Genomic DNA, 92,321 nt, shown 5'->3' with positions numbered 1-92,321 from the left:
ATCTTTGCTGCGGCCAGTCCACCGCACCCACCGCCAGCCCGGACGCTACCGCCGAGCACTTGCACATAGGAGCTCACCGTCGGTCCGAGAACTCGTGGTGACGTGTTGATGCACGTTCCTCCAGACGCTGGAGGCATGAGCAGCAAGGGATCCCCCGAGTACCGGGCTCGGCGTCGGGAGGGAAAGCGTCGGCGCCGAGCGGCACAGGAGCGAGCGGCCGTGCGACGAGATCCACCGGCGGCCAAGCCCTCGGCGCAGCCCGCTACGGACGGCCGGGCGAGGCGTGCGGCAGCGACCACCTGTGGCTGGTGCCACGGCCCGATAACCCCGCGGTCCCGAGGTCCAATCCCCAAGTGGTGCTCGGCCACCTGCCGGCATCGCGCCTGGGAGCAGACACGAGCCGCGGGATCGGGCCGATCCGCGGTGGAAGTCGTCGAGCGCATCGTCGTCACCCCAGCTCCCCCAGCGCAGCCGAGAGCGCCACGGCACGGTGAGTGGGCCGACGTGCTGCGCGAACTAGCCGGGCAGATCGACCGCGGGCTCGTGTACGACCGGGAGCTGCCCGCGGTCGCCCGTGCAGTCGACGAGGTCATCGCGGCATTCCGTCGTCGCCCCTACCGCAGCTGAGGTCATCACCGTCGGCGCGTCTGGGGTGACAACGGGGTGACATGTCCGGTCGGTGCTGACTGGCAGCGATCGAGGCTGGTCGGCGCCTCCTCCGTGTAGCCAGCTGCAGCCCCCAGCAGCCGCCGTCCACCACCGGGAGACCTCGATGACCGTTCGACTGCTGACCACCGAGGAGGTGGCGGCTCGGTTCCGCACCAGCCCCGCCACGGTCCGCTACTGGCGGCACGTCGGGATCGGGCCGGAAGGCGTCCGCGTCGGCCGCCGCGTCCTCTACGAGGAGACCGAGTGCGACCGCTGGTGGCAGGCGAAGGCCGCCGGGCAGCTCAACGGGGGCAGCCGGTGAGTCCACAGATCGGCGGTCCGGCCATGGCACAGCGTCGGTCGCTCGCGGCAGGCTGACCTCCGATAAGGGCCTGAGCAGCCGGGAGAGACATGGCGAGCATCGCGCGGCGACCCGACGGCACGTACCGCCCGCGGTACCGCGACGCCGACGGCAAGGAGCACGCCCGGCACTTCAAGCGGAAGGTGGATGCTCAGCGCTGGCTCGACGAGGTCACCGCCTCCGTCGTCACCGGCACGTACGTCGACCCGAAGGCCGGCCGCGTGACCCTCTCGGCGTTCTACGCCACCTGGGCCGCTCGCCAGGTGTGGGCGCCGGGCACCGAGCTGGCGATGGGCCTCGCCGTCCGGTCCGCGACCTTCACCGATGTCGAGCTGCGACTGCTCCGCCGCTCGCACGTCGAGTACTGGGTGAAGCAGATGACCGCGGCCGGCCTGGCCCCGGGCACCGTCCACACCCGGGTGCAGAACGTGCGGGCCGTCCTGCGCGGCGCCGTCCGGGACCGGGTGATCGCCACCGATCCCAGCGACGGGGTGGCACTCCCCCGCCGCCGGCGCCGCGAGCACGCCATGGGCATCCCCACGCCGCACCAGGTCGGCGCCCTGCTCGCTTCCGCCGACGAGCGGTTCACCACCTTCATCGCCGTCTGCGCGTTCGGCGGACTCCGGCTCGGCGAGGCGGCTGCCCTTCAGGTCGGCGACGTCGACTTCCTCCGGCGGCGGGTGGTCGTCAGCCGCCAGGTGCAGCGGGGACCCAACGGCACCGCCGAGCTGCGGGCACCCAAGCACGGTTCGGAGCGGACGGTCGTCGCCCCCGACCGGTTGCTCACCCTGATCGCCGGGCACGTCGAGCGGCACCTGACCGCCGACGGCCCGGGCCGCTGGCTCTTCCCCACCCCGACCGGCACGCCGCCGCACCAGAACACCGTCGGCCACCAGTGGCGCAAGGCGCTCTCAGCGGCCGGGCTGACCGGCTTGCGGTTACACGACCTCCGGCACTTCTTCGCCTCCGGCCTCATCGCCTCCGGCTGCGACGTGGTCACCGTCCAGCGCGCCCTCGGGCACGCCTCGGCGACCACGACGCTGAACACCTACGGACACCTGTGGCCCGACGCGGACGACCGCACACGGGCCGCCACGGACGGCCTGATGTCCGCAGCACTGGACGATCCTGCGGACTCTCTGCGGACTGGACGCCCTTAGCAAGCCATTGACCTGCGGGTTCAGTTGACGTCAGACGTTGAAGCGGAACTCCACGACGTCGCCGTCGGCCATGACGTAGTCCTTGCCCTCGATCCGCACCCAGCCCTTGGACTTGGCCTCGGCCATCGAGCCGGCCTCCATGAGCTGGTCGAAGCCGACGACCTCGGCCTTGATGAAGCCGCGCTGGAAGTCGGTGTGGATGACGCCGGCCGCCTCGGGGGCGGTGGCGCCGACCGGGATCGTCCAGGCCCGCGACTCCTTAGGGCCGGCGGTCAGGTAGGTCTGCAGGCCCAGCGTGCGAAAGCCGACGGAGGCCAGCTGGTCCAGACCGGGCTCGTCCTGGCCGATCGAGGCCAGCAGCTCGGCGGCCTCCTCGTCGGGCAGCTCGATCAGCTCGGACTCGGTCTGCGCGTCGAGGAAGATCGCCTCGGCCGGGGCGACCAGCGCGCGCAGCTCGTCGAGCACCTCGGTGTTCGCCAGCTCGTCGGCGTCGACGTTGAAGACGTAGATGAACGGCTTGGTCGTCAGCAGCGTCAGCTCGCGCAGCGGCTCGGCGTCGACACCCGCGGCGAACAGCGTCTTGCCGCTGTCGAGCACCTCCTGCGCAGCGACGGCGGCGTCGTGCAGGACCTTGCGGTCCTTCTCCTTGCGCGACTCCTTCTCCAGCCGCGGGATCGCCTTCTCCAGCGTCTGCATGTCGGCGAGGATCAGCTCGGTGTTGATCGTCTCGATGTCGTCGGACGGGGAGACCTTGCCCTCGACGTGCACCACGTCAGGGTCGGTGAACACCCGGATCACCTGACAGATCGCGTCGCTCTCGCGGATGTTGGCCAGGAACTTGTTGCCCAGGCCCTGCCCCTCGCTGGCGCCCCGCACGATGCCGGCGATGTCCACGAAGGACACCGTGGCCGGGATGATCTTCTGCGAGCCGAAGACCTCGGCCAGCTTCGCCAGCCGCGGGTCGGGCACACCCACCACGCCGACGTTCGGCTCGATCGTCGCGAACGGGTAGTTCGCGGCGAGCACGTCGTTCTTGGTCAGGGCGTTGAAGAGGGTCGACTTGCCGACGTTGGGCAGGCCGACGATCCCGATGGTGAGACTCACGGGAGACCAGCTTACGGGCGTTGACGGACTCACCCGGTGGGCGAGGATGGTCGGATGCCTGAACCCGTCGATCTCGCCGCCGTCCTCAGCACCGTCGACCAGCCGTGGTCGCCCCGCACGGTGGCCGTGCTCAACGACTACGACCTGCGTGTGGTGCACACACGCGGCGAGTTCACCCGACACAGCCACCCGGAGACCGACGAGGTGTTCCTCGTCCTCTCCGGCTCGCTCACGATCCGGCTGGACGACGGCGACGTCACCCTCGGCCCGGGTCAGCTGTACGTCGTGCCGAAGGGCACCCCACACCAGCCGTACAGCCCGGACGGCGCCCAGGTGCTGCTGGTCGAGCCGAGCGCGACGGTCAACACCGGCGACACCCCCAGCGAGCTGACCGCCGAGCGCAGGGTCGTCTGAGCGCAGGGTCGTCTGAGCGCAGGGTCGTCTGAGCGCAGGGTCGTCTGAGCGCAGGCCGCTACAGCGGTGGTCCGATGCGGATCTGGGTGTCGTCGGGCCGGTAGGTGCGCCATCGGCCGCCGGGATCTCGTTCGACCCGGAACCCGTGGTGGACCTTGGTGTGGTGCCGTTCGCACAACAACGCTGAGTTCTGCAGCGAGGTCTCCCCGCCGTGCAGCCAGTGGATCAGGTGGTGCACGTCGCACCACCACGATGGCGCGCCGCAGCCAGCGAACACGCAGCTCTTGTCCCGCCGTTCCACCGCCTTCCGCAGGCCCGGGGTGACCACCCGGTGATCTCTGCCGAGATCGAGCGGGGTGCCGTCGGGGCCCATCACGATCCGGGAGATGCTGCCGTCGCAGGCCAGGTAGCGGGCGCGGGCGGCGGAGATCGTGGCTCCGAAGCCCATCTCCCCAGCACCGGCGCCGGTGGCCGGGTCGACCAGGTCATCGAGGTCGATGCCCACCACCACGTGCGGCTTCACCGTGCGCAGGATCGGCAGGTTCCCCGAGGCCAGTTGGTTGTCACACAGCTGCACGAAGGCATCGGCGTTCTGCTGGGCGCGGGTGCGCTCATCACCTTTGGGGCGGTCGGCCTGCACGATCGACTCGATCGCCGCCTGCGCCTTCTCCCCACCGGCGGCATCCAGCTCGAAGCGGCCGGTGATGGTCCCGTCGGCGTGCTTGACCATCGTCAGCCGGCGACCTTCCGTCGGATCCGGCTCCGGGCCATCGGGATCGAGTGCGTCGTCGAAGGCCCGCACCGCAGCCACCAGTGACTCGTGCGGGGACTCCGCGGCCACGCGCGCCCACACCTGATCGAACGCCGCGAGGTCGATGCCCTGCTCCTCCGCCTGGGCGACCTCGCGGGAGCCGATCTTCTCCGCCACCACGTTCACCTGCGCCGCAGTGATCTCACCGCCGGCGAACCCGGCCGCCAGCGCCGGGAAGTGCTCCAGCGCCCGCCCCGACCGCACGACCCGCGACGCCTCCGTCTGCGACAACCGCGCATGCCCGATCAACCACGACCGCATCGACTTCAACCCGTCGTATTCCGCAGCCTGCGTGGTCTCCGCGCGGCGGACGGTCCGGGTCAGCTCGGCTGCGACCCGATTGCCGAGTTGCACCAGCATCGCCGTCCGGTCCAGCAGCTGCCCGTCGGTGAGTCCGCGCAGGTCCTCGGCCGCCAGGGCATCCAGAGCCGACTGGAACTCGCTCACAGACACCTCCCGACGCATTCGAACGTGTGTACGAACACTACCGCCGGCGAGGCGCCCTCACAACGCGAATCCCCAGGTCAACGACCTGTCCACAGATGCGCGCAGCCCCTTGACAGAGCGACCGGGAGCATCGGTCAGCCGGCCGATCCCGGTCCTGGCAGCAGGCCGCGCTCGACGGCCACCAGGACCGCCCGGGTGCGATCGTCGACCCCGAGCTTGGCGAACACCCGCAGCAGGTGGGTCTTCACCGTCGCCTCGCCGATGAACAGCTCCCGGCCGATCTCGGCGTTGGTCAGCCCACGCGCCACCCCGGACAGCACCTGCAGCTCCCGGGCCGTCGGCGTCTCGACCGCCGGTGCCCGCATCCGCGAGACCAGCCGGGCCGCCACCGGTGGCGCCAGCACCGTCTCCCCGCGGGCCGCCGCCCGCACCGCGTCGGCCAGCTGCGGCAGCGGGGTGTCCTTGAGCAGGTAGCCGGTCGCGCCGGCCTCGACCGCGCGCACGATGTCGGCGTCGGTGTCGTAGGTGGTCAGCACCAGCACCCGCACGCCCGGGTGCGCGGCGGCGATCCGGCCGGTGGCCGTCACGCCGTCCATCCGGGGCATCCGCAGGTCCATCAGGACGACGTCCGGCTGGTGCTCGGCGATCGCCGCCAGCGCCGCCAGCCCGTCGCCGGCCTCGGCCACCACCTCCAGGTCCGGTTGGGCGGCCAGCCAGCCGACCAGCCCACCGCGCACGACAGGGTGGTCGTCCACCACCACGATGCTGATCACCCTTGCTCGGCTCCGGTCTCGTTCCGCTCCTCGGTCGCTGGCGCTCCCTGCGATGCTCGCTCGACCTGCGCCTCCGCGGCGATCACCGCGCCGGCACCCGCACCGTCACCCGGGTGCCTGCACCCGGCGCCGAGACGACCTCGACCCCGCCACCCACCTGCTCGGCCCGGTCCCGCAGGCCGGCCAGCCCCACCCCGGCCGCCGTCGCCGGTTCGAAGCCCACGCCGTCGTCCTCGACGTGCACCGACACCCGCGCCGCCTCCCCCGTCCCCACCCGGCTGACCCGCAGCAGCACCGCGCTGGCCGCGGCGTGCCGGCGCACGTTGGCCAGCGCCTCCTGCGCTCCCCGCAGCAGCACGATCTCCTCCGCCCGCGTCAGGCCGGCGTCGTCTGCGAGCGCCGCGGTGTCCAGCCGGGTCGCCAGACCCGTCTCCCGACCGAACCGCTCGGCGAGCCGCTCCAACGCCTCGACCAGCGTCGCGGAGTCCAGCGCCACCGGGGCGAAGGCGGCGACCATCGCCCGGGCCTCGGCCAGGTTCTCCCGGGCGACCTCCTCGATCAGGGCCACCCGCTCCCCCGCCGCGCCCGGGTCACCGGGCAGCTGCCCGGCGGCGGTCTGGGCCAGGACGACGATGCTCGTGTAGCCCTGCGCGAGGGTGTCGTGCACTTCTCGGGCCCAGCGCTCCCGCTCCGCCGCGACGCCCTGCTCGCGGTGCGCCGCGGCCAGCTCGGCGCGGGTCGCCTCCAGCTCCCGGATCAGCAGCGCCCGCTCGCGGCTCTGCTCCAGCACCCGGGTGACCCACAGGCCCATCGCCACGCTGAACGCCGCCCCGACCAGGGTCTGTCCCGGCCCGGACATCGGCTCGGTGCCCTCCGACCAGTGCACCAGCGGGCCCAGGGTGGCCGCGACGGTCAGCGCGCCGGTCCAGCACAGCCCCACGACGGCGGACTCCGCCAGGAACCAGACCTGCGGGAAGGCGAGGAAGAGCAGGAACAGCAGCTCGGGGAATCCCCAGGCGAGCACCCCGATCACGCCGACGAGCACCGCCAGGTAGGCGGTGGCCCGGTGCTGGTCGCGGCTGGTGAGGGCGGGTGCGCCGAGCGTGGCATAGGCCACGACCAGCACGCCGAGGGCGCTCAGCAGCACCGCCCGGGAGCCGATGTCGCTGAGCAGCGTGTCCAGGACCGCCAGTGAGACGAACAGCCCCAAGGCGAGGTGCAGCACCAGCACGGTGATCCGCCACCCCCGCTCGGACAGCGGCGGCCCGCCGTCGTCCCCACCGGGCGTGGGGACGACGGCGGAGCGGAGCCGGGAGCCGACGGTCATCCGTCCGCCCGGCGCCAGCGGAACGTGCGCACGCACACCATGACGCCGATGATCACCCATGCCACCAGCACCAGGGCCGTCCTCCCGTGCTCCCACCCGCCGGCGACCTCGAAGGCGGCCGCCTGCTCCGGCAGGAACGCCGAGCGCATCCCCTGGGTCAGCCACTTCAGCGGGAACACCGCCGCGACCTGCTGCATCCAGCCCGGCAGCTCCGGGAAGGCGAAGAAGACCCCGGAGAAGAACTGCAGCACGATCGCGAACGCCGACACCGACGTGGTCACCGAGCTGGCGCTGCCCGGCAGCGCCGAGACCGCGATGCCCAGCACCGTGCCGGACAGCGCACCCAGCGCCGCCACCCAGCCGAAGGTCAGCCAGTGCCCCAGGTCCAGCGGCAACGGCACGTCGTAGCCGTAGCGGGCCACGGGCAGCAGCAACGCCAGCTGCGCCGCCGTGGTCACCAGGACCTGCCCGGCCTTGCCGGCGAAGTACGCCGCGGGCGGGGTGCCCAGCAGCTGCAGCCGTTCCAGCTGGCCGGCCTCGCGTTCGGCGGCGATCGCCGTCCCGACCGCCTGGAAGCTGGTCAGCATGATCCCGGTGGCCGCGATCCCGGCCAGGAAGTACTGCGGGAACGGCACCCCGCCGGGCAGCACGTCACCGCCGAGCACCGAGCCGAAGACGACCATCATCACGACCGGGTAGGCGAAGGAGAACACCACCTGCTGGCGCTCCCGGGCGAACAGCCGCAGCTCCACGCCGACTCGGGCGAGCGCGATGCGGGCCGTCGACGGCGGAGCGGGACGGGCAGCGGTCAGGACGGTCATCGGGGCTCTCCTGCAGGGGTGACGAGCTGGAGGTAGACGTCCTCCAGGTCGGGGCGGGTGACGGTCAGGCCGGGGACCTCGCCCCGCGGGGAGGCGGCGAGCAGGTCGCGCAGGACGGCGGCGGGGGTCTCGGTGGGCACCGCGCGCCAACCGCCGTCCTCCCGCCACCGCACCGTGGCCTGCCGGCGCAGCGGCGCACCGAGCTCGGCCGGCGGGCCGACCTCGACCAGCCGGCCGCCGGCGATGACGCCGACCCGGTCGGCCAGCTCGGCGGCCTCGTCGAGGTAGTGGGTGGTCAGCAGCACCGTCGTCCCGCCGGCCCGCAGGTCGCGGACGAGCTGCCAGAACTGCCGCCGGGCCACCGGGTCCATCCCGGTGGTCGGCTCGTCGAGGAAGACCAGCTCCGGCCGACCTTGCACGCCGAGGGCGACGGCGAGCCGGCGCCGCTGGCCGCCGGAGAGGCGGGCCACCCGTGTCCCGGCCTTCTCCTCCAGGCCGACCGCCGCGAGCAGCTCGTCGGTGGACCGGGGCGTGGACGTGTAGTGGGCGAAGTGGTCGAGGGTCTCCCGCACGCTGAGCGCCTGGCCAGCGCCCTCGCCCTGGCTGACCACCCCGATCCGGGCCCGCCAGGAGCGGCCGGCGGTGGCCGGGTCCTCCCCCAGCACCGCGACCTCGCCGGCATCACGGCGCCGGACCCCCTCGAGCACCTCGATCGTCGTGGTCTTGCCCGCGCCGTTGGGCCCGAGCAGCGCGAAGCACTCCCCGCGCCGAACCTCGAGGTCCAGCCCGTCGAGGACGGCCTTGCCTCCGTAGCTCTTCCGCAGCCCGCGGACCTCGACGGCGGGGGTGTCCCCACCGGTCGCGATCGGCAGGGGTGCTGCCTCCGTCGTCGTCATGAACCGAGCCTGTCGGCGCGCCCGGCCCGGCGGGACCACCGGAGCGTGGGTCGCCCGTCCACCGATCGGTGGACCGTGCGGCCGTCCACCGCCGTGTCCGAAAGCCGCCAGTCGACGGTGCCGGACGATGCCATGCTCGTGCCGTGACCGAGGTGCTGGAACGCGGACGGCTCGACGTGGAGCACTGCTACCGAGCCGTCACCAGCCGCGACCCGCGGTTCGACGGGTGGTTCGTCACCACGGTGCACACCACCGGCATCTACTGCCGCCCGTCGTGCCCCGCGCGCACGCCGCTGGAGCGCAACGTCTCCTTCCACACCACCGCGGCCGCGGCCCAGGCGGCCGGCTTCCGCGCCTGCCGCCGCTGCCGCCCGGACGCCGTCCCCGGGTCGCCAGAGTGGGACGTGCGCGCCGACGTCGTCGCCCGGGCGATGCGGCTGATCGCCGACGGCGAGGTCGAGCGCGGCGGCGTCGGCGGGCTGGCCGCGCGCCTGGGCTACTCCGAGCGCCAGCTGCACCGGCTGCTGACCAGCGAGCTCGGCGTCGGCCCGCTGGCGCTGGCCCGCGCGCAGCGCGCGCAGACCGCACGGCTGCTGATCGAGACCACGCTGCTGCCGATGGCCGACGTCGCGTTCGCAGCCGGGTTCGCCAGCATCCGGCAGTTCAACGACACGGTGCGGTCGGTGTTCGGGACGACGCCCTCCGCCCTCCGCCCGGCCACCCCGCGCAGCGACGGCGGCACCCCCGGCTGGCTGACCCTGCGGCTGGCCGCCCGGGCGCCGTTCGCCGCCGACGAGGTGCTGCTCTTCCTCGGCGCGCACGCCACCCCGGGTCTGGAGGAGTGGGACGGGACGACGTTCTCCCGGGTGCTCGACCTCCCGCACGGCCCCGCCGTCGTCCGGCTCTCCCCCGCCCCCGACGGCGGAGCGGCGGTGCTCGCCCGGCTGCGGCTGACCGAGCTGCGGGACCTCGGCGTCGCCGTCTCCCGGTGCCGGCGGCTGCTGGACCTGGACGCCGACCCGGCCGCCGTGGACGCGCTGCTCGGCGCCGACCCGGCGCTCGCCCCGCTGGTGAACGGCGCCCCGGGACGACGAGTGCCGGCCGCCCCCGATGCGGAGGAGCTGGCGGTGCGCGCGGTGCTGGGGCAGCAGGTGTCGGTGGCCGGTGCCCGGACGCTCACCGCCCGGGTGGTCGCCGCAGCCGGCCGGCCGCTCGCCGAACAGGTCGGCACCCTCACCCACGCCTTCCCGCGCGCCGACGCCCTCGTCGACGCCGACCTCTCCGCGGTCGGGCTGACCGGTGCCCGCCGGCGCACCGTGCACACCCTGGCCGCGGCGCTGGCCGAGGGCAGCGTGTCCCTCGACCCCGGCGCCGACCGGGACGAGGCCCGCCGCCAGCTGCTGGCCCTGCCCGGCATCGGCCCGTGGACGGCGGCGCTGGTCGGGCTGCGCGGGCTGGCCGACCCCGATGTCTGGCTGCCCGGCGACCTGGCGCTGCGGCGCAGCCTGGCCGCCCTGGGCAGCTCCGATGCCGACGCCGCGGCCCGCTGGCGGCCGTGGCGCTCCTACGCCGTCATGCACCTGTGGGCGCTGGCCGTCCCGTCCCTGTTCACCCGCGGCACCACCACCGATCGGAGCCCGTCATGAACACCGCACCTGCCCGCTACGCCACCACCGCCACCCCGCCCGGCCCGTTCACCGTGCTGGTCACGACCGGCCAGGACGGCACGGACGTCGTGCTCGCCAGTGGCTGGACCGACGACGTCGGGGAGCTGCTGCCGGTGGTGCACCGCGCGCTGCGGCCGGCCTGGGTGGAGCGGGCCGACACGCTGCCGGTACTCGACGTCGTCGCTGCGTTCACCGCCGGGGACGTGACCGCGATCGACGCGGTGCCGGTGCGCCAGCGCTCCGGGCCCTTCCTCACCGACGCCTGGGAGGTGCTGCGCACCGTGCCCGCCGGGCAGCCGGACACCTACGCCGCGTTCGCCGAGCGCTGCGGCCGCCCGTCGGCCGTCCGGGCGGCGGCGGGTGCCTGCGCACGCAACGCCGCGGCGCTGTTCGTCCCCTGCCACCGGGTGCTGTCCACCGGCGGCGGCCTGGGCGGCTTCCGTTGGGGCACGCCGGTCAAGCGCTGGCTGCTGGACCACGAGGCCGAGCACGCCCCCGTCGCCGCCTGACCGGCGCGCCCGGCCGGTTCACCGGAAGTGTCGGACCCGTCCGGCAACCTGACCGGCATGGACGCCGCCTCCCTGCTCGTCGGGCTCCTCATCGGTGCGCTCCTGGCCGCCGCCGTCACCCTCGGGCTGGTGGCCGTCCGCGGGCGGGGCGGGGCGCCGTCGGAGGCCCTCGAGCCGGTGCACGAGTCCCTGGACCACCTGCACCGGCTGCTGGCCGGCATCGAGCGCGACCGGGCCACCGCCCACGGTGAGCTGCGGGAACAGGTGGGCACCATCGGGCAGACGTCGGCCCTGCTCCGCCAGGAGACCGCCGCGCTGGTCACCGCACTGCGCACCCCACACGTGCGCGGGCGCTGGGGCGAGCTGCAGCTGCGCCGGGTGGTGGAGGTGGCCGGGCTGCTGGAGCACTGCGACTTCGTCGAGCAGCCGTCCGGCACCACCGACCAGGGCTCTGGCGTGCGCCCCGACCTGGTCGTCACCCTGGCCGACGGCCGGCAGGTGATCGTCGACGCGAAGGTGCCGTTCACCGGGTACATCGAAGCGGTGCAGGCCACCGACCCGGCGGTGCGCGCCCAGCGGGTCGCTGACCACGCGCGGCAGCTGCGCGCCCACGTCGACATCCTCGCCGCCCGCCGCTACCCCACCGCCTTCGGCACCGCCGCGCCCTTCACGGTGTTGTTCGTCCCCTCCGACGGGTTTCTCACCACAGCGCTGGAGGCCGAGCCGGCGCTGCTGGAGCACGGCTTCGGCCGCGACGTCATCATCGCCACCCCTAGCACGCTGCTGGCCCTGCTGCGCACGGTCGCCTACTCCTGGCGGCAGGAGCGGCTGGCGCACGACGCCGCCGCCGTGCTCGAGGCCGGCCGCACGGTGCACGCCCGGTTGAGCACCCTGTCCGGGCACCTGACCCGCCTCGGTTCGGCCCTGGGCTCGGCCCTGACCCGGTACAACGAGACGGTCGGGTCCTACGAGAGGTCGGTGCTGGTGGCCACCCGCCGGTTCGACGACCTCGGCGTCGCCGCCGCCCCGGTGCCCACGCCGGCGCCGGTCGAGGGCACGGTCCGCGCGCTGCGGCCGCCGGCTGCCGAGCTCCCCGGGTTCGACGAGCGCGACGGCACCACCGGCTGACCCGGCCTCCCCACTCGCCGTCGATCGGTCAGGTGAGGGTCCCCGCGGTCGACGACCCGCTGGACCGGGAGACCTCGGCGACCGGTGCGCTGGCCCGCGCCACGCGGACCTCCGCCATCTCGATGGCTGCCAGCTCCAGCTCGGCGGAGACGGCGAAGGCCAGGAAGATCGCGCCGGAGGTCAGCTGCGACCAGAGGAGCAGGGCGATGACACCGGTCAGTGGTCCGTAGGCCGAGCCCAGCTGGCCGATCAGGTCGAGCGCCCCCGCCAGCAGCAGGGTGAGCCCGGTCCACAGCACCAGGGCGAGCACGCTGCCGAGCACCAGCAACGACCAGGCGGGCTGGAGGCGGTGCGGGGCCCGGCGCAGCATCAGCGTGATCGCGGCGAGCAGGAGCCCGACGGCGACCGGGCCGACCACCAGCACGACGACCTCCTCGTCGACGCCGTACACGTCCTCCATCGCCTCGGCCGCGGCGACGAGCGTGGTCACCAGCACCGACCCCCCCAGCAGCGGCACCCCCGCGATGCCGGCCAACACCAGCGCACGGCGGTACTTCTCCACGGTGGGCCGGTCCCGCTGGATGCCGTAGATCCGGTTGGCCCCGCGCTCGAGCTGGCCCATGGCGGTCGCCAGGGCGAATGCCGCCGCAGCCAGCCCCAGCGCCGTGGCGAGCGGGACCCCGTCCGGCTGGTCGCTCCACGGAGACAGCACCCGCCGGACCATCGCGTCGGAGGCACTGGGCGAGAGCTGCAGCACCGTCCGGTCGACCAGCAGGCGCAGCGACGGCGTCTGGAGCAGGTTGCTCAGGCCGATGGAGGCGATCAGCAGCGGCACCGCGGCCAGGGAGAACTGCAGCCCGAGCGCCCGCGCGTGGGAGAAGCCGTCGCCGTAGCGGAAGCGGGACCACGAGGCACGCCACAGGTCGATGACCCGGCGACTGCGCAGCACCACCCACGCGTCGCGTGCGGTCAGCCGCTCGTCGTCCCGCGCCGCGACCTCGGGCACCTCGCTCACCGAGCTCATGCGGGCAGGGCCTCCTGGACGGGGTCGTCGACGGACACGGTGCCCGCACGACCTGCGATCTTCCCGCACGATGGACCGGCGCGCTCCGATCCCGCCGGTCGGCGTCCGACCCGTGTCGCCCGGACCGTCACCGACGGCGGCCTGGTCGGCGCGGCGGGAGGCGACTTCCGAGGCGCGTGGGACGACTGGGGTGCCCGTGCCCAGAATGCGCCACCTCGGCGGTGCGACACCGGCGAGTTCTGGCCCGCCACTCCCGGCCGGGTCCGGCGTTCACTCAGGTCGGGCCGATACCGTGGCCCGACCGGTGGGGTGGCCTGGGCCCTCCACTGCCGACGAGGAGGTGCACCATCACTCCGGTCACTGTCGATGTCCGAGTTCGAGACAGGCGGGAGGACGCCGTGCGTGCAGAACGCAGCGACGCCGGCCGGGCCGCAGGACCCGGCTACCCGTCATCACGGGCCGCCGGGGGTGCCGTCTCCGGCCGTCCCCCCGAGCGTGGCCCGCGCCCGCCCGGGCCTCGAGCGCCCGACCCCCGTGGCGCCGGTCGCCTGCCGGTGGACGCTCCCGGCGACGGGCGACGGCGCGGGTCCTCGGCCAGCAGCGCGCGTGCCGCGAACACCGGGATCCGGGGTGCTGTCGCGATCGCCGGCGTCTTCCTGGTCACCCTGGTCGCCGCGGCGGCCGACTCCTACATCGGTCTCGGCCTCGGCACCATCACGCTGGTGGCGCTCACCGCCGGGACCATCGGGGCTGCCCTGGTCACCCGGCGAGGTGACCTGCTGAGCGTCCTGGTCGCGCCGCCCCTGGTGTTCGTCGCGGTGGCCCTGCTGAACATCGGCCTGGCGCCGTCGGCCAGCCTGAACCTCCCCACGCTGGCGACGCTGCTCGTGCGCGGCTTCCCGGCGATGGGCCTGGCCACCGGCGCCGCCCTCGTGATCGTCCTGGGGCGGCTGGCCGCCCGCCGCTGACCGACCTCACGACACACGAAGGGCCGGCATCCCCTGGGGGGTGCCGGCCCTTCGCGTGTCCGGCCCCGACCTGCGGGAGAGGTCGCGGACGGGGTCCGTCAGTCGGCCTCGACCGCGAGCGCCTCGCGGCGCGGCTTCAGCTCGTGCGGCAGCGCGAACACCAGCCGCTCCTCCGCGGCCTTGACCGTCTCGACGTCGGCGTACCCGCGGGTCGCCAGCCAGTCGAGGACCTCGCTGACCAAGATCTCCGGCACCGACGCGCCGCTGGTCACGCCGACCGTGCCGACGCCGGACAGCCAGGACTCGTCGATCTCGGAGGCGAAGTCGACCAGGTGCGAGTCGCGGGCACCGGCCTCCAGGGCCACCTCGACCAGCCGCACCGAGTTCGAGGAGTTGGTGGAGCCGACGACCAGCACCAGGTCGCACTCCGCGGCCATCTGCTTGACGGCCTGCTGCCGGTTCTGCGTGGCGTAGCAGATGTCGTCGCTCGGCGGGCTCTGCAGCCCGGGGAACCGGGTCTTCAGCGAGTCGACCGTGGCCAGCGTCTCGTCGACCGAGAGCGTGGTCTGGGAGAGCCAGACGACCTTCTCCGGGTCGCGCACCTGGACGTTGGCGATGTCCTCGGCGCCGTCGACGAGCTGGGTGTTCGACGGGGCCTCGCCCATCGTGCCCTCGACCTCTTCGTGCCCGCGGTGACCGATCAGCAGGATGTCGTAGTCGTCCTTGGCGAAGCGCTTGGCCTCCATGTGCACCTTGCTCACCAGCGGGCAGGTGGCGTCGATGGTCCGCAGCGACCGCTCCTGCGCCTCCGCCTTCACCGCCGGGGAGACCCCGTGGGCACTGAAGACGACGACCGCGCCCTCGGGCACCTCGTCGGTCTCCTCCACGAAGACCGCCCCCCGGCGCTCCAGGGTCGCCACGACGTGCTTGTTGTGGACGATCTGCTTCCGGACGTAGACGGGGGCGCCGTGGATCTCCAGCGCCCGTTCGACGGCGATGACCGCCCGGTCCACGCCGGCGCAGTACCCCCGGGGATCGGCCAGCAGGACGCGTCCGCGCGGTTCAGCCATGCCCCCATGGTAGGTGGGTCCGCTGCGCCGGACCGGCCCCCGCAGGCCGGAAGGGGTGGCGCTGGACACGCCGGGACGGCGGCCGGTCCGCCCGGACGGGGGACGGCGCGGGTGGTCGGGCTGCCGGTGATCGCCACGTGCGGCACCCTGTGCCCCATGGCTCGAGAGATCCCCGAGGTGGTCCGCGCGGCAGCCGGACTGGCCGCCACCGTGCTCGATGAGGCACGCAAGCTCCCCACGACGTTGCCGGGGCTCCCGGTCCGGCTGATCGGGCAGGCCCTGCAGACCTCGCTGCACCTGCAGCAGCAGTACTCCGGGCTCGTGGCCCGCGGCGACGAGGTGCTCACCAGCCTGCGCGGCGACGCCGAGCCGGGCATGGCGACCTTCGACGACGACGACGTGGACGAGGCCCCGCTCCCGGCCCGGCCTGCCTCGGCCGGGCGCAGCTCGGCCTTCGACCGGGTGGTCGACCTCGACGACGACCTCGGTGACGACCTCGCCACCGAGCCCCCCGCCGAGGAGGTCGCCGACGCGCTGGCCGACGACCTCGCCGCCGCCGACCTGCCGCTGGCCGACCCCGAGGACCTCTCCGAGGAGGTGGCCGCGGTGCTGGCGGTCAGCTCCGACGACACCGTCGCCGACCTGACCCCGGCCGAGGTCGCCGCGCTGCCCGACGACCCGGCCGCCGACGCGGTGACCGCGGTCGTCGACGAGCTGGCCGCCGAGGTCGCCGACGAGGTCGCGGCCGAGGTGCCCGACGCCGTCCCGGCCGAGGTGCTCGAGGACCTCACCGCCGACACCGTCGCCGACGTCGCCGAGGAGGAGGTCGAGATCGAGGAGGCGGTCGCCGACGAGCTCGTCGCCGAGCCCGCGGTGCCCGGCACCCCGCCGGCGGAGGTCCTCGCCGGGGGCGTGTCGACGCTGGAGGACGTCGCTCCCGAGCAGGTGCCCGGGCAGACCCAGATCGTCGACGACGCGGTGCCCGACGTCCCCGCGCTCGACGACGCGGCCGAGGAGCTGGTCGACCTGGGCGGCCCGGAGGCCGCGGAGAGCGTCACCCCCGGCAGCGACGTCACCGACAGCGCCGCCAGCGACCCGCTGGTCCCCTCCGACGAGACGGACCCGGCCGGCGACGGGGCACCGGTCAGCCCGGTCGAGGGCTACGAGTCCTTCAGCATCCCGGCGCTGCGGGGGCACCTGCGGGCCTACCCGACCGAGACCGTGGCCGACCTGCTCGACTACGAGCGGGCCACCCGCGCCCGGGCGCCCTATGTGACCCTGCTGCAGAACCGGCTGGAGAAGCTCAGCGCCGACCGCGGCTGAGCCGGCAGCAGGGACGACGCGGGCGGGAGCCGGGACGACGCAGGCAGGCGAGCAGGAGACGGTGGACGACCAGGGCACGGCAGGACCGGCACGGCAGCGCCTGCACCGCCGGCGCCGCCGGCTCCTGCTGCTGCTCGCCCTGGTGACCGTGCTCGCCGTCGCCGGTGCGGTCTGGCTGCAGGGCAGCGGGGAGGACGGCATCCCGATCGCCGAGGGCGGCCCCGCCACGTTCGCCCCCACCCCGACCGCCCCCACCCCGACCGCCCCGACCCCGACCGCCCTGCCCCCGACGCCCGAGCCCACGACCCCGCCGGCCTTCGACCGCGCCCAGCTGTCGATCACCGACCCGGCCAGCAGCTGGGTGGTCGTCAACAAGGCCCGCCCGCTCAGCCCGATCGACTGGGCCCCGGCCGACCTGGTCCCGATCGGGAACGGGTACCAGCTGCGGGCGGAGGCGGCGCAGGCGATGGACGCGATGATCGGCGCCGCCGCGGCCCAGGGACTGGGGCTGAGCGTGCAGAGCGCCTACCGGCCGTACGAGTACCAGGTGGGGCTCTTCAGCGCGCAGGTCAGCCGCTTCGGCGAGGAGCGGGCCGAGATCCAGGTGGCCCGGCCGGGGTACAGCGAGCACCAGACCGGGCTGGCGGCCGACGTCGGCGGGGGCGGCTGCGACATCGAGAGCTGCTTCGCCACCACGGCCGAGGGCCAGTGGGTGGCCGCGCACGCCCACGAGTTCGGCTGGCTCGTGCGGTACCCCGAGGGCAGGCAGGACGTGACCGGGTTCAAGTACGAGCCCTGGCACGTCCGGTACGTGGGAGTCCCGCTGGCCACCGAGATGCAGCGCGCCGGGGTGCCGACCATGGAGGAGTTCTTCGGACTCCCCGCTGCCCCCGGCTACCCCGGCTGAGCCGGTCCCCGCCCGGGGCCCGGCCCGGGCTCGTGAGGGCCGGGGAGGAGAGGGCCGTCCGTCTGGCAGGCTCGGGCGGGTGACCAGTCCGTCGTCCCCCGAGTCGCCCTGGCCGGTGCGCACCGTGGCCCGGAAGGTGGCCGAATGGATCGGCCGGCTCGGCGAGGTGTGGGTCGAGGGCCAGGTGGCCCAGCTGTCCCGGCGCGGCAACGCCGCCACGGTCTTCCTCACCCTGCGCGACCCGGCCGCGGACCTCTCGGTCCCGGTCACCTGCCACCGGGACGTCGCCGACCGGCCGGGCCTGGAGCTCACCGAGGGCTCCCGGGTGATCGTCCGCGCCCGCCCCGACTACTACGTCGCCCGCGGGTCCTTCTCGCTGCGCGCCACCGAGATCCGGGCGGTGGGCCTGGGTGAGCTGCTGGCCCGGATCGAGCGGATCCGCCGGCTGCTGGCCGCCGAGGGCCTGTTCGACGTCGTCCGCAAGCGCCCGCTGCCCTTCGCCCCCGCCGTCGTCGGCGTCATCACCGGGCGGGACAGCGCCGCCGAGCGCGACGTGCTGGTGACCGCCCGGCGGCGCTGGCCCGCAGTGCGCTTCGCGATGCACAACTGCGCCGTCCAGGGCCCGACGGCAGCCGAGTCGGTGATCGCCGGGCTGCAGCGGCTGGACGCCGACCCGACGGTGGAGGTGATCGTCATCGCCCGCGGCGGCGGGTCGGTCGAGGACCTGCTGCCCTTCTCCGACGAGGGCCTGGTCCGGGCGATCGCCGCCAGCCGCACCCCCGTCGTCACGGCGGTCGGGCACGAGACCGACACCACGCTGGTCGACCACGTGGCCGACGTCCGGGCCGCCACCCCCACCGATGCCGCGCACCGGGTCGTCCCGGAGATCGGCGAGCAGACGCGGCTGGTCGAGGGGCTGCGCGCTCGCGCCCGGCACCTGCTGGGCAGCCGGCTGGAGCAGCAGGAACGCTGGCTGGAGTCGGTGCGCAGCCGCCCGGTGCTCGCCGACCCGCAGCGGCTGCTGGCCGGCCGGGCCGACGACGTCACCGCCCTGCGCACCCGGGCCACCCGCACGCTGAGCCACCGGGTGGAGGGCGCCGAACGCGACCTCGTGCACGCCCGCGCCCGCGTCGCGGCGCTCTCCCCGGCGGCGACGCTGGAACGCGGCTACGCGGTGGTCCAGCGGGCCGACGGCGAGCTGGTCCGCGACCCGGCCGAGGTGGCCGACGGCGAGCGGCTGCAGGTCCGGGTGGCCGGTGGCCGGCTCCCGGTGCGGGTCGACCGCACGCCCGCCGGGGAGGATGGGGAACCGTGACCGAACAGCCCGCGCAGGCCGTCGAGCCGACCCAGACCTACGAGCAGGCCCGCGAGGAGCTCGCCGACGTGGTGCGCCGGCTGGAGTCCGGCGGCCTCACCCTGGAGGAGTCGCTGGCGCTGTGGGAGCGCGGCGAGCAGCTGGCCGAGCTGTGCCAGCACTGGCTCGACCGGGCCCGTGAACGCCTGGCGGCAGCGGCTCCCCCCGGGCAGGACAACTAGGGGGCGTAGGGCTCCAGCGAGCCGGCCAGCGTGGTCAGCTCGTCCTCCGTCGCCGACCCGGTGACCACCAGCGTGGCCCCGTCGACGACCCGGGTCAGCACCGTCTCCCCGCGCTGGGTCTCCAGCCGCTCCCAGGTCTGCCCCTCGACCAGCTCGGTGCCGTCGGCGGACGCCCCGTCGAGGACGTCGGCGACCGCGGCGGCGCCCGGGTCGTCGCTGATCACGTAGCCGGCGTACTCCTCGCCGGGGGTGAACCAGCCGATCTGCAGGGTGACCGGGTCACCGGCCTGAACCGACCCGGCATCGGTCCGCACGCTCGTCGACCGCCACCCCTCGGGCAGGTCGGTCGGCACCAGCAGCTCGTAGCCGGCCAGGGCGGCGACCGCCCGCTGCGCGCTGGTGGGGTCGACGTCGCGGACCGGGTCCTCGGGGTTCTGCCGCAGGGCGGTGACGCCCACGATCAGCAGGCTGATGACCACCAGCGGCAGCAGGGACCGGATCATGTTGGCCGGGGTGAAGCGCAGCATCCGGTCGCTGGCCGGGGAGGCGGCGGGGGCGGGGCCGCCGGCGTCGGGAGAGGCGCCGGTCGCGGCGTCGGTCACGGTGGCGGAGGGCTGGGCGGGCCGGGGCTGCTCGCCGTCCTGGCCGGTGTCGGGCATGCCCCTAGGATCGCAGCACCGCTCCACCACCCCGTCGAGCAGCGCCGCCCGGCGGCCCTCAGGAGGTCCCGTGTCCCTTCCCCTGCCCGATGGCCCGCTGAACCCACGGCCGGCCTCGACGCTGCGCACCGACCGCCCGGCGCCGGACCGCAACCTGGCCCTGGAGCTGGTCCGGGTCACCGAGGCCGCCGCCCTGGCCGCCGGCCGGTGGGTCGGCCGCGGTGACAAGAACGGCGGGGACGGCGCCGCGGTCGACGCGATGCGCGCCCTCATCGGCACGGTGCACATGCGCGGCGTCGTCGTCATCGGGGAGGGCGAGAAGGACGAGGCCCCGATGCTCTACAACGGCGAGCACGTCGGCGACGGCTGGGGCAACGACTACGACGTCGCGGTCGACCCGATCGACGGCACCACGCTGATGGCCAAGGGCATGCCCAACGCGATCGCGGTGATGGCGGTGGCCGACCGGGGGGCGATGTACGACCCGTCCGCCGTCTTCTACATGGACAAGATCGCCACGGGGCCGGCCGCCGCCGACGTCGTCGACATCACCGCACCGGTGGCGGACAACATCCGCAAGGTGGCGAAGGCCAAGAGCAGCTCGGTGGGCGACGTGACGGTCTGCATCCTGGACCGGCCGCGGCACGAGACCCTGGTCCGGGAGGTGCGCGAGGCCGGCGCCCGGATCAAGTTCATCACCGACGGCGACGTCGCCGGGGCGATCGCCGCCGCCCAGGAGGGCACCGGTGTCGACCTGTTGATGGGCATCGGCGGCACGCCGGAGGGGATCATCACCGCCTGCGCCCTGAAGTGCATGGGCGGCGCACTGCAGGGCCGGCTGTGGCCGAAGGACGACGCGGAACGGCAGCGCGCCCTGGACGCCGGCCACGACCTGGACCGGGTGCTCCTGATCGACGACCTGGTGGGCGGCGACGTCTTCTTCGTCGCCACCGGCATCACCGACGGCGAGCTGCTGCGCGGGGTGCGGTACCGCGCCGGCGGGGCGACCACCCAGTCGCTGGTGATGCGCTCGCGCTCGGGCACGATCCGCTCGATCGAGAGCCTGCACTCGCTGGAGAAGCTCAACCAGTACTCCGCCGTCCCCTTCGGCGACGACGAGGCCTGAACCGCCGGCCCGCGCCGCCCGGCTCAGCCGGCGGGCGGCGGGGCCGACCGGCGTTCGGCCAGCCGGTCCAGGACGGCCCGCCAGCGGCTGGGCGACTCCCCCGGCGCCAGGCTGCGGAGCTTCAGGTCGCCGAAGACCGTCCAGCCCCGGACGACGACCCGCGGGGTCCCCGGCAGGCGAGGGACCGGCGCCAGCTCCGTCTTGCGGTCACCGAAGACCGTCCAGCCCTCGATCTCGGCGGCCACGCCCTCGCTGACGATCACCTCGACGTCACCGAAGACCGTGCCCAGTTGCAGCGCCACCACCTCCTCGGCGGTGCGCAGGCCACGCAGGTCGATCCGGACGTCACCGAAGACGGTGCTCGCCCGCTCCGGCACGCTGGTGGTCGCGGTCAGCTTCACGTCGCCGAAGACCGTGGCGATCGTGCCCGTCGTCCGCTCGCCGACGACCTCCCCGAACGCCGGGACGGCCGACGCCGGCGCGGGCAGGTCGGCGAGCAACCCGTCGAGGTCGGCCGTCGTCACCGCGGCGTAGGCGACGTCGGCCCGCTGGGTGAACTCGTCGACGCTGATCCGGCCCTCGCCGAGGGCCGTCTGCAACCGGGTGACGACCGCGTCGCGTTCGGCGTCGGACGCCCGGACCACGGGGGCGGGACCGGGCTCCCCGGCCTGCTGCTCGCTCATGCTGCGGACCCTAGCCGCGGGGCCGTCCCGCGGTGTCTAGGGTCGCTCCCGCAGGACAACCACCACACCACACCGGGAGCGCAGCGTGGCCACCGACACCGAGGGCGCGGAGTACCGCATCGAGCACGACTCCATGGGGGAGGTCCGCGTCCCCTCGTGGGCGAAGTGGCGCGCGCAGACCCAGCGGGCCGTGGAGAACTTCCCGATCTCCGGCACCCCCATCGAGCGCGAGCTGATCGGTGCGCTCGCAGCCATCAAGGGGGCGGCCGCCGCGGTGAACGCCTCCCTCGGCGTGCTGCCGCCGGACGTCGCCGACGCCGTCACCGAGGCGGCGGCGACCGTCGCCCGGGGGGACTGGGACGCGCACTTCCCGATCGACGTCTTCCAGACCGGGTCGGGCACGTCGAGCAACATGAACACCAACGAGGTCATCGCCACCCTGGCCACCGAGGCCCTCGGCTCGCCGGTGCACCCGAACGACCACGTCAACGCCTCGCAGTCGTCCAACGACGTCTTCCCCTCGGCCATCCACGTCGCGGCGACCGGTGCCATCGTGCGCGACCTGGTGCCCGCGCTGGAGCACCTGGCCGGCTCGCTGGAGCGCAAGGCCACCGAGTTCGCCCAGGTCGTCAAGAGCGGCCGCACGCACCTGATGGACGCCACCCCGGTGACCCTGGGGCAGGAGTTCGGGGGCTACGCGGCCGCCGTCCGCTACGGCATCGAGCGGCTGCACGCCTCGCTCCCCCGGATCGGCGAGCTCCCGCTGGGCGGGACCGCCGTCGGCACCGGCATCAACACCCCGCCCGGTTTCGCCGCCGCGATCATCGAGCGGCTGGCCGGCGAGCTGGACCTGCCGCTGTCGGAGGCGCGCGACCACTTCGAGGCGCAGAGCTCCCGGGACGCCCTGGTCGAGGGCTCCGGCCAGCTCAAGACGATCGCCGTCGGGCTGATCAAGATCGCCAACGACCTGCGGTGGATGGGGTCCGGTCCGCGCACCGGCCTGGGCGAGATCGCCCTGCCCGACCTGCAGCCGGGCAGCTCGATCATGCCGGGCAAGGTGAACCCGGTGATCCCCGAGGCGGTGATCCAGGTCGGCGCGCAGGTGATCGGCAACGACGCCGCCGTCACCTACGCCGGCACCACCGGCGTGTTCGAGCTGAACGTGACGCTGCCGCTGATGGCCCGGAACGTGCTGGAGTCGATCCGGCTGCTGGCCAACGTGAGCCGGCTGCTGGCCGACCGCTGCGTCGACGGCGTGACCGCCAACGTCGAGCAGTGCCGCACCTACGCCGAGTCCTCCCCCTCGATCGTCACGCCGCTGAACAAGTACATCGGCTACGAGGAGGCGGCCAAGGTCGCCAAGCAGTCGCTGGCGGAGCAGAAGACGATCCGCCAGGTCGTGGTCGAGCGCGGCTACGTGGAGCAGGGGAAGCTCACCGAGGAGCAGCTGGACGCCGCTCTGGACGTGCTGTCGATGACCCATCCCTGAAGAAGGACCCCTCTGCCCCCCCACCACTCGCGAGCTCGCGGCGGGCCCCTGCAGAGGGGCCGTCACGGGCGTTCATGGCCCCGTCACAGGTTCCTGCGGCGGGGCCGTGTCGCATCCCGACGAGAACTGAGTAGCGTCCAGACCTGATGAGCGAGACAGCGAACACCCCAGACGTAGCCCTGCGCTGGCCCGGCGGCGAACTGCCGCTCCGGGTCGTCCCCGCGACCGAGGGGTCCGAGGGAATCGACACGAGCAAGCTGTTGGCCACCACCGGCCAGGTCGCCCTGGACATCGGGTTCGTCAACACCGCGTCCTGCACCTCGGCGATCACCTACATCGACGGTGACCAGGGCATCCTGCGGTACCGCGGTTACCCGATCGACCAGCTGGCCGGGAAGGCGAGCTTCCTCGAGGTCTCCTACCTGCTGATCTACGGCGAGCTGCCGACGGCCGACCAGCTGGCGGAGTTCGACCAGCGGATCCGCCGGCACACCCTGCTGCACGAGGACCTCAAGGGGTTCTTCAACGGCTTCCCGCGCGACGCGCACCCGATGCCGGTGCTGTCCTCGGCGGTCAGCGCGCTGTCGACCTTCTACCAGGACTCGCTCGACCCCTTCAACCAGCAGCAGGTCGAGCTGTCGACCGTGCGCCTGCTGGCCAAGCTCCCGACCATCGCCGCCTACGCCTACAAGAAGTCGATCGGGCAGCCGTTCCTCTACCCGGACAACTCCCTGGGCCTGGTGGAGAACTTCCTGCGGATGACCTTCGGCTTCCCCGCCGAGCCGTACGAGGCCGACCCGGAGCTGGTCAAGGCGCTGGACATGCTGTTCGTGCTGCACGCCGACCACGAGCAGAACTGCTCCACCTCCACGGTCCGGCTGGTCGGCAGCTCGCAGGCCAACATGTTCGCCTCGGTCTCGGCCGGCATCAACGCGCTGTTCGGCCCGCTGCACGGCGGGGCGAACCAGTCGGTGCTGGAGATGCTCGAGGCGATCAAGGCCGACGGCGGCGACATCAACCGCTTCGTCGCGCGGGTGAAGGACAAGGAGCCCGGCGTCAAGCTGATGGGCTTCGGGCACCGGGTCTACAAGAACTACGACCCGCGCGCGGCCCTGGTGAAGGCGACCGCCGACACGGTGCTGGACAAGCTGGGCGGCAACAACGAGCTGCTGGACCTGGCCCGGCAGCTGGAGGAGATCGCGCTCTCCGACGACTACTTCGTCGAGCGCAAGCTCTACCCGAACGTCGACTTCTACACCGGCCTCATCTACCGGGCGATGGGCTTCCCGACCCGGATGTTCACCGTGCTGTTCGCGATCGGCCGGCTGCCCGGCTGGATCGCCCAGTGGCGGGAGATGATCGAGGACCCGGCCACGAAGATCGGCCGCCCGCGGCAGGTCTACACCGGCCCGGCCGCGCGCTCCTTCGTGGAGATCGACAACCGGTAGCCGCCGGACCGCACCACCCGAGGCCCCGCCGTCCCGTTGGACGGCGGGGCCTCGTCGTCTCCCCCGAAGGGGTGAGCTGCACCCCCCGAACCGGTGAGGGACCTCCACCGCCCGGGGCGGCACGTCGATGGGATCAGGACAACGGGCGCCACCTGGCGGCCGGGCCGATCCGACGCAGCTGGGGGAACGACGGTGTCCGCACCACGCGCGCACGCTCCTGCGCCGCGGCCCCGTGCCCGGTCCGGCGCCGCCGGCCAGCCCGCACGGAAGGCACCCGCACGGCAAACACCCACACGTAAGGCACCCGCACAGAAGGCGGCCGCGAGGAAGCCCGCGGTCGGCACGGCACCGGCCCGCCGGCCCACGGGGCGGAAGCCCGTCCCCGCCGGCCGTCGTCCGGCCCAGGCTGGCCGCCGACCCGCACCCCGCCGCGCCCGCACCCCCGGTGATCCCCGGCGCTGGTGGCACCGCCTGGCCGTCGTCAGCGGTGCGACGCTGGCCCTGATCGGCGTCCTGGCCGTCAGCGCCCAGCCGCCCACCGAGGCCGGCCAGGTGCCCGCAGCGGCCACCGCCAGTGAGGTGGCCGCCACCGCCGCGACCCTGGCGGACGCCGCCGCGCGCCACCGGGCCGCGTTGGCCGAGGCAGAGGCCCTCGACGCCCAGGCGCAGCAGGCTCGCGACGCCGGCGCGGCCGCCCTGGCGGTGGTCACCGCCGACCGGGCTGCCGTCGGTGCCCACGCGGCCACCGCGTACCGGCGCAGCCCGGAGGAGCGCTGGCCGCTGGCACAGCTGTCCCTGCACCAGCCCGGGTCGACCTCCGACGTCCTGCACGCGCAGGGGCTGACCGAGCAGCTGGCCGAGCAGCAGGACAGCTCGGTGGCCCGCGCCGCCCTGACCGCCGTCCAGGCGGCGCAGCACACCGACACCGCCGCCGCGGCCGAGGCGGCCGCGACACAGGCGCGCAGCCGCGCCGCCGACGTGCTCACCGAGGTCCGCGCGATCGTCGCCGACCTCGACCCGACCGTGAGCGCCCAGTGGGCTGCGCTGTCGACGAGCGCCGCCGCGCCCGACCAGCAGGCACGCAACACGGCCGCGCTGGTCGCCTGGCAGGACCACCTCGGCCGGCTGGCCGCCGCCGGCATCACCCCGCCGCCCGCCGCGGCCCTGACCGACCCGGGGACGCTGCCGGCCGGGCTCGCCGCGCTGCGCGACCCCACGGGCGCACCGGTGCCCGGCGTGGCCACCACCTACGCCGCCGGCGGCACGCTCACCGTGCTCCCGGCCGAGACCGTCGCCGCGGTCAGCGCCGCCTTCGCCCAGCTCGGCAAGCCCTACCTGCTCGGGCAGCACGGAGCCGACGGGTACGACTGCGGCGGGCTCACCGCCACGGCCTGGGCCCAGGGCGGCGTCGGGCTGCCCACCGACCTGACCGGCCAGTGGGCCCAGGGCACGCCGGTCCCGGCCGGACAGCTCCAGGTGGGCGACCTGGTGTTCAGCACCGACCCGCGCAGCGGCCTGGACGACGTCGGCCTGTACGTGGGCGGCACGAGCGTGCTGTCCGCCTCGGCCGACCGCCACCAGGTCGCGGTGCGCGAGCTGGCCGACCTGAGCACCGCCGTCCGGGTCTCGGTGCCGCCGGCCACGCCCACGCCGGTGCCGGTCAGCGGCCCCGTCACGGCGACGTGCAGCGCTCCGCTGCCCGCCCCGGGCAGCGGTGCCGGGCCCGTGTCCGGCGCGTGGGGGGGCTGGGCCAACGGGCAGATCCCGGCCGACCAGCTCTGCCCGATCGGGGGTGGGCACAGGTTGCGCTGTGACGCGGCGGCTGCCTACCGGGCGATGTCCGTGGCCTACGCGCAGGCCTTCGGCGCCCCCCTGTGCATCACCGACTCCTACCGGTCGCTGGGCGCCCAGGTCGACGCGCACCACCGGAAGCCGAAGATCACCGCGGTGCCGGGGACCTCCAACCACGGCTGGGCCCTGGCGGTCGACCTCTGCGGCGGGATCAACGTGTTCGGCACCGCGCAGACCGCGTGGATGCAGCGCAACGCCGGCCACTTCGGCTGGCTGCACCCGGACTGGGCGCGGGCAGGCGGGCAGAACCCGGAGCCGTGGCACTGGGAGTACGGCGAGCTGAGCTGATCGGCGGTCGGCCGGGTCGGACGGGTCAGGCCCAGCCGAGGTCGGCCAGCTCCTGCCACGGCAGGATCGCGCAGGCGTCGGTCGCCTCCGCGACCAGCCGGCGGGCCACGGCGGCGTCTGCGCAGGCGACCGGCCGGTGGGGCGTGACGACGACGTGCATGTCGTGCAGCCGCAGCCCGGTGGCGGCCATCTCGGCGAGCAGCTCCTCGGGGCGCACCAGCACCGCGGTGTCCACGCCGGGCACGCTGGTCGAGGTCCACAGGCCCACCGGGCCCTCGACCCGGAGCGCGGTCCGGACGATCGCGGCCCGGCCCAGCGCCGCCGAGCGCGCCTGGTGGACCAGGGGCAGCGTCGCGGTGCGGGACGGGCGCCAGGGCACGACCAGCTGCTCGCGCGCGACCACCACCCGCCAGCCCAGGACGGTGTGCCGGGCGTCGGACCAGTCCAGGACGGCGACGCCCGTGGCGAGGGCGACCGGGTCGGGCACCGGGCGGCGGGCGAGCCAGGCACCCAGCGCGGTGGCGACCGACTCGGCCGCCACCGGCACCCGGGCCCGGGTCATCTCCGCGGCGACCTCGGCGAGCAGGACGCGGGTACGACGACCGGTGTCGTCCAGCACCAGCATCGGGCCTCGGCCCGCCCCGTCGGTGACGCCGAGCTCCAGGTCCGGGTGGACGCCGCGGTCGGCCAGCAGCTCCACGGCCGCCCACACGTCGGGCACCCGGACCTCGGCCCGGCTCAGTCGCTGGAGGAGCCCGGCGGGGGCACCGAAGAGCGCTCCGGTCATGCGCTGCGTCCTCCGGTCAGGGCTTCTCGGGCGACGGTCGCCAGACCGGGCAGGGACAACACGCTCGCCAGCTCGACGGCGGACAGCCGCACCGGGACCACGTCGTCGGACCAGCCGGTGGCCCGGCGGACGCGCGCGGTGGGCGCCGGCCAGACGACCTCGCGGGCGGCGGCCACGTGCAGTTCGGTGAGCACCTCGCCCAGGTGGACGGCGGCGACCGGGTGCAGCGGTCCGCCGTCGAGCGCGGCTCGCACGGCCCGCTCGACCTCGAGCCGGTCCGGACTGCTCAGCCAGTGCGGCACCAGGACCGCCTGCGCCGGGTCCTCGGCCGGGGGGCCGCTCACTCCCCCACCACCGGACGCTGGGCCCCGGCCGGGCGACCGGCCCGCGCAGTGCGGCGAGGGGGCTCCGGCGCGTTCACGACTTGGATATCGGCAGGTGAGAGGCCCGATGGACCCGGATCGCAACCTTTTTCGCCTGCCGTCTCCAGCTCCCGGACACCGGGCCGCCGCACGTGCCGGCGGGCCGGCGGAGCTCAGCCGCCCAGCTCGGAGAGGCGGTCCTTGAGGGCCTTCTCGGCGCGGTCGGCGTGCACGTTCATGTTGCGCACCGACGTGCCCAGGTCGGCCGACAGCTGCGTCTTGGTCTGCCCGCCCCAGGTCGTCAGGTACCAGGTCGCCCAGCCCAGCACGTTCGGCTGGGCCGCCCGCTGGTCCCGGCGGGCGGTCGGGTCGGGTGCGCACGCGGCGGTCAGGGCGTGCGACAGCAGGCTCTGCTCGGCCTCGCCCATGATCTCGTCGGGCACCTCGGCGCTGTCGGGGACCACGAACTCCACCGTGTCCGCCCCGCCGTCCAGGGACTGCAGGTTGCGCAGGCCGTTCAGGGTGGCGACGGTCTGGGAGTTGCGGCGCAGCGTGGCCACGCTCTGGCCCATGTAGGCAGCCAGCTCCTTCTCGCTGGGCCGGCGCTGGTGCTCCGCGGTGAACGCAGCGACCGCCTTCTGCTGCTTGTTCTCCGTGTCGGCCGCGGTCCGGCCGTAGGCGTTGCGCCCCAGGTCGTGGACCCACTTGGAGAGCTGGGTCGCCAGGAAGGCGCCGAAGGGGACGGACTTGGTCTCGTCGTACTGGCTCACCGCCTTCAGCACCCACTCGGCCACCTGCTGGTCGACGTCGTCGTTGTCGGGCAGGTGCAGCCGGATGGTGCTCATGTTCCGCTGCAGGCGCCTGAGGCTGACCCGGCAGTAGTGCCGGCACAGCCCGTCGAGGAAGGCGGCGGGCAGGTCGCGGGGTGCCCGGCGGCGCACGCCGGTCTCCGGCCGCAGCCCGACCGTCGCGTAGCCCTCGGTGGCGCACCAGGCGCGGATCAGGCCGGCGAGCTCCTCGGCCGTCCCGGTCTCGCCGTCGACCCGGTACAGGCCGTCGCCCTCGTCGTAGGTCACCGTGACCTCGGCCGGCAGGGCCGCCCGGAAGGTGTCCAGCGGCAGCTCCCGGTCGGTGCGGAAGTGCACCCGATCGCGGGGGGTGATCGGGGCCAGCGCCCAGCCCTCGGCCTCGGTGAGCTCGCCGAACACCAGCGGTTCACGGGTGCGGGCGGCGTCGGTGGCGAGCTGTGCGGTGAACATGTCCTGGGACACCGGTCCTCCTGAGGGGAAGTGCAGGTGGGCTGGGGTGGGGCGTGCCTGGGGCGACAGCGAGCGGGGAGCCGACCCTCGGTGGGCCTGCTGCGTCCGGCCTCAGACGAGGGCGGGCACCCCGCGGCGGGCGGGGGCGTGGACGCTGTCACCGGAGGGACGGCGGGGCGAGGGGATGCGCGGGGCCGGCATGCGGGGCCGGGGCGTCTCGACGGCCTCGAGCACACCGGCGGCCGCGGCGCGCTCGACCTCGCTCGGCTCGGCGACGTAGACCGGCATGAAGTCGTAGAGGTCGGTGAAGAGCCCGTCCACGAAGGCGTAGGCGGCCTGCGCCTGGTCGGAGAACTTCGCGATCAGCTCGCGGGGACCGAGCTCGACGCCGACGGTGATCCGGACGGCGCGGTCGTCGCCGCTGAGGCCGGTCAGCGCGAAGGCCACCGACTCGTGCCGGGCAGCCAGCGCGGTGAGGGCGGCCAGGCACCGGCGGGTGGCCGGCCGGCGGGGGCGCAGCTGGACGTGCACCACGACCGTCTCCGACCAGGCCGCGCCCGCGGCGGCCGGCTCATCGAAGGAGCCGTCGACGGCCTCACGGAGACGCAGGTCGTCGGCGCCGGACGGCCCGACGCGCAGGTCGACCGACAGCTCGACGCTGTCTGCCGGGCCCGATGCGAATGCGCTGAGTTCCATGTTCGTCTCCCCCTGTAACCGTGGTGCGTTGGGGGAAGACTTGCGCACGATCGGTGCCTCGGACGGCGAGACTCGCCGCCCTGTGACTACTGTGACGGCTGGGGTGAGCTGTTATTGCGCCGTATCGGGCGACCTGATGGCATTACTTGCCAGTCGGCTGATCAGGTCCTGGTGCAAATGCCGCCAAGGCGCCCAGTGCGTCGGCGGCCACTTCAGCGGCCAGGCTCTGCGCCTCGGCGATCTGCTTGTAGACCTCTTCGCGGTGGATCGTCACCTCGCGCGGGGCCTTGAAGCCCAGTCGCACGGTCCCGCCGCGGACCTCGACGACGTAGACCTCGATGTCCTCGCCGATCCGGATGCTCTCGCCGACGCTGCGGGTGAGAGTGAGCATGGGTACCCCTCCATGGGTTCGTGTGGGCCGTCCGTGGCATCGCCCCGCCGGTCGGCGGGACCGGGCGCGCTCACCCGGGTGAGCGCGCCCTGCTCCTGTTCTCTCGGCAGGTGGGCCCCGGAAAGGGCCACCTACCGACGATCAGCGCAGGAAGTCCAGCAGAGTGGGCTGGATGGCCTTCGCGGTGGCCCCCAGCGCGGCCTCGTAGCCGACCTGCTGCATCTGCAGGTTCATGATCGTCTTGGGCAGGTCGACGTTCTCGATGACCGAGGACCTGCTGGTCAACGACAGCTGCAGGTCCTTGTTCACCTGCTGTGCCGTCTCGATCCGGTTCGTGCGCGTACCGATGTCGGCCACCGCGGTCAGCATCCGGTTGAGCGCGGCATCCAGCTCCTGCAGGTGGCCGGCGAGGGCGGCCGGGTCCGCGACGACGTCGGTGGCGATGGCCTGGACGATCGCGAACAGGTCCCCGGTCGCCGGGTCGCCGAACGCCTCGGGCCCGGTGAGGTCGACCCGGATCGAGTCCGCGTCGGAGACCTGCCGGTTCACCGGGATGACCGGCACCGGCGGCACGGTGGTGCCACCGAACCCCTGGTAGCCGCCGGTGGCGACGTCGTAGGCGGAGGAGTCGCTCGTGACCCCGCCGAAGACGGGCTTCCCCTGCACCGTGGTGTTGGCCAGCCCCAGGAGGCTCCCTCGGATGCCGGAGACCTCGGTCGAGATGGCCATCGCCGAGGCATCGGACAGGGTGCCGGCGTTGAGTCCCTTGACGGTCAGGGCGCGCACGTTCTGCACCTGCTTGATCATGTTCTGCAGGGCGGAGTCCGTGGCGTCGAGCAGGCCGATCCCGTCGTTGATGTTCCGGGCGTACTGCGCAGCACCGGCGAGCTCCTGGCGGGTCTGCATCGCGGCGTTCGTGCCGGTGGGGTCGTCGGAGGGCTTGTTGATGGTCTTGCCCGAGGTCAGCTGCGCCTGCAGCTTGGCGATGGCCTCCTGGTTGCGGTTGAGGCCCTGCAGTGCGGTGACGGCGAGCGAGCGCTGGGTGATCCGCATCAGGTCACAGCCCCACTCGGCCGGTGCGGTTGATCAGCACGTCGAGCGTCTCGTCGATGGTGGTGATCATCCGCGCGGCGGCGGAGTAGGCGTGCTGGAACTGCAGCATCTTCGTCATCTCCTCGTCGAGGTTGACCCCCGAGACGGACTCGCGGGACGCGTCCACCTGTGCGGCGACCACCGTCTGCGTCTGCAGGTTGCTCGTCGCCACCGACGCCTCGACGCCGAGGTCGACGATCAGCTGCCGGTAGGCGACGGCCGCCCCGGAGCCCGCCTTCGCCATGGCGGCCAGCTTCGCGGCGTTGCCGGCGTCGGCCGACGGCCTGGCGGGGACCGCCGGCGGTCCCGCGGTCGCCGGCATCGGCGCGACCGAGGCAGCCGCGAGCTTCGCCGGGTCGGTGATCAGCAGGGTGATGTTCGCGGCGGTGACCGGACCGGTCGGCACGGCGCCCGAACCGAACATCGGGCCGCCGGGAGCACCGTTCTTGTCGTAGGCGTCCGGACCGGCGTGCACGGCGTTGACCTGGTCGGCCAGCTGCTGGGCGACCGCGTCCAGCTTCTGCTGGTACCGCGGGATCGTCTGGCTCAGCGCCGTCAGCGCACCGCCCGCCGTGCCGCCGAGGGCGAGCCGGGTGCCGCCCGGGTCGGTGACGAACGAGGGGTCCGTGGCCGTGGCCTCGGCGGGCACCTCGGTACCGATGACCCGGATGCCGATCGCCGACACGCCGGAGACCAGCATCGCGCCGGCGACGGAGACGTTGACCTGCCCGTCGTCCCCGGGGCTGGAGGTGGCGCCGATGGAGTTGGCCAGGTCCATCACCAGGCCGTCCCGCTTGTCGGCCAGCTCGTTGACCGGCAGGCCGGCCTGGGTCGCCCGCTTGATCGCCCGGTTCAGGTCGGCGATCGACTGGGTCTTCGCGTTCACGTCCTGCGCCAGGGTGTCCAGGCTGTCGCGGGTCTGCGTCCACTGCTTGTCCAGGTTGGCGCTCGTGGTCTGCAGCTCGGCGACCAGCGTGGCGGTCTTCTGCAGCACGGCCGTCCGGGCGCCGTCCTCGGTGGGGTGGTTGGCGACGTCGCCCCAGGCGGTGAAGACGCCGGTGAGCTTCGCCTGGATGCCGGTCTCGCCGGGCTCGCGGAAGGCCTGCTCGATCTGCGCGAGGGTGGCGTCCTGAGCGGTCATCCGGGCGGTCGAGGCGGACTCGACCTGCGCCCGACTCTCCAGGAAGCCGTCCCGGATGCGGATCACCTTGTCCGCGTCGACACCCTGGCCGACCTGGTTGCTGACCGCGTACATCGCCGGGACGGCGTTGCCACCGATCGACTGCAGCTCCGCCCGCTGGCGGGTGTAGCCCGGGGTGTTGACGTTGGCGATGTTCTGCCCGGTGACGTCGAGCCCCCGCTGCTGCGCCCACAGCGCCGTCGTCGCCGTGTTCAGGCCGGAGAACGAACTCACAGCGCACCGTCCAGGGTGACCGAGCGGTAGGCGTTGCCGGCCGCACGGCCGGACTGGGTGTACGTGCCGGCCGCGGTGTTGGGCTGGGTGGAGTTCAAGGCGTCGTTGATGACCGCCAGGCCGCTCTCGATCAGCTCCTTGTTGGTGTCGGAGAGCCCGCGCAGCTCCGAGACGAGCAGCAGGAGGGCCTCGTGGTGCTTGGCGTAGAGGTCGTCCCACGGGGTCGGGGCCGAGTCGGCGAGCTGGCGCAGCGACGGATTGGCCTCCAGCCCCAGCCGGCCGGCGATCTGCTCGGTGGCCGCGGCCCGCTCGAGCTCGAGGGTCCGCAGCTGCTCCAGGACCACCTCGATCTCGTGGGCGATCCGGGCGAGCCACCGGCTCTTGCCGGTGACGATGAGGTACTGCTTCTCCTCGGCCTTGAAGAGCAGGAGGTCCAGCAGTTCCTGCTCTCGCCAGAGCAACGTCGACAGGTGCTGGTGGTCCATGCCGGCCGCCTTTCCGTCGTCGTGTGCAGCCCGCGGTGCAGGCCTGCGTCCACCGGGTCCGGCGGGCGCTGTCGATCTCCACTTCGGCACCCGGCGGCGCCCGGTCAAGCCGAGATGGCTCAAGGCCGCACGGAAATGTGCCGATGGCGGTGCCACGTGGTCGCCGGTCAGCCGAGAAGGAGGGCGTGACCGCAGCCCGCCCCGCAGTGAGTGAGCGCCGACCCGCCGACGTCGACGCGCTGGTGACCACCCATCTCGCGCTCGCCCAGTTCGCGGTGAACGCGGTGGCCTCGCGCATCTCGTTGCCCAGCCACGTCAGCCGGGACGACCTCCTCTCCTGCGCCAGCGTCGCGCTGGTCGAGGTGGCCCGCCGCTTCGACCCGACCGCCGGGGCGACGTTCGCCACCTACGCCCTGCCGCGCCTGCAGGGAGCCGTCCTGGACGAGCTGCGCTCCGGCGACTGGGCCAGCCGCTCGGTCCGGGCCGCGGCGCGGCGCACGGACGCGGCGACCGATGCGCTGACCATCAGCCTGGGCCGGCCGCCGACGAAGGAGGAGCTGGCCGCCAGCCTCGGCGTCCAACGCTCGGAGCTGGACTCGCTGCAGATCGACGTGCACCGGGCCGTGATGGTGAGCATGGACGCCGAGACCGGCACCGACGGCGGCTCGCTCGACCTGCCCGACACCGGCGACTCCCCGGAGCGCGCACTGCTGCGCGGGGAGCGGGCCCGGCACCTGCACGAGGCGATCCGTGCCCTCCCGGACAAGCTGGACGAGGTCGTGGAGCGCAACTTCTTCGGCGACGAGTCGCTCACCGACATCGCCGACTCCCTCGGCGTCACCCTCTCCCGCGTCTCGCAGATGCGGGCCCGTGCACTCACCCTGCTGCACGCCGCGATGAGCGAGGTCTGGGACGGCACCGCCGTCCCCGCCGACGGTGGCGTGCGCGCCCGCAACCAGCAGCGCGCCTACGTCGATCGGGTCGCCGCCCGCCAGTCCGCGGGCCGGCCCGCAGCGGCCCCTCCCCCGTTCCCGCTGCCCCAGCCGCGTGGCCGGGCTCGGCGTGGCTGGGTGGTCCCCGAGCGCGGCGCGGCCGCCCAACCCGCCTGAGCCGCCGCCCGACTCCAGTCACATCCGCACCACGGACCTCACCCGTTCGGGTTGAGACCGGGCCCTCCCGACCGTAGAAGAGATCGATCCCGCCGCACGGCTGCGGCGGTTCCTTCTCGTTCCCGGTCCACGGAGGGCCCGCATGAGCCTGGTCGTCAACAGCAACATCACCGGGCTGAACTCAGCCCGGGTCCTCGGCATCGCCGATCGGCAACAGAGCACGTCGATCGAGCGGCTGTCCTCCGGCCTGCGGATCAACCGCGCCGCCGACGACGCCGCCAGTCTGGGGATCGCCGAGGGCCTGCGCACCCAGATCGGCGGGCTCAAGGTCGCGCTGCGCAACAGCCAGGACGGCATCTCGGTGCTGCAGACCGCCGAGGGTGCGCTCACCGAGACCCACTCCCTGCTGCACCGGATGCGGGACCTCGCCGTCCAGGCGGCGAACACCGGCGGGCTGGACGACGCCGCCCGGGCGAACGTGCAGACCGAGATCGGGCAGCTGCGGGCCGAGCTCGACCGGATCGCGGACACGACGTCCTTCAACGGCCGGAAGCTCCTGGACGGCAGCTACCGCGGGACCTTCCAGGTGGGCGCGGACGCCGGGCACACGATCACCGTCGGCTTCGGGCCGGCGATGGACGCCGCCGGCCTGGGCGTCGCCGGCGTGGACGTCACCTCTCCGACCGGACCGTCCACGGCGCTGGCGGCGATCGACGCGGCGATCGGGCAGGTGTCCACCGCCCGCGCCGACCTCGGTGCCGTGCAGAACCGGTTCGAGCACAACATCGCCAAGCTGGGCGTGGCAGTGGACAACACCGCTGCCTCGGAGAGCCGGATCCGGGACGCCGACATCGCGGCCGAGACGACCACGATGAGCCGGACGTCGATCCTCACCCAGGCCGGCACGGCGATGGCCGCCCAGGCGAACCAGTCGCCGCGTGGGGTGCTGCAACTGCTGCGCTGAACGGGTGACCCACCCGTTCGGGGGACATCGCCGGGAGGCCCTCAAGCACCCGCCGACCCGCTCCGTTGACAGGGGTACGACGACCGCGGCACGGATGCCGCGGCCACCCCGTCCAAGGAGGAACCCCTCATGGGTCTGACCGTGAACAACAACATCGCGGCGATGAACTCGTACCGCAACCTGTCGATCACCGACAGTCAGATGAGCAAGTCGCTGGAGAAGCTCTCCTCCGGCTTCCGCATCAACCGCGCCGCCGACGACGCCGCCGGTCTGGCCATCTCCGAGGGCCTCCGCTCGCAGATCGGTGGCCTCAAGGTCGCCGTCCGCAACACCCAGGACGGCGTCTCGGTCGTGCAGACCGCTGAAGGTGCGCTCACCGAGACGCACAAGATCCTGCAGCGCATGCGTGACCTGTCCGTCCAGGCCTCCAACGAGGGCTCGCTGAACGCCGACGCCAAGAAGAACATCCAGTCCGAGGTCGGTCAGCTCAAGTCCGAGCTCGACCGGATCGCGAACACGACGAACTTCAACGGCAAGCAGCTGCTGGACGGCAAGTACAACACCACCTTCCAGGTCGGTGCCAACGCCGGGGAGACCATCGCCGTCGGGATCGGCACCGCGATGGGCGCCCAGGGCCTGGGCGTCGACGGCGTCGACGTCTCGCTGGCCGACGGCGCCGGTGGCAGCGTCGGCTCGACCACGACCGCCGCAACTGCCGGCGGTCGCTCGGTGGCCACCGTCACCGCCGGCGCCGCACTCACCACCGCGGACTTCGACGCCCTCAACGGCTCGATCTCCTACAACGGCAAGAGCCTGGACCTGGCCTCGGTCAAGTACGCCACCACCGACACCGCCGCCCAGGCACTTACCAAGCTGCAGGCCGCCGCCGACGCCGCCTTCGGTACCGGCGGGGTGACCGTGGCCGACAGCGGGACCGGCCTCACCTTCACCGGTGCTGTCGCGCCGAGCCCGGCAACCGCCCAGCAGCTGGCCGACGCGACGGTGTCCTTCACCGCCGCCTCGGGTGCCTCCCTGGCGATCGGCAAGATCGACGACGCCATCAAGTCGGTCTCCACCACGCGCGCCGACCTGGGTGCCATCCAGAACCGGTTCGAGCACACGGTCAACAACCTCAACGTCGCCGTCGAGAACCTGACCGCGTCGGAGAGCCGGATCCGCGACACGGACATGGCGTCGGAGATGACCAACTTCACCCGCACGCAGATCCTGACCCAGGCCGGCACCGCGATGCTGGCCCAGGCGAACCAGGCACCCCAGGGCATCCTGCGCCTGCTGGGCTGATCGACCCGTACCACCTGAGCGCCACCCGGTGAGGGGGGAGGCCCCGGCCTCCCCCCCTCACTGCCGCTCGGGCCGCTCGGGCCGCTCGGCAGCGCCACGGACCCGCCCCCGGGCCCTCCGGAAGTTCGTCCTGGTTTCAGGTCAAGACCAACCCCGCACCCGCCGATCCTGGCACTGCAACACCCCGCAGCACGGATGCAGCGGATTCCCTGAAACCCACTTCCACGGAGGAACACCATGGGTCTGAGCGTCAACAACAACATCGCGGCGATGAACTCGTACCGCAACCTGTCGGTCACCGACAGTCAGATGAGCAAGTCGCTGGAGAAGCTCTCCTCCGGCTTCCGCATCAACCGCGCCGCCGACGACGCAGCGGGCCTGGCCATCTCCGAGGGCCTCCGCTCGCAGATCGGTGGCCTCAAGATGGCCGTCCGCAACACCCAGGACGGCATCTCGGTCGTGCAGACCGCTGAAGGTGCGCTCACCGAGACGCACAAGATCCTGCAGCGCATGCGTGACCTGTCCGTCCAGGCCTCCAACGAGGGCTCGCTGAACGGCGACGCCAAGAAGAACATCCAGTCCGAGATCGGCCAGCTCAAGTCCGAGCTGGACCGGATCGCGACCACGACGAACTTCAACGGCAAGCAGCTGCTGGACGGCAACTACAACACCACCTTCCAGGTCGGTGCCAACGCCGGCGAGACCATCGGCGTCAGCATCGGTACGTCCATGGGCGCCCAGGGTCTGGGCGTCGAGGGGGTCGACGTCTCGGCGGCCGGCACCGCCACCACCGGGACGAACACCGCCGCCACCGCCGGCGGGTCGTCGGTGGCCACCGTCGGTGCGGCGAACGACTACACCACCGCAGCGGCGTTCGACACCCTCAACGGGTCGATCTCCTACAACGGCAAGAGCGTGGACCTGTCCTCGGTCAAGTTCGCCGAGACGGACACCGCCGGGGATAAGACGACCAAGATCCAGACCGCGCTCACCGCTGCCTTCGGCACCGGTGGGGTCACCGTGGCCAACACCGCCACGGGGCTGACGTTCACCGGCGCCGTTGCGCCGAACCCGGCGACCGCTCAGGAGCTGGCCGACGCGACGGTGTCCTTCACCGCCGCCTCGGGCGCCTCCGAGGCGATCGGCAAGATCGACGAGGCCATCAAGTCGGTCTCCACCACTCGCGCCGACCTGGGTGCCATCCAGAACCGGTTCGAGCACACGGTCAACAACCTCAACGTCGCCGTCGAGAACCTGTCGGCGTCGGAGAGCCGGATCCGCGACACGGACATGGCTCAGGAGATGACCAACTTCACCCGCACGCAGATCCTGACCCAGGCCGGCACCGCGATGCTGGCCCAGGCCAACCAGGCCCCCCAGGGGATCCTGAAGCTGCTGGGCTGATCCACCCGCACCACCTGAACACCCGGTGAGGGGGGAGGCCCTCGGGCCTCCCCCCTCACCGGCGTTCCACCCCTGATCCCCGAACCACGGAGGCACCGGCATGGCAGGCATGAGCGTGAGCACGGGCCTCATCTCGGGCATCGACTACAAGACGATGATCAGCGAGCTGATGAAGGTGGAGGCGAACCCGCAGACGCTGCTCAAGCAGCAGCTGAACGCCACCAGGTCCGACGCCGCTGCCTACCGCGCGGTGAACACCCGGTTCGAGGCCCTGCGCACCGCCGCAGCCGCGCTCACCGACGCCACCGCCTGGACCACGACCAAGGCGAGCAGCTCGGACACCTCCGTGACCGCCACGGCCGCCACCGGCGCGGCCACCGGGTCGCTGAGCTTCACCGTCACGAGCCTGGCGGCGACCCACTCCGTCTACAGCAGCGACAGCTGGCCCACGGCCGACACCGCGTTGGACCCGGCCGGCCCGACGACCCTCACCATCGGCGGGGTCGGCGTCACGCTGACCGCCGGCCAGACGGTCAACGACGCCGTCAAGGCGATCAACGCCTCCGCCGCCGGGGTGACCGCCGTGGCGGTCGACACCGGCGCCGGCGTCCGGCTCCAGCTCACCTCCAAGACCTCGGGTGCGGCCGGGACCTTCACCGTGACCGGGGACGTCGCCGTCACGGAGCTGACCACCGGCGCGAACGCGACGCTCCGAGTCGGGACCGCCGCCCAGGGCTACGACGTGACCTCCTCGACGAACACCTTCACCGACGTGCTCCCCGGGACCACGTTCACGGTCAGCAAGAAGGACGCCGCAGCGACGGTGACGGTGACCAAGGACCCGGACGCGACTGCCGCCAAGGTGCAGAGCTTCGTCGACGCGGCCAACTCGCTGCTCTCGGCGGTCTCCTCCTACACCGACGCGAAGAGCACCTCGGCGGTCCTCAAGGGCGACAGCACGCTGCGCGGCCTGTCGACCCAGATCCTCGACGTCATGTCCCGGGCCGTCGGCGGGAAGTCGGCCTCCACGGTCGGCATCGAGCTCACCCGCGACGGCCAGCTCACCTTCGACAAGGCGGTCTTCACCAAGGCACTGAGCAGCGACCCGGCCGCAGCGCAGGCGCTGCTCACCGACAAGAAGATCGTCAGCGCCGGCACCGACGGGATCAGCGGCAACGCCGACGACGTCACCTCCCCGGTCGGCTTCGCCGCACAGCTGGAGGTGCTGGCCAAGGGCGCCAGCGACAGCACGAACGGCTCGCTCGTGCTGCTCGCCAAGAGCGGGGACTCCCTGGCCAAGGACATCGAGGACCGGATCGCCGCCTGGGACATCCGGCTCGAGATGCGCAAGACCACGCTCACCCGGCAGTTCACCGCGATGGAGACCGCGCTGAGCTCGATGCAGAACCAGGCGGCCTGGCTCAGTTCCCAGATCGCCGGGCTGCCCTCCTGGTCCTCCTCCAAGTAGTCCTGACCCGCTGCCGCGTCTTCCCCTGGAGCCCCGAACCGATGAGCACCGCTTCCCTCCGCGCCCGTTACCTTGGTGACACGGTCACGACCGCCTCCCCGCAGCGACTGCTGGTCATGCTCTACGACCGCCTCGCGCTGGACCTCGAGCGCGGCCACGCCGCCCTGACCGCGGGCGACCGCGAGACGGCGACCGAGCAGCTGCAGCACGCCCAGGACGTCGTCTTCGGCCTGCTGGAGAGCCTCCAGATCGACGCCTGGGACGGCGCTCCCCGGCTGGCCGCCCTCTACAACTGGCTGATCACCGAGCTCGGCTCCGCGATCGTCAAGGGTGACCTGCGCCGGGTCGCCGACTGCCGCAAGATCGTAGAGCCGCTGCGCGACGCCTGGCGGGAGGCCGCGGCCTCCCTCGCAGCGGCTCCCGCATGACAGGCGGCCCACCCGCCGGGCGCAACCGGGTCGGGGACGTCCCCGCCCTGGGCGGCGGGGCGCGGAACTGGCCGGCGGTGCTCGACGCCCTCGAGGGCGACGTGTACGAGGCCGAGGAGACCCTGGCCCGTGGCCGGGCCGAGGAGATCGCGGCCTGGGGCCGCCGGTCCACCGACTGGATCCCGCCGAGCAACCTGGGCCCGCTGCCCGACGACCTGCGGGAGCGCGCCGCCCGACTGCTGCAGCACCAGCTGGCGGTCGCCGAGGCGCTGGTCGAACGGATCACCCAGTCGCAGAAGCAGCGGGACGTCGCCGCCCGGATGTCCTACGCACCCACCCGCCCGGTCGCCTCCTTCATCGACCGGGTGCTCTGACCCCACGCGCCACCCCTGCACTCCCCCGTCCCCCGGGGCCAAAAGCGCGACTTTGGCCCCGGGGGACGTGTGCGTTGTGTGACTGCACGTGCCCGATCGGGTGCAAGGGGTCATGACAGCTGCTGCCGCTGCCGATGACTCAAGGGCACGGAACGCACCAACTTCGCCACGGATCGGCGGCCCCCTCGCTCCCAGGTTCCCCTGTGAGCGCCTCCCGCCGTACCCGGAGGTACCTCGTGCTCCGTCGCTCCCTGCTGGGCGTCCGGTGATCACCGACTCGACCATGACGGCGCTGCACGCGTCCCTCACCGGACTGCAGCAGCGCCAGCGGGTGACCGCCGACAACATCGCCAACGTCCAGACGCCGGGCTTCCTGGCCGGCCGCGTCGACTTCGAGTCGACGCTGCAGAGCGCGCTCGCCGGCGGCGAGACGCCCGCGGTCGGCCGCAGCTCGGTGACCCGCTCCCTCGACCCGACCCGGACCGACGGGAACAACGTCAACCTGGACACCGAGACGGTCATCGCCACCGAGACCGGCTTGCGCTACCAGCTGTCGATCAGCGCCCTGGACGGCAAGTACGCCCTGCTGCGCTCCGCCCTGCGGACGCAGTGATGGCGGTCTTCGACACGCTGCGGATCGGCGGCTCGTCGTTGTTCGTCCACCGCAAGTGGATGGACGCCGTCGCGGACAACATGGCCAACATCAACACGGTCAACGCACCGGGCGAGGCCGCCTTCCAGGAGCGGATGGTCGTCGCCGAGGCGGTCCAGTACGGCTCCGGGCAGGGCGGCGTGCGCGTCGCCGGCACCGAGCTCGGCAGCGCCGAGGGCCGGATGGTCTACGAGCCGAGCAACCCCCTGGCCGACGACGAGGGCTACGTCCGCTACCCGGACATCGACCTCGGCGACCAGATGACCCAGCTGCTGATGGCCCAGCGTGGCTACCAGGCCAACCTGGCCACCATCAGGAGCGCCACCGAGGCCTACCAGCAGGCTCTCCAGCTCGGGAAGGGCTGACCATGACCTCGCCCATCGCAGGCATCTCCATCGGCATGCCCGGCATCACCGACGTCACCGGGGTCGCCGGGGCGGCCAACGCCGCTGCTCCGCGCTCCGTGTCCGGGGACGGTGGCTTCGCCGCCGTCCTCACCGGCTCGATCGACTCGCTGAACGCCGTGCAGGGCAACGCGGACGCACTCGCGCTGCAGGCCGCGACCGGCGACCTGCAGGACGCCCACGACTACATGATCGCCAGCACTGAGGCCCGGCTCGCCACCGACACCGTGGTGACGCTGAAGAACTCGGCGGTCGCTGCCTTCACCGAGATCATGCGGATGCAGATCTGATGCCCGCCGCGCTCGCCGGACCGATGGACCGGGTCCGCACGCTGCTGGCGACGATCAGCGCCGGCCAGAAGATCGTCATCGGTCTGCTGCTGGCCGGGCTGCTCCTCGGCGGCTTCTTCTTCACCCGGTGGGTCACCGCGCCCACGCTGTCGCCGCTGTTCAGCAACCTGGCCTCCACCGACGCCTCGGCGATCGTGGAGGAGCTCAACGCCCAGGGAGCCGCCTACGAGCTCACCGACGGCGGCCAGACGATCATGGTGGCCAAGGAGAAGGTCTACGACCTGCGCCTGGCGATGAGCGGCCAGGGCCTGCCCGCCGGCGACGAGACCGGCTACTCCCTGCTGGACGAGCAGGGCATCACCACCAGCGAGTTCCAGCAGCAGGTCTCCTACCAGCGTGCGCTGGAGGGCGAGCTCGCCACCACGCTCAAGGCGCTGGACGGTGTCCGGTCGGCCGTGGTGCACGTCGCGCTGCCCAAGGACGACGTCTTCGCCACCGAGGAGGGCAAGCCGACCGCGTCGGTCCTGCTCGACCTCGCTCCCGGCACCAGCCTCTCCGGTGAGCAGGTACAGGCGGTCACCCACCTGGTCTCCTCGAGCATCCAGAAGATGGACCCGGCCGACGTCACGGTCGCCGACTCCACCGGCGCGGTCCTCTCCGCCGCCGGGGAGGGCGCCTCCTCCGCCGCGGGTGACGCGCAGTCGCAGATGGAGCAGGCGTTCGAGGGCCGGCTGGCGGCCAACGCCCAACAGATCCTCGACCGGGTCACCGGCCCGGGCAACTCCGTCGTCTCCGTCCGCGCCGACCTGGACTTCTCCAAGCGCGACACCACGATCGAGAGCTACGACTACAACGCCGACACCCCGGCGCTGTCGGAGAGCACGACCGTCGAGAGCTTCACCGGCACCGGCGCGGCCGTCGGCGGGGTGCTGGGCGCGGAGGACCTCGGGGTCAACGGCAACGGCGAGTCCGCCTACGACAAGGAGACGGCCACCCGCAACAACGCCGTCGACAAGACCGTGGAGACCGTCGCCGGGGCACCCGGTGCCGTCGAGCGGCTGACCGTCTCGGTGGTGATGGACCAGGCCGCGGCCGGTGCGCTGAACCAGGCCCAGGTCCAGGACCTGATCGGCAACGCGGTCGGCCTGGACGTCGCCCGCGGGGACGCCATCACGGTCGCCGCGATGGCCTTCGACCAGACCGCCGCCGACCGCGCTGCCGCCGACCTGGCGGCCGCCGAGGAGGCGGAGAAGACCGCCCAGATGTGGTCGATGATCAAGACCGGCGGCATCGCCCTCGGCATCGCCCTGCTGGTGCTCATCGTGTGGCTGCGCTCGCGGCGCAACCGCGAGGAGTACGAGGAGTACGAGGACGAGGAGACCGAGGAGCGCATCCAGGTCGAGAGCGTCCGGGACCCGGCCCTCGACGACCGGACGGCGCTGCTGGAGGCCCAGCAGCGCGAGCGGGTGCGCGGCGAGATCTCGGAGATGGTCAGCGACCGTCCCGACGAGGTCGCCACGATGCTGCGCGGCTGGTTCGCCGACGCCAAGTGAGCGCACGGTCCGGGGCCTCCCCCGGTGGGGCAGCCGCCCTGCCGGGTGGGGCCCCGGACTGCCGATGCAGGAGGTGGGCGCCGGTGGCGTCCCAGGACAAGAGGACTGCCGTGAGCATCGCGAAGGGAGTTGAGCAGTGAGCATCGCCAGCGTCGAACAGCTCGTCGGGGTGCCGGCGACGGCGCCGTCCGCGCAGCTCGCCAAGCCCCGCAAGGAGCTGCCGGGCCTGCGCAAGGCAGCGGTGTTCCTGGCCCAGCTGACCAAGGAGGAGGCCGGCGCCGTCCTCGCCCAGCTGCGCCCCTCGGAGGTCGAACAGCTGACCAGCGAGCTCATGGCGCTGCAGCGGGTCGACGGCAGGGACGTCGACGAGGTGCTCGGCGAGTTCCACTCGCTCATGCAGGCCCGTCGCTTCGTCGGCACCGGTGGCATCGAGTTCGCCCGCGAGGTGCTCGCCGCCGGGCTGGGCGAGGAGAAGGCCGACGGCATCCTCTCCCGGCTCAACGTCGTCTACACCGAGCTGCCCTTCGCCTCGCTGCGCAACAGCGACGTCCGGCAGCTGGTCACCTTCCTCAAGGACGAGCACCCGCAGGTCGTCGCGCTGGTGCTGGCGCACCTGCCGGCACCGCAGTCGGCCGAGGTGCTGTCGGGGTTCCCGCCGGACCAGCAGGCCGACGTCGCCTACCGGATCGCGATGATGGACCGCACCGCCCCGGAGATGGTCCGGATGGTCGAAGAGGAGCTCGGCCGCCGGATGGGCTCGCTGCTGGCCTACCAGGACATGGCGACCGTCGGTGGCGTCGAGACGCTGGTGGAGATCATCAACCGCTCCTCCCGGCCCACCGAGCGCTCGATCCTGGAGTGGCTGGAGAACAGCGACCCGGAGCTGGCCGAGCGGATCCGCTCGCAGATGTTCGTCTTCGAGGACATCGTCACCATCGACGACCGGTCGCTGCAGCTGGTGCTGCGCGACGTCGAGGCCAACGACCTGGCCACCGCACTCAAGGGCGTCAAGCCCGACGTCCGGGACAAGGTGGTCCGCAACCTCTCCGAGCGCGCCGGGGAGAACCTGCTCGAGGAGATCGAGCTGCTCGGCCCGGTCCGCACCCGGACCGTCGAGGAGGCCCAGGCCAAGATCGTCGCGGTCATCCGCACCCTCGAGGAGCAGGGTGCGCTGACCATCTCGCGGGGCGGTGAGGATGACTTCGTCGCCTGACGGCAGCGGACGCGAGACCCTGCTGCTGCGCGGGGCACCGGCGGCCGGCGCCGTCCCCTACCAGCGTGCACCGCAGGGTGCGCCGGTGTGGGGCCGGCCGTCGGCGGTGCGCCCGGCCGCGCAGGACGCCGTCGCACCGGCCCCGGCCGCGCCGGTCCCCCCGCCGCGGGCACCCCGGGCGCCCTCCGTCGTCCCCCCGGTCGCCGAGCACCCCACGGCGGCGCACAGCGACCAGGCCGCCACCGCCCGGGTCGGGCTCCGGCTGGGCGAGGTCTACGCCGAGCAGCTGGCCCGACTGCGGGAGGAGGCCCGCCGGGAGGGCTGGACCGCCGGCCACGCCGAGGGCCTCGTCGCCGCCGAGCAGGTCGTCCGCGCCGCCGAGCAGGCCGCCGAGGAGCGTCTCCTGGAGGTGCAGGCCCGCTGGGAGCGCCGGCTCGCCTCGGCCACCGCGGCCATGGGCGCCGCCGTCGAGCGGCTGGACGGGACCGCCGCGCCGGTGGTCGACGAGCTGCGGGACAGCATCCTGGACGCCGTCGTCATCCTGGTCGGCGACCTGTTCGGCCGGGAGCTGGCCATGGCGGCGGAGCCCGGCCTGGACGCATTGCGCCGGGCCCTGACCCTGTGCCCCGACGACGTGCCGGTCGTCGTCCGGCTGCACCCCGACGACCTCGCCGAGGTGCCGGCCGAGGCGCTGGCCCAGCTGCCGGCGTCGGTCACCGTCCGCGGCGACGCCGACGTCGAGCGGGCCGGCGCGGTGGCCGAGGCCGGCACCCAGCGGGTCGACGCCCAGCTGAGCGCGGCGCTGGACCGCGTCCGCGAGGTGCTCCGCTCGTGAGGGCCGCCGTCGACGCGCTGGACAGCAGCGACTTGATCGATCGAGCCCGGGCTGCCGCCCGCCCCCAGCTCACCGGCATCGTCACCGGCGCGATGGGCCTCACCCTCTCCGTCGAGGGCGTCTCGGCGGCCGTCGGCGACCTGGTCGAGGTCCGCACCGGCCCCCAGCCGCTGCTGGCCGAGGTGGTCGCCGTCCAGCGGGACCGGCTGACCTGCATGCCGTTGGGCGACCTCTCCGGCGTCCGCTCCGGCGCGCGGGTGCGGGCCACCGGCATGCCCCTGCAGGTGCCGGTCGGCGAGGCGTTGCTCGGCCGGGTGCTCGACGGGCTCGGCCGGCCGATGGACGGCGGCCCCCCGCTGGGCGGCTCGACCCGGTACGTCGACCTCACCAGCCAGACCCCCAACGCGCTCACCCGGGCCCGGGTCAACCGGCAGCTCACCACCGGCGTCCGGGCCCTGGACACCCTCGTCCCGGTCGGCAGGGGCCAGCGGCTGGGCATCTTCGCCGGCTCCGGCGTCGGCAAGTCGACGCTGATGAGCCAGATCACCCGGGGCACCGACGCCGACGTGCGCGTCATCGGGCTGATCGGCGAGCGTGGCCGGGAGGTCCGCGAGTTCCTGGAGGAGGACCTCGGCCCCGAGGGGATGGCGAACACCGTCGTCGTCGTCGCCACCTCCGACGAGCCGCCGCTGGTGCGGCTGAAGGCCGCCTTCGTCGCCACCCGGATCGCCGAGGGGTTCCGCGACCAGGGCCGCGACGTGCTGCTGATGATGGACTCGATCACCCGCACGGCGATGGCCCAGCGCGAGGTGGGCCTCTCCGCCGGCGAACCGCCGGCCACCCGGGGCTACCCGCCCAGCGTCTTCGCGATGATGCCCAAGCTGCTGGAGAAGGCGGGCACCTCCACCACCGGCTCGATCACCGGCCTCTACACCGTGCTGGTGGAGGGCGACGACCACAACGAGCCGATCGCCGACACCGCCCGGTCGATCCTGGACGGCCACGTGGTCCTCACCCGCAAGCTCGCCACCGCCGGGCACTTCCCGGCGATCGACGTGCTGGAGTCGATCTCCCGGGTCGCCACCACCATCGTCCCGTCGCCGCAGATGACCGACGCCCGGGAGGTCCGCCGGATGATGGCCGCGCTGCGCGACGTGCGGGAGCTGATCGAGATCGGCGCCTACCAGACCGGCTCGGACCCGCTCGTGGACCGGGCCCGCCGACTGGTGCCGCAGATCGACGCCTTCCTGCGGCAGACCGTGGACGACCCGACCTCGACGCCCGAGGCGTTCGCCCGACTGCACGCGATCGCCACCACGGCGTGAGCGAGCTGCGGTGAAGCAGCCGGCCTTCCGGCTGGAGCCGGTGCTGAAGCTGCGCCGGACCGAGGAGCGGGCCGCCGCCCTCGCGTCGGCCCAGGCCGCCCGCGAGGCGACCGAGGCCGCCGAGCGCGCCGAGCGGGACGCCGCCGCGCTGACCGAGCGCGCGCTGCCCGGACACCCCACCGGCTCGGCGTTCATCGCCGCGATGGTGGCATCGGCCGCCGCGGCTGCCGATGTGTCTGCTGCACGGTCACTGGCCGTCGCACACGCCGAGCAGGCCGAACTGGTCCGCGCCCGGTGGACCGCCGCGGCCCAGCGCACCAAGGGCCTCGAGCGCCTGCGCGAGCGGCACGTGGCGGCCCTGCAGGCGGCGGCCGACGCCGCCGAGGAACGCGTGGTCGACGACCTGGTCACCCGCCAGCACAGCACCAGCAGAGCCAACGAGGACGAGACGAGCAGGGAGGAGACGACGTGGACGGACTGATCGCGGTGCACAGCCGGATCGGGCAGATCCAGGCGCGCTTCACCCCGCCGGTCACCCAGCAGGCCGCCTGGGCCAGCGCGGCCTCCGCCGCCGGCCTCACCGCCAGCAGCGCGGCGAGCGCGACCGCGGCGCCCCCCGCAGCGACCGGCACCGGCGCCGAGGTCGTCGGGGCGGCGACCAAGTACCTCGGCGTCCCCTACAAGTGGGGCGGCACCGACCCGGCGACCGGCCTGGACTGCTCCGGCTTCACCCAGCGGGTCTACGCCGACCTCGGGATCGCCATCCCGCGCACCTCCGCCCAGCAGGCCACCGCCGGCCGGCCGGTCGCCTCCCTGGCCGAGGCCCTCCCCGGCGACCTCGTGTTCTTCGACAACACGTCCTCCCGGCCCGGCATCGACCACGTCGGGCTCTACATCGGCGGCGGCAAGATGATCGCCGCCCCGCAGGCCGGTGAGGTGGTCAAGGTGCAGGACGTCGGCGACCCGACCCTGATCCGCCGGGTGCTGCCCGAGGGCGCCGGCACCACCCCCACGGCCCCCGCAGCCGGCGGCAGCCTCGCCGGGGTGCCCTACGCCGACCTCTTCACCCAGGCCGGCGCCCGGCACGGGGTCTCCCCCGCACTCCTGGCCGCGGTCGCCAAGACCGAGTCCGGGTTCAACACCTCGGCCAGGTCCTCCGCGGGCGCCACCGGGCTGATGCAGTTCATGCCCGCCACCGCCAAGGGCCTCGGGGTGGACGCCACCGACCCCGCGTCCTCGATCGACGGGGCCGCCCGCTACCTGAGCAGCCTGACGAAGCAGTTCGGCTCCACCGAGCTGGCGCTCGCCGCGTACAACGCCGGCCCGGGCACGGTGCAGCGCCACGGCGGCATCCCGCCCTACCCCGAGACCCAGTCCTACGTCCAGAAGGTCACCAGAGCCGCGGAGGCCTACGCATGAGCAGCCCGACCACCCTGCCGGTGACCTCGGCCCCGGCCCGCTCCGGCGCCGCCGCCCACGGCGCGACCGGCCGGTCCGCCGCCGGCGACCGCGCACCCGCGTTCGCCAGCGCCCTCGACGACGCGCTCGGCAGCGAGCGCGCCCCCTCGCGCGCGTCCCAGCGGGCCGCCGACCGCGCGACCGAACGCGCGGCGGACCGCTCCGCCGTCCGGTCCCCGGACCGCTCCCCCGCCGGCCGGCCCGACCGCCCCGCCGACGCCCCCGCCGACCGGGTCGACCCGCCGACGGCCGACCCCGCGGCGAAGGCCACCGACGGCGGCACCGAGGCCGCTGCGCCCCCGGTACCGCTGCAGCCCGGGCTGTGGGCGCTGCTGGCCGCGGCAGCGCCGCTGACCGCGGAGAGCACCGCGGGCCTCGGGACGACGGCCGCCGCGGCCGGTCTGATCGGCGCCGTCACCGGTGCCGGGCAGTCCGCCGACGGCTCGGCCACCCTGCCGGGCGTGCCCGCGGCTGCGGTGCCGGCGTCGGCCACCGCGCCCGCCACCCCGGTTCCGGCCCCGCCGCCGGCCGCCCCGCTCCTGCCCGCCCCGGCCGTCCCTGCCGCGGCCGTGCCGGCCGCTGTCGACGCGACCGCAGCGCTGGCCGAGGCCGCCGGGCTCACCCTCGTCGTCGACCCGGCCGGTGCCCCGGCGACGCTCCCGGCGACCGGTCCGGTCCCCGCAGGCGCTCCCGGCGCCGACCCGGCGGCCACCACCGACACCGTGGGAACGCCGCTGCTGCTGCCGCCCTCCGGCGACGCCGCGGACACGGCGGGCACCGGGTCGGGGAGCGCAGGGGACGATCCCGCCCCGGCGGCTCCCGGGTCGGCGGCATCGACCGGCGAGGCCGATGGCGTGTTCGGGCTCCCCGGCCCGACCCCGACCGTCGCGCCCGCAGCGGCGACCGGGGCTGCGGTGCCGGCCCCGGCGGAGCCCCCTGTCGCCGCCCAGCTCGGCCGCCAGCTCGCCGTGCTGCACAACGCCCTGGACGGCAGCCAGACGATGACCGTGGTGCTCACGCCGGACGACCTGGGCCCGGTGTCGGTCCAGGTCACGATCACCCGCGGCGTGCTCGACGTGACCCTGCACGGCGCGCACGAGGCCGGCCGGCAGGCGCTGCTGGACGCCCTGCCCGACCTGCGCCGCGAGCTCGACAGCGCCGGGCTGACCGCCGGCCGCGTCGAGGTCGGCGCGGACGGCGGCGACGCCGGCACCGGCGCGCGCACCGCGCAGCAGCTGTTCGACGCCCAGACCGGTCAGCACGGCCGATCCGGCCGGCCGGAGCAGCAGGGCGGCTCCCCCAGCGACGGGCAGACCGCCGACCCCCTCGGCCGCGGCAGTACCGCCCCGGCCGCCGACCAGTCCACGTCAGCCGGCGTGGACGTCCGCGTCTGATCTGGAGACCGTGCGATGACCACCCCGATCACCGGGACCGTCGGTACGCCGACCACCACCGCGACCACCGCGACCGACCGCTCGGACCAGATGGGCAAGGACACCTTCCTCAAGCTGCTGGTCGCGCAGATGCGCTTCCAGGACCCGAGCAACCCGACCAGCAGCAGCGAGTTCATGGCGCAGACCGCGACCTTCACCCAGGTGGAGAAGCTCGAGGAGATCGCGAAGCAGAACGCCGAGCTGCTCACCCTGCAGCGCTCGCTGAGCGCCGGCGCGCTCGTCGGCAAGCACGTGGCCTACACCGCCGACGACGGCACCACCGTCACCGGCGCGGTCTCCTCGGTGATCGTGACCGGCGGGAGCGAGCCCCGGGCGGTGGTCGGCGACAAGACCGTGCCGCTGGGCCGGATCACCGAGATCACCGTCCCCGAGGTCCGCACCCCCGTTGCCCCGGCCGGCACCGCCGGCTGATCCCGGCGTCCCCGCCCTCCCCCACACCGATCACCGATCGCGAGGAGCTCCACCGTGCTTCGTTCCATGTTCTCGGCCATCTCCGGCCTGCGCGCCCACCAGACCAAGCTCGACGTCGCCGGCAACAACATCGCCAACGTCAACACCGTCGGCTTCAAGGCCAGCCAGACCGTCTTCGAGGACACCCTCAGCCAGGTGCTGCGCAACGGCTCCGCGCCCAACGGCGACGTCGCCGGTACCAACCCGGCGCAGGTCGGGCTCGGCGTCAAGGTCGCCGGCATCACCACGAACTTCGGCCAGGGCTCCACCCAGAACACCGGCCGGGCCAGCGACTTCATGATCAGCGGCGACGGCTTCTTCATGACCAAGGTCGGCAACGAGCAGCTCTACACCCGGGCCGGCTCGTTCGACACCGACGGCGTCGGCAACCTGGTCACCCCGGACGGGGCGAAGCTGCAGGGCTGGATGGCCAACGCACTGGGCGTCGTCGACCCCAACGGCCCGATCGAGGACCTCCGCATCCCGACCGGCCAGGTGCTCGCCCCGGTCGCCACCACCGGTTCGGCGATCAGCGGCAACCTCTCCGCCGGGGCCCTGAGCACGGACACGGCCGTCAGCTCGCAGATCCAGATGTACGACGACCTCGGCAACGCCCACGCGGTCAGCGTCACCATGTCCAAGATGGCCGCCCCGGCCAGCAACCGATGGTCGGTGAACCTGGTCGACACCACCACCGGGACGACGTTGACCCCGACGCCGGTGGAACTGCAGTTCGCCGACGGCAGCGCCACCTACCCCGACCCGGCCAACCCCGGGCAGAACCTCCCCGCCGGCACGCTCGCCGCCCCGGCGCCCCCCACCTTCACCATCGCGGCTCCCACCGGGGCCATCGCGGCCTGGACCAAGCCCGTGGTCGTCGACCTGTCCTCGCTCACCCAGTTCGGCGGCAAGAGCGACGCCGCGGCCAAGACCACCGCCCAGAGCGGCTCGGCGATGGGCGTCCTGGAGGGCTACTCGCTGGCCAACGACGGCACGATCGTCGGCATCTACTCCAACGGGCTCCGGCAGAACATCGGGCAGCTGGCACTGGCCACCTTCACCAACCCCGGTGGCCTGGAGAAGGCCGGCAACAGCTCGTTCCGGGCCGGCGACAACTCCGGCAACCCGCTGGTCGGGCAGGCCGGCACCGGCGGCCGGGGCAGCCTGTCGGCCGGGGCGCTGGAGATGTCCAACGTCGACCTGGCCGAGGAGTTCACCGGGCTGATCGTCGCCCAGCGTGGCTTCCAGGCCAACAGCCGCGTGATCAGCACCTCCGACGAGATCCTGCAGGACCTGGTCCAGCTCAAGCGCTGAGCCCCCTCCCCACCGAGGTGGCCATCTCGGTGGGGAGTGAGGCGTTCACCTGCACGGATGGCCCGGTCACCCCGATGGGGGGACCGGGCCGTTCGGCTCAAGCACCGCCCTCACCGCGCCGATGCCACCACTGCGGCGCGACGAGGCCCGTCGTGGCACGTCGCCACCCCGAACCCCTGGAGCAGTCCCGTGATCCGTCTGACGCGCCTCAACGGCGAGCACTTCGTGCTCAACGTCGAGCTGATCCAGCGCGTGGAGGGCCACCCCGACACCGTCGTCACGCTCCGCGACGACACCAAGTACGTCGTCACCGAGACCGTCGACGAGGTGGTCCGCGCGGTCCGCGACTACCGGGCCAGCATCCAGGCGGTCGCCTTCCAGATGGACCGCGGCGAGTACCGGATGCCGACCGCACACACCGTGAAGGGCACCGAGGACTCCTCGGTCGTGCCGTTCCCGAGCCGAGAAGAGCGCTGAGCCATGGACCCCGCCACCCTGATCGGGTTCGTCGTCTCCATCATCGCCCTGGTCGTCTTCATGATCCTGGAGGGCGCCGACCCGACGTCGCTGATCTTCCTCCCGGCGATCGTCCTGGTCGTCGTCGCGACCTTCGGCGCGGCCATGGCCAGCCAGACGATGGACGACCTGAAGAAGATGCCCACCTGGTTCAAGATGGCCGTGCTGCCGGCCAAGGTGCCGCCGGCCACCGAGCAGATCCAGACCCTGGTCAGCCTGGCCGAGAAGGCCCGCAAGGAGGGGCTGCTCGCGCTGGAGGCGCAGGTCAAGGACATCGACGACCCGTTCCTGAAGCGCGGGCTGCAGATGAGCATCGACGGCACCGACCCCGAGGACCTGCGCAGCATCCTGGAGGGCGAGATCTCGGCCAAGAAGACCGAGGACAAGGTCGCCGCCAAGTTCATGAACAACATGGGCGGCTACGCGCCGACCATCGGCATCCTCGGCTGCATCGTCGGCCTCATGAACGTGATGGGCAGCCTCAGCAACCCCGAGGCGCTGGGCCCGATGGTCTCCGCGGCGTTCATCGCCACGCTGTGGGGCGTCATGGCGGCCAACTTCTGGTTCCTGCCGATGGGCGCGAAGATCCTGAGGGTCAGCGCGCTGCAGGCCGCGCAGATGGAGCTGCTCGTCGAGGGCATCGCGGAGATCCAGGCCGGCACCAGCCCGCGGACCGTGCGGGCCAAGCTGAGCTCCCTGGTGCCGCCCAGTGAGCAGCAGCGCGAGGCGGCATGAGCAAGGGCGGCGGGCACGGCGGCCACGGTGGGGGCCGCCGCAAGAAGCACGAGGAGCACGAGGAGCACGAGAACCACGAACGGTGGCTGGTGTCCGGCTTCGACATGATGACGCTGCTGTTCGTGCTCTTCGTGGTGCTCTACGCGATGAGCTCGATCGACGTCGCCAAGTTCACCGCCTTCGCCGCCGGCGCGCGGGAGGGCGGCGGCGCCCCGATCACCATCCTCAACGACGGCGCCGCCATCGACGCACCGACCGAGAACGACAGCCCGCTCCTGCCCGTCCAGGTCGCCCAGGAGGCGGCCATCGACGGCACCGCCCAGACCGAGGCGGAACAGGCGGCGGCGGTGGCCGCCGCCGAGGCGAAGGCCCGGGCCGTCGCCGCCGAGGCGCAGTCGGCCTACGACCAGCTCGCGGCCGCGCGAGCGGCGATCGCCGCGGCGCTGGCTGCCGCCGGCCAGTCCGGGGCCGCCCAGTTCGTCATCGACGAGCGGGGCCTGGTCGTGCGCGTCGTCTCCGACCCGGTGCTCTTCGCGCCGGAGTCCGCGGCCCTCATGCCGCAGGGCGTCACCGTGCTGAACGCCATGGGGCCGGCGATCGACGACCTGCCCAACCTGGTCCGGGTCGAGGGCCACGCCAACTCCCTCCCGGTCACCCGCGGCGGCCCGTGGCCGTCGAACTGGGAGCTGTCCGCCGTCCGGGCCACCACCGTGCTGCGGCACCTGGTGGACGCCAACGGCGTCGGGCAGAACCGGATGTCGGCAGTGGGCTACAGCGACACCCGGCCGCTCGTGCCGGACACCGACCCCAGCTACGTGACCGTGAACCGGCGGGTCGACGTCGTCCTCCAGTCCACCGCCTCCCCGGAGGCCAACGCACTGCTGCCCGGCATCGAGGCAGCCACCCAGGCCACGCAGGCCACCCAGGCCGACGGCACGACCTCCGAGGGGAGCCAGGAATGAGCAAGAAGAAGAAGGAAGAGCCCGAGGACTCCGACGGCACCAAGGGCGGCGGCAAGAAGAAGCTGCTGATCATGGGGCTGGTCGCCGTGCTGGCGCTCGGCGCAGCCGCGTACTTCTTCGTCTTCAGCGGCAGCGGCGAGGCCGAGGCGGAGCCCGCGCCGGAGGCCGGCAGCGTCGTGCTGGCGGTGGAACCGGTGGCCATCAACCTGGCCGGCGGGAGCTACCTGAAGCTCGGCTTCACGCTGCAGTTCTCCCTCGCCTACGACGAGCACGCCGGCGGCGGCGGGCATGGCGGCGGTGCCACCCCGGACGGCTCCAAGGCCCTCGACATCGCCATCTCCCAGTTCTCCGGGGCTGCCCTGTCCGACGTGACGAGCAACCGGGAGGCGATGAAGGCCGCCTTCGAGGCAGCGGTCGTCGAGGCCTACCACGGCGACGTCTACGAGCTCTGGTACACGGAGTACGTCACCCAGTGACGCCGGAGGGCGTCCCACGCGGGACGCTCCTCCCCCATCGCCCCCACCGGGGCACACCTGCACCAGCCGGCGCCGAGCACATCGGCGCCGGCTGGTGTCCGGCGGTCAGGGTCACCGCACTCCCCGCCGATGAGGACATGCGTGAGCCTGTCCGACACCGTGGCCGACGCCCCGAGCGCCGCCCCCCGGCACCCTGAGGGGCAGGGGCGCGCCCGGCGCCGGGAACCGCGCACCTACGACTTCCGTCGTCCGACGAAGCTGTCCCGCGAGCACGTCCGGATCTTGCAGATCACCCAGGAGTCCTTCGCCCGCCAGGCGACGACGACCCTGACGTCCCTGCTCCGCACCGGCGTCCGGGTCGAGCTGATCGGCATCGAGCAGTTCTCCTACGACGACTACATCGCCACCCTGCCGCCGTCGTACTTCACGGCGACGTTCACCCTGGAGCCGCTGGCCGGCAAGGGCGTGATCGCCTGGCCGCTGGACACCGCGATGGCGATGGTCGACCACATGCTCGGCGGGTCCGGCGCCGGCGACCAGCCCAACCGGCCGATGACCGGCATGGAGAGCGCCATCACCGGCCACCTGCTGGCCCGGCTGCTCGACGAGCTCGGCCAGGCCTTCGCCCCGGTCACCGCGCTGACGCCGGCCCTGAACAGCGTCGAGTACAACCCGCAGCTCGCCCAGGCCGCCTCCGGTTCCGAGACGGTCATGGTGGCGACCTACAGCATGCGGATCGGCGCCCGGGAGCCCGAGGTCACGCTCGTGCTGCCGTTCTCCTCCTTCGCCGGCCCGCTGAACAACGCGGCGTCCCCGCAGCTGTCGGACACCGCGAAGCACAAGCGGCAGCGGGCACTCGAGGCGATCACCGAGCGGCTCAACGACGTCCCCGTCGACGTGAGCGTGCGGTTCAACCCGCTGGAGGTGCCCTCCGGTGACTTGCTGAGCCTGGCCGTCGGCGACGTGCTGCTGCTGCGCCACGCGCAGGACAGCCCGCTGCAGGTCACCACGAACGACGTCACGTTCGCCCACGCCCTCCCCAGCAACCACCGGCGCCGCCTGGCGGCCGAGATCGTCCCCGACACCGCGTCCGCCGGAAAGGACCCCGCATGACCACCGCCTTCGGCACCGACCGTTCGTCGGACTCCGACACCATCGCCGCAGCCGTCGCTGCCGCTGCCCAGGCCGCAGCAGCCGCCATGCCCGCCGAGCTCATCCTCCGGGCCGGGGAGACGGTGTCCGACCCCGAGTCGGTCCCGCTCCCCCCGACCCCCGGCGCGGCCGTCACCGCCGCACTGGGCGGCGAGGTCAGCGGCGACATCGTGCTGGTGCTCTCCGAGGAGATCGTCAGCGCGCTGACCAACTCCCCGGTCGGCCCGATGGACGTCGCCACCGCGCTGCGCCCCGCGCTCGAGGCCGCCGCCGGCGCCCTCGGCCGGGTCCGGGTCGCCGCCGAGCGGGTCGAGGACGTCGTCGCGGCGCTGGACGGGCTGCGGGACAAGGGCGTCTTCCTCGCCGTGCCGCTGATCAACGGGACCGAGATCGCCGCCACCCTGGCCCTGCAGGTCACCCTGCCCCGCCCGCGGGAGCGGCGCGGCAGCCTGGACCTGCTGCGCAACGTGGCCATGGAGGTCACCGTCGAGATCGGCCGGACCCGGATGACCGTGTCCGAGCTGCTCTCCCTCCACCCCGGCGAGGTCATCGAGCTCGACCGCGCCGCGGGCGCCCCGGCCGACCTGCTGGTCAACGGCACCCTGATCGCCCGCGGCGAGATCGTCGTCGTCGACGAGGACTTCGGCCTGCGGATCAGCGAGATCGTGACCGAGACCGGCGAGTACGGGGCTCCGCCCGCATGAGCTGGATGATCGTCCGCCTGGTGTTCTCGCTGGCGTTCATCGCCGCGGTCCTGTTCTTCGCCAGCAAGGTCGCGAAGAAGCGCGGGCTCGGCGGCGCCACCGGCGTCATCGAGGTCGTCGCCCGCCAGCGGATGGGCCGGGCCAGCAGCGTCTCGGTGCTGCGGGTCGCCGGCCGGGTGCTGGTGGTGGGCTCGACCGAGGAGCAGGTCACCCTGCTGGCCGAGATGGAGGACGACGAGCTGCAGGCCGCGCTGGCCACCCAGGCCCATCCCGGGGTCACCGGGGCGAACGGCGCGACCACCGAGCTGCCCGCCGCCCGGGTGCCGGTGCCCCGCGCGAGCAGCGGCGCCCTGGCCGGCTCGGTGCTCGACCGCGGCACGTGGACGTCGGTCGTGCACGAGCTGCGCGAGCGCACGGTGCGCCGCTGATGGCCGCCGTCCCCGTCCGGCTGCCGGTGCGCGCGCCGTCGACGGAGCGCAGTGCCCCCGGGCCCTCCCGCCGGCGTGCCGCCTGGCCGCTGCCGTTGCTGCTGCTGCTGCTGCTGCTGCTGGGCACGGTCGTCCTGATGCTCCTGCTGGCCGGCCCGGCCTCGGCCGCCCCCACCGCGCCCACCCCGCCGTCCGAGCCGGTCGCCCCGGTCGTGGACGACGGCGGCCTGGACATCTCCATCGGCGGGGACAGCCCGAGCACCGCGGTGACGCTGATCCTGGCGATCACCGTGCTGTCGATCGCGCCGTCGGCCCTGCTGCTGGTGACCTCGTTCACCAAGATCCTCGTGGTGCTGGCGCTGACCCGCAACGCACTGGGCCTGCCCACCTCACCGCCGAACCAGGTGCTCACCGGCATCGCGCTGTTCCTGACCATCTTCGTGATGGGCCCGGTGTTCAGCGAGATCAACGAGCTCGCCGTCCAGCCCTACCTGGACGGCACCATGAACGCCTCGGCCGCCTACGACACCGGGGTCGAGCCGCTGAAGGACTTCCTGCTGGCCAACACCCGGGACGACGAGCTCAAGCTGATGGTCGGGCTCTCCGGTGAGGAGGCGCCGGCGGACGCGGCGTCGGTGAGCATGCTGACCCTCGTCCCGGCGTTCGTGCTCTCGGAGCTGAAGAGCGCCTTCATCATCGGCCTGGTCGTGTTCATCCCGTTCCTGGTGCTGGACATGCTGGTCAGCGCCGCGCTGATGGCGATGGGCATGATGATGGTGCCGCCGACGATCGTGTCGCTGCCGTTCAAGCTGATGCTCTTCGTGATCGTCGACGGCTGGGCGCTGGTCACCACGGCGCTGGTGGGGTCCTACGGATGAGCGACGCCGACGTCACCGAGATCGCCACCCAGACGATGATCGTGGCGGCGAAGGTGTCCGCCCCGATCCTGCTGACCGCCCTGCTGGTCGGCTTCATGATCTCGCTGTTCCAGGCGGCCACCCAGATCCAGGAACCGACGCTGTCCTTCGTGCCGAAGATGATCGCGGTGGCGATCGCGCTGCTGGTGACCGGCAACTGGGTGCTCTCGGAGCTGGTCTCCTTCACCGATCAGCTGTTCGAGTCGCTGCCGCGGCTGCTCGGCAGGACCTGAGGCCGCAGTGGACCTCGAGGTCCCCTCCGCGACCCTCGCGGCGCTGCTGCTGGCCAGCACGCGGGCTGCCGGGTTCATCGCCCTCGCCCCGCCGTTCAACTCCAACGGCATCCCGCGGGTGGTCAAGGGCGCACTCGCCCTCTGCATCGCCCTGGTCACGTTCCCGCACATCTCCGGCACCATCCCGGAGGTCACCGCCGGCTTCCTCATCGGGACTGCGGTCACCGAGGCGGTCATCGGCGCCGCACTGGGCTTCGTCGTCCAGCTGCTGTTCAGCGCCGTCCAGCTGGCCGGTGACCTGATCGACGTGACCGGCGGGTTCTCCCTGCAGCCGGCCTACGACCCGATGTCGCTGACCACGCAGGGGGTGATCGGCCGGCTGCACTACCTGCTCGCCATCACCCTGCTGTTCACCAGCAACGGCCACCTGCTGCTGGTGCGGGGTTTCGTCACCTCCTACGAAGGGCTGCCGGTGGGCGGCTCGCTGCCCACCGACCAGCTGGGCTCGGTCCTGATCACCGCCTTCTCGATGATGTTCCTGGCCGCGCTGCAGATCGCCGGGCCGCTGGTGGCGGTGCTGCTGCTGGCCGACGTCGCGCTCGCCCTGCTGTCCAAGGCCGCGCCGGCGCTGAACATCTTCGCCTTCGGGTTCCCACTCAAGATCATGATCACCCTGACCCTGCTGGGGCTGACCTTCCCGCTGCTGCCGCCGGCGCTGGACGGGCTCCTGGACTCCGCGCTCGACGCGATGACCTCGCTGCGCAGCGGCTGACCCGGAGGAGGTGACTGATGGCCAAGGACGGTCCCGGCGGTGAGAAGACAGAGAAGCCGACACCGCAGAAGCTGAAGAAGGCCCGCAAGGACGGGCAGATCCCGCGCACCCAGGAACTGGGCACCTGGCTGGGCGCGGCCGCGGCGAGCGTGCTGCTGCCCATGCTCGTGGGCGGTGCCTTCAGCTCCATCCAGGAGCTGTTCGTGCAGGTCGGCGTGATCGCCAAGGACCCCGAGCAGGCCACGATGCAGGCGCTCTTCGGCACCGCGCTGGCCGTCTTCATGACCGCGCTGCTGCCGATGGCGCTGGCGATGATGGTGATCGGCACCATCGCCTCGGCGTCCCAGGGCGGGGTCACGATCGCCACGAAGGCGATGAAGCCGACACTGAAGAAGCTGAACCCGTTCCCGGGGATCAAGCGGATGTTCGGCACCCAGGGCCTCTGGGAGGCGACCAAGGCGATCATCAAGACCGTCGCGCTGGCGACCGTCATCGGCGTGACGTCCGACAACGCCATGCAGCTGGTCTCCGCCTCCGGCGCGCTGCCGCTGTCGGAGGTCGTGCACACCTTCACCGACTCCGCGGTGCTGATGTTCCGCGTCGTGGGCATCACCGGCCTGGTCATCGCGGTCGCGGACTACGTGGTGGTGCGGCACAAGATGATGAAGCAGCTCAAGATGAGCGTCTACGAGATCAAGCAGGAGCACAAACAGGCCGAGGGCGACCCGCAGATGAAGGCCCAGCGCCGCTCCACCCAGCTGTCGATGTCCCGCAACCGGATGATGGCCGAGGTCGCCGACGCCGACGTCCTGCTGGTCAACCCCACCCACGTCGCCGTCGCGCTCAAGTACGACCCGCTGAAGGGCGCCCCCCGGGTGGTGGCCAAGGGCGCCGACGAGATGGCCACCCGGCTGCGCGCCCGGGCCGAGGAGTGCAAGGTGCCGATGGTCCAGGACATCCCGCTGGCCCGGGCACTGCACGCCTCCTGCGACCTGGGCCAGGAGGTGCCGGCCCAGCTGTTCACCGCCGTCGCCCGGGTGCTCGCCTTCGTCATGCACCTGTCCGCGCGCGGCGTGCGTGGCGGGGTGCACCGGCCCGGCTTCGAGGCACCGGTCACCGAGGGCCTCCCGCGCGCCGGCCGGCGCCGCTGACCGAGGCCCCCGCCCTCATCGGGACGCCGCCGCACTGAGGTCCGCGGCGCGGTTGTGACGCACGGTGCGGGCGACCGGCGGCGCGGTACGGAGCCCTCCCCGGACTGCCGAGAAGGGCGGTGGAGGGCGCACCGGCGCACTCCTCCGCTGTCGGAGCGGCACCGCACAGGATCGAGGTCTCGTGGGAAAGCTGACGAAGGCCGCCGTCCCCATCGGGGTCGTCTCCATCGTCCTGATGCTCGTCGTGCCGCTGCCGGCGCCCGTGCTGGACGTGCTGCTGGCGCTGAACATCGTCGGGTCGCTGCTGATCCTGCTGGTGTCGATGAACATCCGGCGCCCGCTGGACTTCGCGATCTTCCCGTCGCTGGTGCTGATCGCGACGCTGATGCGCCTGGCACTCAACGTCTCCTCGACCCGGCTGGTGCTCACCGACGGCTACGCCGGCAAGGTCATCGAGGCCTTCGGGCACTTCGTGATCGGCGGCTCGCTGATCGTCGGCCTGGTGATCTTCGTGATCCTGACGATCATCCAGTTCGTCGTCATCACCAACGGTGCCGGCCGCGTCGCCGAGGTCGGCGCCCGCTTCACCCTCGACGCCATGCCCGGCAAGCAGATGGCCATCGACGCCGACCTGAACGCCGGCCTGATCAACGAGAAGCAGGCCCGCAAGCGACGCAGCGAGGTCACCTCCGAGGCCGACTTCTACGGCTCGATGGACGGCGCCAGCAAGTTCGTCAAGGGCGACGCCATCGCCGCCATCATCGTCACGCTGATCAATCTGATCGGTGGCTTCGCCATCGGCGTGCTACAGCGCGGCATGCCCCCGGGCGAGGCGGTCGCCACCTACTCGCTGCTGTCCGTCGGCGACGGCCTGGTCTCCCAGATCCCGGCCCTGCTGATCTCCACCGCGACCGGCCTGATCGTCACCCGCTCGGCCTCCCAGGGCGACATGGGCTCGGACCTGATCAGCCAGCTCAGCCGCAACAGGCAGCCGATGCGCATCGCCGGCCTCGCCGCCCTGGCCCTCTGCCTGATCCCCGGCCTGCCCAAGCTGCCGTTCCTGCTCATCGGTGGCCTGGTGCTCTTCATCTCCACCCGGCTCACCGACCAGGTCGAGGAGGACGACGAGGAGGACACCCCCGGGGCCGCCGTCGCCGCGGAGCCGCAGCCGGACTCCCCCGAGGCGATCGCCGACCGGATGCGGGTGGACCCCCTGGAACTGGAGGTCGCCTTCGACCTGGTCGAACTGGTGGACACCGCCCGCGGCGGCGACCTCCTCGACCGCGTCAAGGCGCTGCGCCGCAAGGTCGCCATGGAGACCGGCTTGGTCATCCCGCTGGTCCGCACCCGGGACAACCTGGACCTGCCTGCCTCGCAGTACGTCATCTGGCTCAACGGCGTCCCCGCGGCCAAGGGCACGTCCCCGGCCGGCACGGTGCTCGCCATCGGTGACCACCTCGACGGGCTGCCCGGCAAGGCGACCCGCGAGCCGGTCTTCGGGCTGGCCGCCAAGTGGGTGCCCGCCGAGCTGCAGCGGCAGGCCGAGATGGCCGGCGCCACGGTCGTCGACCGCTCCTCGGTCATCACCACCCACCTGGCCGAGGTCGTCCGGCAGAACGCCTCGGCGCTGCTGGGTCGGGAGGACGTCAAGGTGCTGGTCGAGATGATCCGCCGTTCGCACCCGGCCGTCGCCGACGAGCTCACCCCGGCGCTGCTCAGCCTCGGCGAGGTGCAGCGCGTGCTGCAGGCCCTGCTGGACGAGGGCGTGTCGATCCGGGACCTGGTGCGGATCTTCGAGGCCCTCTCCCTGCGGGCCAAGGTCTCCACCGACCTCGACGGCCTCGTCGAGGCGGCCCGGACCGCCCTCGGCGCGGCGATCAGCCACCCGTACGTGACCGAGGAGGAGCGACTGCACGTCATCACCCTCGAGCCGTCGTTCGAGCAGCGTCTCCTGGAGGCCGTGCGTCCCACCGAGGGCGGCCAGGTGCTCGCCCTGGACGGGCACACCGTCGACGTCCTGGTCCGAGGCTGCACCGAGCTCCTCGACGAGGCGGAGCGGATGAACCTCTCCCCCGTGCTCGTCTGCTCGCCGCAGGTCCGAGCCGCCCTGTCCCGCCTGATCCGTCAGGTCCTGCCCCGCCTGTCGGTCATCTCGTACAACGAGGTGTCCCGCACGGCACAGATCGAGTCACTGGGAGTGGTGAGCGGTGCCGTCGCGATCCGTTGAGGCAGCCACGCGCGAGGAGGCCGTCGCGGCCGCGCGTGCAGAGTTCGGGGCCTCGGCCCGGGTGGTCGGGGTCCGCCGCATCCGCTCCGGCGGCATGTTCGGCTTCTTCACCAACGAGCGGTTCATCGCCGAGGTCGAGGTGCCCACGGCCGGCGCGACCGCCGGGCCGAGCACCGGTTCGTCGACCGTGCTGAAGGACCCGGCCGGACCCGCGCGGCCGGCCGCCGCGGCCGGGCCGTCGATGGACGACCGGATGAAGGAGCTCGCCGACCTGCTGGGTGCGGCCGCGCAGGGCGACCCGGACGTGGACCTCTACGGCCGGTCCGGCTCGGTGCGGACCCCCGCCGGCGCCACCGCGGCCGCCGCGCCGGCCGGGCGTACCGCCCCCGGGCGAGCGACCGCCTCCCCGACCGGCTCCGCTGCCGGCGCCCGGTCCACGGCGCGGCCGGCGCGGGCAGCCGCGGCTGCGGCCGCCCCGGTGGCGGCCAAGCCGTTCATCCCCGCCAAGCACACCCTGATGCTCTCGGCGGAGGACCTCGTGCCGACGCCAGCGCCGGCGCCGGTCGCCGACGAGCCGTCGGGGCCCTCCCCCTTCGCCGCGGCGCTGACCCGGATGGTCGCCTCCACTCCCGTGCAGGCGGCAGCCGACGCCGCGGTCGAGGACGCCGCCGTGGCGGCCGCTGCGGAGCTGGCCGCGGCCGAAGCAGCGGCTGCCCAGACGGCTGCGGTCGAGGCCGCCGCCGCAGAGGCCGCCCGGCTGGCCACGGCGCGCATCGAGGCGGCTGCCGCCGAGGCCGCCCGGGTGCAGGCCGAGGCAGTGCGGGCCGAGGCAGCGCGGATCGAGGCAGCGCGGCTCCAGGCGGAGGCCGAGGCAGCCGCCGAGGCTGCCCGCATCCAGGCCGAGACAGAGGCGGCCCGCATCCAGGCCGAGGCAGCCGTCGAAGCAGCTCGCATCCAAGCCGAGGCAGCCGCCGAGGCGGCCCGCATCCAGGCCGAGATCGAGGCAGCCGCCGAGGCAGCTCGCATCCAGGCCGAGGCAGCCGCCGCGGCTGCCCGCATCCAGGCCGAGATCGAGGCAGCCGCCGAGGTCGCCCGCATCGAAGCAGCCCGGATCGAGGCCGCTCGGGTCCAGACCGAGGCCGCCGAGGCCGCACGGATCGAGGCCGCACGGATCGAGGCCGCCCGCCTGGAGACGGCGGCCCCGGCCCTGTCGATGGTCGAGTCCGTCCGGAGCGCGGACGAGGAGCTGGCCGACCTGCTGGAGGAGGTCCTGGCCGCCAACGGCTCCGGCCGCGGCCGGCACCGGTCCCCCGAGGCGGGTGCCGAGCGGTCCGCCGCGACGGCCGACCAGGACGGGGACGCCGCCGTCGCGGCTGCCTCGGCGATCATCGAGTCCGCGGCTGCGCGCGCGTGGCCCGCCCCGGCGCTCGCCGAGGACCGGGTGCGCGACGTCCCGCAGCCGTGGGCCTACCAGACCACCGTCGCCGAGCCCAACGCCTACGACACCGGCGCCTACCGGACCGACGCCCACGCCGGCTACGCCAGTGACGACCGGATCGCCCAGCGGGCGGCGCAGTTCGCAGCCGCCCAGAGCCTCGTCGTGGACGCCGTCGTCGTCGACGAGTCCCCGGCCGAGGAGGTCCGCTTCATGGAGTCACCGTCGATCGACCAGCGCGAGCGGTTCGCCGTCCCGATGGCCCTCTCCCCGGTCATGTCCCCCGCGATGGCCCCCGCGATGGCCCCGGAGATGGCGCGGACCGCGAGCGACCCGGCTCCGTTGCCACTGGACGCCACCGCCGTCCTGCCGCCACTGTCGCTGATGCCGCCGCAGCACTTCGGTGGTTCGCAGCCGCTGCTGGCCTCCCGTCCCGGTGTCCCGCCGGTCCGCCGGTCGCGCCCGCCGGTGCCGGCGAGCACCCGACCCGCGCTGTCCGGCCGTCCGCAGGCGCCGACCCGCCCGACGGCTCTCCCCGTGGCCCCCCGGCCGGCCGCCCCGGCGCTGCCGGCAGCCGACGAGCCCGGCGGCCGCCTGGCGACGGTGACCCGGCTGGTCCCCGCGCCGTCGTCCACGGCGCTCGCCCCGTACCCGATGAGCGGCCCCGAGGAGCTGGTCCTCCGGCTGCTGACCCTCGGCCTGCCCGACTCCCTGCTGGGACCGGACTTCACCAGCGATGCGGCCGCCCGCGGGGTGTACGCCGCGCTGACCCGCACCCTGTCCGAGCGCCTGCCCGCGGCTCCGCCGGCACCGACGGAGCCCGGCGACGTGCTGATGCTCGTCGGCCCCGGGGCCGAGACGTTCGCCGCCGCCCGGTCACTGGCCTCCTCCCTGCGGCTGGAGCCCGAGGCCGTGCTGTGGGCCGCCTCCGGTGCGCTGGCCGGCCTGGCCCCGGAGTCCAGCCGGATCACCTCGCTGGAGACCGCCCTGGCACGCCGCCGGACGAGCGCGACGACCGGCGCGGTCACGGTCGTCGCCGTGGACGCCCCGCTGCGCACGTCCGGTGGGCCGTGGATGGAGCACATGCTCTCCGTCTGGTCGCCGACGGCGGTGTGGGCGGTCATGGACGCCACCCGCAAGCCCGAGGACCTCGTGCCGTGGCTGGACGGCCTGCCCCGCCTGGACGCCGTCGTCGTCGAGGACACCGACTCGACCGCCGACCCGGCCGCCGTGCTGGACCACGTCCACGTGCCCGTGGCCATGGTCGACGGCACCCGGGCCACCGCGCACCGCTGGGCCTCGCTGCTGTGTGAGCGGCTGGAGGAGATGGAGGCGTGATCAGCCCGTTCCGCGGGGACGTCGTGGTGACCGGCTTCGTGCTGGCCATCCCGGTGTTCCTGCTGGGACTGCGCGGCGACTTCTCCGTCGACGACGTCACCACCCGCCTGCTGTGGTGCCTCGGCGCGGCCTGGGTCGCGGTCGGGCTGCTCCGCTGGGCCAGCACCCCGTTCCCGCAGGCCAGGCCCCGAGCCGCTGCGGCCCCCGAGGACGAGCCCGCCGGCACCACCTGACGCCGACCTGCGCCGTTCGCGGTGGCCTTGCCCGCGTTCTGTGCAGATCGCCCGTGCCGCAGCAGGTGCAGTGCATGCGGAACGCGTGCACTGCCGAGCACCGTCCACAGGCGTGGCCGGTTTCCGCAGGGGTGCATCGTCCGGGCCCTCCCGGTCCTGCAGCGCAGGACGGTGTGCTGGTGGAACCCGCCGAACCGCTCCCCCGCCTCGTCCTGCGACCACAGGCGCTCGCCGCCGGCCTCGTCGACGACGAGATCAGGCGGCGGCGCCGACGAGGTCACTGGGCCACGCTGCAGCGCGGCGCCCACCTCGTCGACCCCGGCCCGCTCGCCCAGCAGCCCCGGCACCTGCTCGCCGTCCGCGCCACCCTGGCCGGCCTGCGACAGCCGGCCGTCGTGAGCCACGGATCCGCCGCCGCGCTGCACGGTCTCCCGCTGTGGGGGCTGCCGCTGCGGCAGGTGCACGTCACCCGCCGGCCCCCGGCCCGCAGTGCGGACGAGAACCGGCTGAGGTCGCACGTCGCCCGCCTCGGTGAGGACGACGTCGTGGTGCACGACGGGATCGCGGTCACCAGCGTCGCGCGGACGGTGGTCGACGTGGCCCGCACCGTGCCGTTCGCTGCGGCGCTCGTGGTGGCCGATGCCGCGCTGGCACGGCGGGCGACCAGTGCCGCGGAGCTGACCGCCACGCTCGAGGCCTGTGCCGGTACCCGGGGGACCCGATCCGCGCGCCGGGTCCTGCTCGCTGCCGACGCGCGGTCCGAGAGCGTGGGCGAGAGCCGTTCACGAGCACTGATGATCGACGCCGGCCTGCCCCTCCCCGACCTCCAGCTCGACGTGCGACGACCCGACGGCCGGTTCGTCGGTCGCAGCGACTTCGGCTGGCAACACGAGCGACTGCTCGGTGAGTTCGACGGGCGGGTGAAGTACGGACGACTGCTCCGGCCCGGACAGGACGCCGGGGAGGCCGTGTTCGAGGAGAAGCGACGGGAGGACGCCCTCCGCGATGAGGGTTGGACCGTCGTCCGCTGGGTGTGGGACGACCTGGCCACGCCCGACGCCCTCGTGGCCAGGTGGCTCCGCGCGCTGACCCGCAGCACCCGCGGCACCCGCGGCACCCGCTGAGCCCCGCATTGCACGCATTCTGGTCACAGTGCACGTGCTGCAGCGCGTGTGTTCCAGACGAACGGCGTGCAATGCGAGGCGGGGCCGGCCCCGGCCCGGCCGGCCGGGCCGCGGGTGTCAGAGGGGGAGGTCTTCCAGCATCTCGGTCACCAGCGCCGCGATCGGGGAGCGCTCGGAACGGGTCAGGGTCACGTGGGCGAACAGCGGGTGGCCCTTCAGGCGGTCGATCACCGCAGTCACGCCGTCGTGCCGGCCCACCCGGAGGTTGTCCCGCTGCGCGACGTCGTGGGTGAGGACGACGCGGGAGTTGGTGCCCAGCCGGGAGAGCACGGTGAGCAGCACCCCGCGCTCCAGCGACTGCGCCTCGTCGACGATCACGAACGAGTCGTGCAGCGAGCGGCCGCGGATGTGCGTCAGCGGCAGCACCTCGATGAGCCCGCGGGCCACGATCTCCTCGACGACGTCACCGGAGACCAGGGCGCCCAGGGTGTCGAACACCGCCTGGGCCCAGGGCGCCATCTTCTCGCCCTCGCTGCCCGGCAGGTAGCCGAGCTCCTGCCCTCCGACGGCGTAGAGCGGCCGGAAGATCACGACCTTCTTGTGCGCCCGCCGCTCCATCACCGACTCCAGCCCGGCGCACAGCGCCAGCGCCGACTTGCCGGTGCCGGCCCGGCCGCCCATCGAGACGATCCCGATCTCGGGGTCGAGCAGCAGGTCGAGGGCCACCCGCTGCTCGGCGGAGCGCCCGTGCAGGCCGAAGGCGTCCCGGTCGCCGCGGACCAGCCGCACCTGCTTGTCCGGGGTCACCCGGCCCAGCGCGGAGCCCCGGCTGGAGAGCAGCACCAGCCCGGTGTGCGTGGGCAGCTCCGCGGCGGCCGGCAGGAACACCGTGCCGGTGTCGTACAGCGCCTGGACGTCGGACTCCTCGACCGCGAGCTCGGCCATCCCGGTCCAGCCGGTGTCGACCGCACCGAGGCCGCGGTACTCCTCGGTGTCCAGCCCCACCGCGGCGGCCTTCACCCGCAGCGGCACGTCCTTGGTGACCAGGCAGACGTCCCGGCCCTCGCTGCGCAGGTTCAGCGCGACGACCATGATCCGGCTGTCGTTGCTGTCGTTCCGGAAGCCGGGCGGGAGCACCGACGGATCGCTGTGGTTCAGCTCCACGTGCAGGGAACCGCCCTGCACGCCGACCGGCAGCGGCGCGTCCAGCCGGCCGTGCTGCACCCGCAGGTCGTCGAGCATCCGCAGGGTCTGCCGGGCGAACCAGCCGAGCTCGGGGTGGTCACGCTTGTCCTCGAGCTCACCGATCACGACGAGCGGGACGACGACGTCGTGCTCGTCGAAGCGCAGCAGCGCGCCCGGGTCGGAGAGGAGCACGGAGGTGTCGAGGACGTAGGTGCGGCGAGTGCTCACGAATCGGCTCCCGTGGGACGCCACCCTGGTGTCAAGGCGCGCCCCGGCTCGAAGGTGACCGGGTCCCGGCGCTGGGGCCGGGACACGGCCCCCCTGGTGAACGAACTGCGTCGCACCAACCGGGCCTCCCGTGGAGGGCGAGGTGAGCTCGTCCTCCACGGGGGACGCTATGCCCTCACCCCGACAGGAACACCCCCCTGACACGCACAGGGGTGAGACGAGACCTGTCGTTCGTCAGCTGGACTCCTGCCGGAAACGTCGGACGCCGAACCACCAGCCCGCGACGGCCAGCGCGACGGTGAGCGCGGCACCCCACAGGGCGGTGCTGCTGCCGTAGTCGCCGTCGAAGAACGCGCGGGTGCCCTCGACGACGTGCTTGAGCGGGTTGACGTCGCTGATCGCCTGCAGCCAGCCGGGCGCCAGCGACATCGGCAGCAGGATGCCCGAGAGCAGCAGCACCGGCAGGACGACGGCGTTGAGCAGCGGTGCGAAGGCGTCCTCGCTCTTCAGCGTCAGGGCGAGGGCGTAGGAGACCGAGGCGAACGCCGCGCCCAGCAGCGCGATGACCACCAGGGTGAGCAGCACGCCGGCCAGCGGGGCGCGCAGCCCCAGCGGGATGGCGACCAGCACCAGCACCGTGCCCTGCACCAGCAGGACGACGACGTCGCGCAGCACCCGACCCAGCAGCAGCGCGGTGCGGCTGGCCGGGGTGACCCGCTGGCTCTCGATGACCCCGGCCCGGTACTCGGCGATCAGCCCGAACCCGACGAACAGCGCCCCGAAGATGCCGAGCTGGACCAGGATCCCCGGCACGAACACCTGGTAGGAGTTGCCCGCGCCGAGCTGGACGGCGTCGGAGGTCAGCAGCGGGCCGAACAGCGTGATGTACAGGATCGGCTGCATCAGGCTGATCACCAGCCAGGCGGGGTTGCGCAGCGACATCCGCATCGCCCGGGCGAAGACGGTGTAGGTGTCCCGGACCAGGCTGCTGGTCGCGGTGGCGCTGGTCGTGCTGGTCGTGGGTGGCGTGGCCTCCGGTGGGGTCGCGACGGTGCTCATCGGGCTGCCTCCAGCGGTTCGGCGAGGACGGCGGCCGGTGCCCCGGTCTCGCGCAGCGACCGGCCGGTGAGGCCGAGGAACACGTCGTCCAGACTCGGCCGGCGGCTCTCGATGCCGGCCACGGCGATGCCGGCGGCGTCCAGCTCACGGACCAGGGCGACCAGGGCGGCGCCGCCGTTCGGGGCGCGACCGACCACCCGGGTCCCGTCGACCTGCGGTGCCTCGGCCCCGGGCAGGGCGGCCATCAGACCGGCGACCTGCCCGGCCGCGTCCGCGTGCTCGGCGGTGACGGTCAGGACGTCGCCGCCGACGTCGGACTTGAGCTGGTCGGGCGTGCCGGAGGCGACGATCCGGCCGGAGTCGATGACCAGGATCCGGTCGCAGAGCGCGTCGGCCTCGTCGAGGTAGTGCGTCGTCAGGAACACCGTCGTCCCGCGCTCGGCGCGCAGGCCGCGGATGTGCTGCCACAGGTTGGCCCGGGCCTGCGGGTCCAGCCCGGTGGTCGGCTCGTCGAGGAACACCAGGCCCGGGACGTGCACCAGGCCCAGCGCGATGTCCAGCCGGCGGCGCTGGCCCCCGGACATCGCCTTGGGCTGGCGCTCCCAGAGCCCGTCGAGGTCGAGCTCGCGGAACAGTTGCTTGCCGCGGGCGGTCGCCTCCTCGGTGCTGATCCCGTAGAGCCGGGCGTGGTCGACGACCTCCTCCCCGGCGCGGGCCTCGGGCGCGGTCGAGCCGCTCTGCGAGACGTAGCCGATCCGGCGGCGCACCCCGACCGGATCGGCGACCAGGTCGCAGCCGGCCACCGTGGCGGTGCCCGCGGTCGGGGTCAACAGGGTGGTGAGCATCCGCAGCGTGGTGGTCTTGCCGGCACCGTTGGGGCCGAGGAAGCCGACGATCTCGCCGGCCTCGACGTCGAGGTCCACCCCGGCGACGGCGTGCACCTCCTGCTTCTTCTTCCGGAAGGTGCGGGCGAGCCCGCGAGCGTGGATCACGCCGGGGATCCTCCACCGGTCCACCGACAGGAGTCGACCGTGTTCCGCTCCCGGCGGACGATCAGCGACGGACGCCGCGGCCCTCGCGGCGCGGCCGCAACACGACCAGCGCCCAGGCCGCCGGCACCAGCAGCACCGGCCACTGCAGCGCCACGTCGCCCAGCCACAGCAGCCCGGCCAGCAGGAAGAGGGCGATCCAGCCCGCCGTCCAGAGCCCCAGGGCCTGCCGCTCCTCCGTCGTCCCGCCGGCCACGACGGTCAGGCGCCGGCCAGCTCGGCGGCGACGACCGCCGGGGTCAGCGGCTCGTCCAGCAGCCGCAGGAAGCGGTCGGCGACCGGCTGCCCGGCCGGCCGGGCAGCCAGCCACGTCGAGAGCAGGTCGTAGCCCTCGACGTAGGTGGAGATGTAGGCCCGCCACAGCGGGTCGGTGAGGAACCGCAGCTGCTGGACGGCGCGGTCGTGGCTGACCAGCCCCCAACGCTGCAGGTGCGCGATCACCACGTCGGGGTCGGCGCCGCGGTCGTGCAGCAGGATCGCGGCGTCCTGGCGCACCCGGTTCAGCGGCGCAGCCGCGGCGGCGACCCGCTCGGCCAGGTGCCCGTCGAAGCGCAGCCCCAGGTCACCGAGGACGTCGGCCGACCAGGGCCCCCAGCCGGCGCCGATCGCCGCCTCGACGCCGAGGTCGGCCAGCCCCTCGGCCATCAGGCACTCGGGGGTGTTGACCAGGAAGACCGTGTGCTCCAGGTGCTGGTCGCGCTCGACCAGCCCGCGCTCTTTGCGGCAGTGCTCGGTGTGGTGCCCGGGGTAGGACTCGTGCGCGACCAGGTGCGGCAGCTGCGCGAGCCGGTGCGGCAGGTCGGCGTTGATCGCCACCCGGGAGCGATAGTCGCCCTCGTAGTAGTTGAACCCCGACCACGGCTTGTCGGTGACCACCTCGTAGCGCACCGTCTCGGCCTCGGGCAGGCCGTACTGGCCGCGGACCCGGTCGCGGAGCGCGGAGGAGAGCGCGTGCACCGCCTCCTCCAGCCGCTGGGGCGGGCACTCCTCCCGCCGCCGGTGCACCGCGTACCGCTCCGCCAGCGTCCCGCTGCCGGGCAGCAGCTGCTCGAGCTGGGCGTGCGCGGCGGCGTACTCGGCCGGGTCCCCGAGGGCGACCGACACCTGGAAATAGGCCTCGACCTCGGCGATGAAGCCGACCGGCTCACCGCCCAGCTTGCGGGCCGTGCACTCCAGGCCGGTGAGCTGACCGCGCAGGTAGGCGGTCCGGGCGGCGGGCAGGGCGGCGGAGTCGAGCTCGGCCAGCAGCGCCCGGGCCTGGTCGCGCAGCTGGTGCGGCTGGGGCGCCGGCTCGTCGGCGACCTGCGCCCGCAGCCGCTGGTCACCGGTGTAGGCGTCGACGAAGCCGGGCTCCAGCCGGTCGAAGCGCAGCCCCAGCCGCACGTACTCCAGGGGGACGTCGACCGCGCCGGCTGCCATGCCCCGAGTCTCTCAGCCCGCGGACCGACCTCCCGGACAGCCCCGGGTCAGCCGCCGAAGCGGCGGTGCCGGGCGGCGTAGGCACGCAGCGCCCGCAGGAAGTCGACCCGGCGGAACTCCGGCCAGTAGACATCGGTGAAGTAGAACTCCGAGTGGGCGGTCTGCCAGGTGAGGAAGCCGGAGAGCCGCTGCTCACCGCTGGTGCGGATCACCAGGTCCGGGTCGGGCTGCCCGCGGGTGTACAGGTGCTCGGCGATCTGGTCGGCGTCGAGCACCTCGATCAGCTCCGGCAGCGTCGTCCCCCGCCGGACGTGCTCGGCCAGCAGCGAGCGCACGGCGTCGGCGATCTCCCGGCGGCCGCCGTAGCCGACCGCGAGGTTCACCGTCGCCCCCGGCCGGTCCCGGGTGTCGCGCTCGGCCCGGGTGAGGACGCCGACGGTCTCCGGGGGCAGGAGCTCCAGTGCGCCGACCGCCCGCAGGTGCCACCGCCGGTCCGGGCCGGCCAGGTCACAGGCGACGCCCTCGATGATCCGCAGCAACGGGGTGAGCTCGGGAGCCGGGCGGGTCAGGTTGTCGGTGGAGAGCAGGAAGAGGGTGACGACCTCCACCCCGGCCTCGTCGCACCAGGAGAGCAGGTCGGCGATCTTGTCCGCGCCGCGGCGGTGCCCCTCGCTGACGTCCTCCAGGCCGATGGCCCGGGCCCAGCGTCGGTTCCCGTCGATGATGACGCCGACGTGCCGCGGGGTGTCGGCGCCGAGCAGCTGGCGCGCCAGCCGCTGCTCGTAGACGAGGGTGAGTGCGTCCCGGACCTTCGCGCGCACCCCCACGCCCTCACCCTAGGTGCCGTCCCCTGCTGTGGTCGGACCGCGCGCCGAGGCCGACCTGCGCGTCTCCCAGCAAGGTCACAAGCCGTCCGGGATGACGCGGTACCCACCGCTCCGTAACCTCGGCTCATGAGCGTCTCCTCAGACCGCGAGGACCACGTCCGGATCACCGCCGACGGCGCCGAGCTCCAGGCACCGGCCGACGAGGCGATCTCCACCGTCCGCGAAGAGGGCGAACGGGTCGAGTCCGTCGAGCGCCAGGCCCACGGCCAGGGCCCGTGGACACTGGCCGAGCACGGCGACCCCGACCACCCCGACACCCGCCCGCGGATGCGGGGCTGGCTGCACCTGTTCGCGTTCTTCGGCTCGATCGTCGCCGGCGCGGTGCTCATCCCGATCGCCGCCGTGCAGGGCGCCCGGGCCGGCTGGTCGGTGGCGCTGTACTGCGTCACCATCCTCGGGCTCTTCGGGGTCAGCGCGCTGTACCACCGCCGTCGCTGGTCACCGCGCGGCTGGAAGCTGATGAAGCGCGCCGACCACTCGATGATCTTCGTGTTCATCGCCGGCACCTACACACCGTTCGCACTGCTCGCCGTCCCTGAGCCGACCGGCTGGTGGCTGCTGGGCCTGGTCTGGGCCGGCGCCGCGCTGGGCGTGGCCCTGAAGGTGGTCTGGCCGCACGCGCCCCGCTGGTTGGGGGTGCCCATCTACCTGGCGCTGGGCTGGGCGGCGGTGTTCGTGATGGTCGACATCCTGCAGCTGGTCGGCGTCACCGCGATGGTGCTGCTGGCCGTCGGCGGACTGCTCTACAGCGTCGGCGCGATCGCCTACGCGAGCAAGCGGCCCAACCCCTGGCCGGGGACCTTCGGCTACCACGAGGTGTTCCACGCGATGACGATCGTGGCCGCCATCTGCCACTACATCGCCGTCTGGTTCGCGCTCTACAACTCCCCGCTCGCCTGAGCCGCCCGGCCGCTCACGGCGTCGGCGGCGCCCCCGGGTCGGTCGCCGGGGTCTCCCCCGGCACGGACGGCGCCGGTTCCGCCCCGCTCGTGGGTGCGGTGCTCGGCAGGGGCATCGGGACGACGGTCTCCTGGCCGTACTCGTCCCAGTCCCGCACCTGGCGCTGCTGCGGATAGGCGTTGCCCGGCTGCAACGGCGCGTTCGGCACCGTCTCGACCTGGTCGCCGTCGATCGTCACGTCGGCGAGGCCGTCGATCGGCCGCCCGTCCTGGTCGTAGAGCAGCACTCCGCGCAGCGGTTCACCGGTCGAGGAGAACGGCAGGATGTTCGTGATCGGCGTGCCGTCCTCGTGCACCAGGTGGTCGGGCTGCGGGTCGTCGACGTACACCGTCTCGGCAGTGGCGACGCCGGGCCCGTCGGCCAGGCCGACCAGCGCGACCAGCGTCAGCACCCCCAGCCCGGCGTTGACCAGCGCGGCACGGTGCCCCGGCTCGCGCTGCTCCGCCCGGGCGCGCAGGCCCAGCCGCACCGACCAGGCGATCGCCGCGCCGGTGACGAGCAGGCCGACCGGGCCGAGCCCGAGGGTGGGCACCGGGAAGGACGTGCCCCCCACGAAGACCACGTCGACCGCGGTCACGGCGGCCCAGGCGCGCACCACCCACCACGCCGGGCGCAGCTCGGGGAGGAACGCCTCGACCTGCCGCACCGGCTCCCACGCCCGGACCCGCTCGGCCAGCTCGGTCAGCCCGACCTGCTCGTGCTCGGGCGCCGGCGCGGCGGGCAGGGCAGCGGCGGCCCGCAGCTCGTCGGCGTAGTGACGAGGCGAGCCCAGCCGGAACTCGAGCGGCGCGTCGCCGTCCGCCGCCACCTCCGCCAGGTGGTCCTCGAGGTCCTCGAGCAGCTCCTCGCACCGGTCGGCCGGGACGTCGGTCAGCGCCGCGCGCACCGCCGCCGCGTACTCCCGCACCTCGGCCTGCCGGCCCACACTCGTCGCACCGGTCATGCCGCCACCTCCGGATCGGTCTGCAGCAGGGCCGCCATCGTGTCGGCGAAGCCGTGCCAGGTCTTGGTCGCCATCTCCAGCTGTGCCCGCCCGGAGACGTTGAGGCCGTAGTACTTGCGGTGCGGCCCCTCGGCCGAGGGGACGACGTAGCTGGTCAGGTGCCCGGCGGCGTACAGCCGCCGCAGGGTGCCGTAGACCGAGGCGTCGCCGACCTCCTCCAGCCCGGCCGCCCGCAGCCGCCGGACGACGTCGTAGCCGTAGCCGTCCTCGCCGTCCAGCACCGCGAGGACGGCGAGGTCCAGCACCCCTTTGAGCAGTTGCGTGGTGTCCATCGACGTCCTCCGGGTTGGTCGGTGCACCGCACAGTACTGCGCAGAACGCAGTAGCGGCCCAGCAGCCGTCCGGCGCGCCGCACGCCCGGCCCGCCGGGCGAGCCGCTCAGCTGAAGGGCGGGCGGTCGTCCAGGCGCACCGACAGCCGGCCGGCCCGGCGCCACAGCCGTGCGGTGAGGTCCCGGTCGGCGTCCGTCACCAGGTTGCCCATGACCCGCAGCGCGACGGTCATCAGTACCCGGGAGCGCATCCCCACGGGCCCGGCGGCCGGCAGGAAACGCGGCACGGTGAGCAGCCCGGCCAGCCGGCGGGCGATGGAGAACGCCTCGCCGTAGTGCCGCCGCAGCGTCGTGGGCCAGGCCTGCGACCAGTCGTCCTCGTCGAACAGCTCCACCACGCTGCGGCCGGTCTCCAGCCCGTAGTCGATGCCCTCGCCGTTGAGCGGGTTCACGCACCCCGCGGCGTCGCCGACCAGCGCCCAGTTGCGCCCGGCCACACCGGAGACCGCCCCGCCCATCGGCAGCAGCGCGCTGGCGGGGGCCTGGACGGCGCCCTCGATCTGCCACTCCGCGCGCCGCTGGTCGGTGTAGAGCTCCAGCAGGCTGCGCAGCCCCACCTCGGCCGGGCGGCGCTCGGTGGCCAGGGTGCCGACGCCGACGTTCACCTCACCGCGCTCGGCCCCCAGCGGGAACACCCAGCCGTAGCCCGACAGCAGCTCCCCCTCGGCGCCGCGGAGCTCCAGGTGCGAGCTGATCCACTCGTCGTCGCTGCGCCCCGAGCGCACGTAGCCGCGCGCGGCCACGCCGTAGACGGTGTCGCGGTGCCACTCCCGGCCGAGCACCCGGCCCAGCGGGGAGCGGACGCCGTCGGCCACGACGAGCCGGCGGCAGCGGACGGTCGTCGTCGACCCGTCGGGACGGCGGAACGCCACCGCGCCCACCCGGTCGCCGTCCCGCTCGACGTCCACCGCCCGGGCACCCTCCAGCGGGGTGGCCCCGGCGTCCAGCGCGACCGACCGGATCCGGTCGTCCAGCTCCGTGCGCGGGACCGCGCCGCCGTGGTCGGGCAGCGCGCCACCGGGCCAGGGCAGCAGCAGCTCCTGCCCGAAGCCGGCCGCCCGCAGCCCCCGGTTACGGCCGTGCGAGCGCACCCAGTCGCCGAGCCCGAGCCGGTCGAGCTCGGCGATGGCCCGAGGGGTCAGCCCGTCACCGCAGGTCTTGTCCCGGGGGAAGACGGCGGCGTCTGCGAGCACGACGTCGGCGCCACCGCGTGCGGCCCACGCAGCGGCAGCCGCACCGGCCGGACCGGCCCCCACCACGAGCACGTCGGTGTCGGTGGGCTCTGCGGTGTGGGGCACGAGGCCCAGTGTCCCCGATCCGCGCACAGGCCCACGGGCGTCCTACTGGGGACCCCGGGCACGCACCTCCTCCACGGCGGCCATCGCCTGCCGCAGCTCGGCCAGCCAGTCCTCGGCGTGCTCGCCGACCAGGCGCACGGCCCAGACCAGGGCCTCGGACCGGGACCGGGCCACGCCGGCGTCGACCAGGGTGTCGAGGACCAGGCGCTCGGGCTGGCGCAGCCGGGTCATCACCGGCACCGACAGCGTGGTGAACAGCTCCCGGACGTCGCCGCAGGACGCCCCCCAGGCCACCGACCGGCCGTAGCGCTCCTGGGCGGCGTCGGCGATCGCCATCCGCTGGCCACGGGTCTCCTCGCGGAAGCGGGCGACCCGGCCGGCCCGGGCGGCCGCGGGGTCGCCGTCGCCCACGTCGGGCTCGGGGACCGACCCCACGACGGTGATCTCGTCGCGGTCGACGGCCAGGTCGACCGGGCCGGTGAACCACTCGTCGGGCAGCCGGCCGGCGAACCAGCCGGCGACCTCGGCACGCTCGACCGGCGGTGGGGTGTCCGCCGCGCGGCCACGGGCACGCCCGCGGCCGGGGAAGCCCTCGGGTGGGAAGCGGTGGTGTGCGTGCACGGTTCCTCCTCGTTCGGTTCGGACACCATGCACTGTAATCATGTAATTAGACGCTGCGTGGGCTCATCGCTGCGCTGAGAGCGGACACCTCGGTGACCGGCGCCGAGCAGACGAACCCGCGGCAGACGTAGGCGGCCGGGCGGCCGTCCTGCAACGGCCGCCCGGCCAGCAGCGGCACCCCCGGCGCGTCCGGCTCGCCGGCCACCACGACCGCACCGGGGCTGACCGAGGCGCGCGCCGCGGCCGCCAGCGCGTCCCGCTCCGGGCCGGCCGGCCCGGACACCGCCACCTCCAACGGCCCGGCGAGCAGCGCCTCACCGACCGCGGCCGCCCAGCCCGCCGCCCGGGGTGCCTGCGCGACCAGCCGGGCCAGCGAGGCGACCGCCGCCTCCCCGCGGGCCCGGTGGTCCGGCGAGCCGGCCAGCGCCGCATAGCCGACCAGCGCACCCGCAGCGGCGGCGATGCCCGCCGGGGTGGGGCCGTCGGTGGGGTCGAACGGGCGGTGGACGAGGGCCTCGCCGTCCGCCGCGGTGTCGTGCCACCGGCCCTCGCCGTCGACGAACTGCGCGCCGACGACGTCGAGCAGCTCCCCGGCCCAGGTCAGCCACCGCCCGTCGGCGGTGGCCGCGTGCAGCGCCAGCAGCCCCTCGGCGAGGTCGCCGTGGTCTTCGAGCACGCCGGCGTGGGCGCCGACCTGGCCGTACCGGGAGACCCGGCGCAACCGACCGTCCACCCAGTGGACCCGGTGCAGCAGCTCGGCTGCCCGGACCGCGGCCCCGACCAGGTCCTGGTCGCCGACGAGCGCCCCGTGGTCGGCCAGCGCCGCGATCGCCAGCCCGTTCCAGGCGGCGACCACCTTGTCGTCACGGGCCGGCTGGGGCCGCTGCGCCCGCGCCACGGACAGCGCGGCCCGCACCCGGGCCAGCCGCGGCGCGTCGTCCGGGTCGCGCCGCAGCTGGAGCGTGGAGCTGCCGTGCTCGAACGTGCCCTCGGCCGTCACGCCGAGGACCTCGGCGGCCCAGGCGCCGTCGTCGGCCCCGAGCACCTCGACCAGCTGAGCCGGGGTCCAGACGTAGGTGAGCCCCTCGACACCCTCGGTGTCGGCGTCCAGCGCGGAGGCGAACCCGCCCTCGGCGGTGCCGAGGTCCCGCACGAGGAACCCGGCCGTGTCGTCGGCGACCCGCCGGGCCCAGGCGGCGCCGGTGGTGCGCCACAGGTGTGAACAGACCCGCAGCAGCAGGGCGTTGTCGTAGAGCATCTTCTCGAAGTGCGGCACCACCCAGTCCTCGTCGACGGAGTACCGGGCGAAGCCACCGGCCAGCTGGTCGTACACGCCGCCGCGGGCCATCGCCTCGGCGGTCTGCACGGCCAGGCCCAGGGACGTCGCGTCACCCCGGCGGGCGTGGGCGCGGAGCAGGAACTCCAGCACCATGGACGGCGGGAACTTCGGGGCGCCGCCGAAGCCACCGGCGCGACGGTCGTGGCTGTCCGCGAGCGCGTCGACGGCCCGGTCCAGGAACTCGGTCGACAGCGGGCTGGGGTCACCCAGGTCCAGGCGGCGGGAGATGCCGGCGACGATGCTCTCCCCCGCCTGCTCCAGCTCGCCGCGCCGGCCTGCCCAGGCCTCGCTCACCGCGCTCAACACCTGCCGGAACGCCGGGAGCTGCGGGTGCGGGCGGGGCGGGAAGTAGGTGCCGCAGTAGAACGGAGCGCCGTCCGGGGTGGTGAAGACCGTCATCGGCCAGCCACCCTGGCCGGTCAGCGCCTGGGTGGCGGTCATGTAGACGCTGTCGACGTCCGGGCGTTCCTCACGGTCGACCTTCACGCAGACGAAGCCGGCGTTCAGCTGCGCGGCCGTCTCCGGGTCCTCGAACGACTCGTGCGCCATCACGTGGCACCAGTGGCACGCCGCGTAGCCGACGGAGACCAGCACGGGCACGTCACGCCGGCGGGCCTCCTCGAAGGCATCGGGGCCCCACTCCCGCCAGTCGACCGGGTTGTCGGCGTGCTGCAGCAGGTAGGGGCTCGTCGCGGTGGCGAGACGGTTCGGCATGGCCCTCTCCTTCCCGTCCCCGGTCCCGCCCGAACGGCGCCACGGACCCCGAGCGGCGCCACGTGCGGGGCCGGCGCCCGTACGATCGCAGCTCGCGCCGACCCCCGGGAGCTCCACCGCATGGCCCACGTACCGCCGGATCGCCGGCCGACCGCGCGGTTCCGCCGCCCGGCCGACGGGCCATCTGTGGGCACCGCGTACCCGTCCGATCGGCTCCCGCCGTACGGCGACGACCGGTACGGCGCGCCGCCGGACGCCGGCTGGTACCCACCCCCGCCGGCCGAGGAGCAGCCCCGTCCGCAGCGGCGCTGGCGGCGCGGGGGCCGCGCCGACGGGTCACCGCCGCCGGCCCCGGAGCCGCGCCCCGGGCGACCCTGGCGCGGACGCCGTCGCGGCGCCCTCCGGGCACTCGGCCGGCTGGTCGCCGTCGTCTTCGTCCTCCAGGCGCTGGTGCTGGTGTCGCTGCGCTGGGTCGACCCGCCGACGACGGCGTTCATGGCGGCCAACCCCGGTGGCGCCGTCCAGCAGTCCGTGCCGGTCGAGCACGTCTCGCGGAACTTCCTCGCCGCCGTCATCGCCCACGAGGACGCCCAGCTCCCCTACCGCTCGGGCGCGTTCGAGTGGGACGGGCTGATGGCCCGCGCGGAGGCGCACCTGCGCGGCGAGGACGACCCCTCCGGGTCGACCATCCCGCAGCAGGTGGCCAAGAACCTCTTCCTCAACCAGGAGCTCAGCGCCTGGCGCAAGGCGGTGGAGGCCGGCCTGGCCGCAGAGCTGGCGCTGATCGTCGACGACCGGCGGATGCTCGAGCTCTACGTGAACCACGCCCAGTTCGGCCCCACGCTCTACGGCGTCTGCGCGGCCAGCTGGTACTACTTCGACACCCCGCCGGACACGCTGTACCCGGACCAGGCGGTCCAGCTCGCCGGGCTGCTGCCCTCCCCCGGGCACGTCCGTCGCGCCCCCGGCGGTGGGCTCGACTTCGACGTCGAGGACGGCCTCGGCTGGTTCTCCCGTTCGCACGTGGTCAACGCCCAGAACCGGCTGCCGGGCCACCTCGACCGGCTCGGGTTCCGGCCCGTCGAGGACGTCGGCATCACGGGGCTGGCCGCCGACGAGCCGGACTCCGGTGACGACTGCAGCCAGCGGCCCGCGGCGGTCGCCGAGCTGATCGCCGCGGAGGGCACCGCCTGAGGACGGCGACGCCCGGCCGCCGGCCGGGCCGATCCCGGTTCAGCCGGTGACCTCGACCTCGATGTCGTCCCCGTCGAACGACCGGTGTCCTGCGGCCGGCAGCGCCTCCAGCAGCGGCTCCCGGTAGCACCACACCGCGTCCTCGTACCGCCGGCCGGCGACGGTCAGGTGCTCGTAGCTCGCCACGCCCTTGTACGGGCACTCCGACGTGGTGTCGCTCGGCTCCAGGAACTCGGCCCGGACGTCGGCCTCGGGCACGTACCAGCGCACCGGCAGCCCGGTCTCGAACACCGCGATCGGCGCAGAGGTGTCGGCGACCACCTGGTCACCGACCCGGACCACGACGTGCCGGGACGAGCGCCGGGCGTCCACCCGGTGGAACGGGTCGCGCGGGTGCCCGAGCAGCTGCTCGTCCTCGATCGACCAGGAGTCCAGGCTCTCCAGGTCGAAGGAGAGGAGCCCGGCCAGCGGCGGGCAGCCGTCGATGGGCTCCGGGTAGGACCACGCCGCGTCCTCCACCCGGCGTCCGTCGACCTCCAGGTGCCAGTACCGGGCCTCGCCCTTGAACGGGCAGGTGGTGCGGGTGTCACTGGGCTGCAGGACCCCGGCCGCCACGTCGGCCTCCGGCAGGTACCACCGCGGCAGCAGCCCGGTCTCGTGCAGCAGCTGCGCCCGCGTGGTGTCCACGACGGTGCGCTCGCCGGACACACCGCGGATGCGCTCCTGCAGCGGGTGCAGGTACAGCGCGTGCGCGGGGGCGACCGACCACAGGTCGGCGTTCAGCTGCCCGGCCGAGGGCCGGGCGAGGGGACCGGTACCGAGGGTCAGCGACATGCCCCGACCGTAGGCGGATCCCGCGGTTGCCGCCCGGCCGCGGCGGGGGCGTGGTGCCTCGACGCCCAGACGGACGGGCAGTCACGAGATCGTCACGTTCAGCCGACCATCCACAGGGGCACGATCGAGGACGACACCGAGGAGGTCGTCATGGACCGGTATCGAACGCGTCCGCGGACGCTCGTCATCGTGCTGCTCGCCGCCGTCGCGCTGCTGGGCGGCGCACTGCCGGCCCAGGCGACCGGTGGTCCGTACTGCGGGATCCGCTGGGGATCGCTGCCCGAGAGCCAGCCGATGGGCGTCTTCCCGCCGGGCACCGTCACCGACGTCCGCGCCGGGCAGCACCCGTGCTTCGACCGGCTGGTGGTCGACCTGGCCGCGGCCGGTGACACCGGCTACGACGTCCGGTACGTGGACCAGGTCGGCGCCCAGGGCTCCGGTACGCCGGTGTCCGTCGCGGGCGGCGCCGTCCTCCAGCTCGTCGTGCGGGCACCTGCCTACGACGGTTCGCGCACCCCCACCTACCTGCCGGCCGACCGGACCCAGGTCGTCGACGTCGATGCCGCCCGGACCCTGCGCCAGGTGGCGTGGGCGGGCTCGTTCGAGGGGCAGACGTCGCTGGCGGTCGGCACTCGTGCCCGGCTGCCGTTCCGGGTCTTCGTGCTGGACGGCTCGCCGGGACGCCCCGACGGCGCCCGCGTGGTCATCGACGTCGCCCACCGCTGGTGAGGTCTCGCCGGGTCAGCCCGGTGACGGCGCGTCGCCCTCGTCGGGCTCGCGCTCCTTCAGGCGGAGCAGCCAGGCCGTGGCCCCGAGCAGGACCACCAGCACGCCGAGGACGGCGATCTCGGTGATCCGGTCGTCGAACTGCGCGCCCTTGCCCAGCACCCCCGCCGCCTCGACCGACAGCACGACGATCTCCTTGATCGAGGCGATGATCCCGACCAGCAGGAACGGCTCGGCCACCAGCTCCCGGCGCTCCACGGTGATCCGCACCGCGAACAGCAGCTCGACGACGATGAAGACGAGCAGCAGCACGTCGAGCAGCTCGAGCACCGGGGCCTGGGAGAGGCCACCGACCATCCCCCAGGTCGTCCTCCCGGCGATGACGAGGAGCACGAGGGCGCTGAGCACGAGGAACAGCGCGATGCCGGCGTAGACGACGTTCTCGCCGATCTCCAGGGCGCGGGTGCCCCAGCGGCCGGGGAGGGATCGTTTGTGCTGGTCAGAGTCCCGCCGGGCCCGCTGGGTCGCCATCCGGCGATGATCGCCGACCGCCGTCCCGCACGCGGCCGGACGACGGCGCGTGTCCCCCTCGGGGGTCAGGTCCCGGCCGGCCAGGGCCGATCAGTGCTGGACCACCGAGGCCGCACCCGGTCCAGCGGTGCCGGGCGGGTCAGGGGGCGGTGGGCCGCCCGTCCCGGGAGTCGTCGTCCTGAGGACGGGACGGCGGCTCGATCGCCAGCGGGGCACGCCGCAGGGTGTCCAGCAGCTCGGCGCCGGGCGCCCGGGCCGGGACGTCGACCATCAGCTCGGCCGGGCTGTCGGGCACCTGGTCGGCCGGGTCGAAGCTGCGCGGCAGGCCCTTGAGGTGCCGGGTCATCGACCGGCCCAGCCACAGCACCGCGATGAGCAGCAGGACGATGAGCAGCAGCCCCAGCGGACCGGCCTTGCCGACGTCCTCGGGGACCTGCTGCTGGTCGACGGCGAGCAGGGTGAGTGCGGTGGTCACGAGACACGCTCCGAGGTGTGGACGCCGGCGAACAGGTCGTCCTCCGGGACGACCGAGTCGACCAGCGAGCGGGCCAGCTCGTAGTCCTCGGTCGGCCAGGTGCGGGTCTGCAGGTCCAGCGGGACGGAGAACCAGCGGCCGGTGGGGTCGATCTGGGTGGCGTGGGCGATCAGGGCGGCGTCCCGCACCGGGAAGTACTCGGCGCAGGGCACCCGGGTGGTCACCCGGTGCGAGATGTCGTTGGCCGGGTCCCACTTCGCCAGCCACTCGGTGTACGGCGACTCGGCCCCCTCGGCCAGCATCGCCTCGTGCAGCGCCTTCGTGCGGGGCAGCGTGAAGCCCATGTGGTAGTAGAGCTTGCTCGGCTGCCAGGGCTCCCCGAGGTCGGGGTAGCGGTCCGGGTCGCCGGCCGCCTCGAAGGCGTGCACCGAGATGTCGTGGGTCTTGATGTGGTCCGGGTGCGGGTAGCCGCCCCGCTCGTCGTAGGTGAGCACCACCTGCGGGCGGAAGCGCCGGATCAGCTCGACCAGCGGCGCGGCGGCCTCCTCGACCGGCACCAGGGCGAAGCAGCCCTCCGGGAGCGGCGGCAGCGGGTCGCCCTCGGGCAGCCCGGAGTCGACGAAGCCCAGGAACTCCTGCTCGACCCCGAGGATCTCCCGTGCCCGGGCCATCTCCTCGTTGCGGATCTCCGCCATCCGCTCCCACACCTCGGGGCGGTCCATCGCCGGGTTCAGCACGGACCCGCGCTCCCCGCCGGTGCAGGTCGCCACCATCACCCGGGCGCCCTCGGCGACGTACTTGGCCATGGTCGCGGCGCCCTTGCTCGACTCGTCGTCGGGATGGGCGTGCACCGCGAGCAGGCGCAACTGGTCCGGTTCGCTCACCTGTGCTGCTCCTCGCTCCGCTCGTCGAGCCCGCGCCCGACGGTGCCCTCACGCCGTGCGTGACGCGCACGCCCGGTCTCGGCCTCCATTGTCCCCCCGGCCGGCCGATCATGGCAGGCACCCCGGCGACTCCTGGTGTGCCCCGCGCCACTCCTGTGCACCTCCGACGCAGGAGTCCCCCCGGCCGGACCCGTTCCGCTGACGGCTGCACGCGGCTCCGCTCCGGTGTTACGTTGCTCGGATTGACCAGCGGTGACCCCGCGAACAGCGGGTCGCGAAGACGAGCACCGGGAGCAACTGTGTCCACCCCCACTGACGAGCAGGACCAGGGCGTCTGGCTGACGCAGGAGGCCCACGACCGGCTGCGAGCCGAGCTCGAGCAGCTGGTGGCGAACCGACCGGCGATGGCCAAGGAGATCAACGACCGCCGCGAGGAGGGTGACCTCAAGGAGAACGGCGGCTACCACGCGGCCCGCGAGGAGCAGGGCAAGGCCGAGGGCCGGATCCGGCAGCTCACCGACCTGCTGCGCAAGGCCCGGGTCGGCCAGCCGCCCACGACGGCGACCAACGCCGCCGTCGGCACGGTCATCACCATCGCCTTCGACGGCGACGAGGACGACACCGACAAGTTCCTGCTGGGCTCGCGGGAGATCGCCGGCACCACCGACCTGACCGTCTACTCCCCCGAGTCTGCGCTGGGTGCGGCGATCGTGGGCGCCGCGCCGGGCGCGACGGTCACCTACCAGGCACCCAACGGCAAGGACATCTCGGTGAAGGTCCTGGCCGTCGAGCCGTTCATCCCCTGACCCCCGGGCCAGGGCGGTGACGGGCACGGAGTCGACGGACACGGACGGGACGAGCACGGTGGACGGCGGGCGGGCGCGTTCCCGGCGGGCGGAGAACACCACCTTCGTCTGCGGGCACTGCCAGACCCTGGTGCCGGCGAACACCGACGGGCACTACCGCAACCACTGCCCGTGGTGCCTGTGGTCGCTGCACGTCGACGAGCTGCCGGGCGACCGGGCCAGCGAGTGCCGGCAGCTGATGGAGCCGATCGGCCTCGTCGAGAAGTCGGGCAAGGGCTGGCAGGTGGTGCACCGCTGCACCGCCTGCGGCCACCGCCAGCCCAACCGCCTGGTCCGGGACGGCGCCGCCCCGGACGACCTCGACCTGGTGCTCGCCCTCCCCTGGCTCTGACCCGGCGGTCCCGCCGGACCGCCGCCGCGGCTGCGGCCCGCCCGCGCCGCAGCGGCGCATTGCACGCTCTTCGTCCGCGCTGCTCGTGCTGCAGCGCGCGCAGAGCGGACGAAGAGCGTGCAATGCGGCCCTGAGCCCGCGCCCGCGCCCGGGCGCGGCGGGCGCCGGCCGCGGGGGCCGGCGCCGCGGGCGTCAGGCGACCGGGGCCAGGCCCCTGCGGCGCAGCAGGGGGCCGGTGTCGGCGGCCCGGCCGCGGACGGCGGCGAAGGCGCCCAGCGGGTCGACGGAGCCACCGCGGGAGAGCAGCTCGCCGCGGAAGACGTCGCCGTTCTCCCGGCGCAGCCCGCCGTTCTCCTTGAACCACTCGACGGTGTCGGCGTCCAGCACCTCCGACCAGATGTAGGAGTAGTAGCCGGCCGAGTAGCCGCCGGCGAAGACGTGCTGGAAGTACGTCGTCCGGTACCGCGGCGGCACCAGGTCGAAGGCGACGCCGGCGTCGGCCAGCGCCTGCGCCTCGAAGGCCTGCGCGTCGCTGACCTCGGTGTCCGGCCCGATCCGGTGCCAGGCCTGGTCGAGCAGCGTGGCGCCCAGGTACTCGACGGTCGCGAACCCCTCGCCCCACAGGGCCGCGGCCTCGAGCGCGTCGACGGTCTCCTGCGCCAGCGGCTCCCCGGTCTCGACGTGCTTGGCGTAGTGCGCCAGCACCTCCGGCCACAGCGCCCACATCTCGTTGACCTGACTGGGGAACTCCACGAAGTCGCGCGGCACGCTGGTACCGCTGAACCGCGGGTAGGTGACCGCCGAGGAGAGCCCGTGCAGCGCGTGCCCGAACTCGTGGAAGAGCGTCGTCACCTCGTCCAGGGTCAGCAGCGTCGGCTGACCGGCTGCGGCCCGGGTGACGTTGAGGCAGTTGAACACCACGGGGCCGGTGTCCAGCAGGCCGGACTGGCTGACGAACGAGCTCATCCAGGCCCCGCCGCGCTTGCCCTCCCGGGCGAAGAAGTCACCCAGGTAGAGCCCGATCGGCCGCTCGTCGGCGAAGACCTCCCAGACCCGGACGTCGGGGTGGTAGCCCTGCAGGTCCGGACGCGGGGTGAAGGTGAGGCCGTAGAGCAGCTCGGCGGCGCGGAACACCCCGTCGACCAGGACCCGGTCCAGCTCGAACCACGGCCGCAGCGCGGCGCTGTCGACGGCGTAGCGCTCGGCGCGCACCCGCTCGGAGTAGAACGACCAGTCCCAGGCGGCCAGCTCGACGCCATCGGCAGCGGCCACCTCGGCGAGCACCTCGGCCTCGGCCTTCGCGTTGGCCATCGCCGGCGGCACCAGCGCACCGAGCAGCTCGTCGACGGCGGCCGACGTGCGGGCGGTCTGGTCGGCGGCGATCAGGTCGGCGTGGGTGTCGAAGCCCAGCAGCTGCGCCCGGACCGCGCGCAGGTGCGCCATCTCCACCGCGATCGGGCCGTTGTCGTGCTCGCCGGCCGAGGCCCGGGTCAGCGACGCCTCGTGCAGCCGGCGGCGCAGCTCCCGGTTGCGCAGCTTGGCCATCGCGGGCTGGCCGCTGGGCAGCACCAGGGTGAGCAGGTACCCGCCCTCGTGGCCGCGCTCGGCGGCGGCGCCGGCGGCGGCCTGCACCTCGGCAGGGCTCAACCCGTCCAGCTCGGTCTGGTTGGTGACCAGCACCGCCGCCGCCTCGGTGGCCACCACCAGGTTCTGCCCGAAGGTCGTGGACAGCTCCGACAGTCGCTGGTTGAGCTCGCGGAGCTGCTCGCGGCCGGCGTCGTCCAACCCGGCCCCGGCGAGGACGAAGTCCAGGTGGTAGCGCTCCACCAGGCGCAGCGACTCGGCGTCCAGGCCCGCCTCGTGCCGGGCAGAGTGCACGGCGTCGATCCGGGCGAACAGCGCCGGGTCCAGTCGCAGCGCGTCGGAGTGCGCCGCCGACAGCGGGGCGACCTCCCGCTCGATCTCGCGCAGCCGGTCGCTGGACATCGACGACGACAGGTTCCAGAAGACCGCCTCCGCCCGGCCGAGCAGCTGACCGGAGCGCTCGAGGGCCACGACGGTGTTCTCGAACGTCGGCTCGGCCGGGTCGGCCAGCAGGGCGGCGACCTCGGCCCGCTGCTCGGCCATCCCGGCCAGCAACGCCTCCCGGCAGTGCTCCAGCGAGATGTCGGCGAACGGCGGCAGCTCGTAGGGCAGCGCCGACGGGGCGGCCAGCGGGTTGGACGCGGACAGGGACGCGGGGTCCGGCGAGGGAGCCGGTGCAGTGGTGCTCATCCCGCTCATCTTCGCCCCCGTGCCCGGTCGGCCGTCACCCGACAGCCGACCGGAGCCGAGGCAGCCCCTCCGTCAGCGGCTGGCGGTGCGCAGGTAGGCCCGGACGGCCAGCGGCACGAAGACCACCAGGATCGCGACCGTCCACAGCACGGTGTACAGCGCCGGGTTCTGCAGCGACCAGACGTCGGGGACCGGAACCCCGGCGGGGACGTTGCCGAACAGCTCCCGGGCCGCCTGGACGACGGTGGAGACCGGGTTCCACTCGGCGAACGCCCGCAGCGGCGCCGGGAAGCTCTCCAGCGGGACGAAGGCGTTGGAGGCGAAGGTCAACGGGAAGATCACGATGAAGCTCGCGTTGTTGACCACCTCCGGGGTGCGGACCAGCAGGCCGACCAGCGCCATCAGCCAGGAGATGGCGAACGCGAAGACGAGCAGCACCAGGAACCCGCCGATCGCCTCCCCGATCGAGGAGTTGATCCGCCAGCCCACGGCGAGCCCGGTCAGCGCCATCACCGTGATCGAGATGACGTTGAGCCCCAGGTCGGCGACGGTGCGGCCGATCAGCACCGCCGACCGGGACATCGGCAGCGACCGGAACCGGTCGATCAGCCCCTTCTGCAGGTCCTCGGCGATGCTCGCCCCGGTGACGGTGGAGCCGAAGACCACCGTCTGGGCGAAGATCCCCGGGAGCAGGAACTCGGCGTAGCTGATGCCCGGCGGCAGGTTGATGGCACCGCCGAAGATGTAGCGGAACAACACCACGAACATGATCGGCGACAGGGTCGCGAAGACGATCAGGTCGGGGACCCGCTTGACCTTGATCAGGTTCCGCTTGGTGATGACGACGCTGTCGGAGACGGTCTCGGCCAGGGTGGTCATGACTGCGCTCCTGCGCTGACGGTGGCCGAGTCCTCGGCGTCGGTCGTGGTGTCGGCGTCCTCGGCGGAGCGCCCGGTGAGGGTGAGGAAGACGTCGTCCAGGTCGGGCCGGCGCAGGCCGATGTCGAGCACCTGCGCGCTGGTGCCGGCGAGCCGGCGCAGCGCCTCGGCCAGCGTGTCGGTGCCGCCGGTGACCGGCACCGACAGCCGCCGGGTCTGCCGGTCGGCGTGCAGCTCGCCGTGGGCGAGCGGGCGCAGGGCGTCGGTCACCACCACGAGCTGCTCCACCGTGCCCACGGTGAGCTCCAGCCGCTCGCCGCCGACCTGGGCCTTCAGCTCGTCGGCGGTGCCGCGGGCGATCACCTTCCCCCGGTCGATGACCACCATCCGGTCGGCCAGCCGGTCGGCCTCCTCCAGGTACTGGGTGGTGAGCAGGATCGTCGTCCCGTCGCTGACCAGGTCGGCGATGAACTCCCACATGCCCAGCCGGCTGCGGGGGTCGAGCCCGGTCGTCGGCTCGTCGAGGAACAGCACCCGGGGCCGGGCGATGAGCGAGGCGGCGATGTCCAGCCGGCGGCGCATGCCGCCGGAGTAGGTCTTCGCCGGGCGGTGCGCCGCGTCGGCCAGGTCGAAGCGCTCCAGCAGCTGGCCGGCACGCGCCTTGGCCTCCCGCTTGCCCAGCCGGTACAGCCGCCCGACCATCTCCAGGTTCTCGTGCCCGGTCAGGTACTCGTCGACCGCGGCGTACTGGCCGGTCAGCCCGATCATGGCCCGCACCTGGTCGGCCTGGGTACCGACGTCGAGCCCGACCACCTCCGCCCGGCCCGCGTCGGGCTGCAGCAGGGTGCTCAGGATCCGGACGACGGTGGTCTTGCCGGCGCCGTTGGGCCCCAGCAGCCCGAGGACGGTGCCCTCGGACACGGTGAGGTCGACCCCACCGAGCGCGGTATTCTCCCCGAAGCGCTTCACGAGCCCCTCGACGACGACGGCATCGGTCATGCCGCGCACGCTAGGCCCGCCGACCGACAGTTCTCACTGTCTTTTCCGGGCACCCGGCGGGTCCGTTCCATGAACAACTCCTCCGACGACGCACGGTCTGTCCCGGCCGCCGCGGCGCGACGGCTCAGGGGTGCAGACCCGCCCCGCGGGGAGAACTCATCGGTCGCGTGGATCAGTCGACGCGCGGGGCGTACCCGGCGGCGGACAGCGCGGCCAGCACGTGCTCGGCGTGGTCGGGGCCGCGGGTCTCCAGGTGCACGCCGACCTCCACCTCGCCCAGCACCAGGCGCGGCGTCAACCGCTCGTGCTCGACGGAGAGCACGTTGGCGGCCAGCCCGGCCAGCTCCCGCAGCAGCCCGGCGAGCGAGCCGGGCCGGTCGGGCACCTGCACCCGCAGCGACAGGTAGCGCCCGGCAGCGGCCATGCCGTGCTGGACGACCTTCATCATCAGCACCGGGTCGATGTTGCCGCCGGAGACGACCGCGACGACCGGTGGGGCGAACGCGGCCGGGTCGGCCAGCAGCGCGGCCACCGCGGCGACCCCGGCCGGCTCGACCACCAGCTTGGCCCGCTCCAGGCAGAACAGCAGCGCCCGGGAGAGGTCGCCCTCGCTGACCGTCACGACGTCGTCGACCAGGCCGGAGACGTGCGCCAGCGTGAGGTCGCCGGGCGCGGCGACGGCGATGCCGTCGGCCATCGTCGCCATGCTGGTCAGCGGTACCGGACGGCCGGCAGCCAGCGAGGCGGGGAAGGCGGCCGCCATCTCCGCCTGGACCGCGACCACCCGGACGTCGGGCCGGCGGGCCTTCACCGCCGCGGCGATCCCGGAGACCAGGCCGCCGCCGCCGGTGCAGACCACCACCGTCGCCACGTCGGGGCACTGGTCGAGGACCTCCAGGCCCACGGTGCCCTGCCCGGCGATGACGTCGGGGTGGTCGAAGGGGTGGATGAAGACCGAACCGGTCCGGTCGGCGAACTCCACCGCCGAGACGATCGCCTCGGTGAGGGTCTCCCCGCCGAGCCGCGCGTCCGCGCCGTAGCCGCGGGTGGCGGCGACCTTGGGCAGCGGGGCGCTCTCCGGCATGAACACGGTCGCGGCCGCACCGAGCTCGCGGGCGGCCAGCGCGACGCCCTGGGCGTGGTTGCCGGCGCTGGCCGCAACCACGCCCCGGGCGCGCTCGGCGTCGCTGAGCCGGGCGATCCGGGTGTAGGCGCCGCGGATCTTGAACGAGCCGGTGCGCTGCAGGTTCTCGCACTTGAGCCACACCGGGCCACCGACCCGTTCGGCCAGTGCCCGGGAGTGCTCCAGCGGCGTCCGGCGCACCACGCCGTCCAGCAGGTGCGCGGCCGACTCGACGTCGGCCCCGCTGACCAGGGGGACTGCACCGGGGACGGACACGCCGTCGATCTTCGCAGTCCCCAGGTGCGCGGGCCGACGGACACCCGGCTGTCACAGGTCCGTCGTACCGTGGTCGAGGTGACGGACGCCGCACTGACGGGGACCTCCCAGTCCCCCACCCCTCCCGCTGCCCAGGCTCCTGCTCCGACGACGTTGGGCGAGCTCCGCGTCAGCGGAGCCACCCCCCGGCCGGTCAAGGCCGAGATCCGCCAGAACCTGCTCGCCCGGCTGGCCGCCGGTGAGCCCACCCTGCCCGGCATCGTCGGGTTCGAGGACACCGTCGTCCCCGAGGTGGAACGGGCGCTCATCGCCGGGCACGACCTCGTGCTGCTCGGCGAACGCGGCCAGGGCAAGACCCGGCTGATCCGCACCCTGGTCGGCCTGCTCGACGAGTGGACCCCGGTGCTGGTCGGCAGCGAGCTCAACGAGCACCCGCTGCAGCCGATCAGCGTCTGGGGGCACCGGCAGGTCGCCGAGCACGGCGACGCGACCCCGGTCGGCTGGCTGCACCGCAGCGAGCGGTTCGGCGAGAAGCTGGCCACCCCCGACACCAGCGTCGGCGACCTGATCGGCGACGTCGACCCGATCAAGGTCGCCGAGGGCCGCACCCTGGGCGACCCGGAGACGGTGCACTACGGGCTGGTGCCACGCACCAACCGCGGCATCTTCAGCGTCAACGAGCTGCCCGACCTGGCCGAACGGATCCAGGTGGCCCTGCTCAACGTGCTGGAGGAGCGGGACATCCAGATCCGCGGCTACCGGGTGCGGCTGCCGCTGGACCTGCTGCTGGTGGCCAGCGCCAACCCCGAGGACTACACCAACCGCGGCCGGATCATCACCCCGCTCAAGGACCGGTTCGGCGCCGAGGTGCGCACCCATTACCCGATCGAGCTCGCCGACGAGGTGCGGCTGCTCGAGCAGGAGGCGCAGACCACCTGGCTGGGCGGCAGCGGCGAGTTCGCCACCCCGCTGGTGCCCCAGCACCTGGTGGAGATCGTCGCCCGGTTCACCCGGCTGGTCCGCGAGTCCAGCCACGTCGACCAGCGCTCGGGGGTCAGCGCCCGGTTCGCCATCGCCGGGCTGGAGACGGTGGCCGCCTCGGCGGTGCGCCGGGCCGCGGTCGCCGGGGAGAGCCGGCCGGTCGCCCGGGTGGTCGACCTGCCCAGCATCGTCCCGGCCAGCCGCGGCAAGGTGGAGTTCGCCGACGCGGGCAACGATGCCGACGACGACCGCAGCCTCGAGGTGCTCGAGCACCTGCTCCGGCAGGCCACCGCCCAGACCTTCCGGGCCCGCTGCGGCGGCCTGGACCTGACCGGCCTGCAGGAGCACTTCACCGGCGGGGACACCGTGGAGTCCGGTGACCTGGTGCCGGCCGCCGTCCTGCTCGGGCAGCTGGGCACGATCCCGCACCTGGCGCAACTGCTGGGCCGGCTGGGGGTCCCCGAGGGGGAGCAGTCCGCCGAGCAGGCCGCCGCCGCCGTCGAGTTCGCGCTCGAAGGGCTGTGGCTGACCCGGCGGCTGGCCAAGGACACCGACGGCTCGCGCACGGTCTACGGAGCCTGACATGCCGCAGCGACGGCACGGCGGGTACCGGTACGGCAAGTGGCGGGGCGGCCCCGACCCCCTGGCGCCGCCCTACGACGTGGCGGCCGCGGTCGACGAGATCGGCGACCAGGTGCTGGCCGGCAGCGGCGTCCGGGAGGCGATGCGGGACCTGCTGCGCCGCGGCGTCGACGGCCGGCGCGGGCTGGACCAGCTGCGCCGCAACGTCCGGGACCGGCTGCGGCAGGCCCGCGAGGCCGGCCGGCTGGACGGCACGCTGGAACAGGTCCGGGAGCTGCTGGACCGGGCCGTCGAGGCCGAGCGGACTGCGTTGTTCCCCGATCCCGACGACGCGGCCCGGCTGGCCGAGGCCGAACTGGACGCGCTGCCGGAGGACACCGCCGGGGCCGTCCGCGCGCTCAAGGACCACGCCTGGCGCTCCCCGGAGGCCGCCCGGGCCTACCGGGAGATCGAGGACCTGCTCCGGCAGGAGGTGCTGGACAGCTCCTTCCAGGGGATGAAGCAGGCCTTGCAGCAGATGCAGGACGGCGACGGCGCTGCGATGCAGGCGGTCAAGGACATGGTCGCCGACCTGTCCGCGCTCGTCGACGCGCACAACCGGGGCGAGGACACCGACCAGCAGTTCGCCGACTTCATGGCGGAGCACGGCCAGTTCTTCCCCGACGACCCCCAGTCGGTGGAGGAGCTGATCGACTCCCTCGCCCGCCGCGCCGCCGCGCAGGAGCGGATGATGGCCGGCCTCTCCCCCGAGCAGCGCGCCGAGCTGCAGGACCTGATGGGCCAGGCGATGGGCGACCTCGGGCTGCAGAGCGAGATGGCGCACCTGTCCGACGCGCTGCGGCAGGCCCGGCCGGACCTGCCGTGGGGCCAGCGCGGCCCCGTCCCGGACGGGGACCAGCCGCTGGGGCTGGGCGACGCGACGACCGCCGTCGCCGAGCTCGCGGACCTGGAGGCGCTGTCCCAACAGCTGTCCCAGGGCTACGCCGGCGCCTCGCTCGCCGACGTCGACGAGGAGCTGCTGGAGCAGGCGCTGGGCCGATCGGCCGTCGACGACCTCGCCGCGCTCCGCCGGCTGGAACGCGAGCTGGAGCGGCAGGGCTGGCTCGACCGCTCCGAGGGGGCGCTGCAGCTCTCGCCCAAGGCGGTCCGCCGGCTGGGCGCCACGGCGCTGCGCCGGGTCTTCGCGAAGCTGTCGGCCACCGGCCGCGGGGAGCACGACGTCGCCGACGCCGGCGCCGCCGGGGAGCTGACCGGCGCCTCGCGGGAGTGGCGCTTCGGCGACGAGCAGCCGCTGGACGTCGTCCGCACGGTGCGCAACGCGGTGCTGCGCAGCGCCGGCAGCCCCCGCGAGGAGGGCCAGCGCCGGGTGCAGATCGCCGTCGAGGACTTCGAGGTGGTGGAGACCGAACGGCGCACCGGGGCCGCGGTGGCGCTGCTGGTCGACCTCTCCTACTCGATGGCCCTGCGCGGCACCTGGGGCGCGGCCAAGTCGACGGCGATGGCCCTGCACTCGCTGGTGACCACCCAGTTCCCGCAGGACGCCATCGAGATCATCGGCTTCTCCTCCACCGCGCAGGTGCTGCGCCCGGAGACCCTGGCCGAGCTGAGCGTGGACACCCTGCAGGGCACCAACCTGCAGCACGGCCTGATGCTGGCCCGCCGCTTCCTGGCCCGGCACCGGGACGCCGAGCCGGTGGTGCTGGTGGTCACCGACGGCGAGCCGACCGCCCACCTGGAGGACGACGGGACGCCGTACTTCTGCTGGCCGCCGATGCCGGAGACGATCGCCCGCACGGTGGCCGAGGTGGAGCGGGTGGCCCGCTCCGGCGCGACGCTCAACGTCTTCGCCCTGGACCCCGAGCCCGGGCTGGTCGAGTTCGTGCACGACATCACCGCGCGAGCCGGCGGCCGGGTGTTCCAGCCCGACAGCGAGCGGCTCGGCGAGTACGT

94 protein-coding genes (1 of these 94 cut by a window edge) are annotated in these 92,321 nt (G+C 73.7%); 57 read left to right on the top strand and 37 right to left on the bottom strand.

Annotated features, from left to right (window positions below):
- Window positions 1-504: 504 nt before the first annotated feature.
- From O2W16_RS17290 to O2W16_RS17280, 3 genes are all read left to right on the top strand, one after another.
- The gene (locus O2W16_RS17290; RefSeq protein ID WP_269160057.1) at window positions 505-627 is read left to right on the top strand and encodes a hypothetical protein; all 123 of its coding nucleotides are present in this window, start codon (window positions 505-507) and stop codon (window positions 625-627) included.
- A 145-nt stretch (window positions 628-772) separates the two neighbouring features.
- On the top strand, window positions 773-970 hold the full coding sequence (locus tag O2W16_RS17285) for a helix-turn-helix transcriptional regulator (protein WP_269160056.1): 198 nt from the start codon (window positions 773-775) through the stop codon (window positions 968-970).
- Between the two features lie 89 nt (window positions 971-1,059).
- Entirely contained in the window at window positions 1,060-2,169 is a 1,110-nt protein-coding gene (locus O2W16_RS17280) for a tyrosine-type recombinase/integrase (RefSeq protein ID WP_269160055.1), read from the top strand.
- A gap of 30 nt (window positions 2,170-2,199) precedes the next feature.
- On the opposite strand, the gene ychF is transcribed toward O2W16_RS17280, so the two are convergent.
- Complete coding sequence (gene ychF / locus O2W16_RS17275) at window positions 2,200-3,273, bottom strand: redox-regulated ATPase YchF (protein WP_269160054.1); 1,074 nt, start codon at window positions 3,271-3,273, stop codon at window positions 2,200-2,202.
- Window positions 3,274-3,327: 54 nt separating this feature from the next.
- On the opposite strand from ychF, the gene O2W16_RS17270 reads away from it, so the two are divergent.
- Window positions 3,328-3,687 carry a cupin domain-containing protein gene (locus tag O2W16_RS17270; RefSeq protein WP_269160053.1) on the top strand — a complete coding sequence of 120 codons (360 nt, stop codon included), beginning with the start codon at window positions 3,328-3,330 and terminating at the stop codon, window positions 3,685-3,687.
- Between the two features lie 58 nt (window positions 3,688-3,745).
- Here the strand turns inward: O2W16_RS17270 and O2W16_RS17265 are convergent, their stop codons facing one another.
- The 5 genes from O2W16_RS17265 to O2W16_RS17245 all read right to left on the bottom strand — a co-directional run bounded on the left by O2W16_RS17265 (window position 3,746) and on the right by O2W16_RS17245 (window position 8,762).
- A complete protein-coding gene (locus tag O2W16_RS17265) occupies window positions 3,746-4,945 on the bottom strand; it encodes an HNH endonuclease signature motif containing protein (RefSeq protein WP_269160052.1) in 1,200 nt (399 codons plus the stop codon).
- A gap of 134 nt (window positions 4,946-5,079) precedes the next feature.
- Complete coding sequence (locus tag O2W16_RS17260; protein WP_442928918.1) at window positions 5,080-5,700, bottom strand: response regulator; 621 nt, start codon at window positions 5,698-5,700, stop codon at window positions 5,080-5,082.
- A 100-nt stretch (window positions 5,701-5,800) separates the two neighbouring features.
- Complete coding sequence (locus tag O2W16_RS17255) at window positions 5,801-7,045, bottom strand: sensor histidine kinase (protein ID WP_269160051.1); 1,245 nt, start codon at window positions 7,043-7,045, stop codon at window positions 5,801-5,803.
- On the bottom strand, window positions 7,042-7,866 hold the full coding sequence (locus O2W16_RS17250; RefSeq protein ID WP_269160050.1) for an ABC transporter permease: 825 nt from the start codon (window positions 7,864-7,866) through the stop codon (window positions 7,042-7,044). The genes O2W16_RS17255 and O2W16_RS17250 overlap by 4 nt, the downstream gene beginning before the upstream one ends.
- Window positions 7,863-8,762: an ABC transporter ATP-binding protein gene (locus O2W16_RS17245; protein WP_269160049.1), complete on the bottom strand. Its 900-nt coding sequence runs from the start codon at window positions 8,760-8,762 to the stop codon at window positions 7,863-7,865. Before O2W16_RS17245 ends, O2W16_RS17250 begins: the two co-directional genes overlap by 4 nt.
- A gap of 143 nt (window positions 8,763-8,905) precedes the next feature.
- Between O2W16_RS17245 and O2W16_RS17240 the strand changes: the two genes are divergently transcribed.
- From O2W16_RS17240 to O2W16_RS17230, 3 genes are read left to right on the top strand one after another with little or no spacing between them, the layout of a single operon-like run.
- Window positions 8,906-10,408, top strand: a complete 1,503-nt coding sequence (locus O2W16_RS17240; protein WP_269160048.1) for an AlkA N-terminal domain-containing protein — start codon at window positions 8,906-8,908, stop codon at window positions 10,406-10,408.
- Window positions 10,405-10,938 carry a methylated-DNA--[protein]-cysteine S-methyltransferase gene (locus tag O2W16_RS17235; protein ID WP_269160047.1) on the top strand — a complete coding sequence of 178 codons (534 nt, stop codon included), beginning with the start codon at window positions 10,405-10,407 and terminating at the stop codon, window positions 10,936-10,938. The genes O2W16_RS17240 and O2W16_RS17235 overlap by 4 nt, the downstream gene beginning before the upstream one ends.
- Window positions 10,939-10,995: 57 nt before the next feature.
- A complete protein-coding gene (locus O2W16_RS17230) occupies window positions 10,996-12,066 on the top strand; it encodes a DNA recombination protein RmuC (protein WP_269160046.1) in 1,071 nt (356 codons plus the stop codon).
- Window positions 12,067-12,094: 28 nt separating this feature from the next.
- Here the strand turns inward: O2W16_RS17230 and O2W16_RS17225 are convergent, their stop codons facing one another.
- The gene (locus O2W16_RS17225) at window positions 12,095-13,090 is read right to left on the bottom strand and encodes a YihY/virulence factor BrkB family protein (RefSeq protein WP_269160045.1); all 996 of its coding nucleotides are present in this window, start codon (window positions 13,088-13,090) and stop codon (window positions 12,095-12,097) included.
- A gap of 554 nt (window positions 13,091-13,644) precedes the next feature.
- Here O2W16_RS17225 and O2W16_RS17220 point away from each other — a divergent pair.
- Window positions 13,645-14,058, top strand: coding sequence for a DUF6542 domain-containing protein (locus O2W16_RS17220; protein ID WP_269160044.1), 414 nt, complete (start codon window positions 13,645-13,647; stop codon window positions 14,056-14,058).
- A 98-nt stretch (window positions 14,059-14,156) separates the two neighbouring features.
- Here the strand turns inward: O2W16_RS17220 and O2W16_RS17215 are convergent, their stop codons facing one another.
- Window positions 14,157-15,128 carry a 4-hydroxy-3-methylbut-2-enyl diphosphate reductase gene (locus O2W16_RS17215; RefSeq protein WP_269160043.1) on the bottom strand — a complete coding sequence of 324 codons (972 nt, stop codon included), beginning with the start codon at window positions 15,126-15,128 and terminating at the stop codon, window positions 14,157-14,159.
- A 156-nt stretch (window positions 15,129-15,284) separates the two neighbouring features.
- Here O2W16_RS17215 and O2W16_RS17210 point away from each other — a divergent pair, with 156 nt between their 5' ends.
- The 4 genes from O2W16_RS17210 (at window position 15,285) to O2W16_RS17195 (ending at window position 18,894) form a co-directional block, all read left to right on the top strand.
- Complete coding sequence (locus tag O2W16_RS17210; RefSeq protein ID WP_269160042.1) at window positions 15,285-16,451, top strand: lipid droplet-associated protein; 1,167 nt, start codon at window positions 15,285-15,287, stop codon at window positions 16,449-16,451.
- A 61-nt stretch (window positions 16,452-16,512) separates the two neighbouring features.
- Window positions 16,513-17,358, top strand: a complete 846-nt coding sequence (locus tag O2W16_RS17205; RefSeq protein WP_269160041.1) for a M15 family metallopeptidase — start codon at window positions 16,513-16,515, stop codon at window positions 17,356-17,358.
- Between the two features lie 79 nt (window positions 17,359-17,437).
- Entirely contained in the window at window positions 17,438-18,673 is a 1,236-nt protein-coding gene (xseA, locus tag O2W16_RS17200; protein ID WP_269160040.1) for an exodeoxyribonuclease VII large subunit, read from the top strand.
- Window positions 18,670-18,894, top strand: coding sequence for an exodeoxyribonuclease VII small subunit (locus O2W16_RS17195; RefSeq protein ID WP_269160039.1), 225 nt, complete (start codon window positions 18,670-18,672; stop codon window positions 18,892-18,894). The genes xseA and O2W16_RS17195 overlap by 4 nt, the downstream gene beginning before the upstream one ends.
- On the opposite strand, the gene O2W16_RS17190 is transcribed toward O2W16_RS17195, so the two are convergent.
- Window positions 18,891-19,553 carry a DUF4245 domain-containing protein gene (locus O2W16_RS17190; RefSeq protein ID WP_269160038.1) on the bottom strand — a complete coding sequence of 221 codons (663 nt, stop codon included), beginning with the start codon at window positions 19,551-19,553 and terminating at the stop codon, window positions 18,891-18,893. The genes O2W16_RS17195 and O2W16_RS17190 overlap by 4 nt on opposite strands.
- Before the next feature lie 70 nt (window positions 19,554-19,623).
- Here O2W16_RS17190 and glpX point away from each other — a divergent pair, with 70 nt between their 5' ends.
- Window positions 19,624-20,679: a class II fructose-bisphosphatase gene (gene glpX, locus O2W16_RS17185; RefSeq protein ID WP_269160037.1), complete on the top strand. Its 1,056-nt coding sequence runs from the start codon at window positions 19,624-19,626 to the stop codon at window positions 20,677-20,679.
- A 23-nt stretch (window positions 20,680-20,702) separates the two neighbouring features.
- Here glpX and O2W16_RS17180 read toward each other — a convergent pair whose 3' ends face one another.
- Window positions 20,703-21,362 carry a DUF1707 SHOCT-like domain-containing protein gene (locus tag O2W16_RS17180; protein ID WP_269160036.1) on the bottom strand — a complete coding sequence of 220 codons (660 nt, stop codon included), beginning with the start codon at window positions 21,360-21,362 and terminating at the stop codon, window positions 20,703-20,705.
- Window positions 21,363-21,447: 85 nt separating this feature from the next.
- Here O2W16_RS17180 and O2W16_RS17175 point away from each other — a divergent pair, with 85 nt between their 5' ends.
- From O2W16_RS17175 to O2W16_RS17165, 3 genes are all read left to right on the top strand, one after another.
- Window positions 21,448-22,851, top strand: coding sequence for a class II fumarate hydratase (locus O2W16_RS17175; RefSeq protein WP_269160035.1), 1,404 nt, complete (start codon window positions 21,448-21,450; stop codon window positions 22,849-22,851).
- Between the two features lie 146 nt (window positions 22,852-22,997).
- Window positions 22,998-24,299, top strand: a complete 1,302-nt coding sequence (locus O2W16_RS17170) for a citrate synthase (protein ID WP_269160034.1) — start codon at window positions 22,998-23,000, stop codon at window positions 24,297-24,299.
- A gap of 552 nt (window positions 24,300-24,851) precedes the next feature.
- Window positions 24,852-26,438 carry an NlpC/P60 family protein gene (locus tag O2W16_RS17165; protein WP_269160033.1) on the top strand — a complete coding sequence of 529 codons (1,587 nt, stop codon included), beginning with the start codon at window positions 24,852-24,854 and terminating at the stop codon, window positions 26,436-26,438.
- A 25-nt stretch (window positions 26,439-26,463) separates the two neighbouring features.
- Here O2W16_RS17165 and O2W16_RS17160 read toward each other — a convergent pair whose 3' ends face one another.
- The 8 genes from O2W16_RS17160 to O2W16_RS17125 all read right to left on the bottom strand — a co-directional run bounded on the left by O2W16_RS17160 (window position 26,464) and on the right by O2W16_RS17125 (window position 32,924).
- Complete coding sequence (locus O2W16_RS17160) at window positions 26,464-27,225, bottom strand: hypothetical protein (RefSeq protein WP_269160032.1); 762 nt, start codon at window positions 27,223-27,225, stop codon at window positions 26,464-26,466.
- Window positions 27,222-27,569, bottom strand: a complete 348-nt coding sequence (locus O2W16_RS17155) for a hypothetical protein (RefSeq protein WP_269160031.1) — start codon at window positions 27,567-27,569, stop codon at window positions 27,222-27,224. The genes O2W16_RS17160 and O2W16_RS17155 overlap by 4 nt, the downstream gene beginning before the upstream one ends.
- Before the next feature lie 191 nt (window positions 27,570-27,760).
- A complete protein-coding gene (locus tag O2W16_RS17150; RefSeq protein WP_269160030.1) occupies window positions 27,761-28,858 on the bottom strand; it encodes a flagellar biosynthesis protein FliA in 1,098 nt (365 codons plus the stop codon).
- A 99-nt stretch (window positions 28,859-28,957) separates the two neighbouring features.
- Window positions 28,958-29,542, bottom strand: a complete 585-nt coding sequence (locus O2W16_RS17145) for a hypothetical protein (protein ID WP_269160029.1) — start codon at window positions 29,540-29,542, stop codon at window positions 28,958-28,960.
- A gap of 142 nt (window positions 29,543-29,684) precedes the next feature.
- The gene (gene csrA, locus O2W16_RS17140; RefSeq protein ID WP_269160028.1) at window positions 29,685-29,933 is read right to left on the bottom strand and encodes a carbon storage regulator CsrA; all 249 of its coding nucleotides are present in this window, start codon (window positions 29,931-29,933) and stop codon (window positions 29,685-29,687) included.
- Window positions 29,934-30,074: 141 nt separating this feature from the next.
- Window positions 30,075-30,986, bottom strand: a complete 912-nt coding sequence (flgL, locus tag O2W16_RS17135) for a flagellar hook-associated protein FlgL (protein ID WP_269160027.1) — start codon at window positions 30,984-30,986, stop codon at window positions 30,075-30,077.
- A gap of 4 nt (window positions 30,987-30,990) precedes the next feature.
- Window positions 30,991-32,439: a flagellar hook-associated protein FlgK gene (flgK, locus tag O2W16_RS17130; protein ID WP_269160026.1), complete on the bottom strand. Its 1,449-nt coding sequence runs from the start codon at window positions 32,437-32,439 to the stop codon at window positions 30,991-30,993.
- A complete protein-coding gene (locus tag O2W16_RS17125; RefSeq protein WP_269160025.1) occupies window positions 32,436-32,924 on the bottom strand; it encodes a flagellar protein FlgN in 489 nt (162 codons plus the stop codon). The genes flgK and O2W16_RS17125 overlap by 4 nt, the downstream gene beginning before the upstream one ends.
- A gap of 185 nt (window positions 32,925-33,109) precedes the next feature.
- On the opposite strand from O2W16_RS17125, the gene O2W16_RS17120 reads away from it, so the two are divergent.
- The 34 genes from O2W16_RS17120 to O2W16_RS16955 all read left to right on the top strand — a co-directional run bounded on the left by O2W16_RS17120 (window position 33,110) and on the right by O2W16_RS16955 (window position 65,324).
- Window positions 33,110-34,033, top strand: a complete 924-nt coding sequence (locus O2W16_RS17120; RefSeq protein ID WP_269160024.1) for a sigma-70 family RNA polymerase sigma factor — start codon at window positions 33,110-33,112, stop codon at window positions 34,031-34,033.
- A gap of 142 nt (window positions 34,034-34,175) precedes the next feature.
- Complete coding sequence (locus tag O2W16_RS17115; RefSeq protein ID WP_269160023.1) at window positions 34,176-34,997, top strand: flagellin N-terminal helical domain-containing protein; 822 nt, start codon at window positions 34,176-34,178, stop codon at window positions 34,995-34,997.
- Window positions 34,998-35,126: 129 nt separating this feature from the next.
- Entirely contained in the window at window positions 35,127-36,299 is a 1,173-nt protein-coding gene (locus O2W16_RS17110) for a flagellin N-terminal helical domain-containing protein (protein ID WP_269160022.1), read from the top strand.
- A gap of 237 nt (window positions 36,300-36,536) precedes the next feature.
- Window positions 36,537-37,703, top strand: coding sequence for a flagellin N-terminal helical domain-containing protein (locus O2W16_RS17105; RefSeq protein WP_269160021.1), 1,167 nt, complete (start codon window positions 36,537-36,539; stop codon window positions 37,701-37,703).
- 109 nt (window positions 37,704-37,812) lie between these two features.
- Window positions 37,813-39,171 (top strand): flagellar filament capping protein FliD, encoded by a 1,359-nt coding sequence (fliD, locus tag O2W16_RS17100; RefSeq protein WP_269160020.1) that lies wholly within the window; start codon window positions 37,813-37,815, stop codon window positions 39,169-39,171.
- Window positions 39,172-39,212: 41 nt separating this feature from the next.
- On the top strand, window positions 39,213-39,599 hold the full coding sequence (gene fliS / locus O2W16_RS17095) for a flagellar export chaperone FliS (RefSeq protein WP_269160019.1): 387 nt from the start codon (window positions 39,213-39,215) through the stop codon (window positions 39,597-39,599).
- Window positions 39,596-39,973: a hypothetical protein gene (locus O2W16_RS17090; protein WP_269160018.1), complete on the top strand. Its 378-nt coding sequence runs from the start codon at window positions 39,596-39,598 to the stop codon at window positions 39,971-39,973. Before fliS ends, O2W16_RS17090 begins: the two co-directional genes overlap by 4 nt.
- Before the next feature lie 283 nt (window positions 39,974-40,256).
- Window positions 40,257-40,586, top strand: a complete 330-nt coding sequence (flgB, locus tag O2W16_RS17085) for a flagellar basal body rod protein FlgB (RefSeq protein ID WP_269160017.1) — start codon at window positions 40,257-40,259, stop codon at window positions 40,584-40,586.
- Window positions 40,586-40,990 carry a flagellar basal body rod protein FlgC gene (locus tag O2W16_RS17080; RefSeq protein WP_269160016.1) on the top strand — a complete coding sequence of 135 codons (405 nt, stop codon included), beginning with the start codon at window positions 40,586-40,588 and terminating at the stop codon, window positions 40,988-40,990. The genes flgB and O2W16_RS17080 overlap by 1 nt, the downstream gene beginning before the upstream one ends.
- 2 nt (window positions 40,991-40,992) lie before the next feature.
- Entirely contained in the window at window positions 40,993-41,319 is a 327-nt protein-coding gene (gene fliE / locus O2W16_RS17075) for a flagellar hook-basal body complex protein FliE (RefSeq protein ID WP_269160015.1), read from the top strand.
- A complete protein-coding gene (gene fliF / locus O2W16_RS17070) occupies window positions 41,319-42,872 on the top strand; it encodes a flagellar basal-body MS-ring/collar protein FliF (protein WP_269160014.1) in 1,554 nt (517 codons plus the stop codon). The genes fliE and fliF overlap by 1 nt, the downstream gene beginning before the upstream one ends.
- Window positions 42,873-43,008: 136 nt before the next feature.
- Window positions 43,009-44,085 (top strand): flagellar motor switch protein FliG, encoded by a 1,077-nt coding sequence (gene fliG, locus O2W16_RS17065; protein WP_269160013.1) that lies wholly within the window; start codon window positions 43,009-43,011, stop codon window positions 44,083-44,085.
- Window positions 44,069-44,920 carry a FliH/SctL family protein gene (locus O2W16_RS17060; RefSeq protein ID WP_269160012.1) on the top strand — a complete coding sequence of 284 codons (852 nt, stop codon included), beginning with the start codon at window positions 44,069-44,071 and terminating at the stop codon, window positions 44,918-44,920. The genes fliG and O2W16_RS17060 overlap by 17 nt, the downstream gene beginning before the upstream one ends.
- Entirely contained in the window at window positions 44,917-46,245 is a 1,329-nt protein-coding gene (locus O2W16_RS17055; protein WP_269160011.1) for a FliI/YscN family ATPase, read from the top strand. Before O2W16_RS17060 ends, O2W16_RS17055 begins: the two co-directional genes overlap by 4 nt.
- 10 nt (window positions 46,246-46,255) lie before the next feature.
- Window positions 46,256-46,726 (top strand): flagellar export protein FliJ, encoded by a 471-nt coding sequence (locus tag O2W16_RS17050; RefSeq protein ID WP_269160010.1) that lies wholly within the window; start codon window positions 46,256-46,258, stop codon window positions 46,724-46,726.
- Window positions 46,714-47,664 (top strand): transglycosylase SLT domain-containing protein, encoded by a 951-nt coding sequence (locus O2W16_RS17045; RefSeq protein WP_269160009.1) that lies wholly within the window; start codon window positions 46,714-46,716, stop codon window positions 47,662-47,664. The genes O2W16_RS17050 and O2W16_RS17045 overlap by 13 nt, the downstream gene beginning before the upstream one ends.
- A complete protein-coding gene (locus O2W16_RS17040; protein ID WP_269160008.1) occupies window positions 47,661-49,097 on the top strand; it encodes a flagellar hook-length control protein FliK in 1,437 nt (478 codons plus the stop codon). Before O2W16_RS17045 ends, O2W16_RS17040 begins: the two co-directional genes overlap by 4 nt.
- A gap of 15 nt (window positions 49,098-49,112) precedes the next feature.
- Window positions 49,113-49,568 (top strand): flagellar hook capping FlgD N-terminal domain-containing protein, encoded by a 456-nt coding sequence (locus O2W16_RS17035; RefSeq protein WP_269160007.1) that lies wholly within the window; start codon window positions 49,113-49,115, stop codon window positions 49,566-49,568.
- A 54-nt stretch (window positions 49,569-49,622) separates the two neighbouring features.
- Entirely contained in the window at window positions 49,623-50,921 is a 1,299-nt protein-coding gene (locus O2W16_RS17030; RefSeq protein WP_269160006.1) for a flagellar hook protein FlgE, read from the top strand.
- Window positions 50,922-51,110: 189 nt separating this feature from the next.
- Complete coding sequence (locus tag O2W16_RS17025; RefSeq protein ID WP_269160005.1) at window positions 51,111-51,398, top strand: flagellar FlbD family protein; 288 nt, start codon at window positions 51,111-51,113, stop codon at window positions 51,396-51,398.
- 3 nt (window positions 51,399-51,401) lie between these two features.
- Window positions 51,402-52,172 carry a motility protein A gene (locus tag O2W16_RS17020; protein WP_269160004.1) on the top strand — a complete coding sequence of 257 codons (771 nt, stop codon included), beginning with the start codon at window positions 51,402-51,404 and terminating at the stop codon, window positions 52,170-52,172.
- The gene (locus tag O2W16_RS17015) at window positions 52,169-53,134 is read left to right on the top strand and encodes an OmpA/MotB family protein (RefSeq protein ID WP_269160003.1); all 966 of its coding nucleotides are present in this window, start codon (window positions 52,169-52,171) and stop codon (window positions 53,132-53,134) included. Before O2W16_RS17020 ends, O2W16_RS17015 begins: the two co-directional genes overlap by 4 nt.
- On the top strand, window positions 53,131-53,610 hold the full coding sequence (locus tag O2W16_RS17010; RefSeq protein ID WP_269160002.1) for a flagellar basal body-associated FliL family protein: 480 nt from the start codon (window positions 53,131-53,133) through the stop codon (window positions 53,608-53,610). Before O2W16_RS17015 ends, O2W16_RS17010 begins: the two co-directional genes overlap by 4 nt.
- Window positions 53,611-53,751: 141 nt before the next feature.
- Window positions 53,752-54,723: a flagellar motor switch protein FliM gene (locus O2W16_RS17005; RefSeq protein WP_269160001.1), complete on the top strand. Its 972-nt coding sequence runs from the start codon at window positions 53,752-53,754 to the stop codon at window positions 54,721-54,723.
- Window positions 54,720-55,466 (top strand): flagellar motor switch protein FliN, encoded by a 747-nt coding sequence (fliN, locus tag O2W16_RS17000; protein ID WP_269160000.1) that lies wholly within the window; start codon window positions 54,720-54,722, stop codon window positions 55,464-55,466. Before O2W16_RS17005 ends, fliN begins: the two co-directional genes overlap by 4 nt.
- Window positions 55,463-55,894: a FliO/MopB family protein gene (locus O2W16_RS16995; RefSeq protein WP_269159999.1), complete on the top strand. Its 432-nt coding sequence runs from the start codon at window positions 55,463-55,465 to the stop codon at window positions 55,892-55,894. Before fliN ends, O2W16_RS16995 begins: the two co-directional genes overlap by 4 nt.
- A complete protein-coding gene (gene fliP / locus O2W16_RS16990; protein WP_269159998.1) occupies window positions 55,894-56,772 on the top strand; it encodes a flagellar type III secretion system pore protein FliP in 879 nt (292 codons plus the stop codon). The genes O2W16_RS16995 and fliP overlap by 1 nt, the downstream gene beginning before the upstream one ends.
- A complete protein-coding gene (gene fliQ / locus O2W16_RS16985) occupies window positions 56,769-57,044 on the top strand; it encodes a flagellar biosynthesis protein FliQ (RefSeq protein WP_036336255.1) in 276 nt (91 codons plus the stop codon). The genes fliP and fliQ overlap by 4 nt, the downstream gene beginning before the upstream one ends.
- Window positions 57,045-57,051: 7 nt before the next feature.
- Window positions 57,052-57,816 (top strand): flagellar biosynthetic protein FliR, encoded by a 765-nt coding sequence (gene fliR, locus O2W16_RS16980; RefSeq protein WP_269159997.1) that lies wholly within the window; start codon window positions 57,052-57,054, stop codon window positions 57,814-57,816.
- Between the two features lie 17 nt (window positions 57,817-57,833).
- Window positions 57,834-58,967, top strand: a complete 1,134-nt coding sequence (locus tag O2W16_RS16975; protein WP_269159996.1) for an EscU/YscU/HrcU family type III secretion system export apparatus switch protein — start codon at window positions 57,834-57,836, stop codon at window positions 58,965-58,967.
- Window positions 58,968-59,148: 181 nt separating this feature from the next.
- Window positions 59,149-61,194 (top strand): flagellar biosynthesis protein FlhA, encoded by a 2,046-nt coding sequence (gene flhA / locus O2W16_RS16970; RefSeq protein ID WP_269159995.1) that lies wholly within the window; start codon window positions 59,149-59,151, stop codon window positions 61,192-61,194.
- Entirely contained in the window at window positions 61,175-63,967 is a 2,793-nt protein-coding gene (locus O2W16_RS16965; RefSeq protein ID WP_269159994.1) for a hypothetical protein, read from the top strand. Before flhA ends, O2W16_RS16965 begins: the two co-directional genes overlap by 20 nt.
- Window positions 63,964-64,200: a hypothetical protein gene (locus O2W16_RS16960; RefSeq protein WP_269159993.1), complete on the top strand. Its 237-nt coding sequence runs from the start codon at window positions 63,964-63,966 to the stop codon at window positions 64,198-64,200. Before O2W16_RS16965 ends, O2W16_RS16960 begins: the two co-directional genes overlap by 4 nt.
- Window positions 64,201-64,379: 179 nt before the next feature.
- The gene (locus O2W16_RS16955) at window positions 64,380-65,324 is read left to right on the top strand and encodes a hypothetical protein (RefSeq protein ID WP_269159992.1); all 945 of its coding nucleotides are present in this window, start codon (window positions 64,380-64,382) and stop codon (window positions 65,322-65,324) included.
- Window positions 65,325-65,441: 117 nt separating this feature from the next.
- Here O2W16_RS16955 and O2W16_RS16950 read toward each other — a convergent pair whose 3' ends face one another.
- The 6 genes from O2W16_RS16950 to O2W16_RS16925 form a co-directional block, all read right to left on the bottom strand.
- A complete protein-coding gene (locus O2W16_RS16950; protein ID WP_269159991.1) occupies window positions 65,442-66,737 on the bottom strand; it encodes a PhoH family protein in 1,296 nt (431 codons plus the stop codon).
- A 234-nt stretch (window positions 66,738-66,971) separates the two neighbouring features.
- Window positions 66,972-67,796, bottom strand: a complete 825-nt coding sequence (locus O2W16_RS16945) for an ABC transporter permease (RefSeq protein WP_269159990.1) — start codon at window positions 67,794-67,796, stop codon at window positions 66,972-66,974.
- A complete protein-coding gene (locus tag O2W16_RS16940) occupies window positions 67,793-68,788 on the bottom strand; it encodes an ATP-binding cassette domain-containing protein (RefSeq protein WP_269159989.1) in 996 nt (331 codons plus the stop codon). The genes O2W16_RS16945 and O2W16_RS16940 overlap by 4 nt, the downstream gene beginning before the upstream one ends.
- A gap of 61 nt (window positions 68,789-68,849) precedes the next feature.
- On the bottom strand, window positions 68,850-69,041 hold the full coding sequence (locus O2W16_RS16935) for a hypothetical protein (protein WP_269159988.1): 192 nt from the start codon (window positions 69,039-69,041) through the stop codon (window positions 68,850-68,852).
- A 5-nt stretch (window positions 69,042-69,046) separates the two neighbouring features.
- Window positions 69,047-70,264 (bottom strand): DUF885 domain-containing protein, encoded by a 1,218-nt coding sequence (locus tag O2W16_RS16930; RefSeq protein ID WP_269159987.1) that lies wholly within the window; start codon window positions 70,262-70,264, stop codon window positions 69,047-69,049.
- Between the two features lie 47 nt (window positions 70,265-70,311).
- Window positions 70,312-71,091: an isoprenyl transferase gene (locus O2W16_RS16925; RefSeq protein WP_269159986.1), complete on the bottom strand. Its 780-nt coding sequence runs from the start codon at window positions 71,089-71,091 to the stop codon at window positions 70,312-70,314.
- A gap of 126 nt (window positions 71,092-71,217) precedes the next feature.
- On the opposite strand from O2W16_RS16925, the gene trhA reads away from it, so the two are divergent.
- A complete protein-coding gene (gene trhA, locus O2W16_RS16920; protein WP_269159985.1) occupies window positions 71,218-72,051 on the top strand; it encodes a PAQR family membrane homeostasis protein TrhA in 834 nt (277 codons plus the stop codon).
- Between the two features lie 13 nt (window positions 72,052-72,064).
- Here the strand turns inward: trhA and O2W16_RS16915 are convergent, their stop codons facing one another.
- The 5 genes from O2W16_RS16915 to O2W16_RS16895 all read right to left on the bottom strand — a co-directional run bounded on the left by O2W16_RS16915 (window position 72,065) and on the right by O2W16_RS16895 (window position 77,417).
- On the bottom strand, window positions 72,065-73,054 hold the full coding sequence (locus O2W16_RS16915) for an HAAS signaling domain-containing protein (protein WP_269159984.1): 990 nt from the start codon (window positions 73,052-73,054) through the stop codon (window positions 72,065-72,067).
- On the bottom strand, window positions 73,051-73,386 hold the full coding sequence (locus tag O2W16_RS16910; RefSeq protein ID WP_269159983.1) for a PadR family transcriptional regulator: 336 nt from the start codon (window positions 73,384-73,386) through the stop codon (window positions 73,051-73,053). The genes O2W16_RS16915 and O2W16_RS16910 overlap by 4 nt, the downstream gene beginning before the upstream one ends.
- A gap of 106 nt (window positions 73,387-73,492) precedes the next feature.
- On the bottom strand, window positions 73,493-74,743 hold the full coding sequence (locus O2W16_RS16905; RefSeq protein ID WP_269159982.1) for a geranylgeranyl reductase family protein: 1,251 nt from the start codon (window positions 74,741-74,743) through the stop codon (window positions 73,493-73,495).
- A 42-nt stretch (window positions 74,744-74,785) separates the two neighbouring features.
- Entirely contained in the window at window positions 74,786-75,364 is a 579-nt protein-coding gene (locus O2W16_RS16900; protein ID WP_269159981.1) for a hypothetical protein, read from the bottom strand.
- A 46-nt stretch (window positions 75,365-75,410) separates the two neighbouring features.
- On the bottom strand, window positions 75,411-77,417 hold the full coding sequence (locus O2W16_RS16895) for a thioredoxin domain-containing protein (protein ID WP_269159980.1): 2,007 nt from the start codon (window positions 77,415-77,417) through the stop codon (window positions 75,411-75,413).
- Window positions 77,418-77,603: 186 nt separating this feature from the next.
- On the opposite strand from O2W16_RS16895, the gene O2W16_RS16890 reads away from it, so the two are divergent.
- Window positions 77,604-78,611, top strand: a complete 1,008-nt coding sequence (locus O2W16_RS16890) for a transglycosylase domain-containing protein (protein ID WP_269159979.1) — start codon at window positions 77,604-77,606, stop codon at window positions 78,609-78,611.
- 39 nt (window positions 78,612-78,650) lie between these two features.
- Here the strand turns inward: O2W16_RS16890 and O2W16_RS16885 are convergent, their stop codons facing one another.
- Window positions 78,651-79,445, bottom strand: a complete 795-nt coding sequence (locus tag O2W16_RS16885; RefSeq protein ID WP_269159978.1) for a DUF427 domain-containing protein — start codon at window positions 79,443-79,445, stop codon at window positions 78,651-78,653.
- 150 nt (window positions 79,446-79,595) lie between these two features.
- Between O2W16_RS16885 and O2W16_RS16880 the strand changes: the two genes are divergently transcribed.
- A complete protein-coding gene (locus tag O2W16_RS16880; RefSeq protein ID WP_269159977.1) occupies window positions 79,596-80,174 on the top strand; it encodes an AMIN-like domain-containing (lipo)protein in 579 nt (192 codons plus the stop codon).
- A 12-nt stretch (window positions 80,175-80,186) separates the two neighbouring features.
- Here the strand turns inward: O2W16_RS16880 and O2W16_RS16875 are convergent, their stop codons facing one another.
- From O2W16_RS16875 to mca, 3 genes are all read right to left on the bottom strand, one after another.
- Window positions 80,187-80,702: a phosphate-starvation-inducible PsiE family protein gene (locus O2W16_RS16875; RefSeq protein WP_269159976.1), complete on the bottom strand. Its 516-nt coding sequence runs from the start codon at window positions 80,700-80,702 to the stop codon at window positions 80,187-80,189.
- A 139-nt stretch (window positions 80,703-80,841) separates the two neighbouring features.
- Window positions 80,842-81,177 (bottom strand): hypothetical protein, encoded by a 336-nt coding sequence (locus O2W16_RS16870; protein ID WP_269159975.1) that lies wholly within the window; start codon window positions 81,175-81,177, stop codon window positions 80,842-80,844.
- On the bottom strand, window positions 81,174-82,061 hold the full coding sequence (gene mca / locus O2W16_RS16865; protein ID WP_269159974.1) for a mycothiol conjugate amidase Mca: 888 nt from the start codon (window positions 82,059-82,061) through the stop codon (window positions 81,174-81,176). The genes O2W16_RS16870 and mca overlap by 4 nt, the downstream gene beginning before the upstream one ends.
- 299 nt (window positions 82,062-82,360) lie before the next feature.
- Between mca and greA the strand changes: the two genes are divergently transcribed.
- Both greA and O2W16_RS16855 read left to right on the top strand, forming a co-directional pair.
- Entirely contained in the window at window positions 82,361-82,867 is a 507-nt protein-coding gene (gene greA, locus O2W16_RS16860; protein ID WP_269159973.1) for a transcription elongation factor GreA, read from the top strand.
- A 58-nt stretch (window positions 82,868-82,925) separates the two neighbouring features.
- Window positions 82,926-83,258, top strand: coding sequence for an RNHCP domain-containing protein (locus O2W16_RS16855; protein WP_269159972.1), 333 nt, complete (start codon window positions 82,926-82,928; stop codon window positions 83,256-83,258).
- Window positions 83,259-83,450: 192 nt separating this feature from the next.
- Here the strand turns inward: O2W16_RS16855 and O2W16_RS16850 are convergent, their stop codons facing one another.
- The 4 genes from O2W16_RS16850 to ilvA form a co-directional block, all read right to left on the bottom strand.
- Complete coding sequence (locus tag O2W16_RS16850; RefSeq protein ID WP_269159971.1) at window positions 83,451-85,532, bottom strand: M3 family metallopeptidase; 2,082 nt, start codon at window positions 85,530-85,532, stop codon at window positions 83,451-83,453.
- A gap of 72 nt (window positions 85,533-85,604) precedes the next feature.
- Complete coding sequence (locus O2W16_RS16845; protein WP_269159970.1) at window positions 85,605-86,411, bottom strand: ABC transporter permease; 807 nt, start codon at window positions 86,409-86,411, stop codon at window positions 85,605-85,607.
- Entirely contained in the window at window positions 86,408-87,409 is a 1,002-nt protein-coding gene (locus O2W16_RS16840) for an ATP-binding cassette domain-containing protein (RefSeq protein ID WP_269159969.1), read from the bottom strand. Before O2W16_RS16840 ends, O2W16_RS16845 begins: the two co-directional genes overlap by 4 nt.
- Window positions 87,410-87,581: 172 nt before the next feature.
- The gene (gene ilvA / locus O2W16_RS16835) at window positions 87,582-88,808 is read right to left on the bottom strand and encodes a threonine ammonia-lyase (RefSeq protein WP_269159968.1); all 1,227 of its coding nucleotides are present in this window, start codon (window positions 88,806-88,808) and stop codon (window positions 87,582-87,584) included.
- 78 nt (window positions 88,809-88,886) lie between these two features.
- Between ilvA and O2W16_RS16830 the strand changes: the two genes are divergently transcribed.
- Window positions 88,887-90,371 (top strand): sigma 54-interacting transcriptional regulator, encoded by a 1,485-nt coding sequence (locus tag O2W16_RS16830; RefSeq protein ID WP_269159967.1) that lies wholly within the window; start codon window positions 88,887-88,889, stop codon window positions 90,369-90,371.
- Between the two features lies 1 nt (window position 90,372).
- A protein-coding gene (locus O2W16_RS16825; RefSeq protein ID WP_269159966.1) for a VWA domain-containing protein crosses the window boundary here: on the top strand, window positions 90,373-92,321 show its 5' portion. 46 nt of this gene lie beyond the right edge of the window; 1,949 of the gene's 1,995 nt are visible here — the first part of the coding sequence; the start codon lies at window positions 90,373-90,375; its stop codon lies beyond the right edge, outside the window.

Source organism: Modestobacter sp. VKM Ac-2984, assembly GCF_026967985.1.
Lineage (GTDB): Bacteria > Actinomycetota > Actinomycetes > Mycobacteriales > Geodermatophilaceae > Modestobacter.
Note: the sequence above shows the minus strand (reverse complement) of the source record. Positions and strands in the feature narration are given on the sequence as shown.

Coding starts and splice junctions, on each gene's coding strand:
- O2W16_RS17285 (WP_269160056.1), top strand. CDS start 773: ATGACCGTTCGACTGCTGACCACCGAGGAGGTGGCGGCTCGGTTCCGC.
- O2W16_RS17280 (WP_269160055.1), top strand. CDS start 1,060: ATGGCGAGCATCGCGCGGCGACCCGACGGCACGTACCGCCCGCGGTAC.
- O2W16_RS17270 (WP_269160053.1), top strand. CDS start 3,328: ATGCCTGAACCCGTCGATCTCGCCGCCGTCCTCAGCACCGTCGACCAG.
- O2W16_RS17255 (WP_269160051.1), bottom strand. CDS start 7,045: ATGACCGTCGGCTCCCGGCTCCGCTCCGCCGTCGTCCCCACGCCCGGT.
- O2W16_RS17250 (WP_269160050.1), bottom strand. CDS start 7,866: ATGACCGTCCTGACCGCTGCCCGTCCCGCTCCGCCGTCGACGGCCCGC.
- O2W16_RS17245 (WP_269160049.1), bottom strand. CDS start 8,762: ATGACGACGACGGAGGCAGCACCCCTGCCGATCGCGACCGGTGGGGAC.
- O2W16_RS17235 (WP_269160047.1), top strand. CDS start 10,405: ATGAACACCGCACCTGCCCGCTACGCCACCACCGCCACCCCGCCCGGC.
- O2W16_RS17230 (WP_269160046.1), top strand. CDS start 10,996: ATGGACGCCGCCTCCCTGCTCGTCGGGCTCCTCATCGGTGCGCTCCTG.
- O2W16_RS17225 (WP_269160045.1), bottom strand. CDS start 13,090: ATGAGCTCGGTGAGCGAGGTGCCCGAGGTCGCGGCGCGGGACGACGAG.
- O2W16_RS17215 (WP_269160043.1), bottom strand. CDS start 15,128: ATGGCTGAACCGCGCGGACGCGTCCTGCTGGCCGATCCCCGGGGGTAC.
- O2W16_RS17210 (WP_269160042.1), top strand. CDS start 15,285: ATGGCTCGAGAGATCCCCGAGGTGGTCCGCGCGGCAGCCGGACTGGCC.
- O2W16_RS17190 (WP_269160038.1), bottom strand. CDS start 19,553: ATGCCCGACACCGGCCAGGACGGCGAGCAGCCCCGGCCCGCCCAGCCC.
- O2W16_RS17180 (WP_269160036.1), bottom strand. CDS start 21,362: ATGAGCGAGCAGCAGGCCGGGGAGCCCGGTCCCGCCCCCGTGGTCCGG.
- O2W16_RS17170 (WP_269160034.1), top strand. CDS start 22,998: ATGAGCGAGACAGCGAACACCCCAGACGTAGCCCTGCGCTGGCCCGGC.
- O2W16_RS17160 (WP_269160032.1), bottom strand. CDS start 27,225: ATGACCGGAGCGCTCTTCGGTGCCCCCGCCGGGCTCCTCCAGCGACTG.
- O2W16_RS17145 (WP_269160029.1), bottom strand. CDS start 29,542: ATGGAACTCAGCGCATTCGCATCGGGCCCGGCAGACAGCGTCGAGCTG.
- csrA (WP_269160028.1), bottom strand. CDS start 29,933: ATGCTCACTCTCACCCGCAGCGTCGGCGAGAGCATCCGGATCGGCGAG.
- flgL (WP_269160027.1), bottom strand. CDS start 30,986: ATGCGGATCACCCAGCGCTCGCTCGCCGTCACCGCACTGCAGGGCCTC.
- O2W16_RS17125 (WP_269160025.1), bottom strand. CDS start 32,924: ATGGACCACCAGCACCTGTCGACGTTGCTCTGGCGAGAGCAGGAACTG.
- O2W16_RS17115 (WP_269160023.1), top strand. CDS start 34,176: ATGAGCCTGGTCGTCAACAGCAACATCACCGGGCTGAACTCAGCCCGG.
- O2W16_RS17110 (WP_269160022.1), top strand. CDS start 35,127: ATGGGTCTGACCGTGAACAACAACATCGCGGCGATGAACTCGTACCGC.
- O2W16_RS17105 (WP_269160021.1), top strand. CDS start 36,537: ATGGGTCTGAGCGTCAACAACAACATCGCGGCGATGAACTCGTACCGC.
- fliD (WP_269160020.1), top strand. CDS start 37,813: ATGAGCGTGAGCACGGGCCTCATCTCGGGCATCGACTACAAGACGATG.
- fliS (WP_269160019.1), top strand. CDS start 39,213: ATGAGCACCGCTTCCCTCCGCGCCCGTTACCTTGGTGACACGGTCACG.
- O2W16_RS17090 (WP_269160018.1), top strand. CDS start 39,596: ATGACAGGCGGCCCACCCGCCGGGCGCAACCGGGTCGGGGACGTCCCC.
- flgB (WP_269160017.1), top strand. CDS start 40,257: ATGACGGCGCTGCACGCGTCCCTCACCGGACTGCAGCAGCGCCAGCGG.
- O2W16_RS17080 (WP_269160016.1), top strand. CDS start 40,586: ATGGCGGTCTTCGACACGCTGCGGATCGGCGGCTCGTCGTTGTTCGTC.
- fliE (WP_269160015.1), top strand. CDS start 40,993: ATGACCTCGCCCATCGCAGGCATCTCCATCGGCATGCCCGGCATCACC.
- fliF (WP_269160014.1), top strand. CDS start 41,319: ATGCCCGCCGCGCTCGCCGGACCGATGGACCGGGTCCGCACGCTGCTG.
- O2W16_RS17060 (WP_269160012.1), top strand. CDS start 44,069: ATGACTTCGTCGCCTGACGGCAGCGGACGCGAGACCCTGCTGCTGCGC.
- O2W16_RS17040 (WP_269160008.1), top strand. CDS start 47,661: ATGAGCAGCCCGACCACCCTGCCGGTGACCTCGGCCCCGGCCCGCTCC.
- O2W16_RS17035 (WP_269160007.1), top strand. CDS start 49,113: ATGACCACCCCGATCACCGGGACCGTCGGTACGCCGACCACCACCGCG.
- O2W16_RS17020 (WP_269160004.1), top strand. CDS start 51,402: ATGGACCCCGCCACCCTGATCGGGTTCGTCGTCTCCATCATCGCCCTG.
- O2W16_RS17015 (WP_269160003.1), top strand. CDS start 52,169: ATGAGCAAGGGCGGCGGGCACGGCGGCCACGGTGGGGGCCGCCGCAAG.
- O2W16_RS17010 (WP_269160002.1), top strand. CDS start 53,131: ATGAGCAAGAAGAAGAAGGAAGAGCCCGAGGACTCCGACGGCACCAAG.
- fliN (WP_269160000.1), top strand. CDS start 54,720: ATGACCACCGCCTTCGGCACCGACCGTTCGTCGGACTCCGACACCATC.
- O2W16_RS16995 (WP_269159999.1), top strand. CDS start 55,463: ATGAGCTGGATGATCGTCCGCCTGGTGTTCTCGCTGGCGTTCATCGCC.
- fliP (WP_269159998.1), top strand. CDS start 55,894: ATGGCCGCCGTCCCCGTCCGGCTGCCGGTGCGCGCGCCGTCGACGGAG.
- fliQ (WP_036336255.1), top strand. CDS start 56,769: ATGAGCGACGCCGACGTCACCGAGATCGCCACCCAGACGATGATCGTG.
- O2W16_RS16975 (WP_269159996.1), top strand. CDS start 57,834: ATGGCCAAGGACGGTCCCGGCGGTGAGAAGACAGAGAAGCCGACACCG.
- O2W16_RS16945 (WP_269159990.1), bottom strand. CDS start 67,796: ATGAGCACCGTCGCGACCCCACCGGAGGCCACGCCACCCACGACCAGC.
- O2W16_RS16930 (WP_269159987.1), bottom strand. CDS start 70,264: ATGGCAGCCGGCGCGGTCGACGTCCCCCTGGAGTACGTGCGGCTGGGG.
- trhA (WP_269159985.1), top strand. CDS start 71,218: ATGAGCGTCTCCTCAGACCGCGAGGACCACGTCCGGATCACCGCCGAC.
- O2W16_RS16915 (WP_269159984.1), bottom strand. CDS start 73,054: ATGACCGGTGCGACGAGTGTGGGCCGGCAGGCCGAGGTGCGGGAGTAC.
- O2W16_RS16910 (WP_269159983.1), bottom strand. CDS start 73,386: ATGGACACCACGCAACTGCTCAAAGGGGTGCTGGACCTCGCCGTCCTC.
- O2W16_RS16895 (WP_269159980.1), bottom strand. CDS start 77,417: ATGCCGAACCGTCTCGCCACCGCGACGAGCCCCTACCTGCTGCAGCAC.
- O2W16_RS16885 (WP_269159978.1), bottom strand. CDS start 79,445: ATGTCGCTGACCCTCGGTACCGGTCCCCTCGCCCGGCCCTCGGCCGGG.
- O2W16_RS16880 (WP_269159977.1), top strand. CDS start 79,596: ATGGACCGGTATCGAACGCGTCCGCGGACGCTCGTCATCGTGCTGCTC.
- O2W16_RS16875 (WP_269159976.1), bottom strand. CDS start 80,702: ATGGCGACCCAGCGGGCCCGGCGGGACTCTGACCAGCACAAACGATCC.
- O2W16_RS16850 (WP_269159971.1), bottom strand. CDS start 85,532: ATGAGCACCACTGCACCGGCTCCCTCGCCGGACCCCGCGTCCCTGTCC.
- O2W16_RS16845 (WP_269159970.1), bottom strand. CDS start 86,411: ATGACCACCCTGGCCGAGACCGTCTCCGACAGCGTCGTCATCACCAAG.
- O2W16_RS16840 (WP_269159969.1), bottom strand. CDS start 87,409: ATGACCGATGCCGTCGTCGTCGAGGGGCTCGTGAAGCGCTTCGGGGAG.